Below are 97,810 nucleotides of genomic sequence, written 5' to 3' on the forward strand. Positions count from 1 at the left end.
CGCGCCGAGCGCTTGAGCAAATCGACGGCTCCGCGCCCGGCGCGCTTGCCCAAACCGAAACCGAAGACTATCAAACCCAAACCCGCAGACTCTCGTTATGAATGAGGGACCAGCGGGGGGCAGGTCAAAGTCAAAGCTCTCGCCGTTGCCGGCGCTGTCGCCGCCGCCCTCACCGCCACCACGACGACCGTCGCCCACGCGATGGAGAAGGAAAAGTGCTACGGTGTGTCCCTCGCCGGCAAGAACGACTGCGCCGCCGGCCCCGGCACCACCTGCGCCGGCACCTCCACGGTGGACTACCAGGGCAACGCCTGGACGCTGGTGGACGCCGGCACCTGCACCACGATGGAACTGCCCGACGGCCGCATGGGCTCGCTCGAGCCGCTGGACCGCGACCTGCCGGCATAAGTCGATTTTCGCCCGTTCCCGCGCTATCCTCGCGGGAACGGGCCCCCTTGCCCCAAGCCAAGAGAAAGTCAGAAGACGGCCCGCGCCGATCCCCGCCCGGGCCTCCTTTTTTCGGAGAGAACCGCCATGCTGGATGCAACCCCACGCCGCTTCGATGCTCTCCCCAACCGGCCCGGCGTGGGCTACAAGCCTCAGCATTTCGCCGAGATCATGGAAGATCCCGGCCCCGTGGACTGGCTCGAGATCCACGCGGAAAACTACATGGGCGCCGGTGGGCGCCCGATCGCGCAGCTGCGCCACCTTGCCGAGCGCTTCCCGATCAGCGTGCACGGCGTCGGGCTTTCCATCGGCGGCGAAGCCCCGCTGGATGCGGAGCACCTCGCCAGGCTCAGGCAGCTTCTGGGCTGGCTAAACCCCGCCAGCTTCTCCGAACACCTGGCATGGTCCACCCACGACAGCCATTTCTTCAACGATCTGCTGCCCCTGCCCTACACCGAGGCCACGCTGGCGCGCGTCTGCGCCCACATCGACCAGGTGCAGGAGGCCGTGGGCCGGCGCATGTTGCTGGAGAACCCCTCCACCTACCTCGCCTTCGCCGAAAGCCAGATCCCCGAAACCGAATTCCTCGCCGAGATCGCCGCGCGCACCGGTTGCGGGCTGCTGTTTGACGTCAACAACGTCTTCGTGTCGGCCACCAACCAGAAGACCGATCCCTATTCCTACATCGATGCCTTCCCGCTGCATCTCGTCGGCGAGATCCACCTCGGCGGCCACGACGAGGACGAAGACGATCACGGCGCCCCCCTGCTGATCGACAGCCACGGGTGCGAAGTGGTTGATCCGGTGTGGGAAATGTATCGCTACACGCTTCAGAAAGGCGGCGCGAAGCCGAGCCTCATCGAATGGGACAACGACGTGCCGGAATGGCCGGTGCTGGCCGCCGAGGCCGCCCGCGCCGATGCGCTTCTGGCCGAGGTTCCGGCATGAGCCGCCCTCAAAGCCCCGCGCCGAGCGTTTCCCAAGGCACTTTCACGCGGGCCATCCTCGATGCCGGGCAGCCCGTGCCCGAGGGGCTTCTGGATCCCGAAGGCCGCCCCGCCGGGCGCCGCTTCTCCGTCTATCGCAACAATGTCGCCGTCAGCCTGACGGAGGCGCTCGCCACCGCCTTTCCGGTGATCGAAAAGCTGATCGGGGAGGAGAATTTCAAGGCCGTCGCGGGGGTGTTCCTGCGCCGCTACCCGCCCGACAGCCCGCTGATGATGTTCTACGGCCAGCAGATGCCCGCCTTTCTCGAAGGCTTCGAACCCCTCAAGCACCTCGGCTACCTGCCCGATGTCGCCCGGCTGGAAATCGCGCTGCGCGAAAGCTACCACGCCGCCGACGCCACGCCCGTGCCCCCGGAAGCGCTGCAGGCGCTGCCGCCGGATCGGCTGATGGCCGCCCGCCTCCGGCTGGCCCCGGCCCTGCGGCTCGTGCGCTCACGCTGGCCGGTGGCCTCGATCTGGCATTTCAACATGAGCGAGGGTGCCCCGAAGCCGCCCGCCAACGGCGAAAATGCCCTCGTCACCCGCCCCGGCTTCGATCCGCAGATCATCGCCCTGCCGCCCGGCGGCGGCGCCTTCATCGCGGCGCTGCTGGCCGGCGAAAGCTTCGGCGCCGCGCTGGACGCGGCCAGCGGCGCGGTCGAGGGCTTTGACCTCACGGCCGTGCTCGGCCTGCTGATCCAGGGCGGCGCCATCGCCTCCATCGAAGAAGGACCCCCCGCATGAACCCGCTCATCGCCCTGCACAACAGCCTTTTCCGCTGGCTCGAGACCCTTATGGAGCCCTGGTTCCTGCCGACGCTGGCCCGCTTCACCTTTGCCGCCACGCTGCTGATCTACTTCTGGAACTCGGCCCTGCTGAAACTGGGCGACGGGATCCTCGGCATCGTGCAGCCCTCCGTCGGAGCCTATGCTCAGATCTTCCCGAAGAAGATGGAGGCCGTCACCTATGACATCACCCAGTTGGGCTGGTTCGAATGGGCGGTCGTGGTAGCGGGCACCTGGGCGGAATTCATCCTGCCCGCGCTGATCGTGCTGGGCCTCTTCACCCGGCTCTCCGCCATCGGCATGATCGGCTTCGTGGTGGTGCAGAGCCTGACCGATCTCTACGGCCACGGCGGCATCGAACACCCCGAAACGATCGGCGCGTGGTTCGACCGCCTTCCGGACGGGGCGATCCTCGATCAGCGCCTGTTCTGGATCACGGTTCTGGCCATCCTGGTGGTCAAGGGCGCCGGGCCGCTCTCGCTCGACAGGCTGTGGCTGGAGCGCCGCGACGCCCAGATGTGAGCCCCGCGCTCAGGCGGCGTCGGGCTGGCGTGCAGCCAGCGCCAGCAGGCCGCCCAGCAGGCAGAAGGCGATGGGGAACATGGTGAAGACGCCGAAGCCGAAGGCGGCATAGATCGCCCCGGCCGCCACGCACATCAGGATGCCCCCGGCCAGAGCCTGACTGCGCGCCATGGCGCCGCCGGCGATCGCGAGCAGCGGGGCGAAGAAGCTCGCCGCGCGAATCAACCCCACGTTGTCCACCTGCTCGATCAGGTCCGGCACCTCGCCGAACCAGGCCACGAAGCTCGTGTAGCCGTAGCCGAAGAAGCCAACGATCATCGACAGCACGCCGCCGATAATGCCCAGAACAAGTGCCGCGTTTCGCATGGAAATCTCCTGAAGGTGGCCTGTCAGGTAGGCGCGCGTTCAGCCATCCGCAAGGAGCGCGGCCCGTGTTTGCGCGGTCCAGCCCAGAAACAGCCTGTCCCCCGCTTCGATCACCGGGCGCTTCATCAGCGTCGGATGCGCCTGAAGCAGCGCCAGCGGCGCTGCGGCGCGGGCCGCTTCGTCGAGGCCGCGCCAGGTGGTGGAGCGCCGGTTGATGAGATTTTCACCAAATGCGGTGAGAAAACGGGCCAGGTCCCGCTCGGGCACCCCGTCGGCACGCACATCGACGAACGCCACCTCCACGCCCGCATCTTTCAAGTCTTTCAATGCCTTGCGGCACGTATCGCATGTCTTCAAGCCGTAGAGTTTCACGTCATCTTCCTGTTACAGCGGCCTCATATCACCGGGCAGCAGCGCAGCGGGCGAGCGTTTTTCTTGCCTTTTGCCCGGAGTGTGCGAACCTGCTTGGGGGCCTTGGTGGCCCGATTTCAACCCGGACGCAAGGCCGCTGGCCCCTTGCCGCCGGCACAAGACGCCGCCCGCTGTTTTGGGCGGAGCGTGACTATTGAGAAGGAGAAGCGGCATGCCAAATGGCACCGTGAAATGGTTCAACACGACGAAAGGGTACGGGTTCATTGCCCCGGAAGACGGCGGGAAGGACGTGTTCGTGCACATCTCGGCCGTCGAGCGCTCGGGCCTCACCGGGCTCGCCGACAATCAGAAAGTGGAATACGAACTCGATACCGGCCGCGACGGCCGCGAGCTGGCCGGGGCCATCAAAGTGATCTCCTGATCCGGCACCGCCCCTCCATCCCTGCACCGCCACCACGCGCCAGCCGCGCGCGTGGCCGCTGCTCGGCACGGTGCCTCACGTGGCATCTGCCGAAGCCATCTCCGCGTTTCTTGCGCTTTTCACCCCGACCCGCCCCTGCCCCAGCCCGCGCCGCCACGGAACGAAACGCTGCGCAAAGAATTCGCTTGTGTTGTCTGGTCTGGCGGTGCACACTTACTATGTGTGACGCAAGTCCCATATTTCTATCCTGCCTTCTTTTTACCCAAAGCAGCCGGAAAGAGTATTGAGACCGAGCTGCAAGACACCGGCGCGGATGCGTTCCGGCCGTCAACGTAAAAACGAAGGAGACACACGATGCCCAAAGGTACCGTGAAATGGTTCAACACCACCAAAGGCTACGGCTTCATCGCGCCTGAAACCGGCGGCAAGGACATTTTCGTCCACATTTCCGCGGTTGAGCGCTCCGGCCTCACCGGCCTGGCCGACAACCAGGACATCGAATACGAACTGCAGACCGGCCGCGACGGCCGCGAGTCCGCGACCGACCTGAAGGTCTCCGGCTGAGCCTGCCGGCCGGGCGGCACGCCGCCCCGAATGACACGCGCAGGGCCCGATCCGGGCCTTGCGGCCACAGCCCGGCGAAACCGTTCGCCACGGCGCTTTACCTGCCCTGCCCCCTGATCTATTGAATTTCCAAACAAGGGGCAGCCATGCGCATTCTCATCACCAACGACGACGGCATCAACGCGCCCGGCCTGGCCGTGCTCGCCGCCATTGCCGAAGAGATCGCCGGCCCCGACGGCGAGGTCTGGACGGTGGCCCCCGCCTTCGAGCAATCCGGCGTCGGCCACTGCATCTCCTACACCCATCCCACGATGATCGCCGAACTCGGCCCCCGGCGCTATGCCGCCGAGGGCAGCCCGGCGGACTGCGTGCTGGCCGGGGTCTACCACGTGCTGGCCGATGCGCCCCCCGATCTCGTGCTCTCCGGCGTGAACCGCGGCAACAACGCCGCCGAGAACACGCTTTATTCCGGCACCATCGGCGGCGCGATGGAGGCCGCCCTGCAGGGGCTGCCCGCGATCGCGCTCTCGCAGTTCTTCGGCCCCGAGAACGCCGCGCTCGACAACCCGTTCGAAGCCGCCGCCGCCCATGGCGCCGAAGTCGTGCGGCGCATCCTCGGCGCCATGCCGGCGCAGGTGCCCGATGGCGATTACCGCCTGTTCTACAACGTGAATTTTCCGCCTGTGCCGGCCACCGGGGTGAAGGGCATCCGCACGGCGGCACAGGGCCTGCGCAGCGGAACGCGCTTTTCCGTGGAGCCCCACACGGCGCCTTCGGGGCGCAAGTTCCTCTGGGTGCGCGGCGGCCCGCAACACACGCCCACGGCGCCCGGCACGGATGCGGCGGCCAACCTCGAAGGCTACGTGTCCGTCACCCCGATGCGGGCAGATCTCACCGCCCATGACGCGCTGGCCGCCATGCGGGAGCGGATCGACAGATGATCGACGCCGAACGCCAGATGCAGTTCCTCTTCGCGCTGCGCTCGCGCGGCGTGACCGACAAGCGCGTGCTCCACGCGATGGAGACCACCGACCGCGGCGCTTTCGTGAAGGGCATCTTCGCCGAGCGCGCCTACGAGGACACCCCCCTGCCGGTGGCCTGCGGCCAGACGATCAGCCAGCCCTCCGTGGTGGGGCAGATGACCCAGGCGCTCGACGTGCAGCCGCGCGACAAGGTGCTGGAAGTGGGCACCGGCACGGGCTACCAGGCGGCGATCCTCAGCAAGCTCGCCCGCCGCGTCTACACCGTCGAGCGCTACGCCACGCTGGTGCAGAACGCCCGCGCGGTGTTCCAGGCGCTGGATCTCTCCAACATCACCGCCATCCACGGCGACGGCAGCCACGGCCTGCCCGAACAGGCCCCCTTCGACCGCATCCTCGTGACGGCGGCCGCGGAGGATCCGCCGGGCCCCCTCTTGGCGCAGTTGCGCGAGGGCGGTATCATGGTCGTGCCCGTGGGCCAGTCCGATACCGTGCAGAGCCTGATAAAGGTCACAAGGACGGCGGCGGGATACGAGTATGATGAGCTGAGCCCGGTGCGTTTCGTGCCGCTTCTGGAGGGGCTCGGCAAGGAATAGCCGGTTTGAGGAACGAGCAATGGCACCCAGCCCGAAACGCCGCCCGTCGCGGGCGCTTGTCGCGAGCACCGCACTGATCGTCGCCCTGTCCGCCTGCGACGGTGACTACGATCTGCGCGGCAACATCAGCGGCAACAACTTCGACACGACGGCCGCCGCGCGCACCGCGACGGCCCCGCGCCCGAAACCCGACAACCGCGGCGTCATCTCCTACCCGAACTACCAGGTGGCCGTGGCCAAGCGCGGCGATACCGTCGGCGACGTGGCCGCCCGCGTGGGCACCGATGCCGCGGCCCTCGCCCGCACCAACGGCATCGCGCCGGACGTGCCCCTGCGCGAAGGCGAGGTCCTGCTGCTGCCCGGCCGCGTGGCGGAGCCCTCCCCGGCCACGGGCGCCGTGGCAACCGGGCCGATCCGGCCGGCCGGCCAGATCGACGTGACGACCCTCGCCGGGGACGCGATCGAGCGCGCGGAGGGCACCTCCACCACCGCGGCCGCCGCGCCCTCCTCCGCTTCTTCCGGCGCGCCGAAGGCGCAGACCGGCGCGGAACCCGTGCGCCACAAGGTGGCCCGCGGCGAGACGGCCTATTCCGTGGCCCGGCTCTACAACGTTTCGGTCACCGCGCTGGCGGAATGGAACGGGCTCGGCTCCGATCTCGCCGTGCGCGAAGGCCAGTATCTGCTGATCCCGGTGCCCGCCGCCACTGCCAAGCCCGCCAGCGCGCTCTCGCCCGCCGCCACCACGGCGCCCGGCCAGGGCTCGCCCACGCCGGAGCCGCCGAGCGCCGCCAAGCCCCTGCCCGACGAAGTGGCCAGCGCCGCGCCGCCGGAAAACACCCCGGAGTCGCCCTCGCTTTCCAGCGGCGAGACGGCGCCCACCCGCAGCGCCGCCCTGGCCTTCCCGGCCTCGGGCAGCATCATCCGGCCCTATGCGAAGGGCAAGAACGAGGGCATCGACATCGGCGCGCCGGCCGGCAGCGCGGTGAAGGCCGCGAAGGACGGCGTCGTGGCCGCGATCACGCAGGACACCAACAACGTCAACATCGTGGTGCTGAAACACGCCGACAACCTGCTCACCGTCTACGCCGGCGTGGACGCGGTGAGCGTGAAGAAGGGCGACAAGGTTTCCCGCTCGCAGCAGATCGCCAAGGTGCGCGCGGCGGATCCGAGCTTCCTGCACTTCGAAGTGCGCCAGGGGCTGGAGAGCGTCGATCCGATGGAATTCCTTCAGTAGGCGCGGCCCTGGCCGATCCCACCTGACCGGAAACAAAAAACGCGCCCCGTTGAGGGCGCGTTTTTCTTGGGTTCTGGCTTTGGCCGTTTTGCGCAACGCGCTCGCCCGGGCGGGCGCGGGGCTGCCACTTGCGTGACAGCCCACAAGGCGCGTTCCTAGGCTTCCAGCGCCAGCTTGTGCACGTGGATCTCGTTGATCGGGTGGCTGTCGGCCCCGAGGATCCCCGGCCGCGCGTGGCGGTAGAGCGAGCGCCAGTAGGGCTGGATGATGGTGCCGTCATCGCGCAGGAATTCCTGGATCTTCACCATGTGCTCACGGCGCGTGTCCGCATCCGCGATGGCCGAGGCCTCTTCGAGCATGGTGTCGAACTCCTCGCTGGCGAGCCCGGTTTCGTTCCAGGCCACGCCGGACTTGTAGGCCAGCGTCAGCACCTGCACGCCGAGCGGGCGGTGGCCCCAGTCGGTGGAGGAGAACGGGAAGTTGTTCCAGTCGTTCCAGAAGGTGGCCCCCGGAAGCACCGTGCGGCGCACCTTCAGCCCGGCGTCGCGCAGCTGCGCGGCCAGCGCATCGGTGGTGTTGCGGCGCCAGTCGTCGTCGATGGAGACGATCTCGTGCTCGTAGTCGAGCATCCCGGCCTCTTCCATCAGCGCGCGCGCGGCTTCCGGATCGCGCACCGGGGCGCCGATGTCGGCGTATTCCGGGTGGATCGGGCAGACGTGATGGTTCTCGGCCACGGTCCCGCGGTTGGCGTAGCCCAGTTCGAGCAGCACGGCGTTGTCGACCGCCAGCGCCAGCGCCTGGCGCACGCGCTTGTCTTCGTAGGGCCGCTTGCCGTCCACTTCCGAAAGGCGGTTGGTGCGCAGCACCAGCGTATTGGCGGAAACGGATTCGCTCTGCTGCCAGCCGAGCGCCTCGAAGATCTCGACGAATTCACCCACCGTCTCGTAAGTCATGTCGACTTCCTCGGCCTCGGCCGCCGCCACGTGGGCCGCGCCGTCGGTGCCGAAATCGATGAATTCGATCCGGTCGAGATAGGCACCCTCGCCCCACCATTCATGCTCGGTGTTCCTTTCGAGCACGGCCTTCACGCCCACCTCGTATTCCACCAGCTTGTAGGGCCCGGTGCCCACCGGATCGGCCGCCGGATCGCCGGACCAGCCCTCGGGCACGATGGCGGCGGGGTATTCGGTGACCGCCGGGATGATGGTGATGTCGGGGCGGGTCAGCTTCACCTTGAGGGTGAGGTCATCGATGATCTCGAGGCCGCCTTCCACGGGGCCGTCTCCGGCCTCGTTCTGCAGCGAGCCCATGCGCGCCGCCATGGAGTTGCCTTCCCAGGTGCCGTCGCACCAGCGGGCGAAGTTGTAGGCCACGTCCTTCGCGGTCAGCTCGCCGCGGCCGTCATTCCACTTCACGCCGGGGCGGATCTTCAGCAAGTACTCGGTGGCGTCCTCGTTGACCTCCCAGCTTTCCAGCAGGCGCGGCTCGAAGGTGCCGTCGGCGTTGTACTGCACGAGATACTCGAGGAAGCCGCGCACCACGTTGCCCAGCTGCGGCCAGTTGAAGGTGGGCGGATCCAGCAGCGCGCGCACGTCCTGCTGGATGCGGATCGTGCCGCCCTTGGCCATGTTCATGGCCCGGGCCGGCTGCGCCATGCCCATCAGGCCGTAGGCGGTGGTGGCGGTGACGCCGAGCGCCGTTGCGCGGGTCAGGAATTCGCGGCGGCTGAGCTTGCCGGCGGCCACTTCCTGCGCATGCATGTGCACCGCTGGATGAATGGCATCCTTGTTGAAAAATACAGACATGATGTCTCCTTCCCTGTCTTGAAAAGTCTTTCGTTCTAGCTTGACGCTTTCCAGTCTAACGAGGTTCTGCGCGGATGCAGGGGTTTTCTTAGCGTCAACTTCACGAAATGGTGAGGCCCGCGCCGGCGGGCACGGGCCTGTGGCGGGCAAGCGCCAGAAAAATCAGGAAAATTCAGGAGAGGGAGACGCCCCGGCGCCCGGCCAGATCGGTGAAATACTGCCAGGCCACCCGGCCCGAACGGCTGCCTCGCGTGGCCTGCCATTCGATGGCCTCGGCCCAGAGCGTCTGCTCGTCTATCTCCACGCCGAAGGCCGCGCAGTAGCCGCGGATCATGTCGAGGTATTCGTCCTGCGAACAGGGGTGGAACCCGAGCCAGAGGCCGAAGCGGTCCGACAGCGACACCTTCTCCTCCGTGGCCTCCGAAGGGCTGATGGCGGAGGAACGCTCGTTTTCGATCATGTCGCGCGGCATCAGGTGGCGGCGGTTCGAGGTGGCGTAGAAGACGACGTTCTCCGGCCGCCCTTCGATGCCGCCGTCCAGCACCGCCTTGAGCGACTTGTAGTGCTGATCGTCGTGGGAAAAGGAAAGATCGTCGCAGAACAGGATGAAGCGCGCATCGGCCTCGCGCAGGATGTTCAGCAGCCGCCCGATCGAAGGCAGATCCTCGCGCTGGACCTCCACGATCTTCAAGCCAAGCCCCTGCCGCAGCACCTCGGCATGCACGGCTTTCACCAGCGAGGATTTCCCCATCCCGCGCGCGCCCCAGAGGAGCGCGTTGTTGGCCGGCAGGCCCCGCGCGAACTGCAGCGTGTTCTCAAGCAACGTATCGCGGGACCGATCCACGCCGACAAGCAGCGAAAGATCCACCCGGTTGACCTTGGTCACCGGGGCCAGCCGATCCGGGCCCACGTGCCAGACGAAGGCATCGGCGGCGCTGAAATCCGGGGCGGCCATGGGCGCCGGGCGCAGCCGCTCCAGCGCCTCGGCGATGCGCTCGAGCGCAGCGTCATTCATCGTCGAAAGCCCCTTCGCCGTGGATGTCCTCGTCCCACAGGCCCTCCGCCTTCAGCTTCTTTTCGCGGGCCTTCTCCACCCAGCGCACGAGCTGGATCGAGATCTCGTAGAGCCCGTAGACCACCACGAAGAGGATGAGCTGCGTCGTCACGTCCGGGGGCGTTACCAGCGCGGCCAGCACGAGGATGCCGACCATGGCGTATTTGCGCACGCTGCCCAGCCCCTTCGCGCTCACCAGCCCGGCCTTGCCCATCAGGGTCAGCAGCACCGGAAGCTGGAAGCACAGGCCGAAGGCCATGATGAACTTCAGCGTGATGTCGAGGGATTCATTGACCTTGCCGAAGAAGGTGATCGTCACCCCTTCCGCCGTTTCCGGCACCACGGCCGCCTCGGCGGGAATGTCGCTCACGGTGCCCGAAAGCAGATCGGCGAAGATCGAGGATACGTCGGCAAAACCGAGAAAGAAGGCCATCGCCAGCGGCGTCACCACGAAATGGGCGAAGGCCGCGCCCAGCATGAACATCACCGGCGAGGCGACGATGAAGGGCAGGAAGGCGTTCTTCTCGCTCTTGTAGAGCCCAGGCGCGATGAAGCGCCACATCTGGTGCGCGATCACCGGGAAGGCCAGCGCGAAGCCGAAGACCATCGAGATGCGGAACAGGGTGAAGAGATACTCCTGCGGCGAGGTGTATTGCAGCGTCGGGGACGGGTCGCCCAGCTCGCGCAGCGTCGCCTCGATCGGCCCCAGCAGGAACTGCAGGATCGGTTCGGCCACGGTGAAGGCCAGAACGATGCCGATGATGAAGGCGATCACCGAGCGGATCAGCCGGGTGCGCAGCTCGGCCAGATGCTCGATCAGCGGCGCGGAGGAGTCTTCGATCTCGTCGGTGCTCATGTGGTCTTGTCCGCAGGCTTGGTCCCGGCGTCGGGCGTATCGGTCGGTGCGGCGCCCTCCGCGGCAGGGGCCGCCTGGCCGGCGTCGGCGGATGCGGCAGCCGCCGCCTCCTGCGCCGCCTTCTCCCGCGCGATCCGGTCACTGGCCACCTGGGCGCTGCGCTCGCGGATCAGGCGGGCCTGTTCGGCGCGCTCTTCCGTCATCTTCGCGGTTTCCGGGCCACGCGGCGCGGGCTTGGCCTCGCCCTCCGTGGCGGCCGCCGCGTCACCGGGCTGCCATTTCTCGAATTGCGAAGCGGCATCCTGAAGCTTGTCCAGCCCCAGCTTCTTGGCCGAGGTGGCGTTCTTCAGATCGCTCGCCACATCCTTCACGCCGGCCTCGTCGGCGGCCTCGTTCATCGCGCGCTGGAAATCACGCGCCATGGCCCGTGCCTTGCCGGTGAACCGGCCCAGCGTGCGGAACATCACCGGCAGGTCCTTCGGGCCCACCACGATGAGCGCGACGATCCCGATGAGCAGAAGCTCGCTCCAACCCAGGTCAAACATGCGGCTGCGATCCCGGCGCGGACAGGCTTACGCCTTGTCCTTTTCCTTGTCTTCCTCGGGCGTGACGTCGCGCGCCTGCTTGGTGCCGTCTTCCAGCTCTTGCTGGCCTTCGGCGATGCCCTTCTTGAACGAGGTGATGCCCTTGCCGACTTCGCCCATCAGCGAAGAGATCTTGCCACGCCCGAACAGCACGAGCACGACGACGGCGATGAGAAGCAGGCCGGGAAGGCCGATGTTGTTGAGCATGTGTTTTCCTCCACAGGCGGCGCACCGGGCGGCGGCGCGCGAAAAGATCAGATGGCACAGAGGTAGCGCTTCGGGCGCGAAGAGGAAATACCCAAAACGCCGTATCACCCCCTGTTTTCTTGGCTTTCGCGGCGGTTTTCTGCCACACTCTCCTGACAGTTATGTGTCAGTTGCGCGCGGCGGATCCCGCCTCACGCCAAGGAAACAAGGGAATTCATGCAGATGGCGCCCCCCGCCCCTTCCTCCCGCCTCCGCCGCCCGGCCCGCGGGCCCGATTCGCCGCGCCGCCGCCAACCGGCGCCCCCCGCCCCATGAGCCGGCGCAGCACGGCCATCGGGCGCAGCGGCCGCCTCCAGGCGCTCATCCAGCAGCTGCGCGGGGGCCAGCTGCACCGGGCGCGCGATCTCGCCGCAGCGCTCGGAGTCTCCGAACGCACCATCTACCGCGACATGGACACCCTCGCCGCCTCGGGCCTGCCCATCGAGGGCGCGCGGGGCGTGGGCTACCGGATGACGGAGCCGATCAGCCTGCCACCGCTCACGCTGACGACCGCTGAACTGGAGGCGCTCCAACTCGGGCTGGAGGTGGTGCGGCGGGCCGGCGATCGCGATCTCCAGTCGGCCGCCCGCAGCCTGCACTCCAAGATCGACACCCTCGTGCCTGAAACCCGCGCGGCCCCGCCCGCGGGTTGGGACGATGCGATCTACCCCTTCGCCGTAGCCGGCTCGGGCCTGCATCACATGCCGGTGCTGCGCCAGGCGATCCGCCAGAAACGCAAGATCTGGCTCGTCTACCGCAACGAGGAGGGCCGCGGCAGCCAGCGCATGATCCGCCCCCTGCACCTGGAATACTGGGGCCGCATCTGGAGCTGCCCGGCCTGGTGCGAAAGACGCCGCGCCTTCAGAACATTCCGGGTGGACCGCATGGAAACCGTCGAACTGACCTCCGCCCGCTTCCGCGAAGAGGCCGGGAAAAGCTTCCCCGACTACCTCGCCAGCCTGTCGGAGCCGCCCGCCTGAGCCCTGCTTCCTCTCGCCCCAAATACCTCGGGGGGAGTCCCGCAAGGGACGGGGGCAGCGCCCCCGGCCGCGCTCACTCCTTGCGCGGGAAGACGAAACAGCGCTCCCGGCGCACCGTCAGCCAGAGCGGCGTGCCGGGTTTGGGCAGGAAGACGCTGGGCACCGTGGCCTTGAGGATGGAGCCGTCGAAATCCATGCGGAATTCCACGAGGCTCTCGCGCCCCATGAACCGCGCGCGCTCCACCACGCCGCGCGCAGGGACGCCGGCCAGCGGAGTGGGGTTCGGGCCCTTGCCGGACCGGTCGAAATCGATCTTCAGGTGCTGCGGGCGGAACACGATGTCCACCTCGGTGCCATCCGGCACGCCGGGGGCGAGGAACTGGCCGAAGGCGGTCTCCGTCAGGGCGCCGCGCACGGTGCCCTGGATCACGTTGATGTCGGAGAAGAAGGCCGCTGCGGCCCGGTCCACCGGGGTGTTGTAGATGTTGTAGGGCGCGCCCTGCTGCACGATCCGCCCGTCGCGCATCAGCGCGATCTCGTCGGCCATGCGCATGGCTTCATCGGGCTCGTGGGTCACCAGCAGCACGGCGGTGCCCTCTTCCTTGAGCACGGCAAGGGTTTCGTCGCGGATGTCGTCGCGCAGACGGTTGTCGAGGCCCGAGAAGGGCTCGTCCATCAGCATGATGCGGGGCCGCGGCGCCAGTGCCCGCGCCAGCGCCACCCGCTGCTGCTCGCCGCCCGAAAGCTGGTGCGGATGCTCCTCGGCATAGTGCAGCAGCCCGACGCGGGAGAGCAGCTCCTCCACCCGCGCCCGCTTCTGCGCCGCGCTGCCCTTCAGGCCGAAGGCCACGTTCTGGGCGATGGTGAGGTGGGGAAACAGGGCGAAATCCTGGAACATCAGCCCGATGCCCCGCCCTTCTGGCGGCACCCGGTGGATCGTGTCGCAGACGAGCTTGCCGTCCACGTAGATCTCCCCGGAATTCTGCATGTCCACGCCCGCGATGATGCGAAGCGTGGTGGATTTGCCGCAGCCCGAAGGGCCCAGCAGGCAGGTCACCTGCCCCGGTTGCACCTGGAGCGACACGCCGTCCACCACGTTGCGGCCGCCGAACCGGCGGACGATGTTGCGGATCTCGAGTCTGGGTGGTGTGCCTGCCAAGGGTCTGCTGCTCCTAACCCGATCAATTTCATCGGGCTTTGCCTGCGCAGATAGCAGCCCTACCGCGGCTGCACAACCCTCGCCGCCCGGCGCGCGCCCAGCAGCACCGCCGCGAAGCCCACCGCCAGCACCGCGAGGCAGATCGCCAGAAGCTGCTCGTATTTGTGCCCTTCCGGCAGCAGCGCGGCCACGAAGGGTTCGGCCCGCAGGAAGTAGGCGGCCGCCCCCAGGAGCGCGGCGGCGAAGGCCACCACGAAGGCCCAGACGGGCACCGGGCGCCCGGCGACGAGCCCCACGACCAGAACCGGCGTCAGGAACATCGAAGCGGTGCCCGAGACGGCCACGGCGTCAAAGAGCGTCTTGTTGCCCGAGAGCGTCAGCAGGGCGCCCAGCCCCATGAAGACGGCCATGGCGATCCGCCCCCCGGCCAGCGTGCGCGGCAGCCAGCGCAGCTCTTCCACGCAGAGCCGCGCCGCCGAGGCCAGCGCGCTGTCGAGGGTGGAAAGCGCGGAGACCAGAAGCGAGATCAGCAGCGCCGCGAAGATCCACGGCGGAAACATTCCCGCCCAGGTGCCGATCAACTCCCCCTCGTAACCTGCCCCGACGAGCCCGGCCTGGATGCCGAAGAAGCCGAAGCCGATGATGCAGAGCGTGGAGATCCAGAAGGCGTGCAGGAAGGCGCGCCGGGTGGTGCGCGCATCGGCGAGGAAGCCGCGGTCCATCATCACCGGATCGTGGGCCGGGTAGGAAAACACCTGCAGGAAGGCCACCACCAGCAGCACCCAGCCGTTGTAGCTGCCCGAGGTGCCCGGCGCCGTCAGCACGGCCGCGAGCGAGAAGCCGGGATCGAGCAGAAGCGCGGCCAGAGCCGCCGCGAAGACCGCGAGGAAGACGATCATCTGTACCACGTCCGTGCGCAGCGAGGCCGAAAGCCCCCCGGCGGCGGAATAGGCCAGCCCGACGCCCGCCACCGCGAGGATCGACACCATCTGCGCCTGCGCCACCCCCGGCAGCACCGCCGCGAAGATCAGCCCCACCACCAGGAGGTTGGCGAAGACCTCCGAAAGCAGCCGCAGCCCGATCACCACGTTGTAGCACCCCGTGCCCACGCGCCCGAACCGCGCCCCGAGCCAGCCTTGCACGCTGCGCCCGCCCTGCGCCCGGATGCGGCCGACGATGAAGCCGCCGGTCAGGAAGGAGCCGTAGTAGGCGGCATAGGCCAGCGTACCGGCGATGCCGTAGAAATAGCCGAGGATGGCGGCATTCATCAGGGAACGGGCGAAGATCCAGGTGGTGACCTGGCTCAGCACCAGCGTCCAGAGCCCCGGCGCCCCCCCTTGCGCATCGGCGCCGGCAAAGAAGCCTTCGGCCGTGACCCGGCGCGGCGCGGCCGCGAGGCTGGCGAGGATGACGATCCCGAAAAGGGCAATCACGGTAAGGGCCTGCATGGTGTTCTTCCAGTCGCAAGAGAAGGTGTTTGCCTCTGCTTACACGGGCGGCCCCGCCTGCCGCGAGTGCAAAAAAACGGGGGTGACACGATCGTGACGGCCACTTTACTGTCGGGTGATCAACTTGCCTGCGCGGAAGGGGAACCGGCATGAAGAACATCGTGGTGGCCACCGATCTCTCGGGGCGTTCGGCCCATGCCTTGACCCGCGCCTTCCAGCTGGCAGAGCAGTCCGGGGCGCGCGTGGCCGTGGTCAAGGTGGCCGATGACGACCTGCCCGAAACCATGTCGGCCAAGATCCAGATCGATGCGCAGGACATGCTCGAAGCGCTCTGCGAGGCCGAGGCGGCGCGCCATCCCGCGCCCTTCTCGATCGAGGTCCTGACCGGGGATCCGGCCCATTGCATCCGGGCCTGCGCCCGCGACTACGACAGCGATCTCATCATTCTCGGCGCCCACCGGCGCAGGGGCTTCCTCGACGGGATGCGCGAAACCACGCTGGAGCACGTGGTGCGCATCGTGCGCCGCCCGGTGCTGCTGGCGGCGATGCCGGTCGAGTCGCCCTACACCAAGGTGCTTCTGCCGATGGATTTCTCGCCCGCCTCCACCGCCGCGGCCCATGCCGCGCTCAAGGTGGCCCCGGCGGCCGAGATCAACGCCTTCCACGCCGTCCACGTGCCCTACCGGGGCTTCGGCCGCGGCAATCCGGACGGCAGCCTCGAAGACATCTTCCTGCAGGAGGCCCGGGAAGAGCGCGACAAATGGTGGGAAAACGCCGGGCTGCCCGCGAGCTTTCCGAAGCCCGAACTCAGCGAGGGCTCGCCGCAGCAGATCCTCGATGCCCGCCGGGCGCTCTTCGACCCCGACCTCATCGCCGTCGGCGCGCACAGCCGGGCCACGGCGGCGCGCTGGATCGTGGGCAGCTTCGCCGCCGGGCTGGTGCGCAATCCGCCCTGCGACGTGCTGGTGACGCGCCCCCGCTGAGGGGCGCGCCGCGCCGCGTTCAGAGGGTGGCGTTCACCGCGCCGCCGTCCAGCAGCACGTTCTGCCCCACGATGAAGCCCGCATGCTGCGAGCAGAGGAAGGCGCACATCGCGCCGAACTCCGCCGCCGTGCCGTAGCGGCCCGCCGGGATGGTGGCGGAGCGGCGGGCGATGGCCTCCTCCATGGTGATCCCGTCCTGCTCGACCACCGCGGCGTCGAGCGAGACGGCACGGTCGGTTGCGTGGATGCCCGGCAGCAGGTTGTTGATCGTCACCCCCGCGCCCGCGACCTGCCGCGCCGTGCCCGCCACGTAGCCGGTGAGCCCGGCCCGCGCGCTGTTGGACAGCCCCAGCACGGGGATCGGCGCCTTCACCGAGGAACTGGTGATGTTGACCACGCGGCCCCAACCCTTTTCCATCATCTGCGGCAGCAGCGCCTTCATCAGGGCGATGGGGGTAAGCATGTTGGCGTCGAGCGCCTTGATGAAATCCTCGCGGTCCCAATCGCTCCACATCCCCGGCGGCGGGCCACCGGCGTTGGTCACGAGGATGTCCACGTCGCCCGCGGCGGCCAGGACCTTGGCGCGGCCCTCCTCGCTGGTGATGTCGGCGGCGACGGCGGTAACCTCGACGCCGTAGCGGGCGCGAATCTCCTCGGCGGTCGTCTGCAGCGGGCCTTCCGTGCGGGCGTTCAGCACGAGGTTGACCCCCTCGCCCGCCAGCGCCTCGGCGCAGCCGCGGCCCAGCCCCTTGGACGAGGCGCAGACCAGCGCCTTCTTGCCTGAAATTCCGAAATCCATGGATCCCTCCCTTGATGCGCCATCGCGCGGGTTTGCGTTTTCCTGCCCGCCGGAGGGCGGGCGCCGGGGCACACCCTGCCCCAGCCGCCGGCGATTCGCACCCTCTTGCAATTGTGCGCCCCCTCGCACATGCTTCCGCCTGCGCCCCGACCATTGTTCACCCAATCGAAACACTCTTGCGCCATAAAGCGTCCCGGAGCCGGCGCGCCCCGGCCTCAGATTGACCAAAGTGTTGTAAAATTTTACTTTGCTGGACGGGGATACATGAAAGAGCCGCGGCGGCCTTGTCCGGATCGCACCACCACGCGCCGGTCTTCGCCGGAACGCCGGGCTCACGGACGAAGAGAGACAGCTCGAGATGTTGCCGCTGCCCGCCGCATCCATTCTGCCGTTGCAAACGCTGCCCGTCTTCCGGGCGGAGGCGTTCTGCGTGGTGGATGGTGCCAACCTCGGCGATCCCATCGGCGATGCCAGCGAGCTGGTGCTGGACGACACCTACTCCCTCGCCGGCGGCGCGCAGAAGCAGATGCTGTCGATCAGCGAAGCGCCGGACGGGCCCTTCCGCGTATCCGAAGGCTCCGAGCTGGGCGTGCCCGGCCACCAGATCCACCTCGACAGCACCATCACCCTGATGAGCCCGGACGGCACCACGATGGAGGCCCTCGTGCTGGCCGAGGTGCACCCGGAGGAGGGCTATCTCGCCGAGGTCTACCTTCTGCCGCTGGCGGAACTTGCGCCCAAGGTAGACTACCGCCTCGTGGGCGTTGAGAGCGATACCGCCAAGGCGCGTTTCGCCGAAGTCGCCTGCGTCTCCTTCGCGCGCGGCACCCATATCACCCTGTCGGACGGGCGCCAGAAGCCGATCGAGGAACTCAAGGTCGGCGACAAGGTGCTGACGCGCGACGACGGCCCGCAGACGATCCGCTGGATCGGCCAGACGACGATGCGCGCGGTGGGCGATTTCGCCCCGATCGTGATCAAGAGCGGCACGCTCAACAACACCGCCGATCTTACCGTCAGCCCCAACCACCGGCTGTTCATATACCAGCGCCGGGACGAGATCGGCCTCGGGCGCTCCGAGGTGCTGGTGAAGGCCAAGCACCTCGTTAACGGCGATACCGTCTACCGGCAGGATGGCGGCTTCGTGGATTACTTCCAGATCCTCTTCGACCGTCACCACATCATCTACGCCGAGGGCATCGCGGCCGAGAGCCTGCTGCTGGACCGGCGCACCACCCCGGCCCTGCCCGAGGATCTGGCCCGCCGCCTCTCCAACCTCATCCCCGGCCACGCCGACAGGCCGCACAAGGATTTCGAGGTGCAGGAAAGCCTGCTAAGCAAGAACGCGGTGGAAGATCTGCGCCGCGCCTCCGACCGCTGAACCATGCCCACCCCCGGCCCGGACACCACGCCCGAACCCGCGCCCGGCTCCTCGCCGGGCTCCTCGCCGGACACCCCCGCCATCCGCCTCTACCCGCCCGCGCTCTCCATCGCCGCGCCGCTGCTGGCGATCCTGCTGGAATGGTTGCTGCCCCTCGGATGGCTGCCCACCGGCTTCGGGTTGGCCTCTCTGATCGGGCTTGCGCTGATGGCCGCCGCCGGGGCGCTGGCGATGAGCGCCACGCGCGCCTTCGCCGCCGAAGGCACCGAGGTCGATCCCCGCAGCCCCGCCAGCGCGCTCGCCCTGTCCGGCCCCTACCGCTTCACGCGCAACCCGATGTATCTGGGCATGGTGCTCCTGCAGATCGGCCTGGCGCTCACCTTCTCGCTGGATTGGGCCCTGCCGCTGGCCGCCCTGCTCTGGCTGGCGCTGGATCTGGCGGTGGTGCGCCCGGAAGAAGCCTACCTGCACGCGACGTTCGGCGCCGCCTACGGCGCCTATTGCGCCCGCGTGCGCCGCTGGATCTGATCCAAGCCTTATTGCCCTTTCGGGGCGCGCGGAATATATCGCGCCCATGTTGGACAGAGCCGCAAACGCCCCCGAACTGCCTGCCGAAGTCGCCCGCCGGCGCACCTTCGCCATCATCTCGCACCCGGACGCCGGGAAAACCACCCTCACCGAGAAGTTCCTTCTCTACGGTGGCGCGATCCAGATGGCCGGACAGGTGCGCGCGAAAGGCGAGGCCCGGCGCACCCGCTCCGACTTCATGAAGATGGAACAGGACCGCGGCATCTCCGTCTCGGCCTCCGCGATGTCCTTCGATTTCGGCAAGTATCGCTTCAACCTCGTGGACACCCCCGGCCACAGCGATTTCTCCGAAGACACCTACCGCACGCTCACGGCCGTGGACGCGGCGGTGATGGTCATCGACGGTGCGAAGGGCGTGGAAAGCCAGACCCGCAAACTGTTCGAGGTCTGCCGCCTGCGCGATCTGCCCATCCTGACCTTCTGCAACAAGATGGACCGCGAAAGCCGCGACACCTTCGAGATCATCGACGAGATCCAGGAGAACCTCGCCATCGACGTGACGCCGGCCAGCTGGCCGATCGGCATGGGGCGCGATTTCATCGGCTGCTACGATCTGCTGCGCGACCGCCTGGAGCTGATGGACCGCGCCGACCGCAACAAGGTGGCCGAGAGCATCGCCATCGAGGGGCTCGACGATCCCAAGCTCGCCGAGCACGTGCCGGCGGACCTGCTGGACAAGTTCCTCGAAGAGATCGAGATGGCGAAGGAGCTGCTGCCGCCGATGGATCCGCAGGCGCTGCTCGACGGCACCCTCACCCCGATCTGGTTCGGATCCGCCATCAACTCCTTCGGCGTGAAGGAACTGATGGAAGGCATCGGCGCCTACGGCCCCGAGCCTCAGGTGCAATCCGCCGAGCCCCGCCAGGTCAGCCCGGCCGAAACCAAGGTCGCCGGCTTCGTCTTCAAGGTGCAGGCCAACATGGACCCGAAGCACCGCGATCGCGTCGCCTTCGTGCGCATGGCCTCGGGCCATTTCAAACGCGGCATGAAGCTCACCCACGTGCGCTCCAAGAAGCCGATGGCGATCACCAACCCGGTGCTCTTTCTCGCCTCTGACCGCGAACTGGCCGAAGAAGCCTGGGCGGGCGACATCATCGGCATCCCCAACCACGGCCAGCTGCGCATCGGCGACACGCTGACCGAAGGCGAGATGCTGCGCGTCACCGGAATCCCCTCCTTCGCGCCCGAGCTTCTGCAGACGGTGCGCGCGGGCGATCCGATGAAGGCAAAGCACCTCGAGAAGGCGCTGATGCAATTTGCCGAGGAGGGCGCGGCGAAGGTCTTCAAGCCGGGGATCGGCTCGGGCTTCATCGTCGGCGTCGTCGGCGCGCTGCAGTTCGAGGTGCTCGCCAGCCGGATCGAACTGGAATACGGGCTGCCCGTGCGGTTCGAGGCCAGCCAGTTCACCTCGGCCCGCTGGGTGCATGGCGAGAAGGCCGCCGTGGATGCCTTCTCCGCCGCCAACAAGCAGCACATGGCCACCGACAACGATGGTGATCTCGTCTACCTCACGCGCCTGCAATGGGACATCGACCGCGTGGCGCGCGACTACCCCGATGTGCGCCTCTCGGCGACGAAGGAAATGCAGGTCTGAGCCCTTTCGGCCTGTGGATAACCCTGTGAACGCCTGCTCGCCTCCGCGTGACGCTGCGTCATCGGCCTGTGAGCCTGTACATCCGGCCGTCACCTGCGCCGGGCCGGCGCCCGGTAGGCGCACCCGGCCCGATGGCGCCCGAGGGCAAGGGGCCGGCCACCCGCGCCGCCGCCACGCCCCCGTCGCACCCCGCCGCGACTTCCGCCTTGCAAGGCGGGGCAAATTGCCGCCACCGCAGGGAAAACCGCCTTTGGTATGCCACGGCACGCCGTGGCCAATCGCGGTTGCATCCCCGGGCACTGTTTCCCTGATGGCAACAAAACTGCACATCGGCGCAACGCCCGCCGGCGGCGCGCGGGCGCAAGCCACCACCCGCATTGACGAAATGGCCGTTTTTCAGTAGGCACAAGCGCACCAGATGGGGGCATGTGCATAATTCGCCGCGGCATCCGGCCGGCAGGCGATCCCTCTCTCATAGCGAATACGGCGTCAAAATGCCGTAGAACACGGATACGAATGACGAAATTTGCTGATCTGAAGCTGGATCCCAAGGTCCTGAAGGCCGTCGAGGCCGCAGGCTACGAAACCCCCACCCCCATCCAGGAGGGAGCGATTCCCCCGGCGCTCGAAGGGCGCGACGTTCTGGGGATCGCGCAGACGGGCACCGGCAAGACGGCCTCCTTCACCCTGCCGATGATCACGCTGCTGGCGAAGGGCCGCGCCCGCGCGCGCATGCCGCGCTCGCTTGTGCTTGCGCCCACGCGCGAACTCGCCGCCCAGGTGGCCGAGAACTTCGACGTCTACGCCAAGCACACCAAGCTCACCAAGGCGCTGCTGATCGGCGGCGTGAGCTTCAAGGAGCAGGACGCGCTCATCGATCGCGGCGTGGACGTGCTGATCGCCACCCCGGGCCGCCTGCTCGATCACTTCGAGCGCGGCAAGCTGCTGCTGACCGGCGTGCAGATCATGGTGGTGGACGAAGCCGACCGCATGCTCGACATGGGCTTCATCCCCGACATCGAGCGCATCTTCTCCCTCACGCCCTTCACCCGCCAGACGCTCTTCTTCTCCGCCACCATGGCGCCGGAGATCGAACGCATCACCAACATGTTTCTCTCCAACCCCGCCAAGGTGGAAGTGGCCCGCGCCGCCACCACCTCCGAGAACATCGAACAGGGCGTCGTGCACTACAAGGCCAGCCGCAAGGATCGCCAGGCCAAGGAGAAACGCGATCTGCTGCGCGCGCTGATCGAGCAGGAAGGCGAAGGCTGCACCAACGCCATCGTCTTCTGCAACCGCAAGACGGACGTGGATATCGTCGCCAAGTCGCTTCAGAAGCACGGCTACAACGCCGCACCGATCCACGGCGATCTGGATCAGAGCAAGCGCATGGAAGTGCTCGCGGGCTTCCGCGAAGGCAACATCCGCTTCCTCTGCGCCTCAGACGTGGCCGCGCGCGGGCTGGACATCCCCAGCGTCTCCCACGTGTTCAACTACGACGTGCCGAGCCACGCAGAGGATTACGTCCACCGCATCGGCCGCACCGGCCGCGCTGGCCGCAAGGGCAAGGCCCTGATGATCTGCGTGCCGCAGGACGAAAAGAATCTCGACGCCATCGAGAAGCTCGTGAAGCAGGAAATCCCGCGCCTCGAAAGCCCCTACGCGCCCGAGCCGCCGAAGTCCCGCAGCCGGAAATCCGATGCCGGCAAGCCCGAAGCCCGCGCCGAGGAAAAACCCGCGAAAGAGGCGAAAACGGCCGAGAAGGACGACCGGCAGGAGAGCGGCCGCTCGAAGTCCTCGCGCGCGCGCAGCCGCGGCAAATCCGCCGAACAGCCGCGCGAAAGCAACCGCGGCAAGGGCCAGGTCGTGGGCATGGGCGATCACCTGCCCAGCTTCATCGCCCTGAGCTTCGAGGAACGCCGCGCGGGCTGACCGCCGACACGGACCAGGAAACGCGAAACCCCGGCCCTCGGCCGGGGTTTTCCCTTTCTTGCGGGGCGCTGCCCCGCACCCCGGGATATTTGAAGAACAAAGTCGGCCGCTTCCTCTCGCCCCAAATACCTCGGGGGGAGGCGCCCGCAAGGGCGCCGGGGGGCAGAGCCCCCCCGCCCCTACACGGCCTCAGACCAGCCGGCTGGTGATCACCGTCACTTCGGGCTTCTTGCCGATTTCCTCCTGCGCGGTGCGGCGGGCGGCGCGGCGCAGCTCTTCCTCGATCCTGTCGTCATCGGTCAGCGTCTTGGCGCCCATGCGCATCATCACCTGCGTCAGTTCGCCCTCCAGCACGTCCGCTAGCGGCGCGCCGGACGCACCGGTTTCGGGCAGGCCCATCAGTTCGACCCAGGGCTCTCCGAGGGGTTCGTCCTCTTCATCGATGATCACCGTCACGATCACGTGGCCGTTGAGCGCCATGCGGATGCGGTCGCGCACCACGCCGTCCATCGCGCCGATCTTCACGGAGCCGTCCAGATAGGTGCGCCCGGTTTCCACGTAGTCCACCACCTGCGGCAGATCGCCGGTCAGATCGAGCATCGTGCCGTTCACCGCCACGGCCGAGGGAATGCCGGACTCCTTGCCGAGCTTGGCGTGTTCGCGCAGGTGGCGGTGTTCGCCGTGCATCGGGATCAGCATCTGCGGCTTGAGGAGGCCGTGCACCGCCTGCAGATCAGGTCGGTTGGCGTGACCCGACACGTGGTAGTCGCCGCCGTGATCGTCCACCACGTCCACGCCCATTTCGGAGAAGGCGTTCATGATGCGGATCACCCCCCGCTCGTTGCCGGGGATGGTTTTGGAAGAGAAGAGGAAGGTGTCGCCTTCCTTCATCTCAAGGCCCAGATATTTGCCGCGGCTCAGCTGGGCTGAAGCCGCCCGGCGTTCGCCCTGGCTGCCGGTCACGATCAGCATCAGGTTCTCGCGCGGGATGTCGGCCGCTTCTTCCGCCGTCACGGTCTTCGGGAAATCGCCGAGGATGCCGGTCTCTTCGCCGGCGGCGATCATCCGGCGCATGGCGCGGCCCAGCAGGCAGACGGAACGGCCCGCCGCCTGCCCGGCCTCGGCCAGGGATTTCAGCCGCGCGATGTTGGAGGCGAAGGTGGTGGCCACCACCATGCCTTCGCAGCGCGCCACCAGTTCCTTCAGCGGCGCGGCAACGCTGGCCTCGGAGCGGCCGGCGTGGGGCGAGAAGACGTTGGTGGAGTCGCAGACCAGCGCCTTCACGCCCGGCTCGGCCACCGAGGCCCAGAGATCCGGATCGAACGGCTCGCCGATCACCGGCGTCTGGTCCAGTTTGAAATCCCCGGTGTGCACGATGCGCCCGGCGGGCGTGTCGATCACGAGGCCGGAGCTTTCCGGGATCGAATGCGAGACCGGCAGGTAGCCGACCTTGAAGGGGCCGGCTTCGATCATCTCGGGGAAGGCGGAGGCCGTACGCACCTCGTCGGCGGGCTGGCCGGCGTCTTCCATCTTGCGGCGGGCGTGCCAGGCGGTGAAGCTGCGCGCGTAGACGGGCTTGCCCAGGCGCTGCCAGAGGTGGCCGACGCCGCCGACGTGGTCCTCGTGGGCGTGGGTGATGAAGATCGCCTCCAGCCGGTCCGCGCGTTCGGCGATCCAACTGATGTCGGGCAGGATCAGGTCCACCCCCGGTGTGCTGTCCATGTCGGGGAAGGTGACGCCCAAATCCACGAGGATGTAGCGTTCCTTGCCCTTCGGCCCGTAGCCGTAGACATAACAGTTCATGCCGATTTCCCCGGCGCCGCCGAGAGGAAGGTAAATCAGTCGATCGTCACTCATGAACTGCCCAGTTCCTTGTTGTATTGGTGGATGACGGTCAGACCATGCATCGTCAGATCGTCCTCGAAATGGTCAAATAGGGCATCGCCCTGCTGGAACAAGGGCGCCAGACCGCCGGTGGAGATCACCTTCATCGGGCGCGCGCGTTCCTCCTTGATCCGGGCACATACGCCATTCACGAGCCCGACGTAACCCCAGAACACGCCGGACTGCATGCAGGCCACCGTGTTGGTGCCCACCACGCGGGCCGGTTTCGTCACGTCCACATGGGGCAGCGCGGCCGCCGCCTCGTGCAGGGCCTGCAGCGAAAGGTTCACGCCGGGCGCGATCACGCCGCCCACGTAGGCGCCGTCGGTGTCCACCACGTCGAAGGTGGTGGCGGTGCCGAAATCCACCACGATCAGATCGCCGCCGTATTTGTTGAAGCCCGCCACGGTGTTCACCAGCCGGTCCGGGCCCACCTGCGTGCCCGCATCCACCCGCACGTCCACCGGCAGGCGGCACTCGGGCTTGCCCACCACGAGGGGGCGGCAGTTGAAGTAGCGGTCCGAGAAGACCCGCAGGTTGAACACCACGCGCGGCACGGTGGAGGAGATGATGACCTCGGTGATGTCGGCCTCGATCTTCTGGAAGTTCATCAGCGTCGAGAGCCAGACGTAATACTGATCCGCCGTGCGCTGGTGCTCGGTGGAGGTGCGCCATGTCGCGATGAAGGACGTGCCGTCCCAGATGGAGAACACGGTATTGGTGTTGCCGCAGTCGATGCAGAGAAGCATGGAAGCCTCCTCGCGCTTGGGGTGATCTAGAAGAAGACGTCCGCCGCGGGGATCGACAGGCGCCCGGAAGCCGTTTTCAACACGAGGTTGCCGGCATTGTCCACCGTTTCGAAAGTGCCCCGGTGGCTTTCGCCCATGGTCCGCGCGGTGATCGGCTCGCCCAGGCGCGCGGCGCGCGCGAGCCAGGCCTCGCGGATCGGGGCGAAGCCGTAGGTGGTGAACTGCGCTTCCCAGCGGGCATAGGCCGGGGCCAGCAGATCGAGAAACTCCTCCGGCGTCACCCGTGCACCGGTTTCGCTCAGCAGGCTGACCGGGGGCGTCGCGCCCTCCTCCACCTCGTCGCGCCCCGGAGCCGCGGCGAGGTTGACGCCGATGCCGATGCAGAGATGCAGCGCGCCGCCGCCGTGGCCGAGGCTCTCCAGCAGGATGCCCGCCACCTTGCCGCCGTTCAGCAGCACGTCGTTGGGCCACTTGAGCGCGAAGGGCGCGGTGCGCCCGGTGGCGGCCACGAAGGCCTCCCACAGCGCCAGAGAGGCCACGAAGGAGCGCAGGGCCACCACGTCGGGCGCCTCGGTGGGGCGCAGCACCAGCGTGGCCGAGAAATTGCCCTCAGGGGCCTTCCAGACGCGCCCGCGCCGCCCGCGCCCGGCGGTCTGGCGCAGGGCGAGGATCCACTCCGGCCCCGCCAGCATGGGCGCGATGCGCGCGGCCTCCGCGTTGGTGCTGTCCACCTCGGCCAGCACGCGCCGGCCGTAGCCGGCCGGCCAGCCGTCAGCGGACAAGGGTTTCCGCCGCCAGCGCGGCCGCCGTGTCCACGCCGAAGAGGTTGAACACGCCGAAGACCATGGCCGCGGCCGAGCCCATCAGGAAGATCCAGAGGATCGGGGAGCCGTTCTTGTCCAGCGCTTCGGTTTCTTCGCCGAAGTACATGAAGTAGACGATGCGCAGGTAGTAGAAGGCGCCGATCACCGAGGCGATCACGCCGGCCACGGCGAGCCAGGCCAGCCCGCCGTCCACGGCCGCGGCCAGCACCGAGAGCTTGCCGAAGAAGCCCACCATCGGCGGCACGCCCGCGAGCGAGAACATCAGCACCAGAAGCGCCAGCGCGCCGGTCGGGTCCGTCTTGGAATAGAGGCTCAGGGCACGGATGTCGCGCACCGGGCGGCCGTCCTTCTCCATGCCGATGATGAAGGCGAAGGTGCCGATGTTCATCGTCACGTAGATCGCCATGTAGATCAGCATCGCCTGCACGCCGGCCTCGGTGCCCGAGGCCAGCCCCATCAGGGCAAAGCCCATGTGGGCGATGGAGGAATAGGCCATCAGGCGCTTGATGTTGGTCTGCCCGATCGCGGCGATGGCACCGAGGAACATGGACGCGACGGACAGCAGCGCGATGATCTGGGACCAATCCCCGACCGCGCCGCCGAAGGCGTCGTGCACGACGCGGGCAAACAGCCCCATCGCGGCCACTTTCGGCGCGGTGGCGAAGAAGGCCGTCACCGGCGTGGGCGAGCCTTCGTAGACGTCCGGCGTCCACATGTGGAAGGGCACGGCCGAGACCTTGAAAGCCAGGCCGGCGGCGATGAAGGCGAGGCCGAAGAGCAGCCCCAGCGGAAGCTGGCCGCCCTGCGCCGTCTGCACGATGCCCGAGAAGAGCGTGGTGCCGGCGAAGCCGTAGGTGAGCGAGGCCCCGTAGAGCAGCAGGCCCGAGGAAAGCGCGCCAAGCACGAAGTATTTCAGGCCGGCCTCGGTGGATTTCACGCTGTCGCGGCGCAAGGAGGCCACGACGTAGAGCGCGAGCGACTGCAGTTCGAGCCCCATGTAGAGCGCCATCAGATCCCCGGCGGAGACCATCATCATCATCCCGACGACCGCAAGCACGATCAGCACGGGGTATTCGAAGCGCAGCAGATCGCGCTTGGCGAGGTAGCCTTCGCTCATCAGCAGGACGGCCGAGGCCGAGAGCAGGATCACCACCTTGGAGAAACGGGCGAAACCGTCGTCCACGAAGGCGCCGCCGAAGGCGGTCTGCACCGGGCCGCCGGAGAGGCCGATCCAGATCGCCACGGCCGCGAAGACGGCCGCCGTGGCCCAGAGCAGCGCCGGCGCTGCCTTGTCCTTCGTGGTGTAGACGGCATAGAGCAGCGCGGCCATGGCATAGACCGCGAGAAAGACCTCGGGCAGGACGATGGCGATATCAGCGGAAATCATCTGTTTCCCCCCTTAGTGCTGCGCGACTTGCGTGGCGGCCGCGCTGTCGAGCGTGGCGAGGTTGTATTGGCTCACGAGGTTCTCCACGGAAGGCCCGATCATGTCGGTCACGAGGCTTGGGTAGACCCCGAGCAGAAGGGTCATCACCACGAGCGGGGCGAAGATCGCCCTTTCGCGGCGGGTCATGTCGGTGATCGACTTCAGGCTCTCCTTGATCAGATCGCCGAAGACGACGCGGCGGTAGAGCCAGAGCGCATAGGCCGCCGAGAGGATCACCCCGCTGGTGGCCACGACGGCGATCCAGGTGTTGACCTGGAACACGCCCATCAGCGTCAGGAACTCGCCGACGAAGCCCGAGGTGCCCGGCAGGCCGACGTTGGCCATGGTAAAGAGCATGAAGATCAGCGCATAGGCCGGCATCCGGTTCACGAGGCCACCGTAGGCGTCGATCTCGCGGGTGTGCATCCGGTCGTAGATCACGCCGACGCAGAGGAAGAGCGCGCCGGAGACGAACCCGTGGGAGATCATCTGGAAGATCGCGCCGTCCACGCCCTGCTGGTTGGCGGCGAAGATGCCCATCGTCACGTAGCCCATGTGGGCCACCGAGGAATAGGCGATCAGCTTCTTCATGTCTTCCTGCACCAGCGCCACGAGCGAGGTGTAGACGATGGCGATGGCGGAGAGCCACAGCACGAAGGGGGCCATGATGTCGCTGGCCACTGGGAACATCGGCAGGCTGAAGCGCAGGAAGCCGTAGCCCCCCATCTTCAGCAGGATTGCCGCCAGCACCACGGAGCCCGCCGTGGGCGCCTGCACGTGGGCGTCGGGCAGCCAGGTGTGCACCGGCCACATCGGCATCTTCACCGCGAAGGAGGCGAAGAAGGCCAGCCAGAGCAGCGTCTGCATGCCGCCGAAGATCTGCCAGCCGAAGAGGCTGATCGTCTCGGAGGAGAACTCATGCGCCAGCAGCTGGGCCATGTCGGTGGTGCCGGCGTCCAGATACATGGCGATCATCGCCACCAGCATCAGCACCGAGCCGATGAAGGTGTAGAGGAAGAACTTGAAGGCCGCGTAGATGCGATCCTTGCCGCCCCAGATGCCGATGATCAGGAACATCGGGATCAGGCCCGCTTCGAAGAAGAGGTAGAAGAGCACGAGATCCAGCGCGCAGAACACGCCGATCATCAGCGTTTCCAGCACGAGGAAGGCAATCATGTATTCCTTCACACGGTGGGTCACATCCCAGCAGGCGAGGATCACGAGCGGCATCAGGAAGGTGGTGAGCAGCACGAAGAGGATCGAGATCCCGTCCACCCCCATGCGGTAGCTCAGGCCGAGGATCCAGGCCTTCTCCTCGACGAACTGGAAGCCCGTGTCCGCGGCGTCGAACCCGACGAGCAGCAGGAGCGAGATCAGGAAGGTCGCGCCCGTGGCCAGCAGCGCCAGCCACTTGGCGTTCTTCTGGGCGTCCATGTCGTCGCCGCGCAGGAAGAAGGCCATGATGAGCGCCGCCAGCAGCGGCAGGAAGGTGATGATCGAAAGGAGGTTGTCCATCAGTTCGCTCCTCCGCCGATCGCCATCCAGCTCACGAGGATCACGATCCCGATGACCATGGCGAAGGCGTAGTGAAACAGGTAGCCCGACTGCGCCCGGCCCGCGAGCCGGGTGAAGAAGGGCACGATTCCCATCGCAAGCCCGTTGATCGCGCCGTCGATCGTGGCCCCGTCGCCCTTCTTCCAGAAGAAGCGCCCCAGCGCCTTGGCCGGGCGGACGAAGAGGAAATCATAGGCCTGATCGAAATACCACTTGTTGAGCAGGAACTTGTAGAGCGGCTCCTGCGCCGTGGCGAGCCGCTTGGGCAGTCTCGGGTTGACGATGTAGAAGAGGTAGGCCAGCGCCAGCCCCAGCACCATGGCGATGAAGGGCGAGACCTTCACCCATTTCGGAGCGTGGTGGGCGTTGTCCATCACGTGGTTGTCCGGCGCCATGAAGATCGCCCCCACAGGGGCCTGGCCGTGGTGCAGGCCGGCCGCGGCTGCGTGATCGCCCTCGCCCTGCGCATCGCCGTGGTCGGCGGCGCCTTCCTTGGCGACGGCGTGAGCCTCGCCTTCGGCCTTGGCGTGATCGTCCCCATGCGCATCCTCGTGATCGCTCCCGTGGTCGTCGCCGTGCGCCGCGCCGTGGCCTTGGGAGGCCTCCGCGTGATGTTCGGGGATGCCGAAGAACCTGTTCACCTGCTCATGGGTGCCGAAGAAGCTGCCGAACCAGATCATCCCGGCGAAGATCGCACCGAGCGACAGCACGCCGAGCGGCACCAGCATCACCATCGGGCTTTCATGCGCGTGGTCATGGGTGTGCTTGTCGCCCCGCGGCTTGCCGAAGAAGGTCAGGAACATCAGGCGCCAGCTGTAGAAGCTCGTCATCGCCGCGGCGACCACCAACATCCAGAAGGCGTAGCTGCCGGCGGCGGACTCCGCCCCGAAGGCGCTTTCGATGATGGCGTCTTTGGACAGGAAGCCCGCGAAGCCGATGTGGGTGAGCGGGATGCCGACACCGGTGATGGCCAGCGTGCCGATCATCATCGCCCAGTAGGTATAGGGGATCTTCGTGCGCAGGCCGCCGTAGTTGCGCATGTCCTGCTCGTGGTGCATCGCGTGGATCACCGAGCCCGCGCCCAGGAAGAGCATGGCCTTGAAGAAGGCGTGGGTGAAGAGGTGGAACATGGCGGCGGAGTAGACGCCCACGCCCGCGGCCACGAACATGTAGCCCAGCTGCGAACAGGTGGAATAGGCGATCACGCGCTTGATGTCGTTCTGCACGAGGCCCACGGTCGCCGCGAAGAAGGCGGTGGAGGCCCCGATGTAGATGATGAAGGTCTGCGCGCCGGGGGCGTATTCGAAGAGCGGCGACATGCGGCAGACGAGGAAGACGCCCGCCGTCACCATCGTCGCGGCGTGGATCAGCGCCGAGACGGGCGTCGGGCCTTCCATCGCGTCGGGAAGCCAGGTGTGCAGGAAGAGCTGCGCCGATTTGCCCATCGCCCCGATGAACAGCAGGAAGCCGATCAGGTTGGCCGCGTTCCAGTCGCGCCACAGGAAATGCAGGTTGGTCTCGGCGAGCGCCGGGCCGGCGGCGAAAACATCGTCGAAGTTGATGCTGTCCACGAGGAAGAACAGCGCGAAGATGCCGAGCGCGAAGCCGAAATCGCCCACACGGTTCACCACGAAGGCCTTGATCGCGGCCGCGTTGGCCGAGGGCTTGCGGTAGTAGAAACCGATCAGCAGGTAGGAGGCCACGCCCACGCCTTCCCAGCCGAAGAACATCTGCACGAGGTTGTCGGCCGTCACCAGCATCAGCATGGCGAAGGTGAAGAACGAGAGATAGGCGAAGAAACGCGGCTTGTAGACCTCGCCTTCCTTCCACTGCGGATCGTGATCCATGTAGCCGAAGCTGTAGAGGTGCACGAGGCTCGACACCGTGGTGATCACGATCAGCATGATCGCGGTGAGGCGATCGAGCCGGATCGCCCAGGCGGTATCGAGGCTGCCGGACTGGATCCAGTCGAGGATGTGGATCTGCGCAAGCGTGCCGTCGAACGTCAGGAATATGATCCAGCTGAAGAAGGCCGAAACGAACAGGAGCCCGGTGGCCACCCACTGGGCGGCGGTCTCGCCGATGATCTTCCAGCCGAAGCCGCAGAGGATGGCGCCGATCAGCGGGGCGAAGAGAACGATGTTTGCCATGCCCTTAGCCCTTCATCACGTTGACGTCTTCCACCGCGATCGTGCCGCGGTTCCGGAAGAAGCAGACGAGGATCGCGAGGCCGATGGCGGCCTCGGCGGCGGCGACGGTGAGCACGAAGAGCGTGAAGACCTGCCCCACCAGATCCCCGAGGAAGGCCGAGAAGGCCACGAGGTTGATGTTCACCGCCAGCAGCATCAACTCGATGCTCATCAGGATCACGATCACGTTCTTGCGGTTCAGGAATAGCCCGAAGATCCCGATCACGAACAGCGCCGCGGCAACTGCCAGGTAATGTTCCAGTCCGACCATGCGTCCCTCGCATCTCGTTGGCAGGTGGCCCTGCCGGTTCGTTTCTTGTCCGGAGCCGCGGCCCCGCATTCTCGCGCGCGCCGGAAAGCGGCGCGCCCCGTTATCCCTCGAGCCCCTGCCCCGGCTTCACGTCGATCACTTCCATCGCCTTGGCTGGATCGCGATACATCTGGGCCAGCACATCCTGACGCTTGATGTCGGTGCGGTGGCGCAGGGTCAGCACGATGGCGCCGATCATGGCCACCAGCAGGATCAGGCCGGCGGCCTGAAAGAGGTAGACGTACTCGGTGTAGATCAGCCGCCCGAGCGCCTCGGTGTTGTGCGCTTCCGAAAGCGCCGGCGTCACGGCGGCGCGCATCCCCTCGGCCTGCTCGGAGAACTGCCAGACGCCGAAGGCCAGCCCCAGTTCCATCAGCAGCACCACGCCGATCAACAGGGCCAGCGGCACGAACTTGGCCATCTCTCCGCGTAGTTCGGCGAAATCCACGTCCAGCATCATCACCACGAAGAGGAAGAGCACCGCCACCGCGCCCACGTAGACGATCACCAGCAGCATGGCGACGAATTCCGCGCCGAGGATCACGAAGAGCCCGGCGGCCGAGAGGAAGGTCAGGATCAGCCAGAGCACCGAATGCACCGGGTTGCGGCTCACGACCACGAAAAGCCCGGCCACCACGGCGGTGATGGCAAAGACGTAAAAGGCGAAATCGGCGACTGTCATTGGCTTCCGTCCTCCGCGGGGGCGGCCTCGCCCCCGTCCGTGAATACGCTCTGGGCGATCTGCAGCGCCTTCGTCATCGCCGGGGTGCCCCCGAACATCGACATCTGCAGGATCACCTCGGCGATCTCCCGCTCGCTTGCGCCGGCTTCCAGCGCGTGGCGGATCGTCAGTTTGAGTTGCGGCTCGGCCTGCGCCCCCAGCACCGTCATCGCGGCGATGTTCAGGAGCAGGCGCGTCTTGCTGTCGAGCCCTTCCGGGTTCAGCGTCTTGCCGAAGGCCATCTCCATGAAGCTCTGGGAGAGCGTGGGCATCAGATCCTCCAAGCCCGAAGCCTTGGCGTAATTGGCCATGGCCGGGTTGAAGGCCTTGGCCATTTCCTGGCTCTGCTCCATGAAAGCCTCGAAGATCTTGGCGAAATCGCTGGTCATCGGTACGGCGCGTCCATTTCGAGGTTGCGGGCGATCTCGGCCTCCCAGCGCTCGCCGTTCTCAAGGAGCTTTTCCTTGGTGTAGAACAACTCTTCGCGGGTCTCGGTGGCGAACTCGAAGTTCGGCCCTTCCACGATGGCATCCACGGGGCAGGCTTCCTGGCAGAAGCCGCAGTAGATGCATTTCGTCATGTCGATGTCGTAGCGCGTGGTGCGGCGGGAGCCGTCGTCGCGGGGCTCCGCATCGATGGTGATCGCCTGCGCCGGGCAGACGGCCTCGCAGAGCTTGCAGGCGATGCAGCGCTCTTCGCCGTTGGGATAGCGGCGCAGGGCGTGCTCGCCCCGGAAGCGCGGGCTGAGCGGCCCCTTTTCATGGGGGTAGTTCAGCGTCGATTTCGGCGCGAAGAAATACTTCAGCCCCAGTTTCATGCCCTGCCAGAAATCCTGAAGCAGGAAATATTTCGCGGCGCGGTTGATGTCGATCTGCGTCATGTCAGCCTCCCACGGTCCAGCGGGCATAGGCGCCCCAGAAAAGCCCGTACTGGGCGAAGAAGGCCACGATCACCACCCAGGCCAGCGAGAGCGGCAGAAAGACCTTCCAGCCGATCCGCATCAGCTGATCGTAGCGATAGCGCGGCGTGATCGCCTTCACCATGGCGAAGAGGAAGAAGAAGAAGGCCATCTTCGCCACCATCCACAGCGGCCCGTCCGGCAGGAAGGGCACCGGCGAGAGCCAGCCGCCGAAGAACAGCAGCGAGGTGAGCGCGCACATCAGGAAGATGGCGATGTATTCCCCGGCCATGAACAGAAGGAACGGCGTGGCGGAATATTCCACCTGGTAGCCCGCCACCAGCTCCGATTCCGCTTCCGGAAGATCGAAGGGCGGGCGGTTGGTTTCGGCGAGGGCCGAGATGAAGAACAGGAAGACCATCGGCAGATGCGGCAGCCAGTACCAGCTGAAGAAGCCATAGGCGCCGTCCTGCGCGCGCACGATATCGCCGAAGTTCATCGAGCCGGTGGAGATGATGACCCCGATGATGATGAGCCCGATGGACACCTCGTAGGAGATCATCTGCGCCGCGGAGCGCAGGGAGCCGAGGAAGGGGTATTTCGAGTTCGACGCCCAGCCGCCCATGATCACGCCGTAGACCTCCAGCGAGGAGACGGCGAAGACGTAGAGGATCGCCACGTTGATGTCGGAGAGCACCCATGTGTCGTTGAAGGGGATCACCGCCCAGGCAATGATGGCCAGCACGAAGCTCGTCATCGGCGCGAGGAAGAAGACGGGCTTGTCCGCGCCGGCGGGCACGACGACTTCCTTCACCACGTATTTCAGCGCATCCGCCACCGATTGCAGCAGGCCGAAGGCGCCCACCACGTTGGGGCCGCGGCGCATCTGCACCGCCGCCCAGATCTTGCGGTCTCCGTAGACGAGGAACAGCAGCGAGATCATCACGAAGCCGATCACCGCAAGGCATTGCGCCACGATGGTCAGGGCGATCCCCGGTCCGGTCGAAAAGAAGTCAGCCATTGTCCCTCACACCGTCGGTATGCCGCTTGCGGCGCAGGATTCCACCTGGGCCCGGGCATCGATTGTCTTCAATCCTTCGGGCAGCGCCGGCGAGATCGTGTAAACGGCATCTCCGTACCAGATCCCTCTTTGCTCTGCCACATTCGTGCGCACGTGGCGCGCGTATCCATAGCCGCGGATGACCGCGTATTGGGCCGCGGCGCAGCGCGCGTAGTCGAACACGTCCTCGTTGTCCCGCGCGCCCCGCATCTTCACGCGGAAACTCACCAGGTCGCCGTCCAGCAGCCGGGTTTCGATCCCCTCGTAGACGGGCTCGAACGGCAGCTCGTCCCGGCTCACCGGCTCCGGCTCCGCGCAGGCGGCCAGCAGCGGCAGCGCTGCGGTTATCGCGAACAAGCCCCGCATTCTACTGCGCCGCCACCTTCGCGGCGCCGCGGTCCGCCGCCATCGCCGCCAGTTCGCCCATCAGCGCAGAGGCGCGGGCGATCGGGTTGGTCAGGTAGAAGCTCTTCACCGCGTTGGTGAAGGCGCCGCTGCCCAAGGGGCCGCCGTTGACGCGCGCGCCCTCGTTCTCGATCACCTCGTCGATCCGCGCCAGGTGCGGCACCGCCTCGATCAGCGCGTTGCGCAGCTGCGCGAGGCTGTCGTAGGGCAGTTGTGCCGCACACTCGGCGGAGAGTGCGCGCAGGATGGCCCAGTTTTCCTTGGCCTCACCCGGCGCGAAGCCGGCGCGCAGCGCCAGTTGCGGGCGGCCTTCGGTGTTGACGAACAGCCCGTTTTCCTCGGTGTAGGCGGCGCCCGGCAGGATCACGTCGGCGCGGTGCGCGCCGCGGTCGCCGTGGCTGCCCTGGTAGATCACGAATGCACCGGGGGCGATGTCGATCTCGTCGGCGCCGAGGTTGTAGATCACGTCGGCGCCCTGCACGGCGGCCATGCCGTCGGCATTCACCGCGCCCACGTCCATCGCGCCCACCCGCGCGGCGGCGGTGTGCAGGATCAGAAGGCCGCTTTCGGTGTTGGCGGCGATCTCCTGCGCGGCGGCCAGAACGGCGGCGCCGTCTTCGCCCTGAAGCGCGCCCTGCCCCACGATCACCAGCGAGGCCTTGCTCTTGATCTCGTCATCGCCGCCCATGGCGACGACCTTCTCAAGCGCCGCGCGATCGGTGCCGGCGTGATGGTAGTCATACGTCAGATCGACGGGCTGCCCGACGAGCGCCACTTCGGCGCCCCGCGCCCAGGCGCGGCGGATGCGGGCATTGAGCACCGGCGCCTCGTCGCGCGGGTTGGTGCCGATCAGCAGGATGCGTTCGGCCGTGTCGATGTCTTCGATGGCGGCGGTGCCGACGTAGCCCGCCCGGTTGCCCGCCGGCAGCTTGGCGCCGTCGGTGCGGCATTCCACGACCCCGCCCTTGGCCTCGATCAGCCCTTTCAGAGCAAACGCAGCCTCCACCGGGGCCAGATCGCCCACGAGGCCCACGAGCTTTTGCGCGCCGTTGATGGCCTCGGCGGCCCTGGCGAGCGCCTCGCCCCATGTGGCGGGCTTCAGCTTGCCGTCCACGCGCACGTAGGGCCTGTCGAGCCGCTGGCGGCGCAGACCGTCCCAGACGAAGCGCGTCTTGTCGGAGATCCACTCCTCGTTCACGCCGTCATGGTTGCGCGGCAGGATGCGCTTCACTTCGCGGCCCTTGGTGTCCACGCGGATGTTGGAGCCGAGCGCGTCCATCACGTCGATGGTTTCGGTCTTGGTCAGCTCCCAGGGCCGCGCCGTGAAGGCATAGGGCTTGGAGGTGAGCGCGCCCACCGGGCAGAGATCGATGATGTTGCCCTGCAGGTTGCTGTCGAGCGTCTGGTTCAGGTAGCTCGTGATCTCGGCATCCTCGCCGCGGCCCGTCTGGCCCATCTGGGTGATGCCGGCCACCTCGGTGGTGAAGCGCACGCAGCGGGTGCAGGAGATGCAGCGCGTCATGTGGGTTTCGACGAGCGGGCCGAGGTTCAGATCCTCCACCGCGCGCTTGGGTTCGCGGAAGCGGGAGAAATCGACGCCGTAGGCCATGGCCTGATCCTGCAGATCGCATTCGCCGCCCTGGTCGCAGATCGGGCAGTCCAGCGGGTGGTTGATGAGCAGGAACTCCATCACCCCCTCGCGGGCCTTCTTCACCATCGGCGAATTGGTGCGCACCACAGGCGGCTGGCCTTCCGGCCCCGGGCGCAGATCGCGCACCTGCATGGCGCAGGAGGCCGCCGGCTTGGGCGGGCCGCCCACCACCTCCACGAGGCACATGCGGCAGTTGCCCGCGATGGAGAGCCGTTCGTGGTAGCAGAAACGGGGAATCTCGATCCCGACCTCTTCACAGGCCTGGATCAGGGTCATCGCCGGATCGACCTCGATCTCACGATCGTCGATGATGATTTTGCGCAGATCGGTCATACCGCCTCCGTCGTTGAGCCCCTGCGGCTCAGATACTTGAAATCATAGGCATTGTCGCTGGCGCCATTGGTCGCGAGCGCATCCAGCCGCGCCTTGCCCTCGGCCAGCGTGGGCCGGTGCCCGGCGGGGATCGGCCAGATCACGTAGGTCGGGCCTTCGCTCTCCTCGAACCACTCCGCGCGGCGGGCAAGGAACTGGCCGTGAACCGTCCGGTGGACGAAATGGACCAGATCCTGCGCCGTTTCCCAGACCGAAAGCGTCACCGCGATGCGGGGATCCTTCGCCATCACCTCGGCCGGGTCGTTCTCGGGCGCCGTCATGCCTGCGTCCGTCAAACGCCAGACGAAGCCCGCGGCGCGGTCCGCCACGCCGTTGACCCTGTCCAGCGCCTCGACGAAGGGCGCCACGACGGGATCGTCCATCCCGGCGCGCAGGCGGCCCCAGTTCATCTGGGCCACGTGATATGCGGCAGGCCCGCTCACCCGGTGCAGCTCCCGGCGAAGGTGATGGCGCCCTCGATGATCGAAAGCTGGCCCAGCGGCGTATCCGGGCCGACGCGCCAGTCGATGTCGGAGGAGCCGTAATACTTGATGCAATGGCGCACGGCCTCGTGGCGCGCGGCCTCCTTGGCCCCCTCGACCGAAGCCGCCGCCGGAGAGACCCGCACGGCGAACTCCCGCCGCGCCTTGCGCTCGGAGCTGAGCTTCGTCTTGAAGGCCACGCCGTCATAGGTCTGTTTCGGCGCGTTGCTGCAGGCCGACAACAGCGCGACCGCCGCCACCAGCGCAGCGCCGCAGATGGCCCCACGGCCCAGGTTCAGGAACACGCCCGCCATCGGCTCACTCCGCCGCAACGGCACTGAAGCGGCCGGTGCGCTTGTGCTTGATGCGGTCCTCGATCTCGTCGCGGAAATGGCGGATCAGACCCTGGATCGGCCAGGCCGCCGCATCGCCGAGGGCGCAGATCGTGTGGCCCTCCACCTGCTTGGTCACGTCGAGCAGCATGTCGATCTCTTCCGGTTCGGCATCACCGCGCACGAGGCGGTCCATCACGCGCATCATCCAGCCGGTGCCTTCGCGGCAGGGCGTGCACTGGCCGCAGCTTTCGTGCTTGTAGAACTTGCTCAGCCGCCAGATCGCCTTGATCACGTCGGTGGACTGATCCATCACGATCACCGCCGCCGTGCCGAGGCCCGAGCGCTGCTCGCGCAGCCAGTCGAAATCCATGATCGCGTCCGTCGCGATGTCCTTCGGCAGAAGCGGCACCGAGGAGCCGCCGGGGATCACCGCTTTCAGGTTGTCCCAGCCGCCGCGCACGCCGCCGCAATGGCGATCGAGCAGCTCGCGCAGCGGGATCGACATCGCCTCTTCCACCACGCAGGGGTTGTTGACGTGGCCGGAGATGGCGAAGAGCTTGGTGCCGGCGTTGTTGGGGCGCCCGAAGGAGGCGAACCAATCGGCCCCGCGGCGCAGGATCGTGGGGATCACGGCGATGGATTCGACGTTGTTCACCGTGGTCGGGCAACCGTAGAGCCCCGCGCCCGCCGGGAACGGCGGTTTCATGCGCGGCATGCCCTTCTTGCCTTCGAGGCTTTCCAGCAGCGCGGTCTCCTCGCCGCAGATGTAGGCACCGGCGCCGTGGTGCAGATAGAGATCGAAATCCCAGCCCGAGCCGGCGGCGTTCTTGCCCAGAAGCCCGTCGTCGTAGGCTTCGTCGATGGCGCGCTGAAGGCACTCGCGCTCGCGGATGAATTCGCCGCGGATGTAGATGTAGCAGGCATGGGCCCCCATCGCGAAGGAGGCGATCAGCGCGCCTTCGATCAGCGTGTGCGGATCGTGGCGCATGATTTCGCGGTCCTTGCAGGTGCCGGGCTCGGATTCATCGGCGTTGATCACGAGGTAGGAGGGCCGGCCATCGCTTTCCTTCGGCATGAAGGACCACTTCAGCCCGGTGGGGAAACCCGCCCCGCCGCGCCCGCGCAGGCCCGAGGCCTTGGCCTCCTCGATGATCCAGTCGCGGCCTTTCTTGATCAGATCCGCCGTGCCGTCCCAATGCCCGCGCTTCTTGGCGCCGGCCAGCGTGCGTTCGTGCATGCCGTAGATATTGGTGAAGATCCGATCCTTGTCCGTCAGCATCGTCTTATCCTTCGTTGTCCCGGCGCTTGCGCCAGATCTGATAGGTCACGACCAGCGCCCAGAAGAAGGCGGCCAGCGCGGCCAGGTCGAACAGGAACACGTAGCGCGCTTCGAGCCCCAGCCGCGGGCCGGCCCATTGGGCACCGAGCCACAGCAGCATCGTCGCCGCGATGACGATGCCCACGAGGCGCGACTGGCGCGCCAGCGCCTTGTCCTGTTCGCCCGGCTGGCTCATCCGGTGGTGCCCTTTCCTGTCAGTTCGCGGGCCTGTTCGACCCACCGTTGCCGCGTGATGCGGCCCTTGCGTTTGAGGGCGAGCGCCTCCGTCAGCGCCTCCACCCCGGCGTCATCGAGCGATGCGAGCTGCTCCAGCCGCGTGATGCCGGCGGCTTCCAGTCTCGAAACTAGCGCGGACGTGATGCCGTCGATCTTCAGAAGCTCGCTGCTGCCGTCGTCGCCGTCCGCCTGCGCGGGCGCTTCGGCGGCCGGCTTTTCGTAGCGCCAGCTGCCCTTTCGGGCGGCCAGTTCCTCTTCGCCGGACAGAAGCGTGCTGCCGCCGTTCGATGCAGGCGCTTGCGCGGCTTCCACTTTCGCGGATTCGACAGGCTCAGGCGCTCCCTGAACGGCGTCTTCCGGATCGGCGGCGACATCCCCGGCCACGTCCACCGCGGGCGCTTCGGCGGCCTCCTGAAGTGCGGGCTCGGGCACCTCCGGGGCGTCCGGCTCGATCTGGCTGCGCACGGCGTCCAGAACGGCGGCGTCCTCGGCCTCGGCCTGCGCCTCGGAGCGCGCGTCGGCCAAGGCGCTTTCGGCCGCTTCACCGGCCTCGCGCAGGGCATCGGCCGCAGCCGTTTCCCCGGCCGGGCCCGCGAAGAGGCGGCCCAGCACGAGGCCGGTCAGAAGGAAGACGACGAGCCCCGCGGCCACGCCCGCGACATCGCCCAGCAGCAGCCAGACCACGGCCCCGGCCACCAGCGCGATGGCCCAGTATTTCAGCGGATTTCCCCGTGTTCTTTCCGTCATGCCCCAGTTTCCCCGTCGATGGTTTCACACGTCCAGACAAAGCCATAGCACGGCTTGCACCCTCCGGTGCAAACCGGGGCGCCGTGGAAGCCCATCTGATGTGCCATTGCCATGCGTGCGATCACCCTTCGTTGCGGAAACAGGCCCCCGTCAGGCGCCCTTGTCCTTGGCGTTTGCGAGATCCCGCGCCTGCGCGATCCAGCCATCCCGTTCGATGCGCCCCTTGAACTTCAGGCGCGCGTCCACCCACGCGATCTCCTCCGGCCCCCAGGCCGCGATCTGATCGAAATGGAAGATGCCCATCTCGTTGAGAAGCCCCTCAAGCTTGGGCCCCACCCCCTTGAGCAGCTTCAGATCATCCGGCCCGCCTTCGCGGGCGGCAGACAGCAGCTCGGGAGCCTGTTCGGGCGCTTCGCCGGCCGTCGCAGGGGCCGGTTCGGAAGCCGGTTCGGCGACCGCTTCGGCGACTGGCGCTGCGGCTTTCTTCGGGCGGGCCGCCTTGGATTTGGAACCCAGCCACGGCGTGACCAGCGGCACCTCGGTGCCGTCGATACGTTTCACGGTATCGCCGATCTCGGTGGCCAGCTGCACCGAGCCGTTGTAGGGCGCGCGCCCCTCGGCGTGCTCGGTCAGGCTGGTAAGCCCGGACAGCGGCTCGGCGGCGTAGCGCCCGTTCTGCGGGCCGGGCGTGGGCACCTTGCCGGCGCGGAATTCATCGATCATCTCGGCGAAACGCTCCGCCGTGAGATCCTCGTAATAGTCCTTGCCGATCTGCGCCATCGGTGCGTTGGTGCAGGCGCCGAGGCATTCGACCTCTTCCCAGCTCAGCTTGCCGTCCTCGGAGATCTGGTGCGGGTTGGGCGCGATCTTTTCCTTGCAGACCGCGATCAGATCCTCCGCGCCGCAGATCATGCACGACGTGGTGCCGCACACCTGGATATGGGCGACTTCGCCCACCGGCTGCAGCTGGAACATGAAGTAGAAGGTGGCCACTTCCAGCGCGCGGATGTGCGCCATGCCCAGCATGTCGGCCACCGCTTCGATCGCCGGCTTGGTGAGCCAGCCCTCCTGCTCCTGCGCGCGCCACAGCAGCGGGATGATGGCGGAAGCCTGGCGGCCTTCCGGGTATTTCGTGATCTGGGCTTCGGCCCAGGCCTGGTTTTCCGGCGTGAAGGCGAAGCTTTCGGGTTGATCCGGGTGAAGACGGCGCAGCATCACTTGCCCCCTTTGAGCCCGTGGCGGCGGCGGGAGCCTCCGGCGGGGATATTTCTGGTCAGAAGATGAGAGAAAGCGGTCATCTGTCGATCTCTCCGAACACCACGTCCATCGTGCCGATGATGGCGGCCACGTCGGCCAGCTGGTGGCCGGTGGCCACGTGATCCATCGCCTGCAGGTGCAGGTAGCCCGGTGCGCGCAGCTTGGCGCGGTAGGGTTTGTTGGTGCCGTCGGCCACGAGGTAGACGCCGAATTCGCCCTTGGGCGCCTCTACGGCGGCATAGACCTCGCCGGCCGGGACGTGGAAGCCCTCGGTGTAGAGCTTGAAGTGGTGAATCAGCGCTTCCATCGAGGTTTTCATTTCGCCCCGCTTCGGCGGGGTGATCTTGCCGCGGGCAAGAATATCGCCCTGCCCTTCGGGCGCACGCAGCTTCTCGATCGCCTGCTTGATGATCTTCAGGCTCTCGCGCATCTCCTGCATGCGGCAGAGGTAGCGATCGTAGCAATCGCCGTTCTTGCCGACGGGAATGTCGAACTCGAACTCGTTGTAGCACTCGTAGGGCTGGGCGCGCCGCAGATCCCACGGCAGGCCCGAACCGCGCACCATGACGCCGGAGAAGCCCCAGTTCTGGATGTCTTCCTCGGTGACCACGCCGATGTCGGCGTTGCGCTGCTTGAAGATGCGGTTCTCGGTCAGAAGGCCGTCGATGTCGTCGAGCACACGGGGGAACTCATCTGCCCAGGCGTCGATGTCGTCGAGCAGTTCGGGCGGCAGATCCTGATGGACACCGCCGGGGCGGAAATAGGCCGCGTGCAGCCGCGCGCCGCAGGCGCGTTCGTAGAAGACCATCAGCTTCTCGCGCTCCTCGAAGCCCCAGAGCGGCGGCGTGAGCGCGCCAACGTCCATCGCCTGCGTGGTGACGTTGAGCAGGTGGTTCAGGATGCGGCCGATTTCGGAATAGAGCACCCGGATCAGCGAGGCGCGGCGCGGCACCTTGACGCCGGTGAGCTTCTCGATGGCGAGGCACCAGGCGTGTTCCTGGTTCATCGGCGCCACGTAGTCGAGCCGGTCGAAATAGGGCAGGTTCTGGAGGTAGGTGCGGCTTTCCATCAGCTTTTCGGTGCCACGATGCAGCAGGCCGATGTGGGGATCGCAACGTTCGACGATCTCGCCGTCCAGCTCCAGCACCAGACGCAGCACGCCGTGGGCGGCCGGGTGCTGGGGCCCGAAGTTGATGTTGAAGTTGCGGATCTTCTGTTCGCCGGTCAGGACGTCTTCGAAATTGCCATCCATGCCTCAAATCCTCGCGTAGTTTTCACGCCAGCGCGGCGGCAGTTCGCCGAACCGCGACGCCACGGCTTCGTATTGCCCCCGAAGCGCCGAAAGCGCCCGGTGAGCCTGGTCTTCGTCCATCTCCAGGCGGCGCCCGGCATGGACCTTGCGGCCCAGATCCGCCGGGTGATCGCCGATGCCGAGAAACCGGCAGATGCGCGCCACGGTCTCATGGCTGAACAGCTGCTCGAAGAACAGCACCAGCCGGCTCTCGCGCGGCACCGCCCGCTCCAGGCGATCCAGCGTGCCGGCGTAATCGGAGCGCATGATCACCTGCCGATCCTCGCCCGTGAGCGCCTTCTCCAGCAGCCTGCGCGCGGTCTGCGCCACCTCGGAATCCGCCTTCGCCTTGCGCCCGGCCACCATGCGGATGTTGGACCAGAGCCGATCCAGCGGATCGCGCAGGATGTAGATGAAGCGCGTGCGCGGCGCGAGCCCGGCCATCACGCGCAGTTCCTCTTCCGGGAGCAGCCCGTAGGCGGGCGTCACGTCCCCCACCACGCGGGCCGAACCGGCCACGCCCGACAGGTAGGACAGGTAGGCCGCATGGCCATCGCGGGGCGCGGAAAGCAGGGAGATGGCCCCCTCCAGAACGGCGATCCGGCCGTCGAGGCTTGCCTGCTTGGCCGCGGGCGCGAAGGCGCGGCGCGCCTTCAGATCCGCCGCCTTGCGGGTGAACTGCTTGACCTGCCAGGCCTGCTTGCGCGGGTCGGCCGTGTCGAAATAGTGGAGCTCCTTCATCGCGGGCATCGCGCAGTCGGGATGGCTGTCGAGATAGCGGTAGAGCCAGCTCGTCCCCGCCTTCGTCGCACCGATCCCGAACATGAGCGTCTCCGGCGCCATGATGTCAGCCCTTGCCCCCGTCGGTCTTCTCGTCGCCGGGAAGGATGTATTCCGCACCTTCCCAGGGGCTCATGAAATCGAACTGGCGGTATTCCTGCGTCAGGCTCACCGGCTCGTAGACGACGCGCTTTTCCTTCTCGTCGTAGCGCACTTCGGTGTAGCCCGTCGTCGGGAAATCCTTGCGCAGCGGATAGCCGCGGAACCCGTAGTCGGTGAGGATGCGGCGCAGGTCCGGATGGCCGGAGAAGAGGATGCCGAACATGTCGAACACCTCGCGCTCGAACCAGTTGGCCGAGGGGTGCACGTCGGTGATCGAGGGCACCATGTCCTGCTCGCGCACCTGCACCCGCACCCGGATGCGCTGGTTCGTGTACATCGACAGGAAATGGTAGACCACGTCGAACCGCTTCTCGCGGCTCGGGTAGTCCACCGCCGTGATGTCCACCAGCGTGGAGAACTTGCAGGTGCGATCGGCCTTCAGGAACTCGACGAAGGAGACCAGCGAAGACAGCGCCACCTCCACGTTCAGTTCGCCGTGGGCCACCTCGTGCTTCAGCACGCAATCCGGGCGCTTCAATTCGATATGGGTGCCAAGCTCTTGCAAGACGTCCGTCATCCTGAGCATTCCTGAGTTGTGCGTGTTTCGGGCCAACCGACAACGGCCGGGCCGTCGCCGACGAGGAATTGGCGCTCATGATCGGCGACGTCCCGCAATTCAAGGACCACGTCGCGCGGCCTGGCGCCTTCGGGCAGTTTGCGTCCGAAACGCGCGCGCAACTGGCGCGCCGTGCCCGGCGCCAGACCTTCCTTGATCGGGTAGGCGCCTGCCGTCCGCACAAGCGGCCGTTCCGGTCCCAGATAGGCGATGTAGACATAGATCGCGCCGACCGTCCACGGCAAACCGTTCTGCGCCTCATAAACCAGGACATCGCCGTGTTTCCCACGTTCGACGTCCAGCACTGACAGTGTCACCTTGTCATTCAGGCACGCGCGCAAGCTCTCGGGAGAGGCTTCCGCCACACCGAACGAAAACTGCACCATGCCGCATATGAAGCAGGCAGCCGCTTTCACCGGACCAGAGTCCCGGTGCGGCGGATCTTGCGCTGAAGCTGCAGGATGCCGTAGAGCAGCGCCTCGGCCGTCGGCGGGCAGCCGGGCACGTAGACGTCCACCGGCACGATGCGGTCACAGCCGCGCACGACGGAGTAGCTGTAGTGGTAGTAGCCGCCGCCGTTGGCGCAGGACCCCATGGAGATCACGTAGCGCGGCTCGGGCATCTGGTCATAGACCTTGCGCAGCGCCGGGGCCATCTTGTTGGTCAGCGTGCCGGCCACGATCATCAGGTCGGACTGGCGCGGGGAGGCGCGCGGCGCGGTGCCGAAACGCTCCAGATCGTAGCGCGGCATGGAGGTGTGCATCATCTCCACGGCGCAGCATGCCAGGCCGAAGGTCATCCAGTGCAGCGAGCCGGTGCGCGCCCAGTTGATGATGTCCTCGGTGGAGGTTAGCAGAAAGCCCTTGTCCTGCAACTCGCGGTTCAGGGCCTGCGTCGCGACTTCCTTGTCGGCGCCGGCGGTGTTGGCGGCGGTGCTCACTCCCATTCGAGCGCCCCTTTCTTCCATTCGTAGGCAAAGCCGATGGTGAGGACGGCCAGGAACACCATCATCGACCAGAAACCGAGCAGCCCCACGTCCTTGAAGGCCACGGCCCAGGGGAAGAGGAAGGCGATTTCGAGATCGAAGATGATGAAGAGAATCGAGACGAGGTAGAAGCGCACGTCGAATTTCATCCGCGCATCGTCGAAGGCATTAAACCCGCACTCGTAGGCCGAGACCTTCTCGGGATCCGGGTTGCGCACGGCGAGCACCACGGCGGCGAGGATCAGCACGAGGCCGAGGCCGATGGCCAACCCGAGGAAAATGAGGATCGGCAGATACTCCCTCAGCAGCTCTTCCATCAGTGCTCCCTCTCGCTGGCTGGTTGCGCGCTTTCGAGTCTGGATGTAGCCGCACCGCGCGGACGGGTCAACGGAAACGGATGCCACTGCGGCACTTGCGCGCCCGCTCGCCCCGCACCGGTCCCCGCCCCCGCTCTCACGGGCGGTCCGCCAACGGCGGGTAGAAGGGCTGCGCGTAGAGCCGCGCCTCGCCGGGTTGCGGCAGGCTCGCGGCGAAGGCAGGCCGCGCGCTGAGACGCCCATACCACGCGGCGAGCGCCGGATAGGGCGCGGGATCGACGAAATGCAGCGCCATGTAGACGGCCTGCCCCACGCTGACGTCGGCGGCGGAGAAGCCGCCGTCCAGCAGCCAGCCGCGCCCGTCGAGCCGCGCCTCGATCGCGGCGAAGCACTTGCCCAGCCGCGCCGCTTCCAGCCGGGTGATGATCGGCGAGCGCATGCTGTCTTCGTAGAGCATCACGTGCTGCTGGGTCAGGGCGGCGGCATGCTGGCTGAGGGTTTCGGCGAAATGCACCCAGACAAGCCAGTCGGCCCGCTCCCCGTGCCCGGGCGCACGGCCGAGCCCCGCCTCGGGAAAGCGTTCGCAGAGGTATTCCGTGATGGCACCCGTCTCGAACAGCGTCCGGCCGTCGATCTCCAGCGCCGGCACCCGGCCCGCCGGGCTCAGGGCGAGATAGTCGGCGCTGCGCAGGGATTTGTCGAAGGGGTGGACCACCACGTCGAACCCCACCCCCAGTTCGTTCAGCAGCCAGAGCGTGCGCATCGAGCGCGTCTGCGGGCAGTGATGGAGCCGGATCAACTTTGGATCTCCTTGCCGGGAACGGCCGCCGTGAACGGCTGCCGGGAACGGGCGGCCCGCGTCGCGGGGGGGGCCGTCCTGCGGTCAGGCGGCCTCGTGCAGCAGGATCGCCGCCTCGGAGGCCGAAAGATTGCGCCGGGCATAGGTGCCGTAGGTGTGGGGATCGTCCTCGACACCCGGCAGCACCTCGGCCAGCTGCGCGCGCTGCGCCGGCTCGATCGCGTCGAGCCCGGTGTTGGCCGGGTGGAAGCTCTCCGTCTCCACCCCGTTGGCCCAGAGGATCTGGTGGCGATCCAGCAGCAGGTGGAAATAGGTGACTTCGCGCACGGCGAGATCGCGGTGCACGCCCCTGTGGTGCAGCAGGTCGCGCGCGGCGACGAGCACCTCGTCGGTGTTGAACAGCGCTTCCGCCGCCGCCCCGCGCAGGAGCATCCTGTGATCGGGCGACACCAGCAGATCCTCGCGCGGATCGTCCTCGCCGAAGGCTCCGGCGCGGATGCGGATCGGGCGATACTCGGGCATCGCGTAGAGGCGTGCGCCGCTGATGCGGCGGCGTCCGATCCAGCGCACAGCCTGCATGCCGTCATCCTTGGTCTGGAGCCTGTCGCCCTCCTTCAGCTCCTCCACCAGCCGCGGCCCGCGCTCGGTGAGGATCTCGGTGCCGGCGGTGAAGCAGATCACCCCCTGCGGCGCGTCGCTGCCCCGGCCCTGCCGCGGATCGTAGGAGCGGTGGACGACCCAGAGCTCCTGGTCGCGCGGAGGCAGTTCGTCGAGGAACATGATCAGCGCGTTGCGCCCCGGCCCGGTGTCGATGATCGAAGCCGTGTAGCTGCGCCGCCCGTCGGTGATGACGAACCCCGCATCCATCAGCGGTTCGTCGAATTCCTGAAAGGCGCCGCCGTCCCCACCGGGTTGTGCACCGGTGCCCTGGGAAAGTGCCGCGCCGACCAGCTTGCGCACCGCGCGCGCCGCCGTTCTGCGATCCGTGCCTGCCCGCTCCGAAGCCCCCAGAAGCAACACGTTGCCCGGACCGTCCACCCGGACGGCCTCGCCCCGCCAGCGCCAGGAGGCGCCCACGACGAGAAAACGTGGATCCGCGGCCTGCTGGCCGTCGGTTTCTGTTTGGGTCCAGGAGATGACAAACGTGCCGCGAAAGCCCGTTTCCATGCCTGTATGCCTGCCGTTTTATTTGTTTTTGTGCCCGAAAAGGTAGCACCGACGAATCACCGAGGAAAGCATTTTTTAACGTCTTCGGAACGATTTGCGCGGTGCCGTTGCCCTGCCGGGATTGGGGGCGCGGAAAGCGCCCGCTCAGAAGGCCCAGTGCAGACGCAGAGAGCCGACGAGCTGACCTTCGGACTGGCTCTCGAATTCCTTGCCGAGGTAGGAGAGCCCGTAGAAGAAGCCCGCGTTGCCCTGCTGCCAGTGGAAGCCCGCCCGCGCGCGGGTGCGGAAATCGGTCAGTTCCAGCCCGTCTTCCTCGGGCAGGTAGATGGAGCTGAACACCTTGGCGACATCGGCGCCAAGCACGAAGGAGGTGCCGGGCTCGTAATCGCGGGTGCCGCGGTAGAGCTGGCCGGAGCTGACGTCGCGCAGCAGCAGCTCGTTCCGCCCCACGGTGCCGAAGATGTAGTCGAAGCCCGCCCGCACGAGTGTTTCCTCGCCCGCGCTCCTCGATGAAGGGCCGCAGCAGATGGTTGTCGCCGAAGCGCAGCGGCTGGGCCATCTCCCCGGACGCCGCCACATGCAGGTGGTTGCCGATCTGGTTGGCCAGCACCGCCTCGCTCGGGGATGGCGCACTGATCCAGTCGTGCAGGATCTCCTGAAGCGTGGAGAGGCCGGTGTTCTCGCCGGTGAGCACCAGGTCGCCGCCGAGGCTGACCTCGGTGCCGCGCATCTGGAAGTGGGAGTGCGCGCCGAAGGTCAGAACGCCGGCGTAGCGCCTGTCGGTCGGGTCCACGAAGCCCAGCGTTTCGGGCTGCAGGATCTCGCCGCGGAAACGCAGCTCCACCAGCTCGCCGAAGCCCTCGGGCCGCCGGCCCGTCCAATCCTCGCGGGCAAAGACCTTGGACACCACGTAGGAGCCCGTGCGCCAGCGGTCATGCCCGTCGCCGATCATGTCGTTGGTGAGAAGGCGGCCGGTGCCGATGCCCTGCCAATCCTGCGGGAGTGCCGGTGTTGCCCAAGCGACGGCCGCGGCCATCAGCCCGAAAAGAGCCTTGCGCATTCCTGATCCTAACTTTGCCTGCAATACTGCTTGTCGTTGTTTGCACAACCTTAACCAAGCCGGACCGCCCAGCAAAGCCGCGAAGCGGGAAACGGCCCCGCGCGGGGGCCGGAGTGCGGCGCCCGGGGCACACCTTTTCAGCGCACCCCACCCCGCCGGAGCCGAAACTTCAGACAGGATACCGCGTTGTCAGCCGCATTTGCTGTGGCCGCAGGAGCGGCAGGTCATGCAGCCTTCGACCATCTGCATGTCATATTGGCCGCAGGAGGGGCAGGCCTTGCCGCGCGGCGCTTCGCCCACGGCCACGGCCTCGGCCTTGGGATCGCTCTTCAACCCCATGCCCTCGCCTTCGATGAAGCCGATGGAGATCAGGTGGCGCTCGATGACGCCGCCGATGGCCGCCAGGATCGAAGGGATGTATTTGCCCTGGATCCAGGCCCCGCCGCGCGGATCGAACACCGCCTTCAGTTCCTCGACCACGAAGGAGACGTCGCCGCCGCGCCGGAACACCGCGGAGATCATCCGGGTCAGCGCCAGCGTCCAGGCGTAGTGCTCCATGTTCTTGGAGTTGATGAAGACCTCGAAGGGCCGGCGGTGGCCGTTGATGATGATGTCGTTGATCGTCAGGTAGATCGCGTGCTCGCTGTCAGGCCACTTCAGCTTGTAGGTGCTGCCTTCCAGCGCCTGCGGGCGGTCCAGCGGCTCGGACATGTAGATCACGTCGCCGTGGGGCGTCTGCGGCTCACCGTCGCCTTCGGCCACCACGGTGGGGGCTTTCTTCTCCTCGCTCACGCTCAGCACGGAGCCCGTCACGTCGTTGGGGCGGTAGGTGGTGCAGCCCTTGCAGCCCGTTTCCCAGGCCTCCAGGTAGACGTCCTTGAAGTCTTCGAAGGAGATGTCCTCGGGGCAGTTGATCGTCTTGGAGATCGAGGAATCGATCCATTTCTGCGCCGCGGCCTGCATCCGCACGTGATCGAGCGGGGCGAGCGTCTGGGCGTTCACGAAATGGTCGGGCAGCGGCGCGTCGCCGAATTTCTCCCGCCAGAGCTGCACGGCGTAATCCACCACTTCCTCCTCCGTGCGCGAGCCATCCTTCTGCAGCACCTTGCGGGTGTAGGCATAGGCGAACACCGGCTCGATCCCGGAGGAGACGTTGCCCGCGTAAAGGCTGATCGTGCCGGTGGGGGCAATGGAGGTGAGCAGCGCGTTGCGGATGCCGTGGGTGCGGATCGCGTCGCGCACGTCCTCGTCCATGTGGCGCAGAGAACCGGAGGCGAGGTATTTCTCGGCATCGAACAGCGGGAACGGCCCCTTCTCCTTCGCCAGATCGACGGAGGCGAGGTAGGAGGCGCGGGCGATCTGCTTCATCCAGCGCTCGGTCTGGGCGGCGGCCTCCTCGGAGCCGTAGCGCAGGCCCACCATCAGAAGCGCATCCGCAAGCCCGGTGACGCCGAGGCCGATGCGGCGCTTGGCCTGGGCTTCCTGCGCCTGGGCCTCCAGCGGGAAGCGGGAGGCATCGACCACGTTGTCCATCATCCGCACCGCCGTGCGCACCAGCTCATCCAGCGCGGCTTCGTCGAGCGCGGCGTCGGCCTCGAAGGGGTTCTTCACCAGCCGCGCGAGGTTGACCGAGCCCAGCAGGCAGGCACCGTAGGGCGGCAGGGGCTGCTCACCGCAGGGGTTGGTGGCGGCGATCTGCTCGCAGTAGGCGAGGTTGTTCATCTGGTTGATGCGGTCGATGAAGATCACGCCCGGCTCGGCGTAATCATAGGTGGCGCGCATGATCCGGTTCCAGAGATCGCGCGCCTGCACCGTGTGGTAGACCTTGCCGTCGAACACCAGATCCCAGCTGCCGTCGGCCTTCACCGCGTCCATGAAGGCATCCGTCACCAGCACCGAGAGGTTGAACATGCGCAGCCGCGCCGGATCCTGCTTGGCGGTGATGAAATCCTGGATGTCGGGGTGATCGCAACGCATCGTGGCCATCATCGCGCCCCGGCGGGAGCCGGCGCTCATGATGGTGCGGCACATGGCATCCCAGACATCCATGAACGACAGCGGCCCCGAGGCATCGGCAGCCACGCCCTTCACGTCCGCGCCGCGCGGGCGGATGGTGGAGAAGTCATAGCCGATGCCGCCGCCCTGCTGCATGGTGAGCGCGGCTTCCTTCAGCATGTCGAAGATGCCGCCCATGCTGTCGGGGATCGTGCCCATGACGAAGCAGTTGAACAGCGTCACGGCCCGGCCGGTGCCGGCACCGGCGGTGATGCGGCCGGCGGGCAGGTATTTGAAATCTTCCAGCGCTTCGTAGAACTTGCCTTCCCAGGCGGCCGGGTCGGCTTCCACCTCGGCCAGCGCGCGGGCGATGCGGCGCCAGCTGTCTTCCACCGTTTCGTCCACCGGCGTGCCGTCGGAGGCCTTGAAACGGTATTTCATATCCCAGATTTGTTCGGCGATGGGGGCGGCAAAGCGGGTCATCTCGGGCTCCGGAGAATGGCGTCGGAAATACAGGCAGCCAATCTAGCGCATGGGGCTGGCAGCCACAAGAGATTGAAGCGCCCCGCTCAGGCGCTACAATATCTATGCAAACTGGGGACGACTCTGTGGATAACCATGTGAATCTTGTGAAACTCTGCGTCGGCGCCGACGCGGTGGAGGACCTGGAGGCCTGGCAGGCCGCGCGCCGCGCCGGCGATCCCGGCCACGTGCTGCGCCACGTCACGCGGATGTGGCCCAAGCGGGAGGCCGAGCTGCTGGCCGGCGGCTCGCTCTACTGGGTGTTCAAGGGCGTGATTCTCGCCCGCCAGCGCATTCTGCGGCTCGACGAGGTGATCGGCGAGGACGGCATCCGCCGCTGCGGCATCGTGCTGGATCCTGAGATCGTGCGCACCGCCGCCGCACCGCGCCGCCCCTTCCAGGGCTGGCGCTATCTCGCCCCCGCCGACAGCCCGCCGGACCTGCCGGCCGGACGCCCCCGCGAAGAGGCGCTGCCGGCGGAACTCAGCGCCGCGCTGGCCGAGATCGGGGTGCTTTAGCGCCGGCGCGGGCGGCTGTCAGCCATCCAGCCCGAGCTGCGCCAGAAGCCGCGCAAGCGTGGCCTTCTCCCCCTTGCCCCACGGCGCGTTGTAGGCCTTGAGCAGCGTGGCCTGCGACCGGTGCACCAGCCCGTCGGAGAGGATCTTCAGGTGGTTGGCGCGCAGGGTCTCGCCGGTGGAGGTGATGTCGGCCACCGCTTCGGCGGTCTCGTTCTTCACCGTGCCCTCGGTGGCGCCCTGGCTGTCCACGAGCTGGTAGTCCGCCACGCCGTTTTCCTTCAGGAACTCGCGGATCAGGCGGTGATACTTGGTTGCGATGCGCAGGCGGAACCCGTGGGTGCGCCGAAAGGCCGCCGCGGCGGCGTCCAGATCGTCCAGCGTGTCCACGTCCACCCAGAGGTTGGGCACCGCGATGATCAGGTCGGCCTGGCCGAAGCCCATCGGCGCGATCTCCTGCACGCGGGAATCCCAGGCGGCGAGCTTTTCGCGCACGAGGTCGGTGCCGGTGACGCCGAGGTGGATGCGCCCGGCCGCCAGTTCGCGCGGGATCTCCCCCGCCGAGAGCAGCACCAGCTCGACCCCCTCCACGCCGTCCACGGCACCGGCATATTCCCGATCCCCGCCGGCGCGGCGCAGGCCGACGCCACGGGCGCCGAACCAATCGAAGGTCTCTTCCATCAACCGGCCCTTGGAGGGCACGCCCAGTTTCACGGTCATGCTGCACCTCCGCGCAGGAGCGAGACGATTTCCGGGCGGATCACGCCCCCCACCGCCGGGATCGACGTGCCACGGCCCAGGACTTCGGTGAGCGCGTCATAGCGCCCGCCGGTGGCCACGGGGGGCAGATCGGCGCGCCCGTCAGCGTAGAAGCCGAAGACGAAGCCGTCGTAATATTCCATCTGCGTGCGGCCGTAGCTGGTTTCGAAATCGAGCGCCTCCACCGCGACGCCGCGCGCCGCCAGCGCCTCCATGCGCCGCTCCAGCCGCTCCACGGCGGGCAGCAGCGCAGGCAGATCCACGGCGATGTCGCCGAGGTTGGCCACCACGTTGGGCATCTTCTCCTTGAGCGAGAGGATGTCGTTGAGCACTTCGACCTCGCCCGCCGCGATCGGGGGCTGCGCCGCATCTTCCCGCAAGGCGGCCAGGCGGGCCTCGACCTCGGCCCGGCTGCGCAGGCCGTTCTCGGGGCCGGCCTTGGCGAAAACGTCCTCGCCGCGCTCCAGCGCGGCCAGCAGGGCCTTGCGCGCGGCGGGCACGGGCACCTTGCCCCCGAAGCGATCAAGCAGCGCCCGGAAACGGCGCGGACGCCAGATGTGGCGCAGCAGCGCCTGCTTGCGCCGCTCGGTGGTGGAGAGCCCCAGCACCGCCGCCTTCAGCACGCCGATGTCGCCCGTCGCGGCCCTCAGGCCGAGGGGCGACAGCACGTCGAGAAACAGCGCGAAGACCTCGGCGTCGGCGGCGGCAGGATCGCTGCCGTCGAACACCTCGTAGCCGACCTGCAGGTATTCGCTCGGCCGCCCGGCGTCATGTTCCTGGCGCCGGAACACCTCGCCGGCGTAGGTGTAGCGCGCGGGCTCCGCCCCGTCGGCCATGTGCATCTGCACCACCGGCACGGTGAAATCCGGGCGCAGCATCCTTTCGCCGCGCAGGGGATCGCTCGTCACGTAGGCGCGGGCGCGGATGTCTTCGCCGTAGAGATCCAGCAGCGTTTCGGCCGGCTGCAGGATGTCGGCTTCCACGGGCCGCGCGCCGGCGGCCTCGAAGAAGGCGCGCAGGCGCAGGGCCTCGGCGCGCGCTTCGGGCTTGATCGACATGTCAGCCCTCCGAGCCTGCGAGAATGCGGCGAACCTCGGCCACCATGTCGCCCAGCGGCACTTCGGTCTGGGCCGGCTGGGCCTTCCATTCCTCCAGCGTGGCGCTTTCGGCGATCTTCGCACCCAGCACAAGGTCCTTCACCTGCACCACGCCGCGCTCGGCTTCGTCGCCGCCCTGGATGATCGCCACCGGGGAGCGCCGCATGTCGGCGTATTTGAGCTGGTTGCCGAAGTTCTTCGGGTTGCCGAGATAGACCTCGGCCCGGATGCCGGCGTTGCGCAGCTCGGCGACCATGGCCTGGTAGTCGGCCATGCGGGCCTTGTCCATCACCGTCACCACGACGGGGCCGGTGGCCGTGCTCCGGATGCGGCCCTTCTCGCGCAAGGCGGCCAGAAGGCGGTCCACCCCGATCGACACGCCGGTGGCCGGCACCGGCTGGCCGGTGAAGCGCTTCACCAGATCATCGTAGCGGCCGCCGCCGGAGACGGAGCCGAACTGGCGCTTGCGGCCTTTCTCGTCGAAGATCTCGAAGGTCAGCTCGGCCTCGAACACCGGGCCGGTGTAGTAGCCGAGCCCGCGCACGACGCTCGGATCGATCTCGATCCGCTCCGCGCCGTAGCCGCCGGCGGCCAGCAGATCGCCGATCTGCTCCAGCTCCGCGATGCCCTCGGCGCCGATCCGGCTGGTGCCGACGGCGCCGCGCAGGTTCTCGAAGGTCTTCGCCGCATCCGCCGCCTTGGACGTCAGGAAGGCGATCACCGGCTCGGCCTGATCCTCGCTCAGGCCAACACCGTCGATGTAGGCGCCGGAGGCATCGAGCCGCCCCTTGGTCAGGAGCTGGCGCACGCCCTCCTCGCCCACCTTGTCGAACTTGTCGATCGTGCGCAGCACGTCATCGCGGACGCCGGCCTCTTCGGGCAGGCCCATGGCCTCCAGCACGCCGTTGAGCACCTTGCGGTTGTTCACCCGCACCACGTAATCGCCGCGCGGGATGCCGACGTGCTCCAGCGTGTCCGAGAGCATCGCGCAGATCTCGGCATCGGCGGCCACGGAAGCGGTGCCCACGGTGTCGGCGTCGCATTGGTAGAACTGGCGGTAGCGCCCGGGGCCGGGCTTCTCGTTGCGCCAGACCGGGCCCATCGCGTAGCGGCGGTAGGGCGTGGGCAGATCGTTTCGGTGCTGGGCGTAGACGCGGGCGAGCGGCGCCGTCAGATCGTAGCGCAGCGCCATCCAGCTGTCGTCTTCGTCCTGCCAGGCAAAGACGCCCTCGTTGGGGCGATCCACGTCGGGAAGGAACTTGCCCAGCGCCTCGACCGTCTCCACGGCGGGGCTTTCCAGCGCCTCGAAGCCGTAGCGATGATAGACAGCGGCGATCTGGTCGAGCATATGCTTGCGCTCGGTCACTTCGCTTCCGAAATAGTCACGGAAGCCCTTCGGCGGCAATGCCTTGGGCCGGGGCTGCTTCTTCACTTTGGCCATCGTTCTGTCCCTTCGGGGTCTTACGCGCCCCGCGTTTACAGAAGGCGTGCGCAGGGGGCAAGGGAAGGGTTGCGCAAGGCCGCGGACGGGGGCCCGGCGCCCCGCCCGTCAGATCGGAAGCTGCGTGGTGTATTTGAGTTCGCGCAGGCCGAAACTGGAGTGCACCGCCCCCACGTGACGATTGCGCAGCAGGGTGTGGGTCATGAAGCGCTCATAGGCCTCCACGTCGCGCACCCGGATCTTCAGGATGTAGTCCGATGCGCCCGAGACGGCGTGGCACTCCATGATCTCGGGATGCGCCGAGACCACCGCGGCGAACTCCGAGACCGCCTGCTCGGAATGATCCCTGAGCGAGACATTGGCGAAGACGACGAGCTTGAGGTGCAGTTTCGCCGGATCCAGAAGCGCCACCCTGCCCTTCACGAGGCCGGCGGCCTCCAGATCGTTCAAACGCCGCCAGAGCGTGGACTGCGGGATCCGGCAGCGCTCGGACAGCTCTGCCAGCGAGGCCGACGAGTCGCGCTGCACTTCCCGGAGAATGCGGATATCCTGATCTGAAAATTCCATTTTATAAGCATATTCGGAACATTCATTTCCGCAAAGCCCTTCTTGCGCGCCCCATTGAAAGCCGCCTTTCCGCGCCTTGGCCCATACTGGAGCCGGAGCAGGAGAAAGGGAGGCGCCACCATGGCCACGTCAGCAGGTTACGAAAGCAAACAGCCCGACGCGAACGGGCTCTACCCCTACAGCCCCGAGGAAGACGCCGTCTGGGGCGAGCTGTTCACCCGGCAGATCGCCGCGCTTCAGGGCAAGGTCGTGCCGGACTACCTCGCCGGTGTGCACACGCTCGGGCTGGGGCCTGCGCGGGTGCCGCAGATCCGCGAGATCGATGCGCGGCTCAGGGCTGCCACGGGCGCGGGCGTCGAAGGCGTTCCCGCGATCATCCCGCCGAAGCAGTTCTTCGGGCTGCTTTCGAAGCGCAAGTTCCCGGTGGCCACCTTCCTGCGCCGCCGCGAGCACATGGACTACATCGAGGAGCCGGATCTCTTCCACGAGGTCTTCGGCCATTGCCCCCTGCTGACCAACCCGGACTACGCCGATTTCATCGAAGGCTTCGGCCGGAAGGCGCTCAGCCTCGGCAAGGGCTACTCGTGGCACCTGTTCCGGCTGTTCTGGTTCACGGTCGAATTCGGCATGATCCGCACGCCGCAGGGCCTGCGCGCCTATGGCGCCGGGATCGTCTCCTCGCCGTCGGAACTGGCCCATGCCACGGGCGGGCAGGCGCGGATGCAGCCCTTCGAGCTCGAAACGGTGCTGCGCACGCCCTACCGGATCGACATCGTGCAGCCCGTCTATTTCGTGATCGAGGATTTCGCGCAGCTGGCCGCGCTGCTGGAGGTGGATTTCGGCGCCGCCATCGACGCGGCCAAGGCCAAAGGCGATTTCGCACCGCTGTTCGAAGCGGCATAGGCACCCCGTGCCACGAGCGATGAGCACCTGCCCCCGTGATGAAAGCACACCTTCGGTGTGACGGCAGGGCAGGCGCACGCCCGTTTCTGGCGAAACAGGCCAAGTAGCGCTTCCCCACCCCGCCCAGCCATGCTAGCGCAGCGCCATGGACCAAGAAGACCGCATCACCCACCTTGAAGAACTGATCGCCCACCTCACCCGCACGGTCGAGGATCTGTCGGACGTGATCGCCCGCCAGGACCAGGACATCACGCGCCTGAAGAACCGGGTGCAGCTGCTGGTGGAACGCGAAGCCCAGCGCGAAGCCGACGAGGGCAGTTCCATCCCGCTCGCCGATCAGCGCCCGCCCCACTGGTAACCGTCAACGGCGCTCGTAGTCCTGCGCCACGACCTTGCCGTCGTGGATGAGGATCTCCGTGTGGCTGGCGCCACCGAAGCGCTCGTAGACGGTGATGAAGGCGGTGGTCTTTTCCATCCGCTTCGCACCATTGCCTTCGCAGGGCTTGCCCCTGCCCTTGCCGCAGACGCTGCGCTTGATCTGCTCGTATGCGGTGTCCGTCTGCGAGTAGGGAATGGATTTCACCAGCGGATCGTAGCGCAGGGTTTCATGGGTGAGCGGCGCGCCCAGCATGGCCAAGCCGGCGGTGAACTGCCGCGCGCAGCCGTCCTTGAAGCCGGTCACGCTGTGAAGCCGGGGCGCCGTGGAGCCCGGCGCGCTGTCATAGAGCCTGAAGCCGCGGCCTGTCTCGGGGAAGCGATCCACTTCCTTGCCCAGCGCCTTGCCGCGCACCCCGCAGACCTTGCGCATCTCGCCGAAGGCCAGCGGCCCTATTGGAGCAGCACCCTCCGTGGCCTCCGCGGCAACGCCGAATTCCTCGAGCCGACGGGTGGCCGGCGTTTCCGGGTCCGCGTCAGCCGCCGCCGTGCCGCCCCCAAACAACCCGGCAAACAGACCCTGCGGCGAAGCGGGTTCGCCTTCCAGCATCGCCGTGGTGGGGGCATCCTCGGGGATATCGACATCGGAGAGCCGCGCGATTTCCACCGCCTCTGCACCCTCTTCGGGGGCAGGCTCCGGGGCTTCGGTCCGCATGCAGGCCGACAGCGACAGCAGAAGGCCTGCCATCATGGTTAACCGCAACGTGGTTAATCGAGTCTCGCTAAATTTCCTCAACCGTCAGAACCCCCCCAAGGCTCTTGATCGCGCCCTTGATCTGAGGGTTCACGGGATAGAGGCGTTCCAACGATATTTCAACCTCGCCGGGGAGATCGGGGTGAATCAGGCAGAAATTCACCGGTCCGCGGCTGCGGGCCTTCTTGTCCTGCGCGGCCGTTTCCAGAAGGTTTGCCACCGTCGGGATCGCCTCGGCATCTTCGAGGAAGATCTTCAGACCGGCGCTGCCGGCATCGGCCACCACGCTGTCGATCGGCTGCACGGCGCGCGCCAGCAGCTTCAGCTGATCGCTTTCCACCGTGGCCTCCACCGTCACCACCACTTTGGAGCCGGCTTCCAGATACTCGCGGCTGGCCTCCAGCGTATCGGAGAAGATCGTGACCTCGTAGGCCCCCGTGGGGTCGGACAGCTGGGCGAAGGCGAACCGGTTGCCCTTGGCCGACTTGCGCTCCTGCCGCCCGGCCACCGCACCCGAGAGCCGCGCGATCATCGCGCCGCCCTTCTTCGTCTGCTCTTCCAACTCGGAAAGGGTCAGCACCTTCTTGCGCTTGAGCGCGGGCATGTAATCGTCCAGCGGGTGGCCCGACAGGTAGAAGCCGATCGCCTTGAATTCCTCGGTGAGCCGTTCGGCGGGCAGCCAGTCCGGCGTGGCCGCCAGCCGCGGCTCGGGCAGATCCTCGCCCGCCTCGCCGAAAAGGGACACCTGGTTCGAAGCGCGCTGTTCGTGGATGGCGGCGGAATAGGCCACCAGCGCCTCCAGCGACTCGAACACCCGCTTGCGGTTGCCGTCGAGCACGTCGAAGGCGCCGGCCCGCGCCAGCATCTCCAGCGGCCGTTTGCCCACGCGCTTCAGATCCACCCGGCGGGCCAGATCGAACAGGGTGGCGAAGGGCTTGTCGCCCCGCCCGTTGACGATCATCTGCATCGCCTCGCTGCCGACGTTCTTGAGCGCGGCCAACCCGTAGACGAGCTTGCCGTCTTCCACGCTGAAGCTGGCAAGCGAGCGGTTGACGCAGGGCGGCACGATCTCGAGCCCGAGCCCCTCGCGGTCCTTCGGCTTGCGCACCTCCTCGGCATAGATCGCCAGCTTGTCGGTGAGGTGGATATCGCAGTTCATCACCCCGGCCATGAATTCCACCGGGTGGTTGGCCTTCAGCCAGGCCGTGTAATAGGAAACCACGGCATAGGCGGCCGCGTGGGATTTGTTGAAGCCGTAGTTGGCGAATTTCTCCAGCAGGTCAAAGACTTCGCTGGCCTTCTTCTTGTCCACCCCGTTCGCGGCCGCGCCCTTTTCGAACTTCGGACGCTCCGCATCCATCGCCTCCTTGATCTTCTTGCCCATGGCTCGGCGCAGAAGGTCGGCGCCGCCGAGGCTGTAGCCGGCCATGACCTGCGCGATCTGCATCACCTGCTCCTGGTAGACGATGATGCCCTGGGTCTCCTCAAGGATGTGATCGATCAGCGGGTGGACGGATTCGATCTCCCGCTGGCCGTTCTTCACCTCGCAGTAGGTGGGGATGTTCTCCATCGGGCCGGGGCGGTAGAGCGCCACCAGCGCCACGATGTCCTCGATGCAGGTGGGCTTCATGCGCTTGAGCGCATCCATCATGCCCGAGCTTTCCACCTGGAACACCGCCACGGTACGCGCCTCGGCGTAGAGCTTGTAGGTCTTCTCGTCGTCCAGCGGGATGGCGTTGATCTGGTTCTCCGCGCCCTCCGCGGGCTCGTAGAGCTGGGTGCCATCGGCGGCGATGTGGATCGGGCGGCCCGATTTCAGGATCTGCTCGATGGCGTTCTGCACCACGGTCAGCGTCTTCAGGCCGAGGAAGTCGAACTTCACGAGCCCCGCCTGCTCCACCCATTTCATGTTGAACTGGGTCGCCGGCATGTCGGAGCGCGGATCCTGGTAGAGCGGCACCAGCGCGTCCAGCGGGCGATCGCCGATCACCACGCCGGCGGCGTGGGTCGAGGCGTTGCGCAGCAGCCCCTCCACCTGCTGGCCGTATTTCAGCAGGCGATCCACCACCTCCTCGTTGCGCGCCTCTTCCCGCAGGCGCGGCTCGTCGATCAGCGCCTGCGCTATCGACACGGGCTTCACCCCCTCCACCGGGATCAGCTTGGACAGCCGGTCCACCTGGCCGTAGGGCATCTGCAGCACGCGCCCCACGTCGCGCACCGCGGCCTTGGAGAGCAGCGCGCCGAAGGTGATGATCTGGCCCACCTTGTCGCGGCCGTACTTCTCCTGCACGTAGCGGATCACCTCCTCGCGGCGATCCATGCAAAAGTCGATGTCGAAGTCCGGCATCGAGACCCGCTCCGGGTTCAGGAAGCGTTCGAACAGCAGCGAGTAGCGCAGCGGATCGAGGTCGGTGATGGTGAGCGCGTAGGCCACCAGGCTGCCCGCGCCCGAGCCCCGGCCCGGCCCCACCGGAATGTCGTGATCCTTGGCCCACTGGATGAAGTCGGCCACGATCAGGAAGTAGCCGGGGAAGCCCATGCTCTCGATGATGTCGAGTTCGAAATCCAGCCGCTTCTGGTATTCCTCCACGCTGGCGGCATGGGGGATCACCTTGAGACGGGCCTGCAGCCCCTCGTTGGCCTGGCGCCGCAGCTCGGCCACCTCGTCGTCGGCGAACTTCGGCAGGATCGGATCGCGCCGGTAGGCCATGAAGGCGCAGCGGCGGGCGATTTCCACCGTGTTCTCAAGCGCTTCCGGCAGATCGGCGAAAAGCGCCGCCATCTCCTGCGGGCTCTTGAAATAATGCTGCGGCGTGAGGCGGCGGCGCGGCTCCTGCTGATCCACATAGGCGCCTTCCTTGATGCAGATCAGCGCGTCATGCGCCTCGTACATCTCCGGCTTCGGGAAGTAGACGTCATTGGTCGCCACCAGCGGCAGATCCATGCCGTAGGCCATCTCGACGAAGCCCCGTTCGGTGGCGCGCTCGGCCTCGGTGCACTGCCCCCCCTCGCCGGGATGGCGCTGCAACTCCACGTAGAGCCGCCCGTCGTAGATCTCGGCCAGCCGCCGCATCAGCGCTTCGGCCTTGGGCCGCTGGCCCGCCTGCAACAGCTTGCCCACCGCGCCCTCGGGCCCGCCCGACAGGCAGATCAGCCCCTCGCCGTGGGCTGCCAGCTCCTCCACCGTGACCTGCGGCAGCTCGCCCCCGGCATCGACGTAGAGGCAGGAAGACAGCTTCATCAGGTTCTCGTAGCCGCGTTCGCTCTGCGCCAGCAGCACCACCGGCGCCGGCGGCCGCGGCTTCTCGCCGGGCGCGGGCGGATCATAGGTCACGTCCACCTGGCAGCCGACGATCGGCTGGATGCCCTTGCCGGAAGCCGTCACCGAGAACTCCAGCGCCGCGAACATGGCGTTGGTGTCGGTGATCGCCACCGCCGGCATCCCGGCCGCGGCGCAGAGATCGGGCAGCTTCTTCACCGGCACGGCGCCTTCGAGAAGCGAGTATTCGGTGTGGACACGCAGGTGGATGAAAGAGGGAGTCGTCGTCATGGCGCCGAAGCTAGCGCAAGCCGGCGGCACGCGAAACGGCTTTCGCCGGCTGCGACGCCGGGGCGCGCGCCCCCGGCGGCGCGCGGGCTTGCGAAAATCCCCGCCAACGCCCAATATTTCCGCGCCGCGCAAAGGTTAATCACTTTCGCCGAAACGGAGATAGTTCCCGGCTTGCCAGAGCCCCCGCCCGGCGCTTTGATATGTCAGCCTGCGCGCGCCGCATGGCTCCCCGGCAGGGCTTTACGCCGCATCGGGCCCGCGGGGAAACGGATCACAGACAGCGGCGGTAGGCTCCATGACTGCCATTAGCTTTCTCCTGAACGGCGAAAAAATCGCCCTGCCGGACGCCCCCCCGACGCTGACGCTGCTGGACTGGCTGCGCGAGCACCGCGGCCTGACCGGCACCAAGGAGGGCTGCAACGAGGGCGACTGCGGCGCCTGCACCGTGATCCTGACCGGCGAAACCGGCGCGCCCGCCGCCATCAACGCCTGCATCACCTTCCTGCCCCAGGTCCACGGCAAGGCGCTGCGCACCGTGGAAGGGCTCGCGGGCGAGAGCGGCGCGCTGCACCCGGTGCAGGACGCCATGGTGGCCTGCCACGGCAGCCAATGCGGCTTCTGCACGCCGGGAATCGTCGCCTCCCTCGCCGCGGCCCAGGCCACCGGGGATGCTGCCCATGACGACGTGCTCGCCGGCAACCTCTGCCGCTGCACCGGCTACGCCCCGATCATCCGCGCCGCGCAACGCGCCGAGGTCGATACCCGCTGGGCCGAGGCCGATGCCGCCGCCCTGGCCGACTTTGTTCCGCAAATATCCGCGGGGGGTGCGGGGGGCAGCCAGCCCCACGCGTCGTCCGGTGGTGCGGGGGGCAGCCAGCCCCACGCCTTCCTGCCGGCATCCGCCGATGAACTGGCCGCGTGGTTTGAAGCCCACCCCGAAGCCACGCTGGTGGCTGGGGCCACCGATGTGGGTCTCTGGGTCACCAAGCAGCTGCGCGATCTGGGCGACGTCGCCTTTCTCGACAACTGCCGCGATCTGCAACGGATCGAGGAAGATGCCGACGGCCTGCGGATCGGGGCCGGCGTGACACTTACCGCCCTGCGCTCGGCCATCGCGCCGCGCCATCCGCATTTCGCCGAGATGCTGCGCCGCTTCGCCTCCACCCAGGTGCGCAACCGCGCCACCATCGGCGGCAACATCGCCAATGGCTCCCCCATCGGCGATGCGCCTCCCGCCCTGATCGCGCTCGGGGCCACCCTGCACCTGCGCAAGGGCGAGGCCCGCCGCAGCCTGCCGCTGGAAGCCTTCTTCCTCGAATACGGCAAGCAGGATCGCGCCCCCGGCGAGTTCGTGGAAGCCCTCACGATCCCCGCCCAGCCCGACCGGCTGAAATGCTACAAGCTTTCCAAGCGCTTCGACCAGGACATCTCGGCCGTCTGCGGCTGCTTCAACCTGCGCCTCGAGGCCGGCACCGTCGCTCAGGCGCGCATCGCCTTCGGCGGCATGGCCGGCACCCCGAAACGCGCCAGCCACGTCGAGGCTGCCCTCACCGGGCAACCCTGGAGCCTGGAAACCGTGCAGGCCGCCCTGCCCGCCTTCGCCGCGGACTACACCCCGCTGAGCGACATGCGCGCCTCCGCCGCCTACCGCCTTGCAACGGCGCAGAACATGCTCTTGCGCTATTTCCACGAGGACAACGGCGTGGCCACCAACGTTCTGGAGATCTCCGCATGAGCGTCGCCAAACCCCTGCCCCATGACGCCGCCGCACTGCATGTCACCGGCACCGCCCGCTACGTGGACGACATCCCCACCCCGCGCGGCACGCTGCATCTCGCCTTCGGCCTCTCGACCGTCGCCCACGGCACGATCACCGGGCTGGATCTCGCGCAGGTCCGGGCGGCGCCGGGCGTCGTCGCGGTGCTCACCGCCGAGGATCTGCCCTTCGCCAACGACGTGTCTCCGTCCGTGCATGACGAGCCCCTGCTGGCCACCGGCAGCGTGCACTACCTCGGCCAGCCGATCTTCCTCGTGGTGGCCGAAAGCCATCTGCAGGCACGCAAGGCCGCGCGGTTGGGAAAAGTCAGCTATGACGAAAAGCCCGCCATCCTGACGGTGGAAGCGGCGATGGCAGCCGACAGCCGCTTCGAGGACGGCCCGCGCATCTACACCAAGGGTGACGTGGAGGCCGCGCTCGCCACCGCCCCGCGCCGCGTTTCGGGGCGGATCGAGATCGGCGGCCAGGAACATTTCTACCTCGAAGGCCAGGCCGCGCTGGCGCTGCCGCAGGAAGGCGGCGACATGCTGGTGCATTCCTCCACCCAGCACCCTACCGAGATCCAGCACAAGGTGGCCGAGGCGCTCGGCATCCCGATGCATGGCGTGCGGGTGGAAACCCGGCGCATGGGGGGCGGTTTCGGCGGCAAGGAAAGCCAGGGCAACGCGCTCGCGGTGGCCTGCGCCGTGGCCGCGCGCCTCACCGGGGCGCCCTGCAAGATGCGCTACGACCGCGACGACGACATGGTGATCACCGGCAAGCGCCATGATTTCCGCATCGACTACACGGCCGGCTTCGACGAATCGGGCCGCCTTCTGGCGGTGGATTTCACCCATTACACGCGCTGCGGCTGGGCGCAGGATCTTTCGCTGCCCGTCGCCGACCGCGCCATGCTGCACGCCGACAACGCCTACCTGCTGCCGGCGGCGCGCATCACCTCGCACCGGCTGAAGACGAACACCCAGTCCGCCACCGCCTTCCGCGGCTTCGGCGGGCCGCAGGGCATTCTCGGCATCGAACGGGTGATGGATCACGTCGCCGCCGAGCTGGGGCTCGATCCTCTCGCTGTGCGGCAGGCCAATTTCTACGCCAGCGCGAAGGCGCACGGCGGCCAGACCACGCCCTACGGGCAGGTGGTGGAGGATTCGGTGATCCGCGAGCTGGTGGCCGATCTCGCCGCACGGTCGGACTACGAAGCCCGCCGCGCCGAGATCGCGGCCTGGAACGCCCGCAGCCCGATCCTGAAACGCGGCATCGCGCTCACACCGGTGAAATTCGGCATCAGCTTCACGCTGACCCACCTCAACCAGGCCGGCGCGCTGGTGCATGTCTACCAGGACGGCTCCATCCACATGAACCACGGCGGCACCGAGATGGGGCAAGGGCTGTTCCTCAAGGTCGCGCAGGTGGCCGCGAGCCGCTTCGGCGTGCCCGTCGAGAAGGTGAAGATCACCGCCACCGACACCGGCAAGGTGCCCAACACCTCGGCCACGGCCGCCTCTTCCGGCTCCGATCTGAACGGCATGGCCGTGAAGGCCGCCTGCGACACCATCCGCGACCGGATGGCGAAATTCCTCGCCGAGCGGCACCAGACGCTGCCCGATGCGGTGCGCTTCGAAGGCGGCGAGGTCATCGTCGGCCACGAGCGCTACAGCTTCGAGGCGGTGGCGAAGCTGGCCTACGAGAACCGGGTGAGCCTCTCGGCCACCGGCTTCTACAAGACGCCGAAGATCGAGTGGGACCGCATCAAGGGCGCCGGCCGCCCCTTCTTCTACTTCGCCTACGGCGCCGCCGTGTCCGAGGTGGTGATCGACACGCTCACCGGCGAGAACCGCATCCTGCGCACCGACATCCTGCACGATGCCGGGGCCTCGCTGAACCCCGCGCTCGACATCGGGCAGGTGGAAGGCGGCTTCGTGCAGGGGGCGGGCTGGCTCACCACGGAGGAACTGGTGTGGGACGACAGGGGCGCCCTGCGCACCCATGCACCCTCCACCTACAAGATCCCCGCCTGCTCCGACCGGCCGCGCATCTTCAACGTCGCGCTCTTCGAGGGCGAGAACCCGGAGGAAACGATCTACCGCTCCAAGGCCGTCGGCGAGCCGCCCTTCAACCTCGGCATCTCGGTGCTGATGGCGCTGTCGGACGCGGTGGCGGCCTGCGGCGACGGCAGCCGCTACGTGGCGCTGGATGCCCCGGCCACGCCGGAGCGCATCCTCATGGCGGTGCGCCGCCAGCAGGGTCTCGGCTGAGATGTTCGACCGCGCCGCCCTTGCCGATCACGTCGCGCGCCACGGCCGCGTCGCACGCGTCGTGGTGGCGAAGGCGGAGGGCTCGGCCCCGCGCGAAGCCGGCGCGGCGATGTTCGTGTGGGAGGGCGGCCAGAGCGGCACCATCGGCGGCGGCACGCTGGAATACGAAGCCGCGGCGCGCGCCCGGGCGCGGCTCGGCGAGCCCGGCGCGCGCTGGCTGCGCCACGAGCCCCTCGGCCCCGCGCTCGGCCAGTGCTGCGGCGGTGCGGTAACGCTGGCCTACGAGATCTTCGACGCCGAAACCCTGCCCGACGAAAGCGCCTGCCACCTGCGCGGCTTTGGCTCCGGCCTCTGCCCGGAAAGCCTCACCCGCCTCGTCCAGCGCCATGCGGCGGAAGGGAACCCGATTCCCGTCACGCTTTCGGGCCGGTGGCTTGCCGAGCCCATGGGCCGCGCGGCCCTGCCCGTCTGGATCTACGGCGGCGGCCACGTGGGCCGCGCCATCGCCGCGGTGCTCGCGCCCCTGCCCGATTTCGCCCCCACGCTGGTGGACATCAGCGCCGAACGCCTCCCCGATCCGCTGCCCGAAGGAGTCGACAGCCTGATCGCCGCGCAGCCGGCCCGCCTCGTCGCCCACGCCCCGGCGGGCGCGCAGCACCTCGTGCTGACCCACAGCCACGCGCTGGACCTGGAGCTGTGCCACGCGCTGCTCTCGGCCCGCGCCGCCCGCATCGGCCTGATCGGCTCGAAGACGAAATGGGCGCGCTTCCGCAAACGCCTCGCCGCGCTCGGCCACGCGCCCGCCGCCATCGCCCGCATCGAATGCCCCATCGGCGATCCCGCCCTCGGCAAACACCCACAAGCGATTGCGGTTTCCGTGGCCGCCGCGCTATTGAAACGCCAGACAGCAGAAAACGCCGCGAAGGACGTTGCATGACCACAGGGACAGACCACCACCTGATCGAGATCGACGGGCTCACCAAGGCCTATCCGGGCGTCGTGGCCAACGACGATGTCTCCTTCCGCATCAAGCCCGGCGAGGTGCATGCGCTTCTCGGCGAGAACGGCGCCGGCAAATCAACCCTGGTCAAGATGATCTACGGGCTGGTGAAACCCGACAGTGGCACCATGCGCCTGAACGGCGCGCCCTTCGCCCCCGCCGAGCCCCGCGCCGCGCGCGCCTCCGGCGTCGCCATGGTGTTCCAGCATTTCTCGCTGTTCGAAGCGCTCACCGTGGCCGAGAACGTGGCGCTCGGCATGGAGGATCCGCCGGGCCAGCGCGAACTGGCCCACCGCATCCGCGAGGTGAGCGAAACCTACGGCCTGCCGCTGGATCCGGACCGGCTCGTGGGCGATCTCTCCGCCGGCGAACGCCAGCGGGTGGAGATCATCCGCTGCCTGCTGCAGGATCCGCGCCTGCTGATCATGGACGAGCCCACCAGCGTGCTCACCCCGCAGGAAGTGGACATCCTGTTCGAAACGCTCCGCAAGCTCTCCTCCGAGGGCACCGCGATCCTCTACATCTCCCACAAGCTCGAAGAAATCCGCGCGCTCTGTGACAGCGCCACCATCCTGCGGCTCGGCAAGGTGGTGGGCGAATGCACCCCGCGCGAGGTCTCGGCCCGCGACATGGCAGAGATGATGGTGGGCACCACCCTGCATGTGCCCACCCGCGAAGCCGGCAAAGGCGGCGAGGTGCTGCTGAAGGTCTCAGGCCTCTCGGTCGCCTCCACCACCCCCTTCGGCACCACGCTCAAGAACGTCCATTTCGAAGTGCGCGCCGGCGAGGTGCTCGGCATCGGCGGCGTCGCCGGAAACGGGCAGGACGAACTGCTCGCCGCGCTCTCGGGCGAAACGCTCGCGCCGCCGGACGCCGTGAGCCTGCGCGGACGGCCCATCGGCCAGCTCGGCCCCAACGCGCGCCGCCGCATCGGCGTGCTCGCCGCCCCCGAAGAACGCCTCGGCCACGCCGCCGCGCCCGACATGAGCCTGACGGAAAACGCCCTGCTCACCGGTGTCATCCGCGAAGAGCTCGCCACCGGCGGCTTCGTGAACTGGCCGAAGACGCGCAGTTTCGCCGAACGCATCATCGCCGCCTTCGACGTGCGCACCCCGGGCCCCGACAACGCCGCCCGCGCGCTCTCCGGCGGCAACCTGCAGAAGTTCGTGATCGGCCGGGAGATCCTGCAGAAGCCCGATGTCCTGGTGGTGAACCAGCCCACCTGGGGCGTCGATGCCTCCGCCGCCGCCGCCATCCGCCAGGCGCTTCTGGATCTCGCCGCAGAGGGCGCGGCCATCGTCGTCATCAGCCAGGATCTGGACGAGCTTATGGAGATCTCCGACCGCTTCGCCGCGCTCAACGAAGGCCGCCTCACCGCCCCCCGCCCCGCCAAGGGGCTCACCGTGGACGAGATCGGCCTGATGATGGGCGGCGCCCACGACATGGAGGCCGCCCATGCGTGAGCGCGCCCCCCTCACTTTGTTCCGGAAATATCCCCGCCGGAGGCATGAAACCCTTACCCGATCGGAGGCCACCCTGTGATCCGGCTCGAAAAACGCCCCAGCCCCTCGAAGGCCTGGACCTACGCCACCCCGCTGCTCGCGGTGCTGCTAACGATGATCGCGGGCGGCATCCTCTTCGCCATCCTCGGCAAGGATCCGTTTGAGTCGATCCGCACGATCTTCTGGGATCCGCTCTTCAACGCGCAATTCGCCAGCTACTCCCGCCCGCAGCTTCTGGTGAAGGCCGGGCCGCTGATCCTGATCGCCATCGGGCTTTCGCTGGGCTTTCGGGCCGGGATCTGGAACATCGGGGCGGAAGGCCAGTACATCATCGGGGCCATCTGCGGCGCGGCGCTGGGGCTTGCCCTCTACCCTACCGAAAGCCGGCTGATCTTCCCGGCCATGGTGCTGGCCGGGGCGCTCGGCGGCTGGGCCTGGGCAATGATCCCCGCGATCCTGAAAACCCATTTCCGCACCAATGAGATCCTCGTCTCGCTGCTGCTGGTCTACGTCGCCGAACAGCTTCTGGCCTCCATGGCGCTGGGGCTTCTGCGCAACCCCGAGGGCGGCGGTTTCCCGGGAAGCCGCAACTTCCGCGACTACCCGGCCGCCGCCAACCCCGAGCTTTTCGAGGGCACCGGCATGCACTGGGGCGTGGTGGCCGCCCTGATCGCGGTGATCTTCGCCTACGTGCTGCTGAGCCGCCATATGCTGGGCTTCCAGATCCGGGTGACGGGCCAGAGCCCCCGCGCGGCCCGCTTCTCCGGGGTCTCGCCCACCCGCCTCATTCTCGTCTGCATGGGGATCTCGGGTGCGCTCGCGGGGATGGCCGGGCTCTTCGAGGTCACCGGCCCCGCCGGCCAGATCAGCATCGATTTCAACGTGGGCTACGGCTTCACCGCGATCATCGTCGCCTTCCTCGGGCGGCTGCACCCCATCGGCATCCTGCTGGCAGGGCTCCTCATGGCGCTCACCTACATCGGCGGCGAACTGGCCCAGCTCATGCTCGGCCTGCCCGCCGCCGCCATCCAGCTCTTCCAGGGCATGCTGCTCTTTTTCCTGCTCGCGGTGGATGTTCTGACGAACTTCCGCATCCGCCTTGCCAAGAGGGAGGCCGCGTAATGGACCTGTCCGCCATCAACCCGCTCGTGCTGCTCGCCTCGCTCATGGTCGCGGCCACGCCGATCCTGCTCGCCGCGATCGGCGAACTGGTCGTCGAGAAGGCCGGGGTGCTGAACCTTGGCGTCGAAGGCATGATGATCACCGGCGCGATCTGCGGTTTCGCCATCGCGGTGGAGACCGGAAGCCCCTTCCTCGGCTTCATCTGTGCCGCCATCGGCGCCGCGCTCCTGTCGCTGATCTTCGCCTTCCTCACGCAGTTCCTGCTGTCCAACCAGGTCGCCACGGGCCTCGCGCTGACACTCTTCGGCCTCGGCCTCTCCTCGCTGCTGGGGCAGTCCTACGTCGGCATCAAGCCGCCGGCGACCGACAAGCTTCACCTGCCGGTGCTTTCGGATCTGCCGGTGCTCGGGCCGGTGCTGTTTTCCCATGATCTCATGGTCTACGTGAGCCTCGCCATCGTCGCCGGGGTCTGGGCGCTGCTGAAATACACCCGCCTCGGCCTCGTGCTGCGCGCGGTGGGCGAGAACCACGACGCCGCCCATGCGCTCGGCTACAAGGTGATCCGCATCCGCATCGCCGCCATCGCTTTCGGCGGCGCCTGCGCCGGGCTCGGCGGGGCCTACCTGAGCCTCGTGCGCGTGCCGCAGTGGACGGAGGGCATGACCGCCGGCGCCGGCTGGATCGCGCTGGCCATCGTGGTCTTTGCCAGCTGGAAGCCCTGGCGCGTCCTGCTGGGTGCCTATCTTTTCGGCGGCGTCACCGTGCTGCAGCTGAATCTGCAGGCTGCGGGGATGGCGATCCCGGTCGAATACTTGTCCATGAGCCCGTATCTGATAACGATCCTCGTGCTCGTGATCATGTCCTCGGGCAAGGGGCGTGCGGCGCTGAATGCACCGGCGGCGCTTGGCCGTGTCTTCCACGCGTCCTCTTAACCGGATACACAGTCGGATATGCGATCTGCTCGCCAAGATACGAAAAAAGACTCAACAAGGAGAGACCACCCATGAAACTCACCCACCTGCTTGCCGGGGCTGCCATGGCGATCGGCCTGGCCAGCACCGCCGTGGCCCAGGACAAGGTCAAGGCCGGCTTCATCTACGTCGGGCCCGTCGGCGACGGCGGCTGGACCTACGAACACGATCAGGGCCGCAAGGCCGTTGAGGAAGCGCTTGGCGACAAGGTCGAGACGATCTACCAGGAAAGCGTGCCCGAAGGCGCCGACGCAGAACGCGCGATCACCCAGATGGCGCTGTCCGGCGCCGACATCATCTTCACCACCTCCTTCGGCTACATGGATCCCACCATCGCCGTGGCCGAGAAGTTCCCGGACGTGAAGTTCGAGCACGCCACCGGCTACAAGCGCGCCGACAACGTGTCCGTCTACTCCGCCCGCTTCTACGAGGGCCGCGCCATCCAGGGCCATATCGCCGGCAAGATGACGAAGACGAACAAGATCGGCTACATCGCCTCCTTCCCGATCCCGGAAGTGATCCGCGGCATCAACTCCGCCTACATCCACGCCAAGAAGGTGAACCCGGACGTCGAGTTCTCCATCATCTGGGCCTACACCTGGTTTGACCCGGCCAAGGAAGCCGACGCCGCCACCGCCCTGATCGAACAGGGCGCGGACGTGATCCTGCAGCACACCGACTCCACCGCGCCCCAGGCCGCGGCCGAGAAGGCGGGCAACGTGATCACCTTCGGCCAGGCCTCCGACATGGCCGAATACGCCCCGCTGCCGCGCGTTTCCTCGATCATCGACAACTGGGGCCCCTACTACGTGTCCCGCGTGCAGGCGGTGCTCGACGGCACCTGGGAAAGCACCGACACCTGGGACGGCATCGGCGCCGGCATGGTGGGCATCGGTGAGATCTCCGACGCCGTTCCGGCCGACGTGAAAGCCGAGGCACTCGCCATGAAAGAGGCCATCGCATCGGGCGAATACCACCCGTTCACCGGCCCGCTGAACAAGCAGGACGGCACCCCGTGGCTCGCCGAGGGCGAAGTGGCCGACGACGGCACCCTGCTGGGCATGAACTTCTACGTGGAAGGCATCAACGCCGAGATCCCGAACTGATCGGATCGACACGACAGACAGAAGGGCGCGGCTTCGGCTGCGCCCTTTTTCATTTTTGGAGACGTCTTTGGCAATAGGGCAGCCCCCGCCCGTGGTGGGGGCAAAGCCCCCGCCTTTGGGGCGGGCGGGGGCTGCCCGGCGTGCCGGGCAAAGGCGCGGCTTGTCCACCGCGCCCTCACTTTCTAGGCTCTGCACATGTCAGCCGATCTCCATGCCGCTTCCGTCCCCGTCTACGCCCGCTACATCGCCCGCATCCCGGCCCTTTTGGCCCGTGACGGCGCGCCGGAAGCGCTTTCTACCCGCCTCGTGCCCGGCATGCTTTCTGCCGGCGAGAACCTGCACACGGCCCAGGGCTACGTGCCCCGCGCGCTGGAGCCGCTCACCGGCACCCAGGCGCCCGCCCTGCCCGAGGGGCCCCATGACGCCCCCACGCTCCTGCGACGCAGCGCCCTTCTGTCCGATTGGCTTGCCGGCATCACCGCGCAGCATTTCACGGATGCAGCCCGCTCCCACGTGACGCACCGCGCCGGCGAGGCCGATCTCACGCAAGGCAGCGAAACCTTCCTGCTGCACTACGCCCTGCCCAATTTCTTCTTCCATCTCGTGGCCGGATACAGCGGCCTGCGCGCGGCCGGGGTGGCGCTCTCCAAGGGCGATTTCGACGGCTTCCACAGCTACCCTTCCGGCTTCGCCTTCCCCGGCACGGACCGGCGCTGAAGCCCCTTCCAAAACGGCAGGCGCCGTGCCACCAATAGCGCCATGACAGCCCATTCTCTCACACCGCCAGACGGCTCCGCCCTCTCCCCGCTCTGCTTCGGCGCCATGCAGTTCGGAAGCGCCGCCGACGCGAAAGCCTCCGAAGAGATGTTCGAGGCCTGCCGCGCGAAGGGCGTGAATTTCTTCGACACCGCCCACGGTTACACCGAGGGTCGCTCCGAAACCCTGCTCGGCCGGTTCGCCGCCAAGGAGCGCGACCGCCTGCTGATCGCCAGCAAGATCGGCTACACGGGCGGCTGCGATCGCGCAACGCTGCTTGCGCAGTTCGACGTGAGCCGAAAGCGGCTCGGCCTGGATACGGTCGACCTGCTCTACCTGCACCGCTTCGATGCCGGCACCCCGCTGGAGGAAACCTTCGAGGTCATGGCCGGGCTGCAGGCCGAGGGCAGGATCCGCTACATCGGCGTGTCCAACTACGCGGCCTGGCAGGTGATGAAGGCGCAGGGAATCGCCGCGCGCCTCGGCACCCGGATCGACATCATCCAGCCGATGTACAACCTCGTGAAGCGGCAGGCGGAAGTGGAGCTTCTGCCGATGTGCGCAAGCGAATCCATCGCCTGCGCGCCCTATTCGCCGCTGGGCGGCGGGCTGCTGACGGGCAAATACGCCAGCGGCGGCAGCGGCCGCCTGACCGTGGACGAGCGCTACAGCGAACGCTACGCGCCGAAGTGGATGCACGAGGCCGCCGCCGGGCTCGCGGCGCTTGCGGCCGAAAGCGGCCATTCACCCATCACGCTTGCCATCGCCTGGTGCGCCCGGCACCCCGGCGTGACGGCCCCGATCATCTCGGCACGCTCCGCCGAACAGCTGGCGCCCTCCCTTGCGGCGGCGGAGTTCCACCTCGACGACGCCCTCCATGCCGCGCTCAGCGCGCTCACCCCCGCGCCGCCCCCGGCCACCGACAGACTGGAGGAAGCATGACCGACATCATCGTCATCGGCGGTGGGATCGCCGGGATCTCCGCCGCGGCACGGCTCTCCCACCTCGGCACCGTGACGCTGCTGGAGCGCGAATCCGCCTTCGGCTACCACGCCTCGGGGCGCTCCGCGGCGATGTTCGAGGAGACATACGGCCTGCCCAGCACCATCGCGCTCAACCGCGCCAGCCGCGCCTATCACGCCGAGGCCAACGGCGGGGTCCTCTCGCCGCGCGGCCTGATGCTGGTGGCGCGCGAGGGCGAGGAAGCCGCCTTCGAGGCCGACCGCACCAAGATGGAGATGGAGGCCCTGAGCCCCGAACAGGCGGCCGAGATCTTCCCGATCCTCGATCTCTCGGTGGTGACGCGGGCCGGATACCGGGCCGACGCATGGGACATCGACACCGATCTGCTGATGCAGAACTTCCTGAAGGAGCTGCGCGCCAACGGCGGGCAGGCGCTCACGGGCTGTGCCGTGGCCTCGGTCGCGAAAACGGGCGCGGGCTGGCAGGTGGTGACGCAGGATGAACGCACGTTCACGGCCCCTCTCCTCGTCAATGCAGCCGGAGCGTGGGCCGACGAAATCGCCGCGCTCGCCGGGGTCGCGCCGCTGGGCCTGACAGCCTACCGGCGCTCGATGGCGCGGATCCCCGCCCCCGGCGGCAAGGACCCGCGCGCCTGGCCCATGCTCTTCGGCCCCGGCGAAAGCTGGTATGCCAAGCCCGACGCCGGCGCGCTGCTCGTCTCCCCCGCGGAAGAAGAGCCCAGCGCCCCGATGGATACCTGGGCCGACGACATGACGCTTGCCGAGGGGCTGGCGCGCTACGAGGCCTATGTTTCGGAGCCCGTGACCCGGCTCCTTGCCAACTGGGCCGGTCTGCGCACCTTCGCGCCGGACCGTCAGCTTGTGATCGGTGAGGCCATCGACGCGCCCGGCTTCTACTGGTGCGCCGGGCAAGGCGGCTACGGCTTCCAGTCCGCCCCGGCCTACAGTGCGCTGCTCGCAGACCTGGTGGCCGGGCGGACGCCGGACATCGGGCAGCAACTGGCCGAGGCGCTCTCGCCGCGCCGGTTCGGCGCCGCCTGATGGCCTGGTGGCCCCGGCTGCGGCCCGATGACCGCAATCTGCGCCCCCACGAGGCCCCCGGCCAATGCATCGCGCCCGCCGCCAGCCGCAACGCGGCGGGCATTCTCGCGGTTCTGTCCGATCACCTGCCCGAAAGTGGCCGCGCGCTGGAACTCGCCAGCGGCACCGGGCAGCATGTCACCGCCTGCGCCGCGCAGCATCCGGGCATCACCTGGCAGCCGAGCGAGATCGACGAAAGCCGGCTGGAGTCCGTCCGCCAGTGGGTGGATGCCTCCGAGCAGGCCAATCTGCTGGCCCCGCTCCGGCTCGATGCCACCCGCGCGCCCTATCCGGGGGCGCCCTACGACGTGATCCTGCTCGTGAACCTCTTCCACCTGGTCAGCGAAGAGGAGTGCTGGGCCATTCTCACGAACAGCGCCGCCGCGCTCGCCGATGGCGGGCTGCTCTGTTTCTATGGCCCTTTCCTGCGCGACGGGCGCTTTGCCAGCGCGGGCGACAGGGCCTTCCACGCCCATCTTCAGGGCATCGATCCGGGCGTCGGCTACAAGGATGTCCGCGACCTGCGCAACTGGCTCGCCTCGCGCGGCTTCACCGTCAAGGAATGCCGCGACATGCCCGCCAACAACCTGATGTGGGTATGCCGGAAGGCCGGCTGACGCCCGCCTTCGCGCGCTGTCAAAATGTAAGGCGCAGCATCAGGTAAATACGAAATCGATGTCGGCCGGCGCCGTTCCGGCCAGCCCCTGCAGGAGCACGCTGCCCCCACCGGCCACCGTGATGAGCAGATCTGCGCCCTGATCGGCGAAGCTCAGGCCACTCGCGCCGCCGGCAATTCCGTCCATCTTGATCTCGTCCACGCCGATCTCGAAATCGGTGATCACGTCGGCCCCCTCATTGGCGCGGAACAGGAACCTGTCGGCCCCGGCGCCGCCTCTCAATGTGTCATTGCCAGTGCCGCCGGCGAGGATGTCGTCGTCGGCACCACCGTTGAGGGTGTCGTCGCCATTGTTGCCGTAGAGAAGGTCGTTGCCCTCGCGGCCAAGCAACTCGTCCTTGCCGGCGTGGCCGGACAGCGTATCGCGCCCCTTGCCGCCATCGAGCAGATCATCGCCCTTGTTGCCGATCAACTCGTCGTCCCAGTCACCGCCGTAAAGTTCGTCGTGACCATCGCCTCCGGAGAGGAAATCCTTGCCGCGGCCACCAAAGAGAGTGTCGTTGCCTTCGGCGCCGTAGAGTTCGTCGTCCCAATCCCCCCCCGACAGGCGATCGTTGCCTTCGCCGCCGTTGAGCGTGTCTTTCCCGCGGTCGCCGAACAGGGTGTCATCGCCGGTGCCGCCAAAGAGTTGGTCATCCCACGCGCCGCCACGCACGGTGTCGTTTCCTGCATTGCCGCGGACGACATCCTTGCCGTTGCCGCCCTGGAGGCTGTCATTGCCTTCTCCGCCCCAGAGGAAATCGAAACCGTTGCCACCGTCGATCGTGTCATCGCCGGTGCCGCCCCAGATCCGGTCGCCCCTACCCTCGCCGAAGGCCGTGTCGTTGCCATCGCCCAGGAAGATGCGGTCGAAACCGTCGCCGGCGCGGATGACATTGTCCGCGGCGAGGTTGATCGGAATGCCGTCGCCGGACACCGTGCTCTGGAGCAGAACGTCATTCGCCGCGCCGAGATCGAGTTCCCACGGAAGCGCCAGTAGGTAGCCCTCGATCGCGCCCGCGTTGCCGCCGGCTTCCTCGGCGAGAAGGTCGGCCCAGTCCTCGATGTCGAGCGTCAACCCGGAGATCTCGAACTGCGACTGCCCGCCGCTTTCCACGCTGATCGCCGAGATCACGCCGGCCGTCAGGGCGCCGCCGCTGGCCGTCAGCCCGCTACCCTGAAGCGTGATCGCAAACCCGCCGGCCTGCAGTTGTACTTCGGTCGGGGTCACCGAGCCGAGCGCCGGGGTGCCGGCAAGCACATCGAAAACGGTGAGAATGGAGGAAATCGACAGCGTGGACGCTGCATCGAAACGCACGAGGGGCATGGGGCAACCCTTTCAAACTGATCATCTGCACAAAGGGCGCCACGAGGTGTGCCCACCTCGTTAACTTAATTTAATTTTTCCTTAACTTCTTGGAAAACCGGCCGATCTGCCGGGAAATCAGCGTTTTTGCCGAAAACATCCACAATGGCGCGCCGCATTCAGGGATTGCACCCATATGAGAGACAAACGCCCACAACCCTGACAACTCATGAGCCCCGGGAAACTTCCCGATAAAGCGAAACCACCTTCGAATCGCGGCCGGCCTAGCGGCCCCGGCGGGCGGCGGCGACGATCCCGAGCAGGATCAGCGCCGGCAGGATCAGCAGTTTGAACAGGAAGACGGAAAAGATCATCAGGTAGCTGCGGATCAGCTCGTCGGCGTTTTCATAGACGCCCTCGGCGAGGTGCTGGTAGCGATCCAGCGCATCGCCGGCATCGCGGAGCGATTGCAGCCAGCCCTCCGCGGCCTCGGGGCCGGCTCCCTGGGTCTCGGGCACGGCGGCGGTGATCCGGGCGACCACGGCGCTGTGTTCGGCCCAGACGTCGGCCGTCATCCAATCCGCTATCAACCCGGCCAGCAGGTAGGCCAGCGGCAGGGCGAGGGCGAGAAGCAGCCCGTAGCGCAACAGCGTTTGTTCGACGACGCTCGCAGGCCGGGTATGCCGGGTGATCCGCCGCAGAATCTCGCCCGCCACCGCGAGCCCCACGAGGCCCCACCCCACGGCGCCTATGGGCCCCACCGCCACCGAGATCACCCCGGTGGCGACCATGACGAGAAAGACCATCCCGGCGATCCGCTCGATGGTGTCGTCCACCGGCTCCAGCCAGCGCAGCGGCTGGCCCGAACCCGAGACCACCAGCGCACTGCCCTCCACCTGGATTTCCTGTGCCGTCGACAGGAAAGCATTGAGCGTGCGCAGCGAAACATAGATGCCGGCAGAAGCCGTCGCGACGCTGGTGGCATAGGATTCCGCCTGCCGCGTCAGGGGGTTGCCCTTGTAGAACGTGCTGCCCAGCAGGGCGAGCGCGAGGAAGGCCAGCAGCACGGGCCAGCGCAGCTTGCGGTGGGCGGGCGCGGGCGTGTCGGAAGGTTGGGTCATGGCTCGATCCTCGGCGGTTTGGCCGCCTGATATGTGCGTCTTTTGCCGGCAGTTTCGGGGAACTGGCGGCAAATTCCAAAGGAAATCGGAGGCCCGCACGGCAAAACGCCCCGCGGGATCGCGGGGCGCCTGTTTGGTTGGCTCATAGGGCGTCGGGCCGTCAGCCGTCCACGCGGATGGTGGTGTTCTTCGGATCGTATGGGCTGTCTTCCACCACCTCGGCATCCCAGAGCTGATCGAACATCTTCACCTTCAGCTTCGTGCCCACCTCGGCGAGTTCGGGCTTCACGTAGCCCATGCCGATGGATTTGCCGAAATGCACCGAATAGCCGCCGGAGGTGAGCCGCCCGACGCGCTCATCGCCGAGATAGAGCGCTTCGCGGCCCCAGGGATCGGCATCCGCCGGGCCATCCACCAGCAGCGTGACGCATTTGGAGCGGATGCCCTTGGCCAGCATCGCTTCCTTGCCGAAGAACGCCTTCTCCAGATCGATGAAGCGATCCAGCCCGGCCTCGGCGGGGGTGGCGTCGCGGCCCAGTTCGGTGCCGAAGGCGCGGTAGCTTTTCTCCTGCCGCAGCCAGTTCTGCGCCCGCGCGCCCACGAGGCGCATGCCGTGCTTCTCACCGGCCGCCAGAAGCGCGTTCCAGAGGTAGCGCTGCATCTCGATCGGGTGGTGCAACTCCCAGCCCAGTTCGCCGGTGTAGGCCACGCGGATCGCGTTCACCGGGCACATGCCCAGCTCGATCTGGCGCGCCGAGAGCCACGGGAAGCGCTTGTTGGAGAGCGCGGTGTCCGGATCTGGGTCCTTGATCAGTTCCTTCAGCACGTCGCGGGATTTCGGCCCGGCGATGGCGAAGACGCCGTGCTGGCTGGTGACGTCATGGATGACGACGGGGGCGCCATGCTCGGCGGTGAAATCCTCGGCCGCCTTGCGCAGGTAATCGGCGTCATAGGCCGTCCAGGCGCCGGCGGAGACGAGGTAGTAGCTCTGCTCGCCCAAGCGCACGATGGTATATTCGGTGCGCGTGGTGCCGGCTTCGGTGAGCGCGTAGGTCAGGTTGATACGGCCCACCTTGGGCAGACGGTTGCAGGTGAACCAATCCAGAAACGCCGTCGCGCCCGCGCCGGTGACGGTGTGCTTGGTGAAGGCGGTGGCGTCGATCAGGCCGACCCCGTGGCGGATGGCCTCGGCCTCCTGGCGGGCGAACTCCCACCAGCCGCCGCGCCGGAAGGAGCGGCTGTCGTGATCGGAGAAGCCTTGGATGGGCTGCACCTCGGACTGACCGAGGATGGCGCCTGCCCCGTGGGGGGGCGCAGAGCGCCCGCCCTGGGGGGCGGGGCGGGCGCCATCCGTGCCGCTTTGCGCCACGGATGATTTCGGCTCCACCGCGTAGTAGTTCGGCCGTTCCCAGCCGTTCACGCAGCCGAACTGCGCACCAAGAGCGGCCTGCGCATCGTAGACGGGCGCGGTGCGCAGCGGGCGACAGGCTTCGCGCTCTTCGTCCGGGTGGTGCAGGATGTAGACGTGCTCGTAGCACTCCTCGTTCTTGCGCGCGGCGTATTCCGTCGTCATCCAGCTGCCGTAGCGCTTGGGGTCGAGGGAGGCCATGTCGATCTCGGCCTCGCCTTCCACCATCATCTGGGCAAGGTAGTAGCCGGTGCCGCCGGCGGCCGTGATCCCGAAGGAGAAGCCCTCCGCCAGCCACATGTTGCGCAGGCCCGGCGCCGGGCCGACGAGCGGATTGCCGTCGGGCGTGTAGCAGATCGGGCCGTTGAAATCGTCTTTCAGGCCCACCGTCTCCGTGGAGGGGATGCGGTGGATCATCGACATGTATTCCTCTTCGATCCGCTCCAGGTCGAGCGGGAAGAGATCGGCCCGGAAGCTGTCCGGCACGCCGTATTCGAAGCGCGCGGGCGCACCGCGCTCGTAGGGGCCAAGAATCCAGCCGCCGCGCTCTTCGCGCACGTACCACTTGGCATCCGCGTCGCGCAGCACCGGGTGCTCGCCGTGGGTCTTGCGATACTCCACCAGCGCCGGATCGGGCTCGGTGACGATGAACTGGTGCTCAACGGGAATGGCCGGGATCTTGATGCCCAGAAGCTGCGCGGTGCGCTGTGCGTGGTTGCCGGTGCAGGTCACCACGTGCTCGGCCCGGATCTCGAAGGTCTCCTCGGACGGCACGAGATTGCCGCCCTTCTCCACCATGACCCTGCCGCGCACGATCCACTCGGAGCCCGTCCACTCGTAGCCGTCCACCTGGCGCTTGCGGATCACCTCCACGCCGCGCTGGCGTGCGCCCTTGGCCATGGCCATGGTCACGTCGGCCGGGTTGATGTAGCCGTCGGTGGGGTGGTAGATCGCGCCTTCGAGATCCTCGGTGCGCACCAGCGGCCAGCGCTCCTTGATCTGCGCCGGCGTCAGCCATTCGTAGGGCACGCCGCAGGTCTCCGCCGTGGTGGCATAGACCATGTATTCATCCATCCGCGCCTTGCTCTGCGCCATGCGCAGGTTGCCGACGATGGAGAAGCCCGCGTTCAGGCCGGTTTCGGCCTCCAGCGTCTTGTAGAACTCCACCGAATACTGATGGATGTGCGTCGTCGCGTAGGACATGTTGAACAGCGGAAGCAGGCCGGCCGCATGCCAGGTGGAGCCCGACGTCAGCTCATCGCGCTCCAGAAGGACGACATCCTGCCACCCGGCCTTCGCCAGATGGTAGGCAACCGAGGCCCCGATGGCGCCACCGCCAACGACCAATGCTTTCACGTGGGTTTTCATAGGCTTTCCCTGCTTTCAGGCGTTCGCGCAGATCATCGCAGATTCTGCGCCCTACCCGAAAGAGAAGCCCGACCGAATTTTCGGCAAAACCGACGCGCGCGCAGGCCGGTTTCGGCTCAGTCCTTGTCGGCCTTGCAGGATTTGAAGCCCCGCTCCGAGGAACAGGCGAACACCGTGGGCTCGGGCTTGACCGCGGCCGGCTCGCCACCCATCCCGAAGCGGCTGAAGAAACTGCCTTTTTCGCCGCTGTCCGGCGCGGCCTGCGCGGCGGTTTCCTCGACGGCGCGCAGCTCCTGCAGCCCGGCCTCCGCCGCATCCCAGCGGCTGAGCGCCTGCGCCTTCACGAGCGCCGCGTAGTCGGAGACGGTGAAGGCCTCACCCTGCTGCGCGGCCAGCGCCTGCCGGCGGGAAAAATCCACGGCTGCCACGGTAAACCCCATGATGATCACGAAAATGGCCATGAACCCGATGCGCACGGATCTGCTCCTGTCAAAACTGTTCCGGCCCTCTGGCTAGCGCCGGATTCGGGCGGATTTGGGAAGGGCTCCCGGCAATCCCGTGGCGGATGTGACGCGATGTCCGGCCGGGCGCGGCGCGCGGAGATGCTTGTTTCACCCCCCTGCCCTGCGCTAGAGGTGCGCCAGCAAAAGCAACGGGGCCGAGGCCATGCAAACCACGCAAACCGTTCAGGAAACCCGCGCCGCCCTCGCCAGCCTGCGCAGCGGCGGCAAACGGCTGGCGCTGGTGCCGACGATGGGCTTCCTGCACGAAGGCCACCTGTCGCTGATCCGCCGCGCCAAGGCCGAGGCCGACGTGGTGGCGGTGTCGATCTTCGTCAATCCCACGCAGTTCGGTGATCCGGCCGACCTTGAGAAATACCCGCGCGACACCGAGCGCGATCTGGCGCTGCTGAAGGCCGAAGGCGTGGATCTCGTGTTCATGCCCGAGGTGGCCGACGTCTATTTCGAGGACTCCGAAACCATCGTCGAAACCACGCGGCTGGCCAACATGATGCACGGCGCGGTGCGCCCCGGGCATTTCCGGGGCGTGACGACCGTGGTGACGATGCTCTTCAACATCATCCAGCCCGATGTCGCCGTCTTCGGCGAGAAGGATTTCCAGCAGCTCGCGGTGATCCGGCGCATGGTGCGCGATCTGCACATCCCGGTCGAGATCATCGGCGGCCGCACCTGCCGCGAGGCGGACGGGCTGGCCATGTCATCGCGCAACGTGCGGCTGACGCCGGAGGACCGCGCCGCGGCGGTGGTGCTGAACCGCGCTCTCGACATGGCCGAACGGCTCGTGCGGGACGGGGTGACGGCCTCCGCGCTGAAGGCCGCCGTCGCCGCCCATATCGAAGCCGAGCCCCGCGCCACGCTGCGCGCGGTGGACATCTGCGATCCCGACAGCCTCGCCGAGCTCAGCGGCCCCGTCACCGGCCCCGCCGCCCTGATGATCTCCGCCGAATTCGGCGGTATCCTGTTGATCGACCAAAGGGTCGCCACCCCCTGACCCTCACCAAGGCCTAGGGCCGAAAGGAAAGAGATGTCCAAGCAAACCCGGATCCGCCGCACCACCGTGCCCCAGATCGCCGCGCGCAAGGGGGGCGAGCCGATCGTCTCGCTCACCTCCTACCACGCCCACACCGCCGCCATCGTGGATCGCCACGTCGATTTCATCCTCGTCGGTGACAGCCTCGGCATGGTGATGCACGGCATGGAAAGCACCGTGGGCGTCCCGCTCGATCTGATGATCATGCACGGAAAGGCCGTGGTGCGCGGCACCAAGAAGGCGCTCGTGGTGGTGGACATGCCCTTCGGCACCTACGAGGAAAGCCCGGCCATGGCCTTCCGCAATGCCGCGAAGATCATGAAGGAGACCCAATGCGGCGCGGTGAAGCTGGAAGGCGGCGCCCGCATGGCCGAGACCATCCGCTTCCTCACCGAACGCGGCATCCCGGTGATGGCCCATATCGGCCTCACCCCGCAGAGCTCCCACGTGATGGGCGGCTTCAAGACGCAAGGCCGGGACGAAGAGACCTGGGCGCTGCACGAAGCCGATGCCAAGGCCGTGTCGGACGCCGGGGCCTTCGCCGTGGTGCTCGAAGGCATGGTGGAGCCCCTGGCCGCTAAGATCACGAGGCAGATCCCGATCCCGACCATCGGCATCGGCGCCTCGGTGGAGTGCGACGGCCAGATCCTCGTCTTGGAAGACATGCTGGGCCTGAACGAGTGGACGCCGAAATTCGTCAAGGTTTACGGCCAGTTGGGCCCGATGATCGAGCAGGCGGTGGAGGCCTACGCCAAGGACGTGCGCACGCGCAGCTTCCCCACCGAGGATGAAGTCTACCGCTGAAGCGGGCTGAAACGCACAATCCGTGACAGAATGAAGCCGCCGGGCACACGCCCGGCGGTTTTTCATTCGCGAATTTCAGACATCACGGGAGGCCCATTATGGCCAAGCTCAAACTCTCCGACGCCGCCGAAACCATGCGCCAGATCTATTGCGATCCGGCCGCCGCCGAGGTGGAGGTCAGCCTCGATATCCGCGGCGTGCAGGTCTATTTCCTGAAGAACGGCACACTGGTGATCCCCGGCACCAACGAGTTTTCGGATTGGTTCGAGTTCAACTTCGATGTGTTCGGCACCGAGGGCCACGGGTTTGAAGTGGCCCAAGGCGACAGCGGCGCGGTCTGGCACGCGGGCTTTCTGGAGCACGCGCAGACCGTCTTCAGCTTCGCCAAGCCGCTGAAACCGAAGTTCATCATCGGCCACTCTCTCGGCGCGGCCTCGGCGCAGATCGTCGGCTCCTCGCTGCGGATCCCCACCATCGCCTTCGCCTCGCCCCGCACCAACCGCGGCGAGAAACGCTTCTCCGGCGCAGGCTGGGTGCTGAACATCTGCCGGGTGGACGATACCGTCTGCCAAGTGCCGCCCCCCCTTCATGGGCTTCCAGCACGTGGGCAGCGTGCGCTGGCTGATGCCGAGCGAGGCCAACCCGGGGCAGGATCACCGCATCCACGAATACATCGACTGCATGGCGCTGGAGCACAACGCCAAGCGCATCGAACGCCAGTGGCCGCGCTGACGCCGCTCAGGCCGCCGTGCGATACTCCACCCAAAGCGCGCAACGCGCGGCCTCCGACGCCTCGGCAGCAGGCAGCGGGCATTCGGCCCGCAGCCAGACCCCTGCCATGATCGCAAGCAGCAGAACCACCGGTTTGAGCGCCATCCGCGCCTCCCTGCGCCTTGTCACTGGGGGTGATACGGCGCGGGCGGGGCTTTCCGTCGCTGCGGGCGGTGAACCTCAGAAAACGCGCGGAAAACCCGCGTCCGCCTCGGCGCTGCCGACCTGATGCCATGCCGCCTCGTCGAGCGCATGCCCGAGCTTCACGGACAACCCCTTGAAATTCGGGCGTTCTATGCTCCAAAGCAGCAGATTCTCGCGCCGGGCGCCGGAGAAATAGTCCAGAACATCCAGATGATGTTCGAACCAGTCGCGCCGCCACTTGTCGAGCACGGCGTGCCGGTGCGGCAGGCCGTGGTGCTTGCGGTAGCTTTGCAGATACACCCCCTCGGCGTGGCGTGCGCGGCTGCGCAACCAGGTTTCCACGTCCCGCGTATTCAACACGAACAGGGCCTTCGGGTAGGCCTCGTGGAGCGCGCGGAACTCCCGAAACCCCTCGATGCAGGTTTCATCGTCCACCAGTTCCATATCGGTGAACACGTCGAAATCGGCCCAGCCGCCCAGGGGGCGCCGCCCTTCAGCGATGTCCTGCTTCAGATCCTTTGCGAGCTGGCCGAACTCCCAATGGGCGGCGCGGTAGCCGTGGTGCTCGAGGAAACGCGCGATGGCGCGCGTGCCGCACCTGTTGAACCCGATCTGAAATACCTTGCGGCGCTTGGCTGCCATGGGCGACCTCCGGTGGCTCGCTCGCGGGCCAATCGCCCGCCGTCCTGCTCGTTGAAAACCGGCCTCGAAGGCCAATTCCGCTAAAATCGTCAGGAGTTTACGCGCTGCACCGGTGGCTGTCACGCCCTAGAGCATGGACGGCACCACCTGATCGGGGGGCCGATGGCCGTCTTCGAAGGTCTTGATGTTGATGATGACCTTCTCGCCCATCTCGATCCGCCCTTCCTCGGTGGCCGAGCCCATGTGCGGCAGCAGGATCACGTTGGGCAGATCCGCCAGCCGCGGGTTCACCATCTGGCCCTTCTCGTAGACGTCCAGCGCCGCCCCGGCGATCTCTCCGGCCCGCAGGGCACGGGTGAGCGCGGCCTCGTCGATCACCTCTCCGCGCGAGGTATTCACGATCACGGAGGTGGGCTTCATCAGCTTCAGCCGGCGGGCGTTCACGAGGTGGAAGGTGGCCGGTGTATGCGGGCAGTTCACCGAGAGGATGTCCACCCGGCTGATCATCTGGTCGAGGCTTTCCCAGTAGGTGGCCTCGAGGCTTTCCTCGATGTCGCGGTGCAGCCTGCGGCGGTTGTGGTAGTGGATCTGCATCCCGAAGGCCCTGGCGCGCTTGGCCACGGCCTGGCCGATCCGGCCCATCCCGAGGATGCCGAGCCGTTTCCCGGCGACGCGGTGGCCCAGCATGCCGGTCGGCGCCCAGCCGTCCCAGCCGCCGTCCTGCACCATGCGCACGCCCTCCACGAGGCGGCGCTTCAGGCCGATGATGAGCGCGATCGCCATGTCGGCGGTGTCATCGGTCAGCACGTCGGGCGTGTTGGACACGAGAATGCCCCGCTGCCGCGCCGTCTGGACATCGATGTGATCCACGCCCGCGCCGTAGCTTGCAATGAGTTTCAGCCGCTCCCCGGCCTGCCCCAGCATCCCGCCGTCGATCGTGTCGGTGATCGTGGGCACCAGCACGTCGGCCCGTTGCATCGCCTCCACGATCTCGCGTTTCGACATCGGCGTATCGTCCTCGCGCAGTTCGACGTCGAAGAGCTCCTTCATGCGGGTCTCGACGACCTCCGGCAACCGTCGCGTGACGACAACACTCAGGCGTTTGGATGGCATTGGCAGCTTCCCTTTTCTTCCAATCGCTCGCGGCAGGTGCCACACTGCCCGCTAGCGACGGCGGGCACAAGAACCCGCCGCATGGTTTGAGGGTCCGGCGAGCAATTTTCTTTCGCCGACAGGTTTGAAGTGTGGAGGCAGGATGCGGCTTCAAGCGCGCGCCATCTTCGTGGCGAGTATGATTTCCCTGTTTTGCACCGGCTCATGGGCCGAGGAACGCGGCCCCGTGACCAATCTTCCGATTCCCCGGTTCGTCTCGATGAAGGCTGGCGAGGCCAACGTGCGGCGCGGACCGAGCCTGACGCACCGCATCGACTGGGTGTTCAAGCGCCGTGACATGCCGCTGGAGATCACCGGCGAATACGGCCACTGGCGCCGGGTGCGCGATCGCGAGGGCGCGGGTGGCTGGGTGCACTACGCGATGCTCTCGGGCACGCGCACGGTGATCGTCGAGCAGGATCTCCTCGCCCTGCGCGCCCGCCCCGACGAACGCAGCCCGGAAACCGTGCGGCTGGAGGCCGGCGTGATCGCCCGGCTGGGCGAATGCACCGAAACATGGTGCCGGCTCTCCGCCGAGGGCTATCGCGGCTGGGCGCCGAAATCGGCGCTCTGGGGCGTCAAACCCGACGAGATCCGCGAATAGGCGCAGGCTTGCGGCCCACAGGCCGCCTGCGCTATGCCGCCGCCTGAAGCCAAACTCCGCGGCGGGGATCGGGATGCAGCATCAGGAACGCAATCGGCTCGGCGCCTGGGCCGGGATCGCCTCCACCGCGGTGGCGCTCGTGCTCGTGGCGCTCAAGCTCTGGGCACTGGCCGCCACGGGATCGCTCTCGGTGGCGTCCTCCCTCACCGACAGCGCGCTGGATCTGCTGATGAGCCTCGGGGCGCTGGCGGCCATCCTCTACGCCCAGCGCCCGCCCGACGAAGACCACGCCTTCGGCCACAGCAGCGCCGAGGATCTGGCCGCGCTGGGGCAGTCGGCCTTCATCCTCGTGGCCGCCGGGCTGATCGGCGTGGCCGCGGTGCGGCGGCTGCTGTCGGAGGCGCCGCCCGCCCTGACGCAGGAGACCACCGGCATGATCGTGATGGCGGTTTCGGTGGCGCTGGCGCTGGCGCTCGTGCTCTTCCAGCGCTTCGTCGTCTCGCGCACGGGCAACCGGGTCGTGGCCGCGGACTCGCTGCACTACATGTCGGACCTGGTGCCCAACATCGGCGCCATCGTCGCGCTCTTCGCCGCCGCGCGCTTCGGGCTGAACCACCTCGACAGCGTCATCGCCATCGCCACCGCCGCGATGCTGGTGGCGAGTGCGCTACACATCGGCAAGGGCGCGTGGGACGCGCTGATGGACAGGGCCGCCGATCCGGCGCTCGTGGCGGAGGTGGAAAGGATCGTCGACGGCTGGCCCGGCGTGCACGGCCACCACGATCTGCGCAGCCGCTCGGCCGGCTCGAAGGTTTTCATCAACCTGCACATCGAGGTGGACGGGCGCCTACCGCTTTTCGAGGCCCACGAGATCGGCGCTTCCCTGAAGCGCGAGATCTGCACTCGGTTTCCCGAGGTGGACCTGATCATCCACAAGGATCCGGCGCCGTAGGCCTTTCAAGGTTCCCGAGCCGGGAAGCCCCTGCCCGTGGTGGGGGCTGAAAGCCCCCGCCTTGGGGGCGGGCGGGGGCTGCCCGGCGGTGCCCGCCGGGCAAGATGCTTCTACTCCGCCGCCACCAGCCCGCGCCCCTTGAGCAGCGCTTCGACACCCGGCATCCGCCCGCGGAAATCGGTGTAGAGCGTTTCGGCTTCTTCCGAGCCGCCGGTGGAGAGGATCCGCGACTCCAGCCGCTGCGCCATCTCCGCATCGAAAGGATCGCCCGCCTCCTCGAAGGCAGCGAAGGCGTCGGCATCCATCACCTCGCTCCACATGTAGCTGTAGTAGCCCGAGGAATAGCCGTCGCCCGCGAAGACATGGGCGAACTGCGGCGTGGCGTGGCGCATCCGGATCGCCTTCGGCATCCCGATCTCCTCCAGGATCTCGGCCTGGCGCGCCATCGTGTCGGCCGGGGCCGGGCCGCTGTGGAAGGCGAGATCCACGAGCGCGGAGGCCACGTATTCGACCGTCTGGAAGCCCATGTCGAAATTCTGCGCCTTGAGAAGGCGATCCAGCAGATCCTTCGGCATCGGCTCGCCGGTCTCGGCGTGCACGGCGTAGCGCGACAGCACCTCGGGCACCGAGAGCCAGTGCTCGTAGAGCTGGCTGGGCAGTTCCACGAAATCGCGGGCCACGGAGGTGCCCGAAATCGACTCGTAGGTCACGTCAGACAGCATCTGGTGCAGCGCGTGGCCGAACTCGTGGAACAGCGTGCGCGCATCGTCGAAGGAGAGCAGCGCCGGCTGCCCCGCCTCGGGCTTGGCGAAGTTGCACACGTTCACCACGATCGGGCGCACCTCGCCGCCGAGCTTCTTCTGGCTGCGCATCGCCGAGCACCACGCGCCGGAGCGCTTGGAGGCGCGGGCGAAATAGTCGCCGATGAAAACGGCCATGTGCCGCCCGTCGCGCAGCACTTCCCAGGCGCGCACGTCGGGGTGGTAGAGCGGCAGGTCCAGCGGCTTGAAGCCGAGACCGAAGAGCCGGGTGGCGCAGTCGAAGGCCGCTTCGATCATCTTGTCGAGTTGCAGGAAGGGCTTGAGTTCGGCCTCGTCCAGATCGTGCTCGGCCTTGCGCCGCTTCTCCGCGTAGTAGCGCCAGTCCCAGGCTTCCAGATCGCCGTTGATCCCGTCGGCGCGCATCATCTCCTGAAGCACCTCGGCGTCGGCGTCGGCCTGCGCCTTGGCCGGGGCCCAGACGGCCATCAGCAGATCGCGCACGGCCTCGGGCGTCTTCGCCATCTCGGTCTCAAGCTTGAAGGCGGAGAAGTTCTCGTAGCCCAGAAGGCGCGCCCGCTCCTCGCGCAGCGCGAGGGTCTCGACGGTGATCGCGCGGTTGTCGGTCTCGCCGCCGTTTGCGCCGCGGGCGCACCAGGCCTCGAAGGCCTTGCGGCGCAACTCCCGGCGCGGCGAGAATTGCAGGAACGGCACGATGAGCGAGCGCGAGAGCGTGATCACGTGGCCCTCGATGCCCCTCTCCTGCGCCGCGGCCCGAGCGGCGGCCAGCACGAAATCCGGAAGCCCCTCCAGATCCGCCTCGGACAGTTCCATGAACCATTCGCTTTCATCGGCCAGCAGGTTCTGCGTGAACTGCGTGCCCAGAACCGCGAGCCGCTCCTTCACCTCCTTCAGCCGCTCCGCCGGCGCGCCGTCAAGCTGCGCCCCGGCGCGCACGAAGCTGCGGCGGGTCAGCATCAGCACGCGTTCCTGCTCGGGGGTGAGCCCCAGATCGCCGCGCCTCGCCCAGAGTGCTTCGATGCGCGCGAAGAGGGCCTTGTTCATGGTGATCTCGGAGCCGTAGGCGGCGAGCTTGGGCGAGAACTCCCGCTGAAGCGCCTGCCGGGCCGGATTGCTGTCGGCGCCGGCCAGGTTGTAGAACACCCCCAGCACGCGCCCGAGGCTGGCATCGGCGAGTTCCAGCGCCTCGATGGTGTTGGCGAAGGTGGGAGGTTCCGGGTTGTCGGCGATGGCGGCGACATTGGCGCGCGCCTCGGCCAGCGCCGCCTCGAAGGCGGGGGCGAAATCATCGTCGGAGATCTGCGCGAAAGGCGGCAGGCCGAAGGGTGTGTTCCAGGGAAGAAGCAGCGGGTTTGACATGCGGGGAACTCCTTTGTTCCCCGGCAAGCTAAGGCTGCGGGACGGGAAGTTCCAGAGGCGCGGGCGGCAATGCGCCGCGACGCGCGGCTGTGCGGCCCCGCTGCCGAAGCGGCGGAGCCTCGGGCGTTCATTCGACGGTGATGGTGACGACCTCGGAGACGACGGGCGGCTCGTGGGCGACGTGGAAGGCATCCCCCATCACCAGCTGAAGCGTATGCGTGCCGGGCGCCAGATCGAGCGTCACCTGCGTCTGGCCGCCGCCGAAATGCTTGTGGTTGTCATCGGCCGGAATCGGCTCCATGCCATCGGCCGCGGCATCAAACGGGGCGCGGTCGATGAACAGGTGGTGGTGGCCTGTGTTGTCCCATTCCACGCCCGCGGGCGCCACGCCGATGCCCACGGCGCCGAAGGCCACCGTCACCGGGCCGGAGACGGTTTCACCATCCTTCGGGCTGATGATGTAGACCTGCGCGCCCTCGGGCGAGGGCGTCTTCCCGGCGAAGGCAGGCGCGGCGGCGAGCAGGGCAACGGCAAAGAGTTTCTTCATACTATCCTCCCAGATTGAAAATGCATCGTGGGGTAGAGGATAGCACAGCCGGTTCAGAAGTCCCCCGCCTGCCCCTTGCTGCGCAGTTTCTTCTCGAGCTGCCGCAGCGCCAGCGAAAGGGTGATCGTCATCGTCAGGTAGATCAGCGCCACCACGTTGTAGGTCTCGAAGTAGCGGAAATTCCCGGCCGCGGTGACCTTGCCCAGCTGCGTGATGTCGAGCACGCCGAGCACGGAGACGAGCGAGGAATCCTTCACCATGGCGATGAAATCATTGCCCAGCGGCGGCAGGATCGTGCGGATGGCCTGCGGAAAGACGATGAAGCGGAAGCGATGCCAGCGCGACAGCCCCAGCGCCTGCGCCGCCTCGATCTGGCCCTCGTCCACCGATTGCAGCCCGGCACGGAACACTTCGCCGATGAAGGCCGAATAGGCGATCGTCAGCGCGATGACGGCGCGCCAGAGCAGGCTGAAATCGCGGGTGCGGATCGGCTCCAACCCGATCAGCCCGGCGCCCCAGTTCCAGAAGGCCACCAGGGCCGGCGCCAGCACGAAGGCCACGTAGAGCAGCAGCACGATGATCGGGATGCCGCGGATGACTTCGGTGTAGAAGCGGGCGGCCTGCCGGATCACGAGCCAGCGCGAGCCCGCCGCCAGCGCCAGCAGCAGGCCCAGCAGGCTGGCCAGCGCGAAGGCCACGATGGTGACGAAGACGGTGATCCCGATCCCCTTGGAGAGCGTGCGCAGGATCTGCCGATACAGATCGTCCGTCGCCACCTCGTAGAAGAGATAGAGGCCGATGGCGGCCACCGCGAGCAGCCACCACGGGAAATCGGGTTTCCTGGAGTTCATGGTTCAGATCATTTCGCCCGGCGGCGCGCCGGGCAGCCCTGCCAGTGGCCGGAGCCGCCCCGCGCCGCCCTGCATCCGCCTTCGGCTCATCCGCCGACTTTGTAATCGAGGAACCACTTGGTGTTCAGCGCGTCGAGCGTGCCGTCTTCCTTCATCGCGGCGATGGCGGCGTTGATCGGCTCCACCAGGTCGGAGCCTTTCGGGAAGATGAAACCGAAATCCTCGGTGCCCAGCTTCTCGCCCACGATCTTCAGCGCGCCCTCGGAGGCAGCCACGTAGCCGTTGCCGGCGGTGCCGTCGGTCAGGACGAGATCCACGTCACCGCTGCGCAGAGCCTGCACCCCGGCGCCGAAGGTTTCGAACAGCTTGATGCGCGGATTCGCCTCGTTGCCGTCGAGCACGTCGTAGACGCCGACGTAGAAGGGCGTGGTGCCCGGCTGCGCGGCCATCAGAAGATCCTCGTTGGCGGCGAAGCTCGCGGCATCGCTGAAGCGGTCTTCGTCCCCGCGCACCAGCATGACCATCTCCGAGCGCATGTAGGCATCGGAGAAATCCACGATCTCGGCGCGATCCTCGCGGATGGTGATGCCGGTCATGCCGATGTCATACTGGCCTTCGGACACGGCGGGGATCATCGCGTCCCAGCTGATGTTCTCGTAGGTGATCGTGGCGTTCAGGCGCTCGGCGATCTCGGCCATGGCGTCATATTCCCAGCCGATGGCCTCGCCGCTGGCGGGATCGACGAATTGCAGCGGCGGGTAGGCGTTTTCCGTCACCACCACGATCTCGCGTCCGCCAAGATCGGGCAGATCGGCGGCGGCGGCCAGGGTGGCAAGGCTTGTGAAGGCGGCGGCCAGAACAGGCTTGAGGGCGGACATCGGGATCTCCTGCTGGAAGTTGTTTTGCGGGCGAACCTAGAGCCGAAGCCCCCTGCCCCGCAAGCGCTATCGCTGCCCGCAGCAGGGGCAGTCGGCGCGTTTCGACACGGAAATGCTGCGGGTTTCGGCATAGAGCGCATCGTAGATCATCAGCCGGCCCCGCAGCCCCTCGCCGGCGCGCGCGATCTCCTTCACCGCTTCCACCGCCATCATCGTGCCGATCACGCCGGGCAAGGGCCCCAGCACCCCGGCGGCCGCGCAGGAGGGCGCCAGTTCGGGTGCGGGCGCCTCGGGGAACACGCATTGGTAGCAGGGCGCGCCGAGGGCGGGATCGAACAGGCTGATCTGCCCCTCCCACTGGGTAAGAGCCCCGGAAATCAGAGGCTTGCCCAGCGCAACGCAGGTGGCGTTCACGAGGTAGCGGGTGGCGAAATTGTCGGTGCCGTCAAGCACGAGATCATACTCGGCAAACAGATCCTGCGCGATCTCCTCGGTGAGGCGCCGATTGTAGGGCTTCACCACGATATGGGGGTTCTGCGCCCGCATCGCGGCCTCGGCGGAAAAGACCTTCGCCGCGCCGATGCGCCCGTCGGTGTGGATCACCTGCCGCTGCAGGTTGGAGTTGTCAACGACATCGGCGTCGATCACGCCGATGGTGCCCACGCCCGCCGCCGCGAGGTAGAGCAAGGCCGGCGATCCGAGCCCGCCGGCGCCGATCACCAGAACGCGCGCATCCTTCAGGCGCTTCTGCCCCGGCCCGCCCAGTTCCCGCAGCACGATGTGGCGGGCATAGCGCTCCAACTCGGTGTCTGAGAAGGGCCCGGCGCCGGCTTCCGCCGCCGCTTCGGCCTCGGCCTGCCGCCCGTCATGGCGCCCGCGCAGGCGGATCAGGAGCGCCCGGTAGGCGAACACCAGCGCCGCCGCGCCGCCGAGGATCAGCCAGTTGGCCACGGAACCGCCGGTGTTCATCCGCAGCGGCGCATCGGCGGGCAGCGTGAGATGGATGGCGATCATCGCGAGGTAGATCACCGCGATCAACGCCAAGCGCAGCCGGCGCGGCGCGCCCATGAAGTGCCCCGCGATCCAGATCACCGCCATGACGAAGAGGATGTTGCCCATTGTGCTGCCCGTCCGCTGCCCTTCCCTGCCGGCTCAGCCGCGCCCGGTGGAGCCGAAGCCCCCCGCGCCGCGGTCCGTTTCGCTCAGGGTATCGGCCAGTTCGAAGCGGGCCTGCACCACCGGCGCCACGATCATCTGGGCGATCCTGTCGCCGTGGGCGACGGTGAAGGCCTCCTGCCCCGCGTTCATCAGGATCACGCCGAGGGGGCCGCGGTAATCGCTGTCGATGGTGCCCGGCGTGTTGGGCAGGGTGATACCGTGTTTGAGCGCAAGGCCCGAACGCGGGCGGATCTGCACCTCGTATCCAGGCGGGATCTCCAGCCGCAGCCCGGTTGGAATGAGCGCCCGTTCCCCGGGAGCAAGCGTCACCGGCGCCCGGCCGGGAAGATCGGCGCGCAGATCCGCGCCCGCGGCGCCCGCCGTCTCGTAGGCGGGCAGCGGCAGGGCGGGATCGGCGGTTTCGGTGCGACTGACGCGGATCAGCGGGCTCACGAGAGGGCCTCCGCGATTTCCTGCGCCAGCCGGTTCGCGACCTGATCCTTGCCCATGCGCGGCCAGCTTTCGGCCCCGTCTTCGCGGATCAGCGTCACCGCGTTCTCGCTGCCGCCCATGATGCCGGTTTCGGGCGACACATCATTGGCCACGATCCAGTCGCAGCCCTTGCGCGCCCGCTTGGCCGTGGCATGGGCGATCACGTCGTCGGTTTCGGCCGCGAAGCCGACCACCAGCGCCGGGCGGCCCTGCTTCATCCGGCTGACGCCGGCCAGGATATCGGGGTTCTCGGCGAATTCCAGGACCGGCAGGCTGCCCTTGCCGTCCTTCTTGATCTTGGAGGCGCTTTCGCTGGCCACCCGCCAGTCGGCCACGGCGGCGGCGAAGACGGCGGCATCCGCCGGCAGCGCGGCCTCGACCGCCTCCTTCATCTGGCGGGCCGTCTGCACCCGCACCAGGTTCACGCCCGCGGGCGGCGGCACGTCGGCAGGCCCGGTGATGAAGGTGACATCCGCGCCCAGCGCCACCAGCGCCCGCGCCAGCGCGGTGCCCTGCGCACCGGAAGAGCGGTTGGCGATGTAGCGCACCGGGTCGATCGGCTCGTGGGTAGGGCCCGAGGTGACGATCACGTGGCGCCCCTTCAGCGGCCCGTCGGCCAGCGCCGCCTCGATCGCGGCCACGATCTCCAGCGGCTCCGCCATCCGGCCCGGGCCATACTCGCCGCAGGCCATGTCGCCCTTGTTGGGGCCGACGATGAGGATGCCATCGGTTTCAAGCGTTTCGAGGTTGCGCTGGGTGGCGGGGTGCTCCCACATGCGCACGTTCATCGCCGGGGCGATCAGCACGCGCTTGTCGGTGGCCATCAGGAGCGTGGAGGCCAGATCATTGGCATGGCCGCCGGCCATCTTCGCCATCAGATCGGCCGTGGCCGGCGCCACCACGACGAGATCCGCTGCGCGGGACAACTCGATATGGCCCATTTCGGCCTCGTCCGTCAGATCGAAAAGATCGCTAAAGACCTTCTGGCCCGCCAGCGCGGAGACGGACAGCGGCGTCACGAACTCCTCCCCGGCCCGCGTCAGGACCGGGGTCACGCTGGCGCCGCGCTCGCGCAGGCGGCGGATCAGATCGAGGGATTTGAAGGCGGCGATCCCACCGCCGATGATCAGCAAAATCCGTTTGCCTGCCAGCATCTTCGCGCCCGCGCCCTTGTTGCAACCTGCTCAGGTTTAGGCCCCCCGCCCTGCCGAAGCAAGAGCGGGGGGCACCGGGGGGGATCTCAGTTCAGGTAGGCCAGCACCTGCTGGCTCTGGCCGGCCATGTGCTTGCGCATCTTGTCGAAGGCTATGCTTTCCAGCTGGCGCACGCGCTCCTTGGACAGGCCGAGTTCCTCGCCGAGGCTCTGGAGCGTGCGGGGATCTTCACGCAGCTTGCGGGCCTGCACGATGAAGCGCTCCCGCTCGTTCAGCACGCCGAGCGCTTCGGCGATCCAGCGCCGCATCGTCTCGGTGTCGCGCATCTCCTCCACCTGTTCGGCGGCCTGCGGGCCCTCGTCTTCCAGCGCCTCGATCCACTCGCGGCCCTCTTCGTCGGAGGACTGCTGGGCGTTGAGCGAGAAGTCGGAGCCCGCGAGCCTGCCCGACATCATCTGGACATCGGCCAGCGGCACGCCGATCTCGGTGGCGATCAACTGCTGGATCTGGTGCCCATCGAGATACTCGCCGCGCGCGCCCGCTTCACGTTCCAGCCGGGCCTGCACGCGCTTCATGTTGAAGAACAGCGATTTCTGGCTCGCCGTGGTGCCGGTGCGCACCATGGACCAGTTGCGCATCACGTAATCCTGGATCGACGCCTTGATCCACCACACCGCGTAGGTGGAGAAGCGCACGCCGCGGTCCGGGTCGAACTTGTCGGCGGCCTTCATCAGGCCAAGCCCGGCTTCCTGGATCAGGTCGTTCATCGGGGCACCGTAACGGCGGAATTTCGACGCCATCGAGATGGCGAGGCGCATGTAGGCCGTCACGAGGCGGTGCAGGGCGGCCTCGTCGCGCTCGTCACGCCAGGCGTAGGCCAGCTTGAGTTCCGTTTCTGCGTCCAGAAGCTCGGCCTTCATGGCCTGGCGCGGCATGGACATCGTGCTCGTCATGTCTTTCGGCATTTCCGATCTCCCGGCTATCTATCAGCGGATCGGATCTTTCGTCCGTTTCCTGCTTAGTGTTACGCAGGCAGGTGAAGATTGGATCACAAGAAGGCGTGAAGTGGCATGGCTCCAAGGCGGACCCTGGTGATCGGAGGCGCCAGCTCGGGCAAGTCGGGCTGGGCGGAAACCCATGTGAAACAGATGGATAGCCGCCCGTTCTACATTGCCACCGCGCAGGCCTTCGATGCCGAGATGGAGGAAAAAATTCGTGCGCACAAAATGCAGCGCGGCACCGGCTGGGACACGATCGAAGCCCCCCTCGCGGTGGCGGAGGTGCTTTCGGGCCTGCCCGAGGGGCGCGCCGCGCTGCTGGATTGCGCCACGCTCTGGCTGACGAACCACCTGCTCGCGGAGCACGATCTCGCCGCCGAGGAAGCCGCGCTGCTCGAAGCCGTGGACGCCTGCCGGGCCGATCTCGTGATCGTCAGCAACGAGGTGGGGGCCGGCATCGTCCCTGAAAACGCGCTGGCGCGGCGTTTCCGCGCCGCGCAGGGGCGGCTGAACCAGCGGCTGGCGGAGCGCTGCGGGCGGGTTGTCACGGTGATGGCCGGGCTGCCGCTGGCGCTGAAGGGCGGGCTGCCATGATCCGCTTCTGGTGGGTGCGCCACGGCCCGACCCATGAAACCGCCTTCACAGGCTGGCGCGACGTGCCCGCCGATCTGTCCGATACCGCGCTGATCCGGCGCGTGTCGGAGACCCTGCCCGCCGCCGCGCCGGTGATCTCCTCGGATCTGTCCCGCGCCGTGGCCACCGCCGACGCCATCGCCGGCGCACGGCCGCGCCTGCCCCACCGTGCCGGCCTCAGGGAGTTCGATTTCGGCGACTGGGACGGCAAGCACTGGCGCGAGGTGGCCGAAAGCCACCCCGAGCTGTCCCGCGCCTACTGGGAGCGCCCCGGGGAACCGGCCCCGCCCGGCGGAGAGAGCTGGAACGCCGCCGCCGCCCGCATCGACGCCGAGATCGACGCGCTGCGCAAGGCGCCGCCCGCCGCCGACATCATCATCGTGGCTCATTTCGGCACCATCCTCACCCAGGTGCGCAAGGGCCTCGGGGTCACGCCCTACGAGGCCCTCGCCCACCGGATCGACAACCTGTCGATCACCCGCATCGAGGTGGACGGAGACGGCTGGCGCGCGCCGCTCATCAATCACCTTCCGTGATGGGCGACGTCAGGAAACATCGTTTTCCATCGCCGCGCCCGGCCCATAGGCTGCGGTCATGACCTATCTACTTGCCCTGGCCGATCGCGCCTATTCCAGCTGGTCCCTGCGGGGCTGGCTCCTGTTCGAGAAATTCGACATCCCGGTGACCTGCCGCTTTGGCCGGCTCTACACCGACGCCTTCCCGGCGATGCTGGCCGATTTCTCCCCTGCCCGCACCGTTCCCGCCCTGCGCACGCCCACGGGCACGGTGATCCCGGATTCGCTCGCCATCGCCGAGGAACTGCACAGCCGCCACCCCAACGCCGGCCTGCTGCCCGCCGACCCGGCGCGGCGTGCCGTGGCCCGCGCGCTGATGGCCGAGATGCACACCGGTTTCACCGCCCTGCGCAACGCCTGCCCGATGAACCTGCGCGTCGCCTACGGCGATTTCGAGCCGGACGACGCCGTGCAGAGGGATCTGCGCCGGCTCGAAGAGCTCTGGGCCTGGGCGCTGGAAACCACCGGCAGCGATGGGCCGTGGCTCTGCGGAGACTACAGCGCGGCGGATGCCTTCTTCGCCCCTGTCGCCGCCCGCGTCGCCACCTACGGGCTGAAGATCGCACCGGCCGCGCAAAGCTACGTCGAAGCCCATCTGGCCGATACCGCCTTCCGCCGCTGGCGGGCCATGGGCCTCGTGGACGGCGCCGACCAGCCCTTCTACGCGCGCGATTTCGTGCCCGTGCCCTGGCCCGGCCCGGCACCGCTGCCCGCCCGCGCCGTGGACGGCGGTACGCCTGAAAACAGCACCTGCCCCTACTCCGGGAAACCCGTCACCCACCTGCTGGAACTGGACGGGCGGCGCTTCGGCTTCTGCAATGCCTTCTGCCGCGACAAGACGGTGGCCGACGCGGAAGCCTGGCCCGCCTTCATGAACCTTTACCATTCCTAAACCAAACGCCCGTTAACCATTGTATCAGGGTTGACGGCCCGCCCGTTGCGGGCGGGCGAAAGGCGTTCATGGTTGCTCAGGCCTACACGGTTGCCTTCGAGGGCATCGAGGCGCGCATCGTCCAGGTGCAATGCGCGGTGACGCCCGGCATGCCCGCCTTCTCGGTGGTGGGCCTTCCGGACAAGGCGGTCTCGGAGGCACGCGACCGCCTGCGCGCGGCACTGTCGGCGATGTCGATCGCCCTGCCTTCGCGCCGGATCACCATCAACCTCTCGCCGGCCGACCTGCCCAAGGAAGGGTCGCATTTCGATCTGCCGATCGCGCTCAGCCTTCTGGCAGCGCTCGACATCCTGCCGCGCGAAGAGGTGGAAAACACGGTGTCGCTCGGCGAGCTGGCGCTCGATGGCCGGCTCGTCGGAGTGATCGGCGCCCTGCCCGCCGCCATGGCGGCGGCCGAAGCCGGCTGCACGCTGGTGTGCCCCAAGGCCTGCGGCGCCGAGGCCGCCTGGGCGGGCGAAACCCCGGTGATCGCCGCCGACAGCCTCGATGCGCTGGTGCGCCACTTCACGGGCCGCGCCGTCATCGCCCCCAGCGCGCCGGGCGAAGTGCACGCGCCCGGCCTTGCGCGGGATCTGCGCGAGGTGAAGGGGCAGGAACGGGCCAAACGCGGACTGGAAATCGCCGCCGCCGGGCGCCACCACCTGCTGCTCGTCGGGCCGCCGGGCTCCGGCAAATCCATGCTCGCCGCGCGGCTGCCCGGGATTCTGCCGCCGCTCAGCCCGGCCGAGGCGCTGGAGACCTCGATGATCCATTCCCTCGCCGGGCTGCTCGAGGATGGCGGCATCTCCCGCACGCGGCCCTTCTGCGAGCCGCACCATACCGCCTCGATGGCGGCGATCGTCGGCGGCGGCAGGGGGGCGAAGCCGGGCCAGATCTCTCTCGCGCACAACGGCGTACTCTTCATGGACGAATTCCCCGAGTTCTCGCGGCAGGTGCTGGAAACCCTGCGCCAGCCGATCGAATCCGGCCACGTCGTCGTGGCGCGCGCCAACGCCCACGTGCGCTACCCCTGCCGTTTCCTGCTGGTGGCGGCGGCCAACCCCTGCCGCTGCGGCCACATGAGCGATCCGGCGCGCGCCTGCGCGCGGGTGCCCGACTGCGGCGCAGAGTATCTGGGCCGGATCTCCGGCCCGCTGATGGACAGGTTCGACCTGCGCATCGAGGTGCCGCCGGTGAGCTACCGGGATCTGGACCTGCCCGAGTCGGGCGACGGCAGCGCGCAGGTGGCCGCGCGCGTGGCACGGGCACGACAGCTTCAGGAAGAGCGATTTGCCGGGGCGGAGGATGTGCGCGTGAACGCCGATGCGGAAGGCCGCCTGCTGGAAGACATCGCATCCCCCTGTGCGGAAGGCCGCGCGATGCTGGCCCGCGCCGCGGAACGGTTCGGGCTCTCGGCCCGTGGCTACCACCGCGTGCTGCGCGTGGCCCGAACCATCGCGGACCTGGAAGGCAGCGCACAGGTGCGCCAGCCCCACGTGGCCGAAGCGCTCAGCTTCCGGCTCAGCGTGCCTGAACCGGGCTAGGTCGTGGACTCATAATGTCTGATCCAGAGCCTTGAGCAAGCGAGGTGAAGTGCGGCGAGGAAGTTTGCTGCGGTTTTGAAGTATCGCGTTGCGATGCCGCGGAAGTGTTTGAGACGATTGAAGAACCGTTCGACCTTGTTGCGTTCGCGGTAGAGGTCTCGGTCGACGGTCCTGACCACGCGGACGTT

General features: G+C 67.5%; 98 protein-coding genes and 1 pseudogene. 39 read left to right on the forward strand and 60 right to left on the reverse strand.

What is annotated here, in order from left to right; genetic code table 11:
• Positions 1–132: 132 nt before the first annotated feature.
• The 4 genes and pseudogenes from PSA7680_RS11115 to PSA7680_RS11130 all read left to right on the forward strand — a co-directional run.
• Positions 133–408, forward strand: a pseudogene (locus PSA7680_RS11115) (BufA1 family periplasmic bufferin-type metallophore); the annotation flags it as partial.
• Between the two features lie 126 nt (positions 409–534).
• Complete coding sequence (gene bufB / locus PSA7680_RS11120) at positions 535–1,395, forward strand: MNIO family bufferin maturase (protein WP_085868790.1); 861 nt, start codon at positions 535–537, stop codon at positions 1,393–1,395.
• Complete coding sequence (locus PSA7680_RS11125; protein WP_085868791.1) at positions 1,392–2,177, forward strand: HvfC/BufC N-terminal domain-containing protein; 786 nt, start codon at positions 1,392–1,394, stop codon at positions 2,175–2,177. Before bufB ends, PSA7680_RS11125 begins: the two co-directional genes overlap by 4 nt.
• Complete coding sequence (locus tag PSA7680_RS11130; protein ID WP_085868792.1) at positions 2,174–2,740, forward strand: DoxX family protein; 567 nt, start codon at positions 2,174–2,176, stop codon at positions 2,738–2,740. Before PSA7680_RS11125 ends, PSA7680_RS11130 begins: the two co-directional genes overlap by 4 nt.
• Positions 2,741–2,749: 9 nt before the next feature.
• On the opposite strand, the gene PSA7680_RS11135 is transcribed toward PSA7680_RS11130, so the two are convergent.
• On the reverse strand, positions 2,750–3,106 hold the full coding sequence (locus tag PSA7680_RS11135; RefSeq protein WP_085868793.1) for a hypothetical protein: 357 nt from the start codon (positions 3,104–3,106) through the stop codon (positions 2,750–2,752).
• Positions 3,107–3,145: 39 nt separating this feature from the next.
• On the reverse strand, positions 3,146–3,478 hold the full coding sequence (locus PSA7680_RS11140; protein ID WP_085868794.1) for an ArsC/Spx/MgsR family protein: 333 nt from the start codon (positions 3,476–3,478) through the stop codon (positions 3,146–3,148).
• A gap of 211 nt (positions 3,479–3,689) precedes the next feature.
• Here PSA7680_RS11140 and PSA7680_RS11145 point away from each other — a divergent pair, with 211 nt between their 5' ends.
• The 5 genes from PSA7680_RS11145 to PSA7680_RS11165 all read left to right on the forward strand — a co-directional run bounded on the left by PSA7680_RS11145 (position 3,690) and on the right by PSA7680_RS11165 (position 7,273).
• Positions 3,690–3,899, forward strand: a complete 210-nt coding sequence (locus tag PSA7680_RS11145; protein ID WP_085868795.1) for a cold-shock protein — start codon at positions 3,690–3,692, stop codon at positions 3,897–3,899.
• 354 nt (positions 3,900–4,253) lie between these two features.
• The gene (locus tag PSA7680_RS11150) at positions 4,254–4,463 is read left to right on the forward strand and encodes a cold-shock protein (RefSeq protein ID WP_085868796.1); all 210 of its coding nucleotides are present in this window, start codon (positions 4,254–4,256) and stop codon (positions 4,461–4,463) included.
• A gap of 146 nt (positions 4,464–4,609) precedes the next feature.
• On the forward strand, positions 4,610–5,404 hold the full coding sequence (gene surE, locus PSA7680_RS11155; protein ID WP_085868797.1) for a 5'/3'-nucleotidase SurE: 795 nt from the start codon (positions 4,610–4,612) through the stop codon (positions 5,402–5,404).
• Positions 5,401–6,039 carry a protein-L-isoaspartate(D-aspartate) O-methyltransferase gene (locus PSA7680_RS11160; RefSeq protein WP_085868798.1) on the forward strand — a complete coding sequence of 213 codons (639 nt, stop codon included), beginning with the start codon at positions 5,401–5,403 and terminating at the stop codon, positions 6,037–6,039. Before surE ends, PSA7680_RS11160 begins: the two co-directional genes overlap by 4 nt.
• A gap of 19 nt (positions 6,040–6,058) precedes the next feature.
• Positions 6,059–7,273 carry a peptidoglycan DD-metalloendopeptidase family protein gene (locus tag PSA7680_RS11165; RefSeq protein ID WP_085868799.1) on the forward strand — a complete coding sequence of 405 codons (1,215 nt, stop codon included), beginning with the start codon at positions 6,059–6,061 and terminating at the stop codon, positions 7,271–7,273.
• Between the two features lie 155 nt (positions 7,274–7,428).
• Here the strand turns inward: PSA7680_RS11165 and PSA7680_RS11170 are convergent, their stop codons facing one another.
• The 5 genes from PSA7680_RS11170 to PSA7680_RS11190 form a co-directional block, all read right to left on the reverse strand.
• Positions 7,429–9,078 carry an ABC transporter substrate-binding protein gene (locus tag PSA7680_RS11170; RefSeq protein ID WP_085868800.1) on the reverse strand — a complete coding sequence of 550 codons (1,650 nt, stop codon included), beginning with the start codon at positions 9,076–9,078 and terminating at the stop codon, positions 7,429–7,431.
• A gap of 172 nt (positions 9,079–9,250) precedes the next feature.
• A complete protein-coding gene (locus PSA7680_RS11175) occupies positions 9,251–10,093 on the reverse strand; it encodes an ATP-binding protein (protein ID WP_085868801.1) in 843 nt (280 codons plus the stop codon).
• Entirely contained in the window at positions 10,086–10,988 is a 903-nt protein-coding gene (tatC, locus tag PSA7680_RS11180; protein ID WP_085868802.1) for a twin-arginine translocase subunit TatC, read from the reverse strand. Before tatC ends, PSA7680_RS11175 begins: the two co-directional genes overlap by 8 nt.
• The gene (tatB, locus tag PSA7680_RS11185; RefSeq protein ID WP_085868803.1) at positions 10,985–11,533 is read right to left on the reverse strand and encodes a Sec-independent protein translocase protein TatB; all 549 of its coding nucleotides are present in this window, start codon (positions 11,531–11,533) and stop codon (positions 10,985–10,987) included. The genes tatC and tatB overlap by 4 nt, the downstream gene beginning before the upstream one ends.
• Before the next feature lie 27 nt (positions 11,534–11,560).
• Positions 11,561–11,779 (reverse strand): twin-arginine translocase TatA/TatE family subunit, encoded by a 219-nt coding sequence (locus tag PSA7680_RS11190; protein ID WP_085868804.1) that lies wholly within the window; start codon positions 11,777–11,779, stop codon positions 11,561–11,563.
• 311 nt (positions 11,780–12,090) lie between these two features.
• Between PSA7680_RS11190 and PSA7680_RS11195 the strand changes: the two genes are divergently transcribed.
• Positions 12,091–12,798 (forward strand): helix-turn-helix transcriptional regulator, encoded by a 708-nt coding sequence (locus tag PSA7680_RS11195; protein ID WP_245824603.1) that lies wholly within the window; start codon positions 12,091–12,093, stop codon positions 12,796–12,798.
• A 73-nt stretch (positions 12,799–12,871) separates the two neighbouring features.
• Here PSA7680_RS11195 and PSA7680_RS11200 read toward each other — a convergent pair whose 3' ends face one another.
• Both PSA7680_RS11200 and PSA7680_RS11205 read right to left on the reverse strand, forming a co-directional pair.
• Positions 12,872–13,957, reverse strand: coding sequence for an ABC transporter ATP-binding protein (locus tag PSA7680_RS11200; RefSeq protein ID WP_085868805.1), 1,086 nt, complete (start codon positions 13,955–13,957; stop codon positions 12,872–12,874).
• Between the two features lie 59 nt (positions 13,958–14,016).
• Positions 14,017–15,405, reverse strand: coding sequence for an SLC5/6 family protein (locus PSA7680_RS11205; RefSeq protein WP_085868806.1), 1,389 nt, complete (start codon positions 15,403–15,405; stop codon positions 14,017–14,019).
• A 149-nt stretch (positions 15,406–15,554) separates the two neighbouring features.
• Between PSA7680_RS11205 and PSA7680_RS11210 the strand changes: the two genes are divergently transcribed.
• The gene (locus tag PSA7680_RS11210) at positions 15,555–16,388 is read left to right on the forward strand and encodes a universal stress protein (protein ID WP_085868807.1); all 834 of its coding nucleotides are present in this window, start codon (positions 15,555–15,557) and stop codon (positions 16,386–16,388) included.
• A gap of 19 nt (positions 16,389–16,407) precedes the next feature.
• On the opposite strand, the gene PSA7680_RS11215 is transcribed toward PSA7680_RS11210, so the two are convergent.
• Positions 16,408–17,187 (reverse strand): SDR family oxidoreductase, encoded by a 780-nt coding sequence (locus PSA7680_RS11215; protein ID WP_085868808.1) that lies wholly within the window; start codon positions 17,185–17,187, stop codon positions 16,408–16,410.
• 358 nt (positions 17,188–17,545) lie between these two features.
• On the opposite strand from PSA7680_RS11215, the gene PSA7680_RS11220 reads away from it, so the two are divergent.
• From PSA7680_RS11220 to PSA7680_RS11235, 4 genes are all read left to right on the forward strand, one after another.
• Positions 17,546–18,568, forward strand: coding sequence for a Hint domain-containing protein (locus tag PSA7680_RS11220; protein WP_085868809.1), 1,023 nt, complete (start codon positions 17,546–17,548; stop codon positions 18,566–18,568).
• A 3-nt stretch (positions 18,569–18,571) separates the two neighbouring features.
• Positions 18,572–19,096, forward strand: a complete 525-nt coding sequence (locus PSA7680_RS11225; RefSeq protein ID WP_085868810.1) for a methyltransferase family protein — start codon at positions 18,572–18,574, stop codon at positions 19,094–19,096.
• A 46-nt stretch (positions 19,097–19,142) separates the two neighbouring features.
• On the forward strand, positions 19,143–20,750 hold the full coding sequence (locus tag PSA7680_RS11230; protein WP_085868811.1) for a peptide chain release factor 3: 1,608 nt from the start codon (positions 19,143–19,145) through the stop codon (positions 20,748–20,750).
• Between the two features lie 516 nt (positions 20,751–21,266).
• Positions 21,267–22,682, forward strand: a complete 1,416-nt coding sequence (locus PSA7680_RS11235; RefSeq protein ID WP_085868812.1) for a DEAD/DEAH box helicase — start codon at positions 21,267–21,269, stop codon at positions 22,680–22,682.
• 189 nt (positions 22,683–22,871) lie between these two features.
• On the opposite strand, the gene PSA7680_RS11240 is transcribed toward PSA7680_RS11235, so the two are convergent.
• From PSA7680_RS11240 to PSA7680_RS19080, 28 genes are all read right to left on the reverse strand, one after another.
• Positions 22,872–24,539, reverse strand: a complete 1,668-nt coding sequence (locus PSA7680_RS11240) for a ribonuclease J (RefSeq protein ID WP_085868813.1) — start codon at positions 24,537–24,539, stop codon at positions 22,872–22,874.
• Positions 24,536–25,315: a type III pantothenate kinase gene (locus PSA7680_RS11245; protein WP_085868814.1), complete on the reverse strand. Its 780-nt coding sequence runs from the start codon at positions 25,313–25,315 to the stop codon at positions 24,536–24,538. Before PSA7680_RS11245 ends, PSA7680_RS11240 begins: the two co-directional genes overlap by 4 nt.
• 26 nt (positions 25,316–25,341) lie before the next feature.
• Positions 25,342–26,097 (reverse strand): biotin--[acetyl-CoA-carboxylase] ligase, encoded by a 756-nt coding sequence (locus PSA7680_RS11250; protein ID WP_085868815.1) that lies wholly within the window; start codon positions 26,095–26,097, stop codon positions 25,342–25,344.
• Positions 26,087–27,526, reverse strand: coding sequence for an NADH-quinone oxidoreductase subunit NuoN (gene nuoN, locus PSA7680_RS11255; protein WP_085868816.1), 1,440 nt, complete (start codon positions 27,524–27,526; stop codon positions 26,087–26,089). The genes PSA7680_RS11250 and nuoN overlap by 11 nt, the downstream gene beginning before the upstream one ends.
• Before the next feature lie 12 nt (positions 27,527–27,538).
• Positions 27,539–29,080 (reverse strand): NADH-quinone oxidoreductase subunit M, encoded by a 1,542-nt coding sequence (locus tag PSA7680_RS11260; protein WP_085868817.1) that lies wholly within the window; start codon positions 29,078–29,080, stop codon positions 27,539–27,541.
• Positions 29,080–31,269 carry an NADH-quinone oxidoreductase subunit L gene (nuoL, locus tag PSA7680_RS11265; protein WP_085868818.1) on the reverse strand — a complete coding sequence of 730 codons (2,190 nt, stop codon included), beginning with the start codon at positions 31,267–31,269 and terminating at the stop codon, positions 29,080–29,082. The genes PSA7680_RS11260 and nuoL overlap by 1 nt, the downstream gene beginning before the upstream one ends.
• Before the next feature lie 4 nt (positions 31,270–31,273).
• The gene (gene nuoK, locus PSA7680_RS11270) at positions 31,274–31,579 is read right to left on the reverse strand and encodes an NADH-quinone oxidoreductase subunit NuoK (protein WP_085868819.1); all 306 of its coding nucleotides are present in this window, start codon (positions 31,577–31,579) and stop codon (positions 31,274–31,276) included.
• A 100-nt stretch (positions 31,580–31,679) separates the two neighbouring features.
• On the reverse strand, positions 31,680–32,300 hold the full coding sequence (locus tag PSA7680_RS11275) for an NADH-quinone oxidoreductase subunit J (protein ID WP_085868820.1): 621 nt from the start codon (positions 32,298–32,300) through the stop codon (positions 31,680–31,682).
• Positions 32,297–32,728 (reverse strand): carboxymuconolactone decarboxylase family protein, encoded by a 432-nt coding sequence (locus PSA7680_RS11280; RefSeq protein WP_085868821.1) that lies wholly within the window; start codon positions 32,726–32,728, stop codon positions 32,297–32,299. Before PSA7680_RS11280 ends, PSA7680_RS11275 begins: the two co-directional genes overlap by 4 nt.
• Positions 32,725–33,219, reverse strand: a complete 495-nt coding sequence (gene nuoI / locus PSA7680_RS11285) for an NADH-quinone oxidoreductase subunit NuoI (RefSeq protein ID WP_085868822.1) — start codon at positions 33,217–33,219, stop codon at positions 32,725–32,727. The genes PSA7680_RS11280 and nuoI overlap by 4 nt, the downstream gene beginning before the upstream one ends.
• Position 33,220: 1 nt before the next feature.
• Entirely contained in the window at positions 33,221–34,258 is a 1,038-nt protein-coding gene (gene nuoH, locus PSA7680_RS11290; protein WP_085868823.1) for an NADH-quinone oxidoreductase subunit NuoH, read from the reverse strand.
• A gap of 6 nt (positions 34,259–34,264) precedes the next feature.
• The gene (locus PSA7680_RS11295; RefSeq protein ID WP_085868824.1) at positions 34,265–34,663 is read right to left on the reverse strand and encodes a YNQ4 family lipoprotein; all 399 of its coding nucleotides are present in this window, start codon (positions 34,661–34,663) and stop codon (positions 34,265–34,267) included.
• 1 nt (position 34,664) lies between these two features.
• A complete protein-coding gene (gene nuoG / locus PSA7680_RS11300; protein ID WP_085868825.1) occupies positions 34,665–36,686 on the reverse strand; it encodes an NADH-quinone oxidoreductase subunit NuoG in 2,022 nt (673 codons plus the stop codon).
• Positions 36,683–37,168 (reverse strand): DUF3291 domain-containing protein, encoded by a 486-nt coding sequence (locus PSA7680_RS11305; protein WP_139838623.1) that lies wholly within the window; start codon positions 37,166–37,168, stop codon positions 36,683–36,685. The genes nuoG and PSA7680_RS11305 overlap by 4 nt, the downstream gene beginning before the upstream one ends.
• Positions 37,165–37,521 carry a hypothetical protein gene (locus PSA7680_RS11310; protein ID WP_085868827.1) on the reverse strand — a complete coding sequence of 119 codons (357 nt, stop codon included), beginning with the start codon at positions 37,519–37,521 and terminating at the stop codon, positions 37,165–37,167. The genes PSA7680_RS11305 and PSA7680_RS11310 overlap by 4 nt, the downstream gene beginning before the upstream one ends.
• 4 nt (positions 37,522–37,525) lie before the next feature.
• A complete protein-coding gene (nuoF, locus tag PSA7680_RS11315) occupies positions 37,526–38,821 on the reverse strand; it encodes an NADH-quinone oxidoreductase subunit NuoF (RefSeq protein WP_085868828.1) in 1,296 nt (431 codons plus the stop codon).
• 4 nt (positions 38,822–38,825) lie between these two features.
• Entirely contained in the window at positions 38,826–39,056 is a 231-nt protein-coding gene (locus PSA7680_RS11320; RefSeq protein ID WP_085868829.1) for a DUF5337 domain-containing protein, read from the reverse strand.
• A complete protein-coding gene (locus PSA7680_RS11325) occupies positions 39,053–39,844 on the reverse strand; it encodes a helix-hairpin-helix domain-containing protein (RefSeq protein ID WP_085868830.1) in 792 nt (263 codons plus the stop codon). Before PSA7680_RS11325 ends, PSA7680_RS11320 begins: the two co-directional genes overlap by 4 nt.
• Positions 39,845–39,994: 150 nt before the next feature.
• Positions 39,995–41,059 (reverse strand): NADH-quinone oxidoreductase subunit NuoE, encoded by a 1,065-nt coding sequence (gene nuoE / locus PSA7680_RS11330; protein ID WP_085868831.1) that lies wholly within the window; start codon positions 41,057–41,059, stop codon positions 39,995–39,997.
• Between the two features lie 79 nt (positions 41,060–41,138).
• Complete coding sequence (locus tag PSA7680_RS11335; RefSeq protein WP_085868832.1) at positions 41,139–42,353, reverse strand: NADH-quinone oxidoreductase subunit D; 1,215 nt, start codon at positions 42,351–42,353, stop codon at positions 41,139–41,141.
• A 3-nt stretch (positions 42,354–42,356) separates the two neighbouring features.
• Entirely contained in the window at positions 42,357–43,235 is an 879-nt protein-coding gene (locus PSA7680_RS11340; RefSeq protein WP_085868833.1) for a sulfotransferase, read from the reverse strand.
• Between the two features lie 4 nt (positions 43,236–43,239).
• Positions 43,240–43,851: an NADH-quinone oxidoreductase subunit C gene (locus PSA7680_RS11345; protein ID WP_085868834.1), complete on the reverse strand. Its 612-nt coding sequence runs from the start codon at positions 43,849–43,851 to the stop codon at positions 43,240–43,242.
• The gene (locus PSA7680_RS11350) at positions 43,848–44,306 is read right to left on the reverse strand and encodes a hypothetical protein (protein ID WP_176244127.1); all 459 of its coding nucleotides are present in this window, start codon (positions 44,304–44,306) and stop codon (positions 43,848–43,850) included. Before PSA7680_RS11350 ends, PSA7680_RS11345 begins: the two co-directional genes overlap by 4 nt.
• Positions 44,303–44,836 carry a NuoB/complex I 20 kDa subunit family protein gene (locus PSA7680_RS11355; RefSeq protein ID WP_085868836.1) on the reverse strand — a complete coding sequence of 178 codons (534 nt, stop codon included), beginning with the start codon at positions 44,834–44,836 and terminating at the stop codon, positions 44,303–44,305. The genes PSA7680_RS11350 and PSA7680_RS11355 overlap by 4 nt, the downstream gene beginning before the upstream one ends.
• On the reverse strand, positions 44,827–45,192 hold the full coding sequence (locus tag PSA7680_RS11360; protein ID WP_085868837.1) for an NADH-quinone oxidoreductase subunit A: 366 nt from the start codon (positions 45,190–45,192) through the stop codon (positions 44,827–44,829). The genes PSA7680_RS11355 and PSA7680_RS11360 overlap by 10 nt, the downstream gene beginning before the upstream one ends.
• Before the next feature lie 136 nt (positions 45,193–45,328).
• Positions 45,329–45,991 (reverse strand): glutathione S-transferase family protein, encoded by a 663-nt coding sequence (locus PSA7680_RS11365; protein WP_085868838.1) that lies wholly within the window; start codon positions 45,989–45,991, stop codon positions 45,329–45,331.
• Positions 45,992–46,075: 84 nt separating this feature from the next.
• Complete coding sequence (locus PSA7680_RS11370; RefSeq protein ID WP_085868839.1) at positions 46,076–47,158, reverse strand: Hint domain-containing protein; 1,083 nt, start codon at positions 47,156–47,158, stop codon at positions 46,076–46,078.
• Positions 47,159–47,302: 144 nt separating this feature from the next.
• Positions 47,303–47,641, reverse strand: a complete 339-nt coding sequence (locus tag PSA7680_RS19080) for a lipid A-modifier LpxR family protein (RefSeq protein WP_176244128.1) — start codon at positions 47,639–47,641, stop codon at positions 47,303–47,305.
• Between the two features lie 43 nt (positions 47,642–47,684).
• On the opposite strand from PSA7680_RS19080, the gene PSA7680_RS19085 reads away from it, so the two are divergent.
• A complete protein-coding gene (locus PSA7680_RS19085) occupies positions 47,685–48,224 on the forward strand; it encodes a hypothetical protein (RefSeq protein ID WP_275936529.1) in 540 nt (179 codons plus the stop codon).
• A gap of 183 nt (positions 48,225–48,407) precedes the next feature.
• Here PSA7680_RS19085 and PSA7680_RS11385 read toward each other — a convergent pair whose 3' ends face one another.
• Positions 48,408–50,696 carry an adenosylcobalamin-dependent ribonucleoside-diphosphate reductase gene (locus PSA7680_RS11385; RefSeq protein ID WP_085868841.1) on the reverse strand — a complete coding sequence of 763 codons (2,289 nt, stop codon included), beginning with the start codon at positions 50,694–50,696 and terminating at the stop codon, positions 48,408–48,410.
• A 125-nt stretch (positions 50,697–50,821) separates the two neighbouring features.
• Here PSA7680_RS11385 and PSA7680_RS11390 point away from each other — a divergent pair, with 125 nt between their 5' ends.
• Positions 50,822–51,253: a DUF1489 family protein gene (locus tag PSA7680_RS11390; protein ID WP_085868842.1), complete on the forward strand. Its 432-nt coding sequence runs from the start codon at positions 50,822–50,824 to the stop codon at positions 51,251–51,253.
• A gap of 18 nt (positions 51,254–51,271) precedes the next feature.
• On the opposite strand, the gene hisG is transcribed toward PSA7680_RS11390, so the two are convergent.
• From hisG to PSA7680_RS11410, 4 genes are all read right to left on the reverse strand, one after another.
• Complete coding sequence (gene hisG, locus PSA7680_RS11395; RefSeq protein ID WP_085868843.1) at positions 51,272–51,970, reverse strand: ATP phosphoribosyltransferase; 699 nt, start codon at positions 51,968–51,970, stop codon at positions 51,272–51,274.
• Positions 51,967–53,067, reverse strand: a complete 1,101-nt coding sequence (locus PSA7680_RS11400; protein WP_085868844.1) for an ATP phosphoribosyltransferase regulatory subunit — start codon at positions 53,065–53,067, stop codon at positions 51,967–51,969. Before PSA7680_RS11400 ends, hisG begins: the two co-directional genes overlap by 4 nt.
• Before the next feature lies 1 nt (position 53,068).
• Positions 53,069–54,547, reverse strand: coding sequence for a histidine--tRNA ligase (gene hisS / locus PSA7680_RS11405; RefSeq protein ID WP_085868845.1), 1,479 nt, complete (start codon positions 54,545–54,547; stop codon positions 53,069–53,071).
• 108 nt (positions 54,548–54,655) lie between these two features.
• Complete coding sequence (locus PSA7680_RS11410) at positions 54,656–55,114, reverse strand: Lrp/AsnC family transcriptional regulator (protein ID WP_085868846.1); 459 nt, start codon at positions 55,112–55,114, stop codon at positions 54,656–54,658.
• A 54-nt stretch (positions 55,115–55,168) separates the two neighbouring features.
• Between PSA7680_RS11410 and PSA7680_RS11415 the strand changes: the two genes are divergently transcribed.
• Together PSA7680_RS11415 and PSA7680_RS11420 are read left to right on the forward strand one after the other, a co-directional pair.
• A complete protein-coding gene (locus tag PSA7680_RS11415; RefSeq protein ID WP_275936531.1) occupies positions 55,169–56,017 on the forward strand; it encodes a phenylalanine 4-monooxygenase in 849 nt (282 codons plus the stop codon).
• A 145-nt stretch (positions 56,018–56,162) separates the two neighbouring features.
• Positions 56,163–56,375: a SlyX family protein gene (locus PSA7680_RS11420; RefSeq protein WP_085868848.1), complete on the forward strand. Its 213-nt coding sequence runs from the start codon at positions 56,163–56,165 to the stop codon at positions 56,373–56,375.
• A gap of 3 nt (positions 56,376–56,378) precedes the next feature.
• Here the strand turns inward: PSA7680_RS11420 and PSA7680_RS11425 are convergent, their stop codons facing one another.
• Both PSA7680_RS11425 and dnaE read right to left on the reverse strand, forming a co-directional pair.
• Complete coding sequence (locus PSA7680_RS11425; protein WP_085868849.1) at positions 56,379–57,143, reverse strand: hypothetical protein; 765 nt, start codon at positions 57,141–57,143, stop codon at positions 56,379–56,381.
• Between the two features lie 31 nt (positions 57,144–57,174).
• The gene (gene dnaE, locus PSA7680_RS11430) at positions 57,175–60,696 is read right to left on the reverse strand and encodes a DNA polymerase III subunit alpha (protein WP_085868850.1); all 3,522 of its coding nucleotides are present in this window, start codon (positions 60,694–60,696) and stop codon (positions 57,175–57,177) included.
• A 295-nt stretch (positions 60,697–60,991) separates the two neighbouring features.
• Between dnaE and xdhA the strand changes: the two genes are divergently transcribed.
• From xdhA to PSA7680_RS11485, 11 genes are all read left to right on the forward strand, one after another.
• Positions 60,992–62,431 (forward strand): xanthine dehydrogenase small subunit, encoded by a 1,440-nt coding sequence (xdhA, locus tag PSA7680_RS11435; protein ID WP_085868851.1) that lies wholly within the window; start codon positions 60,992–60,994, stop codon positions 62,429–62,431.
• Positions 62,428–64,725 carry a xanthine dehydrogenase molybdopterin binding subunit gene (xdhB, locus tag PSA7680_RS11440; RefSeq protein WP_085868852.1) on the forward strand — a complete coding sequence of 766 codons (2,298 nt, stop codon included), beginning with the start codon at positions 62,428–62,430 and terminating at the stop codon, positions 64,723–64,725. Before xdhA ends, xdhB begins: the two co-directional genes overlap by 4 nt.
• A 1-nt stretch (position 64,726) precedes the next feature.
• Entirely contained in the window at positions 64,727–65,662 is a 936-nt protein-coding gene (xdhC, locus tag PSA7680_RS11445) for a xanthine dehydrogenase accessory protein XdhC (RefSeq protein ID WP_085868853.1), read from the forward strand.
• Positions 65,659–67,188 carry an ABC transporter ATP-binding protein gene (locus tag PSA7680_RS11450; RefSeq protein ID WP_085868854.1) on the forward strand — a complete coding sequence of 510 codons (1,530 nt, stop codon included), beginning with the start codon at positions 65,659–65,661 and terminating at the stop codon, positions 67,186–67,188. Before xdhC ends, PSA7680_RS11450 begins: the two co-directional genes overlap by 4 nt.
• 75 nt (positions 67,189–67,263) lie before the next feature.
• Positions 67,264–68,349 (forward strand): ABC transporter permease, encoded by a 1,086-nt coding sequence (locus PSA7680_RS11455; protein WP_085868855.1) that lies wholly within the window; start codon positions 67,264–67,266, stop codon positions 68,347–68,349.
• A complete protein-coding gene (locus tag PSA7680_RS11460; RefSeq protein WP_085868856.1) occupies positions 68,349–69,281 on the forward strand; it encodes an ABC transporter permease in 933 nt (310 codons plus the stop codon). Before PSA7680_RS11455 ends, PSA7680_RS11460 begins: the two co-directional genes overlap by 1 nt.
• Positions 69,282–69,352: 71 nt before the next feature.
• Complete coding sequence (locus PSA7680_RS11465; RefSeq protein WP_085868857.1) at positions 69,353–70,426, forward strand: BMP family ABC transporter substrate-binding protein; 1,074 nt, start codon at positions 69,353–69,355, stop codon at positions 70,424–70,426.
• Positions 70,427–70,621: 195 nt separating this feature from the next.
• Positions 70,622–71,143, forward strand: coding sequence for a DUF1993 family protein (locus tag PSA7680_RS11470; RefSeq protein WP_085868858.1), 522 nt, complete (start codon positions 70,622–70,624; stop codon positions 71,141–71,143).
• Positions 71,144–71,185: 42 nt separating this feature from the next.
• Positions 71,186–72,124, forward strand: a complete 939-nt coding sequence (locus PSA7680_RS11475) for an aldo/keto reductase (RefSeq protein ID WP_085868859.1) — start codon at positions 71,186–71,188, stop codon at positions 72,122–72,124.
• Positions 72,121–73,206 (forward strand): NAD(P)/FAD-dependent oxidoreductase, encoded by a 1,086-nt coding sequence (locus PSA7680_RS11480; RefSeq protein WP_085868860.1) that lies wholly within the window; start codon positions 72,121–72,123, stop codon positions 73,204–73,206. Before PSA7680_RS11475 ends, PSA7680_RS11480 begins: the two co-directional genes overlap by 4 nt.
• Positions 73,206–73,862, forward strand: coding sequence for a DUF938 domain-containing protein (locus tag PSA7680_RS11485; protein WP_085868861.1), 657 nt, complete (start codon positions 73,206–73,208; stop codon positions 73,860–73,862). The genes PSA7680_RS11480 and PSA7680_RS11485 overlap by 1 nt, the downstream gene beginning before the upstream one ends.
• A 39-nt stretch (positions 73,863–73,901) precedes the next feature.
• On the opposite strand, the gene PSA7680_RS11490 is transcribed toward PSA7680_RS11485, so the two are convergent.
• The 4 genes from PSA7680_RS11490 to PSA7680_RS11505 form a co-directional block, all read right to left on the reverse strand.
• Positions 73,902–75,227 carry a calcium-binding protein gene (locus tag PSA7680_RS11490; protein WP_085868862.1) on the reverse strand — a complete coding sequence of 442 codons (1,326 nt, stop codon included), beginning with the start codon at positions 75,225–75,227 and terminating at the stop codon, positions 73,902–73,904.
• Positions 75,228–75,490: 263 nt separating this feature from the next.
• On the reverse strand, positions 75,491–76,327 hold the full coding sequence (locus PSA7680_RS11495) for a hypothetical protein (protein ID WP_085868863.1): 837 nt from the start codon (positions 76,325–76,327) through the stop codon (positions 75,491–75,493).
• 160 nt (positions 76,328–76,487) lie between these two features.
• Entirely contained in the window at positions 76,488–79,103 is a 2,616-nt protein-coding gene (locus tag PSA7680_RS11500; protein WP_085868864.1) for a GcvT family protein, read from the reverse strand.
• 116 nt (positions 79,104–79,219) lie between these two features.
• A complete protein-coding gene (locus PSA7680_RS11505; RefSeq protein ID WP_085868865.1) occupies positions 79,220–79,579 on the reverse strand; it encodes a hypothetical protein in 360 nt (119 codons plus the stop codon).
• Positions 79,580–79,769: 190 nt separating this feature from the next.
• On the opposite strand from PSA7680_RS11505, the gene panC reads away from it, so the two are divergent.
• The 3 genes from panC to PSA7680_RS18515 all read left to right on the forward strand — a co-directional run bounded on the left by panC (position 79,770) and on the right by PSA7680_RS18515 (position 82,300).
• Entirely contained in the window at positions 79,770–80,615 is an 846-nt protein-coding gene (gene panC, locus PSA7680_RS11510) for a pantoate--beta-alanine ligase (protein ID WP_085868866.1), read from the forward strand.
• 33 nt (positions 80,616–80,648) lie between these two features.
• A complete protein-coding gene (gene panB / locus PSA7680_RS11515) occupies positions 80,649–81,458 on the forward strand; it encodes a 3-methyl-2-oxobutanoate hydroxymethyltransferase (RefSeq protein WP_085868867.1) in 810 nt (269 codons plus the stop codon).
• A gap of 98 nt (positions 81,459–81,556) precedes the next feature.
• Complete coding sequence (locus PSA7680_RS18515) at positions 81,557–82,300, forward strand: alpha/beta hydrolase family protein (RefSeq protein ID WP_139838624.1); 744 nt, start codon at positions 81,557–81,559, stop codon at positions 82,298–82,300.
• Between the two features lie 109 nt (positions 82,301–82,409).
• Here PSA7680_RS18515 and PSA7680_RS11525 read toward each other — a convergent pair whose 3' ends face one another.
• Together PSA7680_RS11525 and PSA7680_RS11530 are read right to left on the reverse strand one after the other, a co-directional pair.
• Complete coding sequence (locus PSA7680_RS11525) at positions 82,410–83,138, reverse strand: sulfotransferase (RefSeq protein ID WP_139838625.1); 729 nt, start codon at positions 83,136–83,138, stop codon at positions 82,410–82,412.
• Between the two features lie 3 nt (positions 83,139–83,141).
• A complete protein-coding gene (locus PSA7680_RS11530) occupies positions 83,142–84,128 on the reverse strand; it encodes a 2-hydroxyacid dehydrogenase (RefSeq protein WP_085868870.1) in 987 nt (328 codons plus the stop codon).
• 178 nt (positions 84,129–84,306) lie between these two features.
• Between PSA7680_RS11530 and PSA7680_RS11535 the strand changes: the two genes are divergently transcribed.
• On the forward strand, positions 84,307–84,771 hold the full coding sequence (locus tag PSA7680_RS11535) for an SH3 domain-containing protein (RefSeq protein WP_245824605.1): 465 nt from the start codon (positions 84,307–84,309) through the stop codon (positions 84,769–84,771).
• Between the two features lie 73 nt (positions 84,772–84,844).
• Positions 84,845–85,723: a cation diffusion facilitator family transporter gene (locus tag PSA7680_RS11540; RefSeq protein ID WP_085868872.1), complete on the forward strand. Its 879-nt coding sequence runs from the start codon at positions 84,845–84,847 to the stop codon at positions 85,721–85,723.
• A gap of 110 nt (positions 85,724–85,833) precedes the next feature.
• On the opposite strand, the gene PSA7680_RS11545 is transcribed toward PSA7680_RS11540, so the two are convergent.
• The 8 genes from PSA7680_RS11545 to PSA7680_RS11580 form a co-directional block, all read right to left on the reverse strand.
• Positions 85,834–87,861, reverse strand: coding sequence for a M3 family metallopeptidase (locus PSA7680_RS11545; RefSeq protein ID WP_085868873.1), 2,028 nt, complete (start codon positions 87,859–87,861; stop codon positions 85,834–85,836).
• 127 nt (positions 87,862–87,988) lie between these two features.
• Positions 87,989–88,408, reverse strand: a complete 420-nt coding sequence (locus PSA7680_RS11550) for a DUF4399 domain-containing protein (protein WP_085868874.1) — start codon at positions 88,406–88,408, stop codon at positions 87,989–87,991.
• A gap of 53 nt (positions 88,409–88,461) precedes the next feature.
• Positions 88,462–89,259 carry an amino acid ABC transporter permease gene (locus tag PSA7680_RS11555; protein ID WP_085868875.1) on the reverse strand — a complete coding sequence of 266 codons (798 nt, stop codon included), beginning with the start codon at positions 89,257–89,259 and terminating at the stop codon, positions 88,462–88,464.
• Positions 89,260–89,345: 86 nt separating this feature from the next.
• A complete protein-coding gene (locus PSA7680_RS11560; protein WP_085868876.1) occupies positions 89,346–90,137 on the reverse strand; it encodes a transporter substrate-binding domain-containing protein in 792 nt (263 codons plus the stop codon).
• Between the two features lie 66 nt (positions 90,138–90,203).
• On the reverse strand, positions 90,204–91,256 hold the full coding sequence (locus PSA7680_RS11565) for a HesA/MoeB/ThiF family protein (protein WP_085868877.1): 1,053 nt from the start codon (positions 91,254–91,256) through the stop codon (positions 90,204–90,206).
• 33 nt (positions 91,257–91,289) lie between these two features.
• Positions 91,290–91,748, reverse strand: a complete 459-nt coding sequence (dut, locus tag PSA7680_RS11570; protein WP_139838626.1) for a dUTP diphosphatase — start codon at positions 91,746–91,748, stop codon at positions 91,290–91,292.
• Complete coding sequence (gene coaBC, locus PSA7680_RS11575; protein ID WP_085868878.1) at positions 91,745–92,941, reverse strand: bifunctional phosphopantothenoylcysteine decarboxylase/phosphopantothenate--cysteine ligase CoaBC; 1,197 nt, start codon at positions 92,939–92,941, stop codon at positions 91,745–91,747. Before coaBC ends, dut begins: the two co-directional genes overlap by 4 nt.
• Positions 92,942–93,027: 86 nt before the next feature.
• Positions 93,028–93,906 (reverse strand): RNA polymerase factor sigma-32, encoded by an 879-nt coding sequence (locus PSA7680_RS11580; RefSeq protein WP_085868879.1) that lies wholly within the window; start codon positions 93,904–93,906, stop codon positions 93,028–93,030.
• Between the two features lie 105 nt (positions 93,907–94,011).
• Here PSA7680_RS11580 and cobU point away from each other — a divergent pair, with 105 nt between their 5' ends.
• The 4 genes from cobU (at position 94,012) to PSA7680_RS11600 (ending at position 97,622) form a co-directional block, all read left to right on the forward strand.
• Positions 94,012–94,533 carry a bifunctional adenosylcobinamide kinase/adenosylcobinamide-phosphate guanylyltransferase gene (gene cobU / locus PSA7680_RS11585; RefSeq protein ID WP_085868880.1) on the forward strand — a complete coding sequence of 174 codons (522 nt, stop codon included), beginning with the start codon at positions 94,012–94,014 and terminating at the stop codon, positions 94,531–94,533.
• Positions 94,530–95,108, forward strand: coding sequence for a histidine phosphatase family protein (locus tag PSA7680_RS11590; protein WP_085868881.1), 579 nt, complete (start codon positions 94,530–94,532; stop codon positions 95,106–95,108). Before cobU ends, PSA7680_RS11590 begins: the two co-directional genes overlap by 4 nt.
• Positions 95,109–95,166: 58 nt before the next feature.
• The gene (locus tag PSA7680_RS11595; RefSeq protein ID WP_085868882.1) at positions 95,167–96,039 is read left to right on the forward strand and encodes a glutathione S-transferase; all 873 of its coding nucleotides are present in this window, start codon (positions 95,167–95,169) and stop codon (positions 96,037–96,039) included.
• Positions 96,040–96,107: 68 nt separating this feature from the next.
• Entirely contained in the window at positions 96,108–97,622 is a 1,515-nt protein-coding gene (locus PSA7680_RS11600) for a YifB family Mg chelatase-like AAA ATPase (RefSeq protein ID WP_085868883.1), read from the forward strand.
• Here the strand turns inward: PSA7680_RS11600 and PSA7680_RS11605 are convergent.
• The coding region (locus tag PSA7680_RS11605; RefSeq protein WP_217808310.1) for a transposase at positions 97,619–97,810 on the reverse strand (192 nt) is incomplete at its 5' end. The genes PSA7680_RS11600 and PSA7680_RS11605 overlap by 4 nt on opposite strands.

It is taken from the genome of Pseudoruegeria aquimaris (assembly GCF_900172235.1).
GTDB classification, from domain to species: Bacteria; Pseudomonadota; Alphaproteobacteria; order Rhodobacterales; family Rhodobacteraceae; genus Pseudoruegeria; species Pseudoruegeria aquimaris.

What these genes read in the sequence shown, in the direction of transcription:
- PSA7680_RS11580 (WP_085868879.1), bottom strand. Translation starts at nt 93,906, where the DNA reads ATGCCGAAAGACATGACGAGCACGATGTCCATGCCGCGCCAGGCCATG.
- PSA7680_RS11195 (WP_245824603.1), top strand. Translation starts at nt 12,091, where the DNA reads ATGAGCCGGCGCAGCACGGCCATCGGGCGCAGCGGCCGCCTCCAGGCG.
- hisG (WP_085868843.1), bottom strand. Translation starts at nt 51,970, where the DNA reads ATGACCGTGAAACTGGGCGTGCCCTCCAAGGGCCGGTTGATGGAAGAG.
- PSA7680_RS11340 (WP_085868833.1), bottom strand. Translation starts at nt 43,235, where the DNA reads ATGGCGCCGGAGACGCTCATGTTCGGGATCGGTGCGACGAAGGCGGGG.
- PSA7680_RS11590 (WP_085868881.1), top strand. Translation starts at nt 94,530, where the DNA reads ATGATCCGCTTCTGGTGGGTGCGCCACGGCCCGACCCATGAAACCGCC.
- PSA7680_RS11385 (WP_085868841.1), bottom strand. Translation starts at nt 50,696, where the DNA reads ATGACCCGCTTTGCCGCCCCCATCGCCGAACAAATCTGGGATATGAAA.
- PSA7680_RS11450 (WP_085868854.1), top strand. Translation starts at nt 65,659, where the DNA reads ATGACCACAGGGACAGACCACCACCTGATCGAGATCGACGGGCTCACC.
- nuoL (WP_085868818.1), bottom strand. Translation starts at nt 31,269, where the DNA reads ATGGCAAACATCGTTCTCTTCGCCCCGCTGATCGGCGCCATCCTCTGC.
- PSA7680_RS11175 (WP_085868801.1), bottom strand. Translation starts at nt 10,093, where the DNA reads ATGAATGACGCTGCGCTCGAGCGCATCGCCGAGGCGCTGGAGCGGCTG.
- panB (WP_085868867.1), top strand. Translation starts at nt 80,649, where the DNA reads ATGTCCAAGCAAACCCGGATCCGCCGCACCACCGTGCCCCAGATCGCC.
- bufB (WP_085868790.1), top strand. Translation starts at nt 535, where the DNA reads ATGCTGGATGCAACCCCACGCCGCTTCGATGCTCTCCCCAACCGGCCC.
- PSA7680_RS11190 (WP_085868804.1), bottom strand. Translation starts at nt 11,779, where the DNA reads ATGCTCAACAACATCGGCCTTCCCGGCCTGCTTCTCATCGCCGTCGTC.
- PSA7680_RS11235 (WP_085868812.1), top strand. Translation starts at nt 21,267, where the DNA reads ATGACGAAATTTGCTGATCTGAAGCTGGATCCCAAGGTCCTGAAGGCC.
- tatC (WP_085868802.1), bottom strand. Translation starts at nt 10,988, where the DNA reads ATGAGCACCGACGAGATCGAAGACTCCTCCGCGCCGCTGATCGAGCAT.
- PSA7680_RS19085 (WP_275936529.1), top strand. Translation starts at nt 47,685, where the DNA reads ATGGTTGTCGCCGAAGCGCAGCGGCTGGGCCATCTCCCCGGACGCCGC.
- PSA7680_RS11345 (WP_085868834.1), bottom strand. Translation starts at nt 43,851, where the DNA reads ATGACGGACGTCTTGCAAGAGCTTGGCACCCATATCGAATTGAAGCGC.
- PSA7680_RS11485 (WP_085868861.1), top strand. Translation starts at nt 73,206, where the DNA reads ATGGCCTGGTGGCCCCGGCTGCGGCCCGATGACCGCAATCTGCGCCCC.
- PSA7680_RS11420 (WP_085868848.1), top strand. Translation starts at nt 56,163, where the DNA reads ATGGACCAAGAAGACCGCATCACCCACCTTGAAGAACTGATCGCCCAC.
- PSA7680_RS11130 (WP_085868792.1), top strand. Translation starts at nt 2,174, where the DNA reads ATGAACCCGCTCATCGCCCTGCACAACAGCCTTTTCCGCTGGCTCGAG.
- PSA7680_RS11355 (WP_085868836.1), bottom strand. Translation starts at nt 44,836, where the DNA reads ATGGGAGTGAGCACCGCCGCCAACACCGCCGGCGCCGACAAGGAAGTC.
- PSA7680_RS11310 (WP_085868827.1), bottom strand. Translation starts at nt 37,521, where the DNA reads ATGGCGGGCGTGTTCCTGAACCTGGGCCGTGGGGCCATCTGCGGCGCT.
- PSA7680_RS11125 (WP_085868791.1), top strand. Translation starts at nt 1,392, where the DNA reads ATGAGCCGCCCTCAAAGCCCCGCGCCGAGCGTTTCCCAAGGCACTTTC.
- PSA7680_RS11495 (WP_085868863.1), bottom strand. Translation starts at nt 76,327, where the DNA reads ATGACCCAACCTTCCGACACGCCCGCGCCCGCCCACCGCAAGCTGCGC.
- PSA7680_RS11410 (WP_085868846.1), bottom strand. Translation starts at nt 55,114, where the DNA reads ATGGAATTTTCAGATCAGGATATCCGCATTCTCCGGGAAGTGCAGCGC.
- nuoF (WP_085868828.1), bottom strand. Translation starts at nt 38,821, where the DNA reads ATGCTGACGGACAAGGATCGGATCTTCACCAATATCTACGGCATGCAC.
- PSA7680_RS11320 (WP_085868829.1), bottom strand. Translation starts at nt 39,056, where the DNA reads ATGAGCCAGCCGGGCGAACAGGACAAGGCGCTGGCGCGCCAGTCGCGC.
- PSA7680_RS11480 (WP_085868860.1), top strand. Translation starts at nt 72,121, where the DNA reads ATGACCGACATCATCGTCATCGGCGGTGGGATCGCCGGGATCTCCGCC.
- PSA7680_RS11150 (WP_085868796.1), top strand. Translation starts at nt 4,254, where the DNA reads ATGCCCAAAGGTACCGTGAAATGGTTCAACACCACCAAAGGCTACGGC.
- PSA7680_RS11555 (WP_085868875.1), bottom strand. Translation starts at nt 89,259, where the DNA reads ATGAACTCCAGGAAACCCGATTTCCCGTGGTGGCTGCTCGCGGTGGCC.
- xdhB (WP_085868852.1), top strand. Translation starts at nt 62,428, where the DNA reads ATGAGCGTCGCCAAACCCCTGCCCCATGACGCCGCCGCACTGCATGTC.
- PSA7680_RS11170 (WP_085868800.1), bottom strand. Translation starts at nt 9,078, where the DNA reads ATGTCTGTATTTTTCAACAAGGATGCCATTCATCCAGCGGTGCACATG.
- xdhA (WP_085868851.1), top strand. Translation starts at nt 60,992, where the DNA reads ATGACTGCCATTAGCTTTCTCCTGAACGGCGAAAAAATCGCCCTGCCG.
- nuoE (WP_085868831.1), bottom strand. Translation starts at nt 41,059, where the DNA reads ATGCTGCGCCGTCTTCACCCGGATCAACCCGAAAGCTTCGCCTTCACG.
- PSA7680_RS11240 (WP_085868813.1), bottom strand. Translation starts at nt 24,539, where the DNA reads ATGAGTGACGATCGACTGATTTACCTTCCTCTCGGCGGCGCCGGGGAA.
- PSA7680_RS11280 (WP_085868821.1), bottom strand. Translation starts at nt 32,728, where the DNA reads ATGACCAGCGATTTCGCCAAGATCTTCGAGGCTTTCATGGAGCAGAGC.
- nuoI (WP_085868822.1), bottom strand. Translation starts at nt 33,219, where the DNA reads ATGACGCAGATCGACATCAACCGCGCCGCGAAATATTTCCTGCTTCAG.
- nuoH (WP_085868823.1), bottom strand. Translation starts at nt 34,258, where the DNA reads ATGGCTGACTTCTTTTCGACCGGACCGGGGATCGCCCTGACCATCGTG.
- nuoG (WP_085868825.1), bottom strand. Translation starts at nt 36,686, where the DNA reads ATGACCGATCTGCGCAAAATCATCATCGACGATCGTGAGATCGAGGTC.
- PSA7680_RS11425 (WP_085868849.1), bottom strand. Translation starts at nt 57,143, where the DNA reads ATGATGGCAGGCCTTCTGCTGTCGCTGTCGGCCTGCATGCGGACCGAA.
- PSA7680_RS11530 (WP_085868870.1), bottom strand. Translation starts at nt 84,128, where the DNA reads ATGCCATCCAAACGCCTGAGTGTTGTCGTCACGCGACGGTTGCCGGAG.
- PSA7680_RS11550 (WP_085868874.1), bottom strand. Translation starts at nt 88,408, where the DNA reads ATGAAGAAACTCTTTGCCGTTGCCCTGCTCGCCGCCGCGCCTGCCTTC.
- PSA7680_RS11560 (WP_085868876.1), bottom strand. Translation starts at nt 90,137, where the DNA reads ATGTCCGCCCTCAAGCCTGTTCTGGCCGCCGCCTTCACAAGCCTTGCC.
- PSA7680_RS11540 (WP_085868872.1), top strand. Translation starts at nt 84,845, where the DNA reads ATGCAGCATCAGGAACGCAATCGGCTCGGCGCCTGGGCCGGGATCGCC.
- PSA7680_RS11245 (WP_085868814.1), bottom strand. Translation starts at nt 25,315, where the DNA reads ATGCTTCTCTGCATCGACTGCGGCAACACCAATACCGTGTTCTCCATC.
- PSA7680_RS11225 (WP_085868810.1), top strand. Translation starts at nt 18,572, where the DNA reads ATGCCCACCCCCGGCCCGGACACCACGCCCGAACCCGCGCCCGGCTCC.
- PSA7680_RS11475 (WP_085868859.1), top strand. Translation starts at nt 71,186, where the DNA reads ATGACAGCCCATTCTCTCACACCGCCAGACGGCTCCGCCCTCTCCCCG.
- PSA7680_RS11145 (WP_085868795.1), top strand. Translation starts at nt 3,690, where the DNA reads ATGCCAAATGGCACCGTGAAATGGTTCAACACGACGAAAGGGTACGGG.
- PSA7680_RS11295 (WP_085868824.1), bottom strand. Translation starts at nt 34,663, where the DNA reads ATGCGGGGCTTGTTCGCGATAACCGCAGCGCTGCCGCTGCTGGCCGCC.
- PSA7680_RS11215 (WP_085868808.1), bottom strand. Translation starts at nt 17,187, where the DNA reads ATGGATTTCGGAATTTCAGGCAAGAAGGCGCTGGTCTGCGCCTCGTCC.
- PSA7680_RS11370 (WP_085868839.1), bottom strand. Translation starts at nt 47,158, where the DNA reads ATGGAAACGGGCTTTCGCGGCACGTTTGTCATCTCCTGGACCCAAACA.
- PSA7680_RS11600 (WP_085868883.1), top strand. Translation starts at nt 96,108, where the DNA reads ATGGTTGCTCAGGCCTACACGGTTGCCTTCGAGGGCATCGAGGCGCGC.
- PSA7680_RS11220 (WP_085868809.1), top strand. Translation starts at nt 17,546, where the DNA reads ATGTTGCCGCTGCCCGCCGCATCCATTCTGCCGTTGCAAACGCTGCCC.
- PSA7680_RS11545 (WP_085868873.1), bottom strand. Translation starts at nt 87,861, where the DNA reads ATGTCAAACCCGCTGCTTCTTCCCTGGAACACACCCTTCGGCCTGCCG.
- PSA7680_RS11465 (WP_085868857.1), top strand. Translation starts at nt 69,353, where the DNA reads ATGAAACTCACCCACCTGCTTGCCGGGGCTGCCATGGCGATCGGCCTG.
- PSA7680_RS11135 (WP_085868793.1), bottom strand. Translation starts at nt 3,106, where the DNA reads ATGCGAAACGCGGCACTTGTTCTGGGCATTATCGGCGGCGTGCTGTCG.
- PSA7680_RS11595 (WP_085868882.1), top strand. Translation starts at nt 95,167, where the DNA reads ATGACCTATCTACTTGCCCTGGCCGATCGCGCCTATTCCAGCTGGTCC.
- PSA7680_RS11400 (WP_085868844.1), bottom strand. Translation starts at nt 53,067, where the DNA reads ATGTCGATCAAGCCCGAAGCGCGCGCCGAGGCCCTGCGCCTGCGCGCC.
- PSA7680_RS11500 (WP_085868864.1), bottom strand. Translation starts at nt 79,103, where the DNA reads ATGAAAACCCACGTGAAAGCATTGGTCGTTGGCGGTGGCGCCATCGGG.
- PSA7680_RS11165 (WP_085868799.1), top strand. Translation starts at nt 6,059, where the DNA reads ATGGCACCCAGCCCGAAACGCCGCCCGTCGCGGGCGCTTGTCGCGAGC.
- PSA7680_RS11325 (WP_085868830.1), bottom strand. Translation starts at nt 39,844, where the DNA reads ATGACGGAAAGAACACGGGGAAATCCGCTGAAATACTGGGCCATCGCG.
- PSA7680_RS18515 (WP_139838624.1), top strand. Translation starts at nt 81,557, where the DNA reads ATGGCCAAGCTCAAACTCTCCGACGCCGCCGAAACCATGCGCCAGATC.
- PSA7680_RS11470 (WP_085868858.1), top strand. Translation starts at nt 70,622, where the DNA reads ATGTCAGCCGATCTCCATGCCGCTTCCGTCCCCGTCTACGCCCGCTAC.
- xdhC (WP_085868853.1), top strand. Translation starts at nt 64,727, where the DNA reads ATGTTCGACCGCGCCGCCCTTGCCGATCACGTCGCGCGCCACGGCCGC.
- PSA7680_RS11535 (WP_245824605.1), top strand. Translation starts at nt 84,307, where the DNA reads ATGATTTCCCTGTTTTGCACCGGCTCATGGGCCGAGGAACGCGGCCCC.
- panC (WP_085868866.1), top strand. Translation starts at nt 79,770, where the DNA reads ATGCAAACCACGCAAACCGTTCAGGAAACCCGCGCCGCCCTCGCCAGC.
- coaBC (WP_085868878.1), bottom strand. Translation starts at nt 92,941, where the DNA reads ATGCTGGCAGGCAAACGGATTTTGCTGATCATCGGCGGTGGGATCGCC.
- dnaE (WP_085868850.1), bottom strand. Translation starts at nt 60,696, where the DNA reads ATGACGACGACTCCCTCTTTCATCCACCTGCGTGTCCACACCGAATAC.
- PSA7680_RS11565 (WP_085868877.1), bottom strand. Translation starts at nt 91,256, where the DNA reads ATGGGCAACATCCTCTTCGTCATGGCGGTGATCTGGATCGCGGGGCAC.
- hisS (WP_085868845.1), bottom strand. Translation starts at nt 54,547, where the DNA reads ATGGCCAAAGTGAAGAAGCAGCCCCGGCCCAAGGCATTGCCGCCGAAG.
- tatB (WP_085868803.1), bottom strand. Translation starts at nt 11,533, where the DNA reads ATGTTTGACCTGGGTTGGAGCGAGCTTCTGCTCATCGGGATCGTCGCG.
- cobU (WP_085868880.1), top strand. Translation starts at nt 94,012, where the DNA reads ATGGCTCCAAGGCGGACCCTGGTGATCGGAGGCGCCAGCTCGGGCAAG.
- PSA7680_RS11205 (WP_085868806.1), bottom strand. Translation starts at nt 15,405, where the DNA reads ATGCAGGCCCTTACCGTGATTGCCCTTTTCGGGATCGTCATCCTCGCC.
- PSA7680_RS11460 (WP_085868856.1), top strand. Translation starts at nt 68,349, where the DNA reads ATGGACCTGTCCGCCATCAACCCGCTCGTGCTGCTCGCCTCGCTCATG.
- PSA7680_RS11230 (WP_085868811.1), top strand. Translation starts at nt 19,143, where the DNA reads ATGTTGGACAGAGCCGCAAACGCCCCCGAACTGCCTGCCGAAGTCGCC.
- surE (WP_085868797.1), top strand. Translation starts at nt 4,610, where the DNA reads ATGCGCATTCTCATCACCAACGACGACGGCATCAACGCGCCCGGCCTG.
- PSA7680_RS11490 (WP_085868862.1), bottom strand. Translation starts at nt 75,227, where the DNA reads ATGCCCCTCGTGCGTTTCGATGCAGCGTCCACGCTGTCGATTTCCTCC.
- nuoK (WP_085868819.1), bottom strand. Translation starts at nt 31,579, where the DNA reads ATGGTCGGACTGGAACATTACCTGGCAGTTGCCGCGGCGCTGTTCGTG.
- PSA7680_RS11275 (WP_085868820.1), bottom strand. Translation starts at nt 32,300, where the DNA reads ATGACAGTCGCCGATTTCGCCTTTTACGTCTTTGCCATCACCGCCGTG.
- PSA7680_RS11260 (WP_085868817.1), bottom strand. Translation starts at nt 29,080, where the DNA reads ATGGACAACCTCCTTTCGATCATCACCTTCCTGCCGCTGCTGGCGGCG.
- nuoN (WP_085868816.1), bottom strand. Translation starts at nt 27,526, where the DNA reads ATGATTTCCGCTGATATCGCCATCGTCCTGCCCGAGGTCTTTCTCGCG.
- PSA7680_RS11360 (WP_085868837.1), bottom strand. Translation starts at nt 45,192, where the DNA reads ATGGAAGAGCTGCTGAGGGAGTATCTGCCGATCCTCATTTTCCTCGGG.
- PSA7680_RS11210 (WP_085868807.1), top strand. Translation starts at nt 15,555, where the DNA reads ATGAAGAACATCGTGGTGGCCACCGATCTCTCGGGGCGTTCGGCCCAT.
- PSA7680_RS11160 (WP_085868798.1), top strand. Translation starts at nt 5,401, where the DNA reads ATGATCGACGCCGAACGCCAGATGCAGTTCCTCTTCGCGCTGCGCTCG.
- PSA7680_RS11335 (WP_085868832.1), bottom strand. Translation starts at nt 42,353, where the DNA reads ATGGATGGCAATTTCGAAGACGTCCTGACCGGCGAACAGAAGATCCGC.